We start from the raw sequence: 108,810 nt of genomic DNA on the forward strand, positions 1-108,810 counted from the left end.
CGACGCCATCGAGTTCGCGGATGGTGGTGGTCATGGCTTGCCGGCTCCGGTGAGGGCGACGAGGTAGCGCGCGGCCTTGGCGCCCGGGTTGTGGAAGGTGATGGGCGCGTCCAGCCGCACGGCCAGGCAGTCGCCGGAGGCGAGTTGCCAGCGGTCGCTGCCGTGGCCGATCTCCATCGCGCCGTCGATCATCCAGATGAGCTGGTGGATGTCCGCGTCGCGCGCCGAGGTCTCGAACGACACGCGCTGGCCGGCGGGGAAGACGACGTCCACCAGCTGCAGCGGCGACACGCCCGGCGGCGACACGTTGCGACGCACATAGCCCGAGGCGGGGTCGCTCCAGACGGGCTGATCGGCAACGCGGGCCAGCGGCGACGGCGCGACCGGCACCTCGGCAGCCTCGAACATCGACGCAACGCTGACGCCCAGCGCCGACGACAGCTTGTCCAGCACGACGGCCGTGGGGCTGCTCTGGCCGCGCTCGATCAGCGAAATGTTGGAACGGCTGACGCCGCTCTTGTGCGCCAGCGCGTCCAGCGACAGGCCCGAAGCCGCACGCAGCTCGCGCAGCCGGCGCCCGATCAGTTCCGTGATGCCTTCGTTCATTCCTCCAGCATACTGGAAATTTCATTCCATCAAAATGGAATGGCGCGTTCGACGGCGCGACGCCAGGCGGGGTCGGGCCAGCGCCGGCCCAGCCGCCAGGCGGCATGCGTGAGCTTGATGACATGGGCGTCGTCCTGCTCGCAGGCGGCGGCGATCAGCGCGGGCCAGGGGCGGCCGGGCGGGCGATCCAGCGCGAGGGCCGGCGTGGCGCCGCTGGCGAGCAGGCCGGCCGCCGCGGCGATGCTGAAGCCGCGCGGCAGCTCCGGCGAGGGCCACCACGGTTCCAGCACGCTCAGCGCGTGGCTGGCCGTCAGCAGATGCAGCACGGTGAAGTTGCCGGTGGCGGCGTAGGTGCGGGCGGCGAGCAGGGCCAGCTCACGCAGCGTGTCGGGGCCGTGCTGCAGCCGGCCGGCGACGACGGCGAACCCGGGCGTCGCGCCCCAGGCCCGCATGCGGTCGGTGATGAGGCTGCCGGCAGGGTAGACAGGACGCGGCAGCGGCTTCAGCGCCTGCAACCAGTCGGCCAGCGCCAGCGGCGGGCCGTCGTCGGCGGTCGGCAGCGGCATGAACTGCGACGCCCAGTGCGCCAGCCCCGCGGCCAGCTCGCCGTCGTGGCCGGCCAGCACCGCGTGGCCCGTGCGGATGAGGCCGTGGAAGGCGATCGCGCCGGCGCCCGGCAGCAGCAGCGCCACCGCATCGCGCAGCGCGGCGGACGAGCCCACATCGACGATGCGGGCGGCGAAGTGCGCACGCCAGGCGGCGTCGCTGTCGGGCCGGCCCAGGTCACGCTCGACAGCGATGCGCGCCGGCCGCGCGCAGCTGCGGGGCTCCAGCGTGGCCTCCTCGGCCTCGGCGAAGGCCTGCAGCCGCTCGGCCGATGCGCCCAGCTCCAGCAGCGCCTGCTGGGCCATGGGCAGGTGGTTGCTCAACTGGCCGCGGTAGGTGGCGGACAGCGCCTGGCCGGCATCGAGCAGGTGGTGCAGCTGGGCCAGCGTGGCGGGCGTTTCACGCGTGGACGGCACGGTCTTCATCAGCATGGGCAACTCCGTTCGTGGGAACATGGCCGCCATGCTCGAAGTTGAAGCGAACTTGAAGTCAAGCCCCGCCGCGCCGAAAACCGCTGCGGCACCGCTGACCATCGGCCAACTGGCCCGGCGCGCGGGCGTCGCGACGAGTGCCTTGCGTTTTTACGAAGCCGAGGGGCTGCTGGCAGGCAGCCGCAGCGCGGGCGGCCACCGGCAGTACCCGCGCCACACGCTGAGGCGCGTCGCCTTCATCCGCGCGGCGCAGACGGTGGGGCTGAGCTTGCCGCAGATCAAGGCGGCGCTGGCCACGCTGCCCGACAGTCGAACCCCGACCAAGGCCGACTGGGCCAAGCTCTCCGCCGGATGGGCGCCGCTGCTGGACGCCCGCATCGCGGCCTTGCAGGAGCTGCGCAGGAAGCTGACCGGCTGCATCGGCTGCGGCTGCCTGTCGCTGAAGGCCTGTTCGCTCTACAACCCGGCGGACAAGGTCAGCGACGAGGGTGCGGGGGCCAGGCTTCTGCGCATCGAAACCGAACGTTGACCCTTAGGCGACGACCGAATATCACTTCCCGGCGAAAATGCCGGGTTAACCCGCCACCTTGAACGCCCATGAGTGCCTTCCACGAAGAGACCGTCCTGACCGTCCACCACTGGACCGACCGCCTGTTCAGCTTCACGACCACGCGTGACCAGGCCCTGCGCTTCTCCAACGGTCATTTCACGATGATCGGCCTCAAGGGCGACAACGGCAAACCGCTGCTGCGCGCGTACTCCATCGTCAGCGCCAACTACGAAGAGAACCTCGAGTTCCTCAGCATCAAGGTGCCGGACGGCCCGCTGACGTCCAAGCTGCAGCACATCAAGCCGGGCGACAAGATCATCGTCGGCCGCAAGCCCACGGGCACGCTGTTGATCGACTACCTGCTGCCGGGCAAGAACCTCTACCTGCTGGGCAGCGGCACGGGCTTGGCGCCGTTCATCAGCATCGTGCGCGACCCCGAGACTTACGAGCGCTTCGAGAAGGTCATCATCGTGCACGGCGTGCGCGAGGTGGCCGAGCTGGCCTATCACGACCACCTCACGGTGGACCTGCCCAAGCACGAGTTCCTGGGCGAGTTCGCCAGCGAGCAGCTGCTGTACTACCCGACCGTCACCCGCGAGTCGTACAAGAACATGGGGCGCATCACCGACCTGATCCAGACCGGCAAGCTGCAGGCCGACCTGGGTCTGCCGGCGCTGGACCCCGAGAACGACCGCATCATGCTGTGCGGCAGCCCCGCGCTGCTGAAGGACATGCAGGAGATGCTGGAGCTGCGCAACTTCAAGGAAGGCAGCACGACGACGCCGGGCGACTACGTCATCGAGCGCGCGTTCGTCGAGAAATAAGCCCTTCGCACGGGGGGCGCCAGACGGTCTCCCGGCTCAGGCCTTGAGCCGGCGGCGCGCCACGAGCGAGACGACGCCCAGCCCACTCAGCAGCAAGGCCATGCTGGCCGGCTCGGGAACGGGCGTCGCCGTGAAGTTGGCGTTGTTGGGCGCGAAGTCGGAGATGGCGGCGATGCCTGCGACGGAGGTGTCGCGCGGCCACAGGTTGAAGGTGTAGTCCAGCTTGTTCGTGAAGCCGGTGCTGGGCAGCAGGCTGCCGCTGACGGTCGCCGTGATGGTGTGCCCGCTGACGACAACCGAGCCCGTCGGCAACGCCCCGGCCCCGGCCACCGTGCCCGTGCCGTTGGGGTTCAGCAGGATGACGCGGTCGAAGCGCACGCCGGTCAGGCCCAGGTTGTTGGCGAAACCGGCCATGCCGGCGCCGCGGTTCACGCCCCAGACGTAGAGGCCCGTGGCCGTGCTGCCGACGTTGCCATCCAGCGTCGCCTTCAGCGTGAAGGTGTCGGTGCCGGCGTTGTAGAGCACGGTGGCGGCCAGCACGTCGAGGTCGGTGCTGGCGTGGCTGCCGCCGAAGGTGGCGAGGAAATCGCCCTGCGGGTCGGTGATGCCGTCCAGCGCGTGGCTGGCCAGCGGCAGGCCCAGCAGGGCGAGGGCGGCGGTGGAAGCGAGAAGACGCATGCGGAACTCCTGGGTTGGATGACGTGGCATGGCCGGCGAGCCGCGGACTGCGGCACCGGCCATGGGCCGTGCATCCCCCCGGGCGCCGCGCGGGTTCAAGCGCCGGCGCCCCTCCCCCTAGACTGGAACCGCGGTCGTGTTCTTCAGCCGCTCCAGCACGAAGCTGGTCTTGCAGTCCTGCACGCTGGGGTGCATCAGCAGCGTGTCGCTGATGAAGCGGGCGTAGTGCTGCATGTCCTGCACCAGCACGCGCAGCAGGTAGTCCATCTCGCCGGTCAGCGCCGCGCATTCGACGACCTCGGGCCAGGTCTGCACGGCGGCGCGGAACAGGTCGCGCGGGTTGCGCAGCGGGCTCTCGGTCTGCTTTTCCAGCCGCACGTTGAGGTAGGCCGTCAGGCCCAGGCCGATGCGCTCGGGCGGCACGAGGGCCACATAGCTGCCGATGACGCCGGCCTCCTCCAGCCGGCGCACGCGGCGCAGCACGGCCGACGACGACAGCCCGGCCTCGGCGGCCAGCGCGTCGTAGGTCAGGCGGCCGTCAAGCTGCAGCGCGCGCAGGATGCGGCGGTCGATGGCGTCTAGCTCGATGGGGGCGTCCATGTGGGAAATTGTGCAACCTTCCTGCGGCGCGGCCGGCCTACAGTCCCGGAACTCGTGAAAGCCCTCATCGCCTGGATCGCTTCGTTGGCCCCCCTGCTGCTCGCCGCCCCGGCCCGGGCGGACGAGATCGTGCTCGCGTCGCCGGCCTACTGGTGCCCGTTCAGCTGCCAGGCCGGGTCGGCACGCGAGGGTTTCACGGTGGACATCGCGCGCGAGATCTTCACCGCCGCCGGTCACAAGGTGCGCCTCGTCAACGAGAACTACAGCCGTGCCCTCATCGACGTGCGCGCCGGCGCCTTCACCGCCACCGCATCGACCTTCCGCGAAGAGGCGCCGGACTTCGTCTTCCCCGTGCAGCCGGTCTCGCGCAACCGCTTCTGCGTCTACGTCGCGGCCGACAGCCGCTGGACCTACCGCGGCGCGGCCAGCCTCTCCGAGCTGCAGCGGGTGGGCATCATCCGCGACTACTCCTACGGTGTGGCACTGGACGTCATCATCCGGACGTCACCCCAGCGCTTCGAGGTGAACACCGGCGACAGCCTGACCGAGCGCATGCTGCGCCGGCTGCAGATGGGGCGGCTGGACGCCTTCATCGAGGAGGAAAACGTCGTCGCCTACACACGCCAGCAGCACCCCGAGCTGGCGCCGCGCAACGCCGGCTGCGAGCCGCCGAGCTATGCCTACCTGGCAATCTCGCCCCGGCACCCCAAGGCGCAGGAGTACGCGCGGATTTTCAGCGACGGCATGGTCAGGCTGCGCCGCAGCGGACGCCTGAAAGCCATCCTGGCCACCTATGGCCTGCTCGAATGGCCGGCGTGGCAACCCTGAACAGCGCATGATTCTTGCGCCAGGTCAAAACACGGCGCCACGTTTTGCATGAATTCTGCGAGCTGCACGCCGCAGAATTTTCAGCTTCAACAGCACAGCTCACGAGGCGAGGCATGGCCAAGTTCACTCCCTGGGACAACCCCATGGGCACCGACGGTTTCGAGTTCATCGAGTTCGCCGCGCCCGACCCGGCCGCGCTGGGCGAGCTGTTCCGGACCATGGGCTTCAGCGCCGTCGCCCGCCACCGCCACAAGAACGTGACGCTCTACCGCCAGGGCGGCGTCAACTTCATCATCAACGCCGAGACCGACTCGTTCGCGCAGCGCTTCGCGCGGCTGCACGGCCCGTCGATCTGCGCCATCGCCTTCCGCGTGCAGGATGCGGCGCAGGCCTACCAGCGCGCGCTGGAGCTGGGCGCCTGGGGCTTCGACAACAAGGCCGGCCCGATGGAGCTGAACATCCCGGCCATCAAGGGCATCGGCGATAGCCTCATCTACTTCGTCGACCGCTGGCAGGGCAAGGGCGGCGCCAAGGCCGGCGCCATCGGCAACATCAGCATCTACGACGTGGACTTCGTGCCGCTGCTGGACGCCGCCGGCCAGCCCGTCGATCCCAACCCGGTGGGCCACGGCCTGACCGAGATCGACCACCTGACGCACAACGTCTTCCGCGGCCGCATGAAGGAGTGGTCGGAGTTCTACGAGCGCTTCTTCAACTTCCGCGAGGTGCGCTACTTCGACATCGAGGGCAAGCTCACCGGCCTCAAGTCCAAGGCCATGACCAGCCCCTGCGGCAAGATCCGCATCCCGATCAACGAGAGCTCCGACGACAAGAGCCAGATCGCCGAGTACCTGGACCTGTACCACGGCGAGGGCATCCAGCACGTGGCGCTGGGCACGACGGACATCTACAAATCCGTCGAAGGCATGAAGGGCACGGGCGTCGCGTTCCAGGACACGATCGACACCTACTTCGACCTCGTCGACAAACGCCTGCCGGGGCATGGCGAGAACGTCGCCGAGCTGCGCCGCCTGCGCATCCTCATCGACGGCGCGACGCACCTGGGCGTCGACAACGAGCTGCTGCTGCAGATCTTCACGAAGGAAGTGATCGGCCCGATCTTCTTCGAGCTGATCCAGCGCAAGGGCAACGAGGGCTTCGGCGAGGGCAACTTCAAGGCCCTGTTCGAGAGCATCGAGCTGGATCAGATCCGCCGCGGTGTCCTCAAGGACGAACCGGCCAAGGCGGTCTGAAGGCACTGCCACGCCGCGTCCGAATGCACGAGGCCCATGTGGCCCACGCCGTCCACGCGGTGCGCACGAGAACCGGCGAGGATGGCCGTCTCGGCCGGGTTGACGACCTGGTCACAAGGTGTCCAGAAGGCGTCCACGTCCGGCAGCCCGGGCAGTGACGCCAGCCAGGTGCTGCCACGGCGCATCTGCGCGGCGTTGGTGCCCAGCCCCAGCGCCGCCATGCGCGTGCCCTGGTGAGGCGAGCCCAGCGTGATGGCGTGCGGCGCCTCATGCTCCGCGCCGTACCGTCGCCACCAGGCGCGCAGCGCCAGGCCGCCCATGCTGTGGGCGCACAGGACGGGCATGCGGCCCGTCAGCGCCTTCAGCTTCTGCACACCCGCCTCGATCTCGTCGGCATAGGCATCGATGCTGCCGAAAGCCGGCTCCAGCGACGGCGCGACGAAGGCGACGCGCTGCGCCCGCAAGCGCTTCATCCAGCCGTTCCAGCGCCCGCGGTTGCAGGCAAAGCCGTGCACCAGCAGCACGCCGGCCTCGGCACCGGCCGGCAGGTGATCGGCCTGCGCCCACTCCCGCCACGGCTGCCGCCACGAGAAGGCCAGCTCGCTGGCGACGACCTCGCCCACCCAGGCACGCAAGAGCTGACCCCATCCGGGGGCCGGCACGTTGACCCAGCGCAGCTGCACGAAGCCCAGCACCAGCACGGCCGCGTGCAGCGCCAGCGTCAGCAGCCCCCAGCCCCAGCCGAACTTCCAGCCCACCAGCAGTGCGACCGCCAGCCGCAGCAACGTCCAGATCCTTTGCGTTCGCGCATTCATCGCCCGAGTGTAGAAAGGCAGAATCGGCCGGACCGATGGACTCCCTCAGCGCTGAATCCCTGCTGGCCGAGCTGCGCACCGTGGACGCCGAGCGCGCCCGCCGTGCCGCTGATCCCGAGCTCGACGCGCGCGTCCAGTCGCTCAAAACCTACCAGCAGCGCCGCTTCGCGCACACCTACGCCGACCTGCTCGCCAACCCGCGCTACGAGGCCGCCACGCGCTTCTTCCTGCACGAGCTCTACGGGCCCGGCGACTACCGCCAGCGCGACGCGCAGTTCGCCCGCGTGATCCCGACGCTGACCCGCCTCTTCCCCGAGGAGGTCATCGACACCGTGGCCCGGCTGGCGCGGCTGCACGCGCTGTCCGAGCGGCTGGACACGCGCATGGCCGAGCACCTGATGTCCCCCGAACTCTCGGCGCACGAGTACGCCATCGCCTGGCGCGCCTGCGGCGAGCCGGACGCGCGCCGCCTGCAGATCGAGCTGACGATGGCCGTCGGCGAATCGCTCGACCGGCTCACGCGCAAGCCGCTGCTGCGGCAGTCGCTGAAGCTGATGCGCGGCCCGGCGCAGCTGGCCGGCCTGGGCGCGCTGCAGGGCTTTCTCGAAAGCGGCTTCGACACCTTCAAGGCCATGCGCGGCGCGGGCGAGTTCCTGTCCACTGTGCGACAGCGCGAGGACACATTGGCACGCGGTCTTTTCCAAAGCGATACGTCGGTCCTAGGGCAACTCCCCTAGCTTGATGTAACCGCCAGTCTCACCATCATCGGCTTCACGCAAAGCTCGCGAAGAGGCCTCTCGATGACCGCCGTCCTTGCCGAAGTCCCCGAAGTGACATCCCGCGCCAAACCCTGGCTCGCGAGCTATCCGGCCGGCGTGCCAGCCCAGATCGACACCGGCGTCTACCGCTCGCTCGTCGACCTGCTGACCGAGGCCTTCCGCACGCACGCCCGTCGCGACGCCGCCATCTGCATGGGCCAGCGCATGCGCTTCGACGAGATGGACCAGTTGTCGGTGCAGCTCGGCGCGTGGCTGCAGGCGCAGGGGCTGAAGCAGGGCGACCGCGTCGCCATCATGATGCCCAACCTGCTGCAGTACGGCGTGGCCATCGCGGCCATCCTGCGGGCAGGCTTCGTCGTCGTGAACGTGAACCCGCTGTACACGCCGCGCGAGCTGGAACACCAGCTCAAGGACTCGGGCGCGCGCGCCATCATCGTGCTGGAGAACTTCGCCCACACGCTGGCCGAGGTCATCGACGCGACCGACGTGCACCACGTCGTGCTCGCCTCCATGGGCGACCTGCTGAACTGGTGGAAGGGTCCGCTGATCAACTTCGCCGTGCGCCACCTGAAGAAGATGGTGCCGGAGTTCCGCCTCGCCGTCGGCGACGGCCGCACCGTCGTGCGCTTCAACGAGGCGCTCAGCCACGGCGAACGCCTGCACCTGAAGAAGCCCGAGATCGGCCCCGACGACGTCGCCTTCCTGCAATACACCGGCGGCACGACCGGCCTGTCCAAGGGCGCGACGCTGCTGCACCGGAACATCGTCGCCAACATCCTGCAGGTCGAGGCCTGGTTCCAGCCCATGCTGGCCAAGCTGCCCGACCAGAACATGCAGTTCACCAACGTCTGCGCGCTGCCGCTGTATCACATCTTCGCGCTGACGGCCTGCTTCATGCTCGGCGCGCGCATGGGCCACCTCAACATCCTGGTGCCCAACCCGCGCGACATCCCCGGCTTCATCGAGACGCTGCGCGGCCACAAGATCCACATCTTCCCGGCCGTCAACACGCTGTTCAACGCGCTGGCCAACGAGCCCGGCTTCTCCCGGCTGGACTTCTCCGAGCTGGTCATCTCCAACGGCGGCGGCATGGCCGTGCAGCAGGCCACGGCCGAAAAGTGGCTCAAGGTCACCGGCTGCCCGGTCGTGGAGGGTTACGGCCTGTCCGAGACGGCGCCGGCCGCGACGATCAACCCGCTGGACCTGCGCGTCTTCAACGGCAGCATCGGCCTGCCCATCCCGGGCACCGAGATCGCCATCCGCGACGACGCCGGCATCGACGTGCCCCTCGGCGAGCGCGGCGAGATCTGCATCCGTGGCCCGCAGGTCATGGCCGGCTACTGGAAGCGCCCCGAGGAGACGGCCAACGTCATGTGCGCCGACGGTTTCTTCAAGAGCGGCGACATCGGCATCATGGACGAGCGCGGCTACGTGCGCATCGTCGACCGCAAGAAGGACATGATCCTCGTCAGCGGCTTCAACGTGTACCCGACCGAGATCGAGCAGGTCGTCAACCTGCACCCCGGCGTGCTGGAGTGCGCCGCCGTCGGTGTGCCGGATGCCAAGTCCGGCGAGGCCGTCAAGCTCTTCGTCGTCAAGAGCGACCCGGCGCTGGCCGAGGAAGACCTGAGCAGCTACTGCGCCCAGCAGATGACGGCCTACAAGCGCCCCAGGTTCATCGAGTTCCGCGACGAGCTGCCCAAGAGCAACGTCGGCAAGATCCTGCGCCGCGAGCTGCGCTCAAACACCGCCTGACACGAAAAAAAACGAGGCGCCTGAGCGCCTCGCTGTTCGTTGGAGTGCAGCGGGCTCAGAACGGGTTGTTCTTGGCGCGCGACAGCGCCATCGAGCCGATGCGCTGCTGCGCGGTCGGGCTCAGCGTCGTGTCGCTGGCCCACAGCCAGGTCGACGTGGCCTCGGCCTTCAGCGAGTCGGTCGTGCAGTCCTGCGGCGCGATGTCGGACCTGCAGGCAGTGTCCGTCACGTTGGTGAACGAGTAGAGGGACGGGTACTTGGCGATCAGCTCGATCGTCTCGTCGGTCAGCACCAAGCCGATCAGGCGACCGTCGTTCAGCAAGGCCAGCCGCATCGCCGTGTTGAAGGCGGTCGTGAGGTCCTTCATCAGCACCGAACGGTCGATGTCGGTCTGCTGCAGTTTCTCGTTCTGGCCGTAAGGCGTCAGGCCCACGTCGAAGATGGTGGAGATGACGACGCGGCCGTTCGCATTCGCAATGCGGTTGGCCTGCTGGGCCAGCAGCGTGCCGCGCGCCTTGGCCTCGGCCAGCAGCGAATCTCGGCCCACCGCCGGGTACTGCTTGTACAGCTCCAGGATGTCGTTCACGCCGACCATGATGGCCACCAGGTCCTTGGGGCCAAAGCGGTCGTTGGACAGGTGGTAGTCGATCTTGTCGCGCACGTCCGCCACCTTGGCGCCGGGCGTCGCGTACATGATGCCCTGCGGCAGCGCCACGTAGGAGGTGTTGCACTCCGGGAAGACGAAGCCGAACCCGCTGGCCAGCGACTGCGTCCACACCGGGTTGGACGCACAGTCGATCTGCTGGGTGCTGGCGTCCAGTGCGTTGATCGTGTACTTCTTGCCGCTTTGCAGGATGGCGCCGGTCTCGTCACCGAAGGCAATGATGCGGTTCGGTGCGAAGGCCTCGATCTGCGAGGTGCCCCCGCCGCCGCAACCGGCGATCAGCGCCGCAGCCGCCACCGCAGCCAGGGCCAGGCCACGCTTGATTTTCTGGGAGACAACTCGGTGCATGACGATCAACTCAGGGACAAAACTCAATCGGTGAAGGCGGCGGCGGCCCGGCTGAGCCGGTCACGCACACCATCCCAGGCCGGGTCGCGGGGGGGCGCCTCGACCCAGATTTCCCGGGCGCCGGCCGCGTCCAGGTCCCGCAGCACCGCGAACAACTCGTGGGCCGCCGCCGCCGGGTCGGCAGGCAGGGATTGCCAGCGCCAGGCCGGCAGCCGGGCGCGTGAATATACCGCCACCCCTTCGAGGGCCCCGCTGGCGCTCGCTGTCGCGAAAAGTAAAGCCAGCCGGTCGGCCTCCAGCAGGCGCACGCGGGCCGTCGGCGCGTAGTGCGCGGCCAGCGTGCCGGAAGCCTTGGGGGCAGCGGCATCGGGCTCGGCGAGCGACTCGCCCAGCGCCGCCTCGATGCGCGCTCGGCTGATGAGGCCCGGCCGCAGCAAGGCCGGCCGCGCACGGCTGCAGTCGACGATGCTGGACTCGATGCCCACCTCGCAGGCGCCGCCGTCCAGCACCATCAGGCCGGGGCCGAATTCCTCGACGACATGACGGGCCAGCGTCGGGCTGACGCGGCCGAAACGGTTGGCGCTGGGCGCGGCCACGCCGTCGACGCCCAGCTCGCGCGCCGCCGCCAGCACGGCGCGGGCGACCGGATGGGCCGGCGCACGCACGGCGATGGTCGATTGGCCGCCAGCAGCACCGCCGGCCACGCCGGGGCGGCGCGGCACGATGACGGTCAGCGGGCCGGGCCAGAAGGCTTCCATCAGCCGGCGCGCGGTGGCGGGCAGGTGGTCGGCGAACGGCTCGGCGCCGGCGGCGTCCAGCACGTGGACGATGAGCGGGTGGTCACTGGGCCGGCCCTTGGCGGCGAAGATCTTCGCGACGGCGTCGTCCTGGTCCGCGCGCGCCGCCAGGCCGTAGACCGTCTCGGTCGGCAGGCCCAGCAGCTCGCCGTCCGCCAGGCGCCTGGCGGCGGCCTGGATGGCGTCAGCGTCGTTACCGGGCAGCAGCATCAAAAATCGGTCGGCAGGCCCAGCAGGGCCGCGGCCTGAACGGCGACCGCATGCGCCGCGTCGGGCGTGTCGGCCGTGATGTTCAGGTGGCCCATCTTGCGGCCGTGGCGCGCCTCGGCCTTGCCGTACAGGTGCAGGTGCGTGCCCGGCAGCGCCAGCACGCGGTCCCAGGCCGGCGGCGTGGGACCACCATCGGCGGTGAACCACAGGTCGCCCAGCAGGTTCAGCATGAGGGACGCCGAATGCTGGCGTGGCTCGGGCAGCGGCAGGCCGGCCAGCGCCCTCACCTGCAGCTCGAACTGCGATGCGCTGGCGCCGTTCATCGTCCAATGGCCGGAGTTGTGCGGGCGCGGCGCCATCTCGTTGACGACCAGCCGGCCGTCATCCAGCCAGAAAAACTCGATGCACAGCACGCCGACGTAGTCCAGCGCCGCGGCGACCTGGCGTGCCGCCGCGACGGCGCGCGCCTGCACTTCGGCCGGCACGTCCGGCGCGGGCACCTCGGTGACGGCCAGGATGCCGCCGCGGTGCAGGTTCTGCTGCACCGGGTAGTTGACGATCTGGCCGTCCGCGCCGCGCGCGACCAACACGCTCAGCTCGGCCTTCAGGGGAAGCAGTTGCTCCAGCACGCAGGGCACGCGCTGCAGGCCGCGCCAGGCGATGTCCAGCTCGGCCGCGGTGCTGACGCGCACCTGGCCCTTGCCGTCGTAGCCCATGCGCGACGTCTTCAGGATGCCGGGCAGCAGCGCCGGGTCGACGGCGGCCAGCTCGATGTCGTTGGTGATGACGGCATGCGGCGCACAGGGCACGCCGGCGGCCTCGAAATGCGCCTTCTCGACGGCCCGGTCCTGGCAGACGGCCACGGCCGCCGCGGCGGGCGCCACGACGCGCATGCCAGCCAGCGTCTCCAGCGCCACGGCCGGCACGTTCTCGAACTCGGTCGTGATCGCGTCGCAGTCGCGCGCCAGCTGGGCCAGGCCGAAGGAGTCGAGGTAGTCGGTCTTGATGTGCTGCTCGGCCACCGCACCGGCGGGGCTGATCGCGTCCGGGTCCAGCACGATGCAGCGGTAGCCCAGCGCCTGGGCGGCGTGGACGAACATGCGGCCCAGCTGGCCACCGCCGAGAACGCCCAGCGTCGCAGCGCCCGGAAGCAGCGCCGCCATCAGCGAAGTTCCTCGGTCATCGCCTGCGCCACGGCCGTCTGGCGGGCGCGGAAGGCGTCCAGCTTCGCCAGCAGGCCGGCGTCGCCGGTCGCCAGCATCGCCACGGCAAACAGCGCCGCGTTGGCTGCGCCGGCATTGCCGATGGCAAACGTCGCGACGGGGATGCCCTTGGGCATCTGCACGATGGAGTGCAGCGAGTCGACCCCCTGCAGATGGCGGCTGGCCACCGGCACGCCCAGCACGGGCACCGTCGTCTTGGCGGCCAGCATGCCCGGCAGGTGGGCCGCGCCGCCGGCGCCGGCGATGATGGCCTTCAGGCCGCGGGCCGATGCCGCCTCGGCGTAGGCGAACATCTCGTCGGGCATGCGGTGGGCCGACACGACCCGTGCCTCGAAGGCGACACCGAACTCGGTCAGAATCTCGGCCGCCTGCTTCATCGTCTCCCAGTCACTGCTGGAGCCCATCACGACGCCGATCTGCGGCGAGGGGTTCGTAGGGGCTGGGGTCTGCAAGGTGCGCTCCGGGGCTCAAAAGAGCCTTGAATTGTAGGTGGCGCGCCTTCAACTGCCTCTCGCCATGATCGACATCACCCTCCAGAACTTCGAAGCCGAACTCATCGTCGCGTCCCAGAGCCGGCCCGTGCTGCTGGACATCTGGGCGCCGTGGTGCGGCCCCTGCCGCACGCTGGGCCCCATCCTGGAGAAGCTGGAGACGGCCTACGCCGGCCGCTTCACGCTGGCCAAGCTGAACAGCGACGAGGTGCCCGAGATCGCCGGCCAGCTCAGCCAGATGTTCGGCGTGCGCAGCATTCCGTTCTGCGTGATGTTCGCCGGCGGTCAGCCGGTGGACGGCTTCGTCGGCGCCATCCCCGAGGCGCAGATCCGCGAGTTCCTGGACAAGCATGTGCCGGCAGGCGAGGAGCTGGAGGCCGAGGCCGACCTGGCGGAAGCCGAGGATTTGATGGCCGATGGCGATCTCGAAGCCGCGCTCGGCAAGCTCGCCCACGCGGTGCAGACCGACCCGGCCAACGACACTGCCCGCTTCGACTACGTGAAGGCGCTGCTGGAGCTGGGCCTGGTGGCCGAGGCCCGCGAGGCCTTCGCGCCGGTGGCCGCCAAGGCCGCCGACACGCTGGTGCCCTCGCCTCGCCTGGCCGCGCTGGCCACGTGGTTGAGCGCCTTCGAGGCGACGGCCGGGGCCGACCCGGCGGCGCTGCAGGGCGCAATAACCGCCAACAAGCGCGACTTCGACGCCCGCTTCACGCTGGCCCAGCTGCACCTCGCCAGCCAGCGCTTTACCGAGGCAATGGACGAGTTGCTGGAAATCATCATGCGCGACAAGGCCTGGAACGGCGAGGTCGCGCGCAAGACCTACGTGGCCATCCTGGAACTGCTGACCAAGCCGGCACCGAAGCCGGCGGCTGAGGCCAAGGGCGGCACGCTGGAGATCGCCGGCAAGGCGGCCGTCGTGCAGAGCGACCCGCTGATCGATCAGTACCGCCGCAAGCTGTCGATGGCGTTGTTCTGAGCGGCGCGGGCGGTGCCGCTCACCTCAATGCAGGTTGTTGCGCTGCTCGCGGATCTCCCGCAGCTTCACGCATTCCGGATCGTTGCGGAACTGCGGCTTCTCGCACTGCCGGTCGATGCACCAGGCGCGCGCCAGCAGCACGCGCCGGCCACAGGCCTCGGCCGCCGTGCGCGGCTCCTGGGTCGACGCGGCTGACGCAGCGGCGACCGGCACCGCCGACGCCACCGGCTCCGGCGCGGCGAACACCGGGCTGCGCGGCATGGGCCGCACTTCCGCAGGCTTGTCCTCAGGCGGGGGCTTGAGCGCACCGCCCTCGCGGCGCGGCGGCGTCGACGCGGTGGGGCGCGGCGCCGGGGTAGAAGCCGGTGCGGCCCTGGGCGGCATGGCGGCGCCGACGACGACCGGGGTCACGGCCGTCTCGGCCACGGCCGGCGGGGTGGAAGCCGGGGCTGGCACGGCGGACGCCGGCTCGGCCAGCACCAGCGGTGCTGATGCGGCCGAGGCTGCGGCATCGACGGCCGGTGGCGTGTTCTTGGCGACGTTGTCGCGCAGCTGGACGACGAACAGGCCCAGCAGCACGACGGCCAGCACGCCCGCGCCGGCGAACAGCAGCGGCTTGGCGCCGCGCTTGGGTGCGGCCGCCCGAACGACGGCGGGAGCGGCGGCAGGAGCCGGCGACGGGGCGGCCAGCGGCGCCACGATGTTGGTGCGCAGCAGGTCCTCGGGCAGCGCCTGCACGGTGTCGGCGAACTCGATGTCCAGCGGGCCGGCCGGTGCCGGCTCAGCCACCGGAGCCGGCGGCGCCGGGCGCGGCGCGGCGGCCTGCGGCGCGGGCACCGGCGCGCGGCCTTCAATGACGTCGCGCCACGCGGCTGCGTTGGGAGGGCGCTGGTGCGGCGGCACGCGCAACGCCCAGTCGATCGCCGCGAGGAAGCTGGGCGAATAGCCGTGGACGGACAGCGGCGCCAGCTCGTCGCCCATCGCGCGGGCCGTGCAGGGCGGCGGCGGGCGGCCGGTCAGCAGGTCGTGCATGACGGCGGCCAACGCGTAGAAATCGGTCCACGGGCCCTGCTTCAGCGTGGTGGCCTCGGCGTACTGCTCGATGGGCGCGAAGCTGGGCTTGAGGATGGCGGTGAAGATCTGCGTGCGGTCACCGATGGCCTGGCGGGCGGCGCCGAAGTCCAGCAGGATGGGCGGCCCGCCGTCGGCCGGCATGAAGATGTTGTCGGGCGCGACATCGCGGTGCCAGACATGCTGTGCGTGCAGCGCCTCCAGGCCGCCCAGCACGGCGTCGAAGACGCGCCGCACCCAGGCCTCGGGCGGCGGCGTGGCCTGCGCGCGGCGGGCCTCGCGCAGGTTCTGGCCCACGAGGCGCGGCATGGCCATGTAGGCGGTGCCATTGGCCTCCCAGAAGCGGTAGACCTTGAGCAGCGAGGGATGGTCGAAGCGCGCCAGCAGCCGCGCCTCGTTGACGAAGCTGCGCCGGCCCACCTCGAAGGTCTCGCGCATGGACATGGACCGCACCGACACCTGGGACTGCCCGTCGCGCTGCGCGAACTGGCTGGGCATGTACTCCTTGATCGCGACCTCGCGTTCCAGCGAGTGGTCGCGGGCCAGGTAGACGATGCCGAAGCCGCCCACGCCCAGGGTGCCCAGGATCTCCAGCTCGCCGAAGCGGGTGCCGGGCGGCAGGGCGTTGATGGAGTCGTCGGCGGGAGCGGCGGTCATGGCGGCCGAGGGTAACGCACCGCCGCCGGCTCACCCAGCCCGAAAACCCCGGCTTTTGGGGACGCCGCCCGGGCAGCAGGTCCGCAAAACGCCCCGGCTCAGCGCGGCGGGTGCCCCAGATTGGCGGCCCCCAGGCGCTCGGCCCAGCCCCGGCGCTGCGCAGCGTCCTGAGCCCAGGCGGCGGTGGCCGCGTCGGCCTCGCGGGCGGCCAGCGCGGCGTCGCCCAGCCGGGCGTAGACCTGGGCCAGGCGGGCATGCAGCGCGGCGCGCTCGTCGATGTCGCAGCCAGGCTGGTCCTCGGCCTGCACCTCCAGCGCCGCCTGGTCGGCCAGCGCGCGGGCCCGCAGGGTCTCGCCGGTGTTGGCCCAGCACCAGGCCAGGTCGGCCAGCAGGCTGCTGCCCAGCCGCGCCAGGCCCGCGGCCATGGCGGCCGGGAGCTGGGCCTCCAGCAGCGTCGCAGCCTCGGCGAAATCGCCCTGCACGGTGAGCAGCTGGGCGCGCAGCAGGGGCGTGAGGTCGGCGCGGGCCGAGCCGCCGACGGCGTCGTCGAAGCGGCCGATGGACTCGATGCCCAGCAGCGCGGCCGGCGCCTCGCCGGGCTCGCCGGCCAGCGCGGCGTGGCGGATGCGCAGCGCGCGCATCAGCGTCTGGTTGTAGTGCAGCGCCGCGAGGCCGGCGTCATCGCCCTCAGCGATGGCGTGCTGGCGGGCCCAGGCGTACCAGGGTGTTGCAGCGGCCTCGCCGGCGGCCAGGCTCCAGGCCGAGGCCAGCGCGGTGGCGACGCGGTAGCCGGCGGCGTGGTCGTCCGGCTGCAGCACGGCGAGCGCAGCCTGGGCGTGGGCGACGAGGCCGTCGATGTCACGGCCGACGAAGTCCATCTGCGCCAGCCAGGCGTCGGCCAGCGCCTGCAGCGACATCAACCTGGCCGCCGCCGCCATCACGCGGGCCCGCCGCACGCGGTCACGCGCATCGCCGCCAAAGGCGCCGAAATAGGCCATCAAGCCCTCGGCCAGATGCAGCCAGGCGGCCAGTTCGGCACGTGGATGCACCAGCGCGCGGGCATGCAACCGGGCCAGTTCCTCGCGGGCCTCGGCCTCGCGGCCGTGCCGCAGCCACAGGACGGCACGCTGGACCTGCAGCACGGCGGCGCGCGCCGGCATCGCGGCGACGGCGGCGATCTCGCCGTCCAGCCGCTGGGCCAGCCGGCTTCTCAGCTTGACCGGCCCCGATGTGCTCATGCCGTCAGGCGCTGCAAGGCTTCTTCGTACTTCTGCACGGTCTTGGCGATGACCTCGGCTGGCAGCGCTGGCGCGGGGGCGGTCTTGCCCCAGGGCTTGCCGTTGACGGTGGCCTGCTCCAGCCAGTCGCGCACGAACTGCTTGTCGTAGCTGGGCGGGTTGCTGCCCGGCGCGTAACTCTCGACGGGCCAGTAGCGCGAGGAGTCGGGCGTCAGCACCTCGTCCATCAGCGTCAGCGTGCCATCGGCGTCCAGGCCGAACTCGAACTTGGTGTCGGCAATGATGATGCCCTTGGTCAGCGCGAAATCGGCGGCGCGCTGGTAGAGCTGGATGGAGATGTCGCGCACGCGGGCGGCGAGGTCGGTGCCGATGATGGCGGCGGCCTGCTCGAACGAGATGTTCTCGTCGTGGTCGCCCATCTCGGCCTTGGTGGCCGGCGTGAAGATGGGTTCGGGCAGCTTGTCGGCGTTGCGCAGGCCAGCGGGCAGCTGGACGCCGCAGACGCTCTGGGTCTTCTGGTACTCGGCCCAGCCGCTGCCGGCCAGGTAGCCGCGCACGACGGCCTCGATGGGCAGCGGCTTCAGGCGCTTGACCAGCATCGTGCGGTCCTTCAGCGGCGCGGCCTCTTCAGGCGTGACGACCGACAACGGGTCCTCGCCGGTCAGGTGGTTGGGGACGATGCCGTCGAGCTTGTCGAACCAGAACAGCGCCATCTTCGTCAGCAGCGCGCCCTTGCCGGGGATGGGCTCGCCCATGATGACGTCGAAGGCCGACAGGCGGTCGCTGGCGACCATCAGGATGCGGTCATCGCCGACGGCGTAGTTCTCGCGCACCTTGCCGCGGCCAAGCAGCGGGAGGGAGGTCAGGCTGGATTCGTAGAGGGCTTGAGGCATGGCGGCGATTTTAGATGGCGGGCCGGGCGCCGGGCCGCCCCAAGCCGGCCCGCGTCCAGCGCGACGGGACTGGGCGAGTGGCTCACAAGTACCTGCGCACGCTGGCGGCGAAGGTGCGCACGTCGATGGGCTTGGCGAGGTAGCCGTCGCAGCCGGCGGCCAGGAAGCGCTGGTCGTCGCCGGCCATCGCGTAGGCCGTGAAGGCGATGACGGGGATGTCGTCCAGCCCCGGCGTGACCTTGATGGCGCGCACCAGCGTCAGGCCGTCGGTGCCGGGCAGCTGGATGTCGACGAGGATGACGTCGGGCCGCACGGCGCGCAGCCGCGCCCAGGCCCGGTCGACGTCGAGCGCCTCCTCGACGTCAAAGCCGGCGGCCTCGAGCACGTAACGGGCGAGGTCCAGGTTGGCCTGGGCGTCGTCGACGACAAGGACACGGGGGCGGGCCACGTCAGCCTCCCCGGCGCCGGCCGCGGCGGTCGAGCCGGGCAGCACGCAGCATCGCGTCGCGCACTTCCGCCAGCGGCTGCGCCACATGGGCGGTGGCGATGGACGTCGCCGAGCGGGATAGCGCCCCGATGTCCTCCGCGCTCAGCGACAGCGCCGTCCAGACGATGACGGGCGTGTCGGCCCAGCGCGGGTCGCTGCGCAGCTCGTGCAGCACCTGGAAGCCGTCGACGCCGGGCATCATCAGGTCGAGCACCACGGCGGCGGGCTGCAGCCGCGGCAAGGCCTGCAGGGCCTCCGCGCCACCCGGGAGCGAGACGGCCTCGATGCCGTTGGACGCGAGCGCCGCGCACATCAGCTCCCGCGACGCAGGCTCATCGTCCACCACCAGCACTGGCCGCCCCGGCCCGAAGCGCGCGCGCAGCGGCACCAGCGCTCGGGCCAGCGCGGCGCGGCGCAGCGGCTTGGCCAGGATGTCAGCCACCGGAAAAGCGACACCCGCACCCGACGCCGGCGTCAGCGCCAGCGCCTTCACGGCCGCGTGCATGGACGGCCCGCCGTTGCGCAACTGGGCCAGCATGGCGAGGCCCGGTGCGTCGGGCAGACCCAGATCGATGGCCAGCTCGGTGTAGCGGCGCACGCGTGCCAGGCGCAGCACCTCGGCGGCGGTGGCCGCGGCATCGGCCGCCACGCCGGCCTGCGACAGCTCACGGGCCACGCCGTCGCGCAGCGGGTGGTCGCGCAGCGCGACGAGCTGCTGGTGGGCCGGCCGCGGCGCGTCAGCCTCGGTGGCCTGCGGCTGACGCGGCAGCACGGCGTAGAAGCGGCTGCCCTGGCCGGGCTCGCTGTAGACGCCGACCCGGCCGCCCTGAGCCTCGACGAGCCGGCGCGTCAGCGCCAGGCCCAGGCCGGTGCCCTGATGGTGCTTGGTGAGGCCGTCATCCAGTTGCTGGAACTCGACGAACAACTGGCCCAGGCGGTCGGCCGGGATGCCGATGCCCGAGTCCTCCACCTCCAGCCGCCACAGCCGCGGGCCTTCGCCCAGCATGCGCAGCTCGACGCGACCGCCGACGGGCGTGAACTTGATGGCGTTGGACAGGTAATTCAGCAACACCTGCTTGAGCCGCGCCGGGTCCAGCACGAGGCCGTGCAGCTCGGGCGCGATGGACGAGCTGAGCTGCTGGCCACGCTGCCCGGCCAGCACGGTGACGGTGGCCATCACGTCGTCGACGACCTGGGCCAGGTCGACGGGCTCCGGGTGGAAGTCCATCTTGCCGGCCTCGATCTTGGAGAGGTCCAGCACGTCGTTGATCATGTTCAACAGATGCCGCCCGCTGCTGGCAATGTGCTTGAGCCACTCGCGCTGGCGCGCGGCGTCGACCGGCGGGTCGGCCATCGTCAGCAGGTCGGAGAAGCCGATGACGGCGTTCAGCGGCGTGCGCAGCTCGTGCGACATGTTGGCGAGGAACAGGCTCTTGAGCCGGCTGCTCTCCTGCACGCGGCGGTTCTCGGCGGCCAGCCAGACGGACTGCTGGCGCGCCTGTTCGGCGGTGCGCATGGCCGTCACGTCGGCCACGATGCCGACGAGGCGCGCCGCGCCGGCGTCGTCGCGCGTGACGCGGGCGTCCAGCCGCAGCCAGTGCACGCTGGCGTCGGGCCAGGTGACGCGGAACTCGGCATGCCAGGGCTGCTGGCCCTCGGGCAGTGTGTCGAGGCCGGCCTGCACCATCGCGCGGTCGTCGATGTGCACGGTGGCCAGCAGCCGCTCGCGGTCCCACGGCGTGCCGGGGTCGGCCAGGCCGAAGCATTGGTCGTAGCGGCGCGAGCGGTGGATGAGACCGGTCTCGACTTCCATCTCCCAGTCGCCGATGGCGGCCGACTCCAGCGCGAAACGCAGCCGTGCCTCGCTGTGGCGCAGCGCGGCCTCGATCTGGCGCTGGTGGGTCAGGTCGCGGGCCGACTTGATGCCGCCGATGATGCGGCCCGCCGCGTCGCGCAGCGGCGAGACCTGGGCTGAGACCTCCACGCGCCGCCCGTCCTTGGCGATGCGCACGGTGCGGAACGGCGGCACCGGCTGGCCCAGGGCGATGTTGGCCAGGATGCGCATCTCCTCGGCCTCGCGCTCGGGCGGGATCAGCATCTGCACCGGCTGGCCGACGGCCTCGTCGGCGGTGTAGCCGAACATCTGCTCGGCGGCGGCGTTCCAGTTCGTGATGCGGCCGTCCAGCGTCTTCACGACGATGGCATCGGCCGACGACTCGACAACGGCCGCCAGCCGCCGCACCTCCGCCTCGGCCTCGGTCAGCCGGCCCACGTCGCGGAAGACCAGCGCGATGCCGCGCGTGCGGCCGTCGGCATGGTGGGTCGGCTCGACGTGGAGCTCGACCGGGTGCTGGTCGCCATCGCGTGAGACGCAGACGGCGTGGCGTGGGAAGGCGGCGTCGGCCTGGCCGTCGCGCACGAGGTCGACGGGGTTGAGCTGCAGCAACGCGGCCGGCGCGTCCGCGCGCACAAAGACCTCCCGCAGCGGGCGGCCCACGGCTTGCGCGGCCGGCCAGCCCGTGATTCGCTCGGCAACGGCGTTGATGCGCTTCACGCGGCCCTCGCTGTCGGTCGTCAGGTAGCCGGCGTCGATGGCCGACAGCGTGGCGGCCAGGCCCTGCTCGGTCTCCAACAGGTGGTCCTCGGCGCTGTGGCGGCGGTCCATCTCGCGGCGCAGCGCCTCGTTGGCCGCCTGCATCTCGCCCACGGAGGGCACGGCCAGCAGCTGCGGCATCAGCCGCCAGGCGACGATGGCCGTCAGCACCGAGGCGCAGGCGGTGAACAGCTTGCCGGCGGTCTGCACCGCATAGTCGGGGCGCCAGATCGTCCAGACATCCAGCACATGCGTCACGCCGCAGGCGAAGATGAAGATGGCGAACAGCGTCGCGAGGCTGCCGAGGTTGACCTGCGGGCGCTGACGCGCGTAGCTGGCGATGACCAGCGGCAGCGAGAAATAGGCCACTGCCGTGGCGAGGTCGGAGCCCACCATCGTCCACAGCAGGCCTGGCGACCATTGGAAGCAGTAGCCGTGCGGCAGGAAGCCTGCGCGCGCGACGATTCCGGTCAGCTCGTCCATTAGCTCTCCCTGCCCCCACTACAGGCGGGGTCATGAGCGGCCATTCTGATCCGGCCCACAGGCCATGACCCGCAGGCGAACGTGGTTTATTGCCGGGAGTTCAGCGTGGCGCGACGAGCTCGAAACCGGCGTATCGAGCGATGAAGCGCGCCCGGCCTTCACGCTCGAAGGCCGGCACATCCCAGTCGCCCGGCTCCAGCCGGTCGAGGAACTCGTCGCGGAAACGGTAGACCTGGGCCGGCAGCGTGCGGCCGTCAGCCAGCGAGACGACCACGCCGACACGCTCGTACTGCGTGCCCTCGAACAGGTCCAGCCGCGCCCAGGCGTCCGCGCTCACGTCACGGTAGAGCTTGCCCGGCACGCTGCCCGCGGCGTCGACGCGCAGGCCGGGGTAGTCCTGCCCGCGCACCGGATGGCGGTGGTGGCCGGCGAGCAGGGCGGGCTCGCCGGTGAACTCATGCCCGCAGACGCGGGCCATGATGTCGGCCCACATCAGCGAGCCGTAGGTGAAGGCGTGGGCCGTCACCGCCTTGTCATTGCACCTTCTGCGCCAGCTCGCCGCGCGCGTAGGCGCCGGCGATGTCGGCCAGCGTGCGGGCCTTGATCTTGCCGCCCTGGCCTTCGCAGCCGAACTCCATGTAACGCTGCTTGGCAACGAGCTTGGCCGCCTCGCGAGCGGGCTTGAGCCACTCGCGGGCGTCGAACTTGTCGGGGTTCTCGGCCAGGAACTTGCGTACGGCGCCGGTCATCGCGAGGCGGATGTCGGTGTCGATGTTGATCTTGCGCACGCCGTGCTTGATGGCTTCCTGGATCTCCTCGACGGGCACGCCGAAGGTCTCCTTCATCTTGCCACCGTACTGGTTGATGATGGCCAGCAGCTCCTGCGGCACCGACGACGAGCCGTGCATGACGAGGTGGGTGTTGGGAATGCGCGCGTGGATCTCCTTCACGCGGCTGATGGCCAGGATGTCGCCCGTGGGCTTGCGGCTGAACTTGTAGGCACCGTGGCTGGTGCCGATGGCGATGGCCAGCGCGTCGAGCTGCGTGGCCTTGACGAAGGTGGCGGCCTCCTCGGGGTCGGTCAGCATCTGGCTATGGTCCAGCTTGCCTTCGGCACCGATGCCGTCTTCCTCGCCGGCATCGCCGGTTTCCAGGTTGCCCAGGCAGCCCAGTTCGCCCTCGACGGTGACGCCGACCTTGTGCGCCATCTCGACGACGGTGCGGGTCACGTCGACGTTGTACTCGAAGGAGGCCGGCGTCTTGCCGTCGACCTTCAGCGAGCCGTCCATCATCACGGAGCCGAAGCCCAGGTCGATGGCGCCGGCGCAGACCTTGGGGCTGGTGCCGTGGTCCTGATGCATGACCAGCGGGATGTGCGGGTAGGCCTCGGTGGCGGCCAGGATGAGGTGCTTGATGAAGGGCTCGCCAGCATATTTGCGGGCGCCGGCGGAGGCTTGCAGGATGACCGGCGCGCCGACTTCGTCGGCCGCGGCCATGATGGCCTGCACCTGCTCCAGGTTGTTGACGTTGAAGGCTGGGATGCCGTAACCGTTTTCGGCGGCGTGGTCCAGCAACTGACGCATGGAGACGAGAGGCATGGGAATTCCCCGGTGAAGTTGAGAAATCTGGGCCGACTGCGGCTCCCAACGTAGTTGGTAACCGCGCCGTAACTAGTAGGGGATTCTATGGAGTCGCGGGCATGCCCCACCCCCGCATCCGAGAGTAGTCAGCACAATGCGCGGTCATGACATTGACCTCTGAAGCGGGGACACGGCGCCAATGACCAGGCTGGTGTTCGACCACTTGACCCTGTGGATCACCGCCGCCGCCAGCGAACATTCGCTGGACCTGGCCGCCCACATCGAGGAGAAGACCGGCGCCAGCCATCGCGCCGCGCTGGCCGCCATCAAGCGGCTCGTCGACGCCGGCTGGCTGACCCGTTCCGGCACCAGTCGCCGCCCGCAGTTCTCGCCAGGCAGCCTGCGCCAGGTGGCGCGCAGCTACACGCTCTACGGCCTGCAGGAAGACCTGCCCTGGCAGCGCGACTTCGCGCCGCACTTCGCGCTGCCCAGGCACGTCGAGCGCATGGTGCAGCACGGCTTCACCGAGCTCGTCAACAACGCGGCCGACCACTCCGGCGGCAGCAGCGTCACCGTGTCGCTGCGCCAGACGCCGTCGCACGTGCAGCTGCTGGTCAGCGACGACGGCATCGGCGTGTTCGACAAGATCTGCACCGCCTTCCAGCTGGAGGACACGCAGCACGCGATGCTGGAGCTGAGCAAGGGGCGCCTCACCAGCGCGCCGGACGCGCACACGGGCCGCGGCCTGTTCTTCAGCAGCCAGCTGGCCGACGTGTTCGACATCCACGCCAACAACACCGCCTACCAGCGCCGCGCCTGGGAAAGCGCGGGCTGGAAGAAGGGCAAGGCCCTGCCCCGCCAGGGCAGCAGCATCTACATGGCCATCGCGCTGAACACCACGCGCACGCTGGACAGCATCATGGAGAGCTGGAGCCTGCAGGGCGATGGCATCGAGTTCGACCGCACACGCGTGCAGCTGCGCCTGCTGACGACCGAGGGCCAGGCGCTGGACTCACGCGCAGCCGCCCGCCGCGTCGGCTCGCGGCTGACGACGTTCAAGCGCGCCGAGATCGACTTCGACGGCGTGACCGATGTGGGCCACGGCTTCACGGACGAGCTGTTCCGCGTGTTCGCCAAGGCCAACCCGCAGATCGAGTTGGTGGCCGTGAACACGACGCCCCGGATCGAGGCGCTCGTGAAGAGCGCCCGCGCCTAGGGCTTGCGCAGCGCGGGCACCGGCGGCACCGGGATGCGCGGGCCGACGTAGCCCGCCACCTTGCCGAAGCGCCCGCCGTCCTCGCGTGCCCAGTCGGCCGCCCAGACCTGCATCTCCGCCGGCTCGCGGCCGACGAAGTTCCACCACAGCAGCGGCGGCTGGGCCCAGGGTTCGCCGCCCAGCAGCAGCAGGCGCGTGGCAGACGTGCAGCGCAGCTCGACAGACTCGCAGCCCGGAGCGATGTAGAGCAGCGTACCCGGCGTGACGGTCTCGACGGCGTCGTGGCCGGCCGGCGCCACCTCGACCTCGCCCTCCAGCAGCATCAGCCCGTGCTCGAAGCCGGGTTGCAGCGTCAGCGTCGCGTCGGCCGGGCCGTCGGCCGCCAGGTCCACACCCAGCAGCGGCGTGAAGCTGGGCACCGGCGAGCGCTGGCCGTCCAGTTCGCCCACCAGCAGCGTGCCGTCGAAGCCGCCCACCGCGCAGCGCGGCAGGTCAGGAAAATGTTGGAAGCTGGGCGCACGCTCGCGCTCGGCGTCGGGCAGCGCGATCCACAGCTGTGCAAGATGGATGCGGTCGGACAGCGATTCCTCGCTGTGCGAGATGCCGTGGCCAGCCGTCATCAGGTTGACCTGACCGGCGCGCAGCACCTGCTCGGAGCCCAGGCTGTCGCGGTGCAGGATCTCGCCCTCGATCATCCAGCTGAAGGTCGATAGCCCCGTGTGCGGGTGCGGGCCGACGTTCATGCGCTGTTCGGGCGGCAAGGTGGCCGGACCGGCGTGGTCGGCAAAGCACCAGGCGCCAATGACGCGCCGGCCCTTGCTGGGCAGCGCGCGCTGGATCGGGATGCCGCCGACATCGCCGACGTGGCTGGTGATGCGCTCGACGTGCACGCTCATGCCGCCCTCGCCTTCACGAACTCGACGAAGCCGGCGATGAACTGCTGCAGCTGCGCGCGCACCTTGTCGTCGACCAGCTTGCCGTCGGCGTCGAACACCGTGCCGGCCCTGGAGACCATCAGCCGGCCGGCCATCCAGAAGTCGTTGCCGAAGCTGCGCAGCACGGACAGCAGCGCATCCTGCGACTGCACGGTGCCGAAGCCGCCGGGCGTCGCGCCGATGAGGCCGGTGGGCTTGCCACCGAACAGCTTCGTGCCCTCGCCGCTCGGGCGGGATAGCCAGTCCAGGCCGTTCTTCAGCACGCCGGGGATGGCATTGTTGTACTCGGGCGTGCTGATGAGCAGCGCGTCGGCGGCGCGGATGGCCTCGCGCAGCGTCGTGACGGCCTCGGGGATGCCCTCGGCCTCCAGGTCGCCGTCGTACAGCGGAATGCCGTGCAGCGTGCGCAGCTCCAGCGTCACGCCGGCTGGCGCCAGCTCGATCGCGGCGCGCAACAGGGCCGTGTTGTACGAGGCGCGGCGCAGCGCGCCGCTGAGGGCGATGATCTTCATGGCGAGGGCTTCCGGGGGGGGGATGCGCCATGATGCCAGCGCGTCAGCAACAAGGCATTGCTGACCACCGAAACGCTGGACAAGGCCATTGCCGCGCCGGCGAACACCGGGCTCAGCAGGCCGAAGGCCGCGAGCGGGATGCCGACGACGTTGTAGGCCATGGCCCAGAACAGGTTCTGGCGGATCTTGGCGACGGTGCGGCGCGACACCTCGACTGCCGCCGCCACCAGCCGCGGATCGCCGCGCATCAGCGTGATGCCGGCCGCGGCCATCGCGACCTCGGTACCGGTGGACATCGCGAGACCCACGTCGGCCGCGGCCAGCGCGGGCGCGTCGTTGAGGCCGTCGCCGACCATGCCGATGCGCCCCTGGCCGCGCAGTTGCGCAACGAGGTGCGCTTTCTCCTCCGGCAGCACCTCGGCGTGGACCTCGTCGATACCGAGCCGACGTGCGACGGTCTCGGCGGCCGCGCGATGGTCGCCGCTGATGAGCACGGTGCGCAGGCCCATCGCGTGCAGCGCCGCGATGGCCTCCACCGCCGCCGGCTTGATCTCGTCACCGAAGGCCAGCCAGCCCAGCACCTCGGGCCGATCGCCCAAGCGCGCCAGCCACGACAGGCTGTGGCCTTGCGCGCGCTGCGCGTCGGCACCGGCGTCGTCGGGCAGGTTCAGGCCCAGACTCGCGATCCAGCCGCCGCTGCCCAACGCAAGCGGCTGGCCGTCCACCTCGCCGCGCACGCCGCGGCCCGGCACGGCTTGCAGCCCCTGAGCCGCCGCCACGCCCGGCATCGCGTCGCACACGGCGCGGGCCAGCGGGTGTTCGCTGCCGGCCTGCAGCGCGGCGGCCAGTGCCAACGGCGCGCTGTGGGCGACGAGTTTCGGCCGACCCTCGGTCAGCGTGCCAGTCTTGTCGAAGGCGATGACGTCCAGATGGCGCGCCAGCTCCAGCGCTTCGGCATCCTTGATCAGGATGCCCTGCCGCGCCGCCGCGCCCATGCCGGCCATCAGCGCCGCGGGCGTCGCCAGGCCCAGCGCGCAGGGGCAGGCGATGACGAGCACGGCCACCGCGTGCAGCAGCGCCGCGCCCCAGTCGCCCCGCGCGAGGCCCCAGCCCAGCAACGTGACGAACGCGAGGCCCACGACGACCGGCACGAACACGGCCGACACGCGGTCCACCAGTTTCTGGATGGGCGGCTTGGCGCCCTGCGCGTCCTCGACGAAACGGGCAATGCGCGCCAGCCGCGACTCGGCGCCCAGCGCCGTGCAGCGCACCGTCAGCAGCCCCTCGCCATTGACAGCACCGCCGGTCACCGCGTCGCCCTCAGCCTTGGGCACCGGCAGGCTCTCGCCGGTGATGAGCGCCTCGTCAACGGCGCTGTGCCCCTCGACGACGACGCCGTCCACCGGCAGCCGCTCACCCGGCCGCACGCGCACGCGGTCGCCCACGCGCAGCGCGGCGATGGGCAGCTCCTGCTCGGTACCGTCACGCAGCACGCGGGCGGTTTCCGGCTGCAGTGCCGCCAGCGCCCGGATGGCCGCGCCGGTGCCGCGCTTGGCGCGCGCCTCCAGCCACTTGCCCAGCAGCACCAGCGTGATGACGACGGCGGCGGATTCGAAATACAGCGCGTGCTCGCGGCCCTGCAGCAGCTCGAACACCGACAGCCCGAAGGCCGCGCTGGTGCCCAGCGCGACGAGCAGGTCCATGTTGCCACTGCGATCGCGCAGCGCGCGCCAGCCACCGGCGTAGAAGCGCGCGCCGAGCCCGACCTGCACCGGCGTGGCCAACGCCAGCTGCCACCACCCTGGCAGCATGGCCGCGTGGCCCAGCAGCATGGGCGCCACCAGCGGCAGGCTCAGCAGCACACCGATCAGCACCGGCCAGCCGGTCTGCAGCCAGGGTGTGCGCAGCGGCTGGTCCAGCGTGGCCGGGTAGCCCGCCTTGGCCAGCGCGGCCAGCAGCGGCGCGGTGGAAGCGCCGTCCTGCAAGGCGACGCTGGCGATCTCGGTGGCGAGATTGACCTCGGCCGACAGCACGCCGGGCTGCTTCTTCAGCGTCTTCTCGACACGGCCCACGCAACTCGCGCAGCTCATGCCGGAAATCTTCAACCTCAGGGAGCTCATGGGCAGGATTGTCGGGACTAGGATGCCGGCCTGCCTTGCGCTATCTCAGGAGCCCCCACGATGTACCGGTTCAACCTGCCCGACATGAGCTGCGGCCACTGCGTCGCCGCCATCACCGAGGCGCTGAAGGAGGCCGACGCACTGGCCGGCGTGCAGATCGACCTCGCCACGAAAACAGCCCAGGTCGACAGCACCCTGCCGCGCGACCGGCTGGCCGCCGCGCTGGCTGAGGCCGGCTACCCGCCCGCGCCGGACGCAGGCGCCGCCTGAGCAGTTTTTCGTTTCTTCGCCGAGGGGGCGCCTGACAATCAGCCTCTGTTCAGTGCCCGATGGTCATGTCCGCCGCTCCCGAAGTCCAAGCCAACCCGCATTACCTCGACCATCTCGCCGCTGCGTCGCAGACCCACGACGTCGAAGCCCTCGAAGACATCGTCACGCCGAGCGGCATCAAGCTGCTGGCACGGGGCGCGCGCATCGACGCGTCGATGCGCGAGCGGCTGTTGGCGCACAAACTGTCGCGGCCGCTGGAGCAGTGCATCGGCATCACCGCCGGTGTCTCGCCGGAGCAGATCGGCGAGGCGGCGCAGCGCTGGCTGGACGAGCAGCCGCTGTTGCGCGCACTGTGTGCCGACGACCCCGGCCTGCCGGTCACGCAGTCCCTGCCGCGGCTGCGGCTGACGCCGGCGCTGAACTCGCTGCTGCGCCTGTACGTTCAGCAGCAGCCGGACCGGCTGCGCCACGCGGTCGGCGTCGCCCTGGTGGCCAAGTCGCTGGCGCGCCGGCTGCTGCCGGGTGACGTGGACCTGCACCGCCGTGTCGGCCTGGCCGGCCTGCTGCACGACGTCGGCGAGCTCTACCTGGACCCGGCCTGCCTGCAGCGTGGCAAGCCACTGCAGGCCGAGCAATGGCGGCAGATCGTCAGCCACCCGGTCATCGGCCACCGCGTGCTGCGCGACCTCGACGGCGGCGGCGCCGAGCTGGCCGAACTGGTGTTGTCGCATCACGAGCGTCTGGGCGGCTTCGGCTACCCGCGCGGTCTGCAGGGCGAGCAGTTCACGGCGGCCATGCAGGCCCTGGCCGTCGCCGAATGGCTGATCGGCCTGATGGAGCAGAGCCCCAGCGCCGGCATCCACGCCAGCATCGCCACCAAGCTCATTCCCGGCGAGTTCGGCGAGCCTGTGCTGGAGCTGCTGCGCGCGGCGGCCCGCACCAGTGGTGTGCCGGCACGGCTGACCGGGGAGGCCGGCTCGCTGGTCGACGTCCTGCCCCAGGTCGTCTACGTGATGGACGTGCTGGCGCGCTGGCGCGCCGTGCGCGGCAGCTTCGACGAACGCCTGGCGCTCGCCAGCCCCGAGTTGCGCTCCCTCGTGGCGCTGTGCCGCCACCGGCTGCTGCAGCTGCAGGCCTCGTTCACGAGCGCCGGCCTGGATGCCGACCATCCCGAGAAGCTGGTGCGCGAACTGGCCGAAGAGGAGGACACCGTCCGGCAGGAGCTGCTGTCGCTGATGCGCGAGTTCCACTGGCGCATCGGCGAGATGGAGCGCGAGGTGCTGCTGCGCGCCCACCAGATGAGCCCGGACGACCAGGCCCTCGTCCACGCGATGCTCGCTGCGCTCAAGGGGACCGTGCCGACGGGGATTTGAAGCCCCTCGCCCAGGCGCACCACGCTGAACGCGGGCGCGCCCGGTCGGTCTTGCAGACCGCGCAGCCGACAGAGCGGCTGCTCTTCGGCAGGCAATACCACCTCAGGCGAACTTGAACGGCAGCTCGCGCTGGCGCTGGCCGGTCAGCCGCGCCACCGCGTTGGCCAGCGCCGGTGCCAGCGCCGGCAGGCCGGGCTCGCCCATGCCCTTGGGCGGGTCCAGGCTGGGCACGATGCTGACGGTCATCACCTTGGGCGCGTCGGGCATGCGCGGCATGGCCATGTCGTAGAAGTTGTTCTGCTCCACGGCGCCGTCCTTGAACGTGACCCGGTGCGTCGGCATCGTCGTGCCCAGCGCCATGATGGCGGCGCCCTGCACCTGCGTCTCGACGGCCTTGGGGTTCACGCAGAGGTTGCAGTGCACGCCGGCGTGGACTTCGTCCAGCGCGGCCTGGCGGTCCTTGCCCTTGCCCTTCAGGTGCGCGACGACGACGTAGGCAACGACCGACTCGAAGCTCTCGTGCACCGCCACGCCCCAGGCCTGGCCGGCCTTGAGCTTGCGCTTGCCGTAGCCGCTCTTGTCGACCGCGGCCTGCAGCGCGAGGCGATGACGCTCAGCCTTGGCGTTGCCTTCCATCAGCTTCATGCGGTAGGCCACCGGGTCCTGCTTGGTCGCGAACGCGATCTCGTCGACCAGCGTCTCCATCACGTAGGCCGTGTGCGTGGAGCCCACCGAGCGCCACCACAGCACCGGCACGTTGACGTCGGGGTGGTGCACGCTGAGGTTCATCGGAATCTCGTAGGGCTCGCGCATGCCCTCGGTCGTCGTGCCGTCCACGCCCTTCTGGTAGCCGAAGCCTTCCAGCGGCGAGCCCTTCAGGATGCTCTGGCTGACGATGCGATGCTGCCAGCCGAGCACCTTGCCGCTGGCGTCGAAGCCGATCTCGGCGCGGTGCACGGTCATGGGCCGGTAGTAGCCGGCCTTCACGTCGTCCTCGCGGCTCCAGATCACCTTCACCGGCATGGGCGTGCCGGCCTGCCGCAGGGCCACCGCGACAGCCGCGGCCTCGCGCGGCCATTCGGTCGCCGGCGTGGCGCGGCGGCCGAAGCCGCCGCCGGCCATCTGCACGTTGATCTGCACCTGCTCGGGTGCCAGGCCCACCGTCTTGGCGAGGTTCATCGCATCGATGCCGGGCATCTGCGCCGCGTAGTAGAAGTCGCAGCGGTCGGCCTTCAGATCCACCGTGCAGGCCAGCGGCTCCATCTGCGCGTGGTTCAGGTAGGGGAAGACGAAGTCCGCCGTGATCTTCTTCGGCGCCTTGGCCCAGCCGCTGGCATCGGCCTGGAACTCGGGCTTGGGCGCCGGCGTGCCGGGCGTCTTGGCCAGCGCCAGGTACTGCTGCGTCAGCGCCGCGGTGTCGGGCTTGGGCGTGCCGCCGAGGTCCCAATCGACCTTCAGCGCGTCGCGGCCCTTCTTGGCGGCCCAGTAGCCGCTGGCGACGACGGCCACGCCCTGGCCGCCGCGGTCCAGCGTGACCGGCAGCACGGCCTTCACGCCCTTGACCTTCAGCGCCTCGGCTGAATCGAGCTTGGCGATCTTGCCGTTGAAGACCGGTGGGCGCTGGATGACGGCCACCGCCATGCCGGGCAGCTGCACGTCCATGCCGTAGGCCTGGGTGCCGGTGCTCTTGGCCTTGGAGACGACGAGGCCGGTGGGCTGGCCGATGCGCTTGAAGGTCTTCGGGTCCTTCAGCGTGACGGCCTCGGGCACGGCCAGCTTCATCGCGGCGTCGAAGAACTCGCCGTAGCCGGCGCTCTTGCCGCCGCCGGAGATGACGCCGTTCTCGGCCTTCAGCGATGCTGCCGGCACGCCCCAGCTCTCGCCGGCCGCGGCCAGCAGCATGGCCTTGGTGCGGGCACCCAGCTCGCGGTACTGCTGGAAGCTGTTCTTCACCGAGTTGGAGCCGCCGGTCAGGTGGATGCCGAACATCGGGTCGACATAGGCACCCTTCTGGTCGCCGAAGCCGGTGCGGACCTTGGACCAGTCGGCCTCCAGCTCCTCGGCGCAGATCATGGCCAGGCCGGTCTCGATGCCCTGGCCCATGTCCATGCGGTTGCACAGGATGGTGGTCGTGCCATCCCTGGCGATGCTGACGAAGGCCAGCGGCTGCTCGGTCGGCTTGGAGCCGGGCTTGGCCTTGCCGTCCTGGGCCAGCGACACGCCCGGCAGTAAGGCCAGGCCGACGGCGCCGCCGACGGTGGTGGTGACGAAGCTGCGGCGGGAGAGGCCGCCGGTCATGACTTGATCGATGCGACGTGGATTCAGCATGCCGTTCTCCTCAGGCCAGCTTGGCCGCGGCCGCGTGGATGGCGGCGCGGATGCGGGTGTAGGTGCCGCAGCGGCAGATGTTGCCGGCCATGGCTTCGTCGATCTGGGCGTTGCTGGGCTTCTTGTTGCTCTTGAGCAGGGCCGTGGCGCTCATGACCTGGCCGCTCTGACAGTAGCCGCACTGCGCCACGTCGTGCTCGACCCAGGCGGCCTGCACGGCCTGGCCGACCTTGTCGGTGGCAAGGCCTTCGATGGTGGTCACGGGGCCTTGCACCGACGACAGCGGCGTCATGCAGGCGCGAACCGGCGAACCGGCCACGTGCATGGTGCAGGCGCCGCACTGGGCCGCGCCGCAGCCGAATTTGCTGCCGGTGAGCTGCAGCTCCTCTCGAACCGCCCAAAGCAGCGGCATGTCGGGGTCGGCGTCAAGCGAGACGGCGCGACCGTTCACGTTCAGGTTGATCATGGGGAGCCTTTCGGGTGGGGGGCGGCGGCGACTCTAGCCAGAAGCAACGTCCCAGTACATCACTAGGGCTTTGCGTACTTGGCCAGCGCCTGCAACAGCGCGGCGAGGCTGAGCGGCTTGGTCAGGTGGGCGTCGCAGCCCGCGGCGAGGGACTGCTGCACGTCGGTGTCGAAGGCATTGGCCGTCAGCGCGACGATGGGCAGGCGCGGCCGGCCCTCGGCCACCTCGATGGCCCGCCACTGCCGCGTGGCCGAGAGGCCGTCGACCACGGGCATCAGCATGTCCATCAGCACGAGGTCGAAGCTGCCGTCGCGCAGCGCGGCCAGCGCCTGGGCGCCGTCGCGCACGCGGGTGACGTGATGGCCCAGCGGCGCCAGCATGCCCTCGATGACCAGCACGTTGACATCGTTGTCCTCGGCCAGCAGCAGACGCAGCGAGCGGCTGGGCGCGGCGCGATCACCGCGCGGCTCACCAGGGTCCGCGTGAGGCGGCTCGCAGTCGGGCAGGTCCAGCGTGACCTCGAAGTGGCTGCCTTCGCCGGGCCGGCTCTGCACGGACACGTCGCCGCCCATCAGCCGCGCGAGGCTGCGCGTGATGGACAGGCCCAGCCCGGTGCCGCCGAACTCGCGCGCGATGCTGGCATCGGCCTGCGCGAAGGGCTGGAAGATGCGCTCCAGGCGCTCCGGCGCAATGCCGATGCCGGTGTCCTGCACGCTGAGCCTGATGAGCCTGTCCGCGCCGCGCGCCAGCTCCACCGTCACGCCGCCCGTCCTCGTGAACTTGATCGCGTTGCCGACAAGGTTGGTGACGATCTGCGCGACGCGCTGCTGGTCGCCCCGCACCCAGCCGGTGGCCTCGGTGCGCGCGAACACGCGCAGCCACAGGCCCTGGCCCTGCGCGCGCTCGCGCAGCAGCTCCAGCTGCAGGTCGACAAGATCGACGAGGTTGAACGGGTGCGAGGCCAGCTCGAGCTTGCCGCTCTCGATGCGGGCGTTGTCCAGCAGGTCGTTGATGAGGGCGAAGACCTGGCGGCCGGCGTGGCCCAGCACCTCGACGTAGTGCGCCTGCTCGGGCCTCAGCGGCGAGCGGGCCAGGATGTCGGAGAAGCCCAGCACCGCGTTCATCGGCGTGCGCATCTCGTGGCTGACCTGGGCCAGCAGCTCGGTCTTGGCGCGACTGCGCGCGTCGGCCAGCTCGCGCTCGCGGGTCAGCTCGCGTTCACGCCGTCGCGCGGCGCGCTCGCGCTCGACGGCCGTGAACAGCAGCGCCAGGCCCAGCAGCAGCAGGCCCGCGCCCGGCGCTCCCAGCAGCCCGACGCGCGCGCCGCCCCAGGCCGCCGCGCACAGGCCAGCCACCGACAGCCCGGCCGCCAACGCCTGGTGGCGCAGCAGCAGCGGCAGCGCCCCCAGCGCGAACAGCAGCAGGTCCAGGCCCCACACGGGCCAGCCGCTGTCGCGCAGAACAGATGCGGGGTCGCTGCCCAGCGCCTCGAAGACGGCGGCGTTCAGCGCCGTGCCGGTGAGCCGCCCCTGCGGCGTCATGACCTCGTCGGCGAAGAAGGCGCTGCTGCCGACGAACACGCTGCGGCCGGCCAGCTCGCGCGCCAACCCGGGGTCGTCGGCCTCGCCAAGCGCAGCGTGCATCAGCCGCTGCCAGCTCACGCGCGGCAGGTCGCCACCTTCCAGCGGCAGGCGCAGCCGCAGGCGGCCCTGCGGGTCCACCGGCCAGCGGCGCGGGCCGGCGATCAGCTCGCCGCCCTCCAGCCGCCAGCCCGGCGCGCCGTCGGCCCGCAGCCGTGCGGCCAGCGCGAGGCTGGGCAGCGCGCGGCCCTGCACCTGGTGCAGCAGCGGCAACGCGCGCAGCACGCCGTCGTCGTCCAGCCCGACCGAGATGACCCCCAGGCTGCCGCGCTGGGTCAGCGCGTCCAGCAAGGTGTCGGGCGGCGCCGTGAGTCCGGCCCAGGGAATGCCGGCCGGCGGGGCGCCCACGCGCTGCAGCGCGGCCTCCTCGGCGGGCGTGGTCGGCGCCAGCTCGACGGCGGCACGCTGCCCCGGCACCAGGCCCGCCGCGGCCAGCACCGTCGACGGCGCAGCGGACAAGGCCTTGGCCAGCCGCTCGTCGCCGTCGCGCGGGCCGGCGAAGACGATGTCGATGACCACCAGCCTGGCGCCGGCCTGGCGCAGGTAGTCCAGCATCAGCGCGTAAACCTCGCGCGAGTAGGGCCAGTCGCCCAGCGGCTCGCGCAGCGCGCGCAGCGAGGCGTCGTCGATGTCGACGATGACGCTGCCGCCCGGCTGCGGCAGTGGCGCGGCGGCACGCACGAGCTGGTCGGCCAGCACGCGGTCCAGCCGCGGCTGCACGCCCAGCACGTTCAGCAGCGCCCACAGCGCCGCAGCAACGGGCAGGGCGAGCCAGCGACCGCGCATCAGAACAGCGGGATCAGCGCCAGCGGCAACAGCCAGAGCCAGCGCGGATAGGGCACCTCGATCATCTGCGTCTGGCCCCAGGGGCTGGCGGCACCGGCGGCGTTGAAGGCGCGGGCGCGCAGGAAGTACTTGCCGGCCGACGGCTTGGGCAGCGCGACCTCGGGCTTTTCGGTGGCGAAGCGCTGCACATCGGCGCCGTCGAAGGTCTCGGCCTTGGCCCACTCCAGCTCGTAACGGGCCACGCCCTTGTCGGCGCGCCAGCGCAGCCGGATCTGGTCGCCGCTGAGGTCGGGCTCGGCCGGCGGCGGCGCAGGCGGCGGGGGCTGGATCTCGAAGCTCTGCGGGTCGCCAAATGGCCCGGCATGGCCGTTGGCCTCGACGGCCGCGATGCGCCAGTGGTAGACGCCATCGGGCAGCCTGGCCTCGTAGCTGGCGGCGGCGATGGGCGGCGGCTGCAGCACGATGTCGGTGAACTTGTCGTCACGCGCGACCTGCAGGCGCACGTCGGGCGCGGCGGTGTTGCGCGTCCAGGCCAGTGCCATCGCGCCGTTGTAGCTGATGGCGCCCGGCGCCGGCGCCTGGATGAACGGCGGCTCGGGGCGGGCCTGCAGGTGGACGGTGGCGTCGGCCGCCGCGCCCTCCTGGCCGCGCGCGTCGATGCCGCGCACGCGCAGCGTGTAGTCGCCGTCGGGCAGCTCGCGGGCCTCGGCCCAGGCGGCGGCGGGCTCGGCGACACGGGCGTCCAGCATCAGCCGGTCGAAGTCGTCCTTCGGGAAGAGCTGGGCCCGCCACGCCACGGCACCGGCCGGCGACGCGGCCCAGCCGAGCCGCAGCGGCAGGCGTTCGGCCGTGGGCGGCAGCGTGCTCAGGTCCGGCGCTGGCAGCAGCGGCGCGACGCTGCGCGCGCTGCCCTCGGCCAGCAGGCCCTGGTTCTTGGCGACGTCAGGGCCCAGGCCGTCGGCGTGGACGATGCCCGACAGCACCTGCATGCGGCTTTGCGCGCCGGCCGTCTGCACGCGGAACTCGGTGCCGCGCACGCCCAGGTTGACGTGCGGCGTGCGCACCTCGTACAGCGGCACGCGCTGCGCGTTGGGCACGACGCGGCTGTCCGCGCCGCCCTTCGTCAGCCCCAGGCGCACGGCGGGGATGGCGCCACGGCCCAGCACCAGCAATTGCTCCAACGCGACCTCGCTCTCGGGCGGAATCAGCAGCCGCGAGCCGTCGGCGAAGCGCAGCGACGCGCTGGCCTGCGCGCCGGTGCGGATGCGGTCCCCGGTCTGCAGCGTGGCGCCGCCGGCGAGGGGTTCGCTGGCCGCGCCGCGCTGGCGCTGCACGTCGCCCTTCACGAACACCGCCTCGGCCACACCGGCCTCGCGCCGCAGCCAGGCCACCGGCATGCGCAGCGTGGAACCAGGCCGCAGCCGCAACGGGTCGGGCACGCGGTTGAGCTTCTGCAGGTCACGCCAGGTCTTGGGCGCGCCGAGCCAGGCGTCGGTCAGCGTGATCAGCGTGTCACCGGGCTGGATGACGTAGCGCCAGTCGGCGTCGGCGGCCTGTGGTTGCGCTGCGGCCCAGCTGCCCGCCATCAGCAGGCCGGCAGCCAGCCAAGTCTTGAAACCGTGCATGTTTGTCTCCCACTCCCCTGCAGGAAGGCGGATGGTAGCCATGCCCGAGAATGCCGCGAGCTTTTTGAGGAGGGGGCCGATGGCTGCATTCCCGGACTTCGTCGCCTGGCTGCGCCGGCACCGCTGGGCCTGCTTCGCGTTGATGACGCTGGGCTTCATGGCCTTCGGCCTGCTGACGCTGGACCTGGTGCGGCTGCTGACCGCGAACGCGGCCTTCCTCTTCGACAATGGCTGGCAAGGCCTGCTGGACGGCGGGCTGCGTCAGCTGCTGGAACTGCTGGCCTCCTGCATCGGTGCGATGGTGGCCTGGCTGCTGTTCAAGCTCTGCGAGACCTTGCTGATCCAATCGTTCACGAACAAGTGAGGCCAGGCGCCACAAGCGCTGCGGCTGCACGACCACAAAGACCCGAGGAGACCCCATGCCGGTTCTGACCACCCAGCTCAACCCACGCTCGGCCGACTTCAAGGCCAACGCCGACGCGATGCGCGGCCTGATCGACGACCTCAACGCCAAGCTCGCGCAGATCGCCCAGGGTGGCGGCGAGGCGGCCCGCGCCAAGCACACGGCACGCGGCAAGCTGCTGCCGCGCGACCGCGTCGAGATGCTGCTGGACCCCGGCACGCCCTTCCTGGAGCTGGCCCCGCTGGCCGGCCTGAACCTGTACGACAACGCCGCGCCTGGCGGCGGCGTGGTGGCCGGCATCGGCCGCGTGTCGGGCGTGGAGTGCGTCATCGTCTGCAACGACGCGACCGTGAAGGGCGGCACCTACTACCCCATCACCGTCAAGAAGCACCTGCGCGCGCAGGAGATCGCGGCACAGAACCGCCTGCCCTGCATCTATCTCGTCGACAGCGGCGGCGCCAACCTGCCCAACCAGGATGAAGTCTTCCCCGACCGCGACCACTTCGGCCGCATCTTCTTCAACCAGGCCAACCTGTCGGCACAGGGCATCCCGCAGATCGCGGTCGTCATGGGCTCGTGCACGGCCGGCGGCGCCTACGTGCCGGCGATGAGCGACGAGACCATCATCGTGAAGAACCAGGGCACCATCTTCCTGGGCGGCCCGCCGCTGGTGAAGGCCGCGACTGGCGAGGTTGTGAGCGCCGAGGACCTCGGCGGCGGCGACGTGCACACGCGCCTGTCCGGCGTGGCCGACCACCTGGCCAACAACGACACCCACGCGCTGGCGATCGCGCGGCAATCGGTGGCGCGGCTGAACTGGACCAAGGCCAACCCGCTGGCCGTACAGGCCCCGAAGGCGCCGGCCTTCGACCCGGCCGAACTGCACGGCGTGATCCCCACCGACACGCGCAAGCCCTTCGACGTGCGCGAGGTCATCGCCCGCATCGTCGACGGCTCGGAGTTCGACGAGTTCAAGGCCCGCTATGGGCAAACGCTGGTCTGCGGCTTCGCGCACATCGAGGGCATGCCCGTGGGCATCGTCGCCAACAACGGCATCCTGTTCGCCGAGAGCGCCAACAAGGGCGCGCACTTCATCGAGCTGTGCTGCCAGCGCAAGCTCCCGCTGGTGTTCCTGCAGAACATCACCGGCTTCATGGTCGGCCGCAAGTACGAGAACGAAGGCATCGCCCGCGCCGGCGCCAAGATGGTGACGGCCGTGGCCTGCGCCCAGGTGCCCAAGTTCACCGTCATCATCGGCGGCTCGTTCGGCGCCGGGAACTACGGCATGTGCGGCCGAGCCTACTCGCCGCGCTTCCTGTGGATGTGGCCCAACGCGCGCATCTCGGTGATGGGCGGCGAACAGGCGGCCAGCGTGCTGAGCACGATCCGCCGCGATGCCATCGAGGCCAAGGGCGGTAGCTGGTCCGCCGACGAGGAAGAAGCCTTCAAGGCGCCGCTGCGCCAGCAGTACGAGGACCAGGGCCACCCGTACTACGCGTCCGCCCGGCTGTGGGACGACGGCGTCATCGACCCCGCCGACACGCGCCGCGTGCTGGCGCTGGGCCTGAGCGCGTCGCTGAACGCGCCCATCCCGGAGACGAAGTTCGGCGTGTTCCGGATGTGATGCCCTTGAATCTCCGCCTCGCGGCCCCGCTGCTTGCGGCCGCCCTGTCCGCCACCGCCCACGCCAAGCTCGTCGAACAGCAGTTCGACCTGCCCGTACAGGTCACCAACCCCTGGGGCAAGGCAGTGGCCCAGCCCATCCGTGTGACGGTGTTCTTCAACGACGAGACGTCGGGACCGCGCCCCATCGTCCTGCTCAACCACGGCCGCGCCGTGGACGCCGAGGGCCGGGCCGCGCTCGGCCGCGCGCGCTTCACCGAGGCGTCGCGCTGGTTCGCCGAGCGGGGCTTCCTGGTCGCGGTGCCCACGCGCGTCGGCTACGGCGTCAGCGGCGGCGAGGACGTGGAGGACGCCGGCAGCTGCAACAACCGCCTCTACCCGCCCGCCTACCGCGCTGCGGCCGACCAGAGCGTGCAGTTGCTGCAGGAGCTTCTCAAGCGCGACGACGCGTTGAAGGACCGCACGGTGCTGCTGGGCCAGTCCTTCGGCGGCGCCACCACCGTCACGCTGGCGGCCATGAACCAGCCCGGCGTCGTCGCTGCCATCAACTTCGCAGGCGGCGGCGGTGGCGACCCCAAGGCCCACCCGGAGCAACCTTGCTCGCCGGCCCAGCTCAAGCGCATGTTTGCCAGCTACGGGCAGACAGCGCACGTGCCCATGCTGTGGGCCTACACCGAGAACGACCGCTTCTTCGGCGCCAAGCTGCCGCGCGAATGGTTCCAGGCCTTCCGCGAGGCCGGCGGCAACGCCGAGTTCAGGCAGTTCCCACCGCACGGCGAGGACGGCCACCTGCTGTTCACCAAGTTCCCGCAGGTCTGGCAGCCGGTCGTCGCCGACTTCCTGCGCCGCCAGGGTTTCGACATCAAGGACTGACGTGCTCACCATCCGCCCACTGGCCACCAGCGACTGCCTGAACGAACTGACGGCGCTGCTGCACACGTCCTACGCGTCGCTGGCCGCGCAGGGCTGGAACTTCACTGCCGTCGACCAGCCCGTGCACGTCACGCGCGAGCGCCTGGCCGGCGCGCAGGGCTTCGTCGCCGAGCTGGGCGGCCGCCTTGTCGGCACCGTCGCCGTGCGCGGCCCCAAGCCGGCGGGTGAGGCCTACATCGGCGATCCGTCACCGCCGCTGTACACAACGCCCGGCACGGCCATCCTGTCGCAGCTGGCCGTGCACCCCGACTGCCGCGGGCAGGGCGTGGGCGAGCGCCTGATCGACGCAGCCGAGGCCTGGGCGCGCGCGCAAGGCTTTGCGCAGATCGCGCTGGACACCGCCGAGCCCGCCGCCGCGCTGCGCCGCCGCTACGAGCGGCGCGGCTACATCACCGTGGGCGGCGTGCAGTGGCAGGGCAAGACCTACGCGTCCGTGCTGATGACCAAGGCGCTGTCGGCATGCTGAAGCGCCGTGCCGCCTGGCTGCTGGCCGGCGCGCTGGCGTTGAGCCACGCCACCGCGGCGACGCTGGACACCGTCACGCTGCCGGCCACGACACGCCGCCCGGCGCTGACGCTGCACTGGGCGCCATTGGACGCGCAGCGCCACCCCGTCGTCGTCGCGCTGCACGGCTGCGGCGGCCTCTACAAGCGCGACGGCAGGACGCTGGAAGCGCGCTACCCGAGCTATGTCGAACACCTGCACGCACTGGGCTTTCACGTGCTGCTGCCCGACAGCTTCAGCTCGCGCGGGCTGACCTCGGTCTGCAGCCAACGCTACGGCACACGCAACGTGAGCATCGCCGACCGGCGCGCCGACGTGCTGGACGCCCTCGCCTGGCTGCGCGCCCGGCCCGATGTCGACGCCGATCGCATCGCGCTGCTGGGCTGGAGCAACGGCGCCACCACCGCGCTCAGCACGATGGACACGCGCCAGACGCCGCCCGTGCCACCGCTGGCGGCCGTCGTGCTCTTCTACCCCGGCTGCGGCCGGCAGCAGGCCGCCGAACCCGCGGCGCGCGCGGTGCTGGTGCAGCTGGGCGCCAGCGACGACTGGACGGCGCCCGAACCCTGCGCACGGCTCGCTCGACGCTGGCAGGCCGAGGGCCGCGACGTCACGCTCGACGTCTACGCCGGCGCGTATCACGGCTTCGACACCGACGCGCCCGTGCGCTTTCGCGCCGACGTGCCCAACGGCCGCAACGCCGCAGGCGTCCACCTCGGCGGCAACCCCGAGGCCTACCGCGCCTCGCAGGCCCGCCTGGCCGAGTTCCTGACCCGTCAACTCGACCCGGACGGACAATCCCGACCCTGACCCGCCGTACCGAAGATGAGCACCTGCCTGACCGTCACGACCCGGGGCCACGTCGCCCGCGTCACGCTGAACCGCCCCGACGTTCGCAACGCCTTCAACGAGGTGCTGATCGCCGAGCTGACCGCCGCCTTCACCGAGCTGGGCCAGCGCGCCGACCTGCGCGCCATCGTGCTCGCTGCCGAGGGCAAGGCCTTCTGCGCCGGGGCGGACCTCAACTGGATGAAGGCCATGGCCGGCTACAGCTGGCAAGAGAACCACGCCGACGCGACGCGGCTGGCCGACATGCTGTGGGCGATCTACAGCTGCCCGGTGCCGGTCGTCGCGCGCGTGCAGGGCGACGTCTATGCCGGCGGCGTGGGCCTGGTGGCCTGTGCCGACATCGTCGTGGCCGTGGACGCCACTGGCTTCTGCCTCAGCGAGGCCAAGCTCGGCCTGCTGCCCGCCACCATCGGGCCTTACGTCGTGAAGGCGCTGGGTGAACAGGCGTCGCGGCGCTACTTCATCACGGCCGAGCGGTTCAGCGCCGATGAAGCCAGGCGCCTAGGGCTCGTGCACGAGGTCGTCGCCGCCGACTCGCTGGACGCCAAGGTCGACGAGCTGCTGGCGGCGCTCACCGCCAACGGCCCCGCCGCCGTGCGCGCCTGCAAGCAGCTCGTCAAGGACGTGGCCGGCCGGCCCGTCACGCCGGAGCTGCGCGACGACACGGCGCGCCGCATCGCCGACATCCGCGCCAGCGCCGAAGGCCGCGAGGGCGTGCAGAGCTTCCTCGGCAAGACCCAGCCTTCATGGCGGGCGGACTGAGCATGGCCCTCTTCAGCTACACCTTCCCGCTGACATCACCGCCGGCGCCGGGGCGGCACGGGTACGACGCCGCGGAGTTCCAGCTCGACCTGTCCCCGGCCTGGCGGCAGGTGCTGGTCGACGAGGGGAATGCGCTGCACTTCGAGTCCCTCGACGACGGCGCCGCCCTCATCGTTTCCGTGGACCTCGTCGGGACACCTGTCGACGAGGCCCAGTCCGTCGCCGAGCACTGCGTTGCGAAGCGAATCGATGCGCACCGCCTGGCGAGCGCAACGCCGCTGGAAGTGATCCAGCAACGCATCCAGCCGCACGCGTCGGGCGCCGCGCTGGAGATGTCTTACGCAGCGGCCACCGGCGAGCACATCCACCTCTACCTCGGCTACGTGACGCGGCGCAAGGTGCTGAGCTTCTCGATGGCCTGCCCGCCGGACCGGCGCGCGGCGATGACGCTGTTCAACGCGACGGTGCCGCACTTCAAGCCGCGCCTGCCCTGATCGCCCATGCCCCAGCTCGACGCCGTCCACCTGCTCGCCCTGGCCGCCGCGCTCGGCTGGGCCAGCGGGCTGCGCCTGTACCTGACGGTGCTGCTGGTCGGCATCGCCGGGCACTGGGGCTGGATCGCGCTGCCGCCGGGGCTGCAGGTGCTGGCGTCGCCGCTGGTCATGGCCTGCGCCGCCGTGCTCGCGTTCGTCGAGTTCCTGGCGGACAAGATCCCGCTCGTCGACAGCGCCTGGGATGCGCTGCACACGCTGATCCGCATCCCCGCTGGCGCGGCCCTCGTGGCCGGGCTCGTCAGCGGCTGGGCGGGCGATGGCGGCCAGGCCTGGGGTGTGGTCGCGGCGCTGATCGGTGGCGGCCTCGCGGCCACGGCGCATGCGGCCAAGGCCAGCACGCGCGCGGCGGCCAACACGTCGCCCGAGCCGTTCTCCAACATCGGCCTGTCGCTGGCCGGCGACGTGGCGGTGCCGACGATGCTGTGGCTGGCCTGGGCGCACCCCTTCGTCTTCTTCCCGCTGCTGGCTCTGGCGCTCGCTGTCATGGCCGCGCTGATCATCTTCTGCTTCAAATTCCTGCGCGCGCTTGTCCGCCGCGTGCGCCGCACCGCTCCCGCATGACTCTTTCTCTCCAAGACCGCAGCCGCGCGGCCGTCTGGCACCCCTGCACGCAGATGGCCCGTCTCGTCGACGTGCCGCCGCTGCCCATCGCCCGTGGCGACGGCCCCTGGCTCATCGACACCGACGGCCGCCGCTACTTCGACGCCAACTCCTCGTGGTGGGTCAACCTGTTCGGCCACAGCGACAAGGCCTTGCACGACGCCATCAAGCATCAGCTCGACACGCTGCCCCACGTGATGCTGGCCGGCTGCACGCACGAGCCCGCCGTGCGGCTGGCCGAGCGGCTGTCCGCCCGCACCGGCGGCGCGCTGGGCCACACCTTCTTCGGCAGCGACGGCGCCAGCGCGGTCGAGATCGCGCTGAAGCAGAGCTTCCACTCGTGGAAGAACCGCGGCCAGGCCGGCAAGCGCGAATTCGTCTGCCTGAAGAACAGTTATCACGGCGAAACGCTCGGGGCCCTCAGCGTGACCGACGTGCAGGTCTTCCGCGACGCCTACGACCCGCTGCTGATGCGCGCCCACATCGTCCAATCGCCCGACGCGCGGCTGGGCAACGAGGCCGAGGCGCTGGCCGCGATGCGCACGCTGCTGGCCGAGCGGCATGACCAGATCGCCTGCGTCATCGTCGAGCCGCTGATCCAGGGCGCGGCCGGCATGGTGATGTACTCGCCCAGCTACCTGAAGGGCCTGCGCGAACTGACGCGCGAATTCGGCGTGCACCTCATCGCCGACGAGATCGCGGTCGGTTGCGGGCGCACGGGCACCTTCTTCGCGTGGGAGCAATCGGGCGCCGAGTGGCCGGACTTCATCCTGCTGTCCAAGGGCATCACCGGTGGCACGATGCCGCTGTCGCTGGTGCTGACCACGGACGATGTGTTCGCCGCCTTCTGGAGCGTGGACGTCACGCGCGGCTTCCTGCATTCGCACTCCTACACCGGCAACCCGCTGGCCTGCGCGGCGGCCAACGCGGTGCTGGACCGCTTCGATGCCGGCCAACTCGACGACAACCGCGCGCAGGCCGACCGGTTGACCCGCGCCTTCGCGCCTTTGGCCCCGCGCGTCAGCCACCTTCGACAACGCGGCATGATCCTGGCCTTCGACGTGCCGAACGCGCCGCCGCGGTTTTCTGAAGCCTTCCACCTGGCAGCGCGCGCACACGAACTGCTGATCCGACCGATCGGCGCGACCGTCTACCTGATGCCTCCCTACCTGATCGACGACGCGACCGCGGCCTTCCTGGCCGATGCCGTAACGAAGACGCTGAACGATGTCCTTGCTTGATCACCTGAGCGCCAAGCTCGCCGCCATCTCGGCGCAGAGCCTGACGCGCAAACTGCGCACCGCCGACGACGGCACCGCGCCGCGCCAGACCATCAACGGCCGCGAGCTGCTGATGTTCTGCTCCAACGACTACCTGGGCCTGGCAGCCGAGCCCGCAATTGCCGAGGCGCTGGCCGAGGGCGCCCGCCTGTGGGGCGGCGGCTCGGGCGCGTCGCCCCTCGTCAGCGGCCACAGCGCCGCGCACGAGGCCGTGGCCGACACGCTCGCGCGCTGGTATGCGCCGCACATCCCGCAGGCCCGCGCCATCGGCTTCTGCACCGGTTACATGGCCAACCTGGCCGTCGTCACGGCGCTAGGCGACGAGCACACCGAGATCTTCTCGGAGCAGCTCAACCACGCGTCGCTGATCGACGCCGCGCGCCTGGCCAAGGCCACCGTCACGCGCTTCCCGCATGCCGACCTCGGGACGCTGCGCACTGCCCTCGCGGCAAGCACCGCCAAGGTCAGGCTCATCGTCACCGACGCCGTCTTCAGCATGGACGGCGACCTCGCGCCGCTGCCCGGCCTGCTGGCGCTGGCGAACGAGTTCGACGCCTGGCTCGTCGTCGACGACGCGCACGGCTTCGGCGTGCTCGGCGCCAACGGCCGCGGCTCGCTGGAACACTTCGGCCTGAACAGCGAACGGCTGATCCTCGTCGGCACGCTGGGCAAGGCCGCCGGCCTCGCGGGCGCCTTCGTCGCCGCGCACTCGACCATCGTCGAGTACCTGCTGCAGGCCGCGCGCAACTTCATCTTCTCGACCGCTTCGCCGCCGGCCATCGAACACGCGCTGCTGACCAGCTTCGCGCTCATCGACGGCCCCGTCGGCGCCCAGCGCCGCGCGAATCTGGTCGCGCTGCAGGCCCGGCTGCGCGACGGCCTGATGGCGCTGATCGACCGCCACCCGCGCCTGGGCTGGTCGCTGACGGATTCGTCCACACCCATCCAGCCGCTCATCGTCGGCGGCAACGCCGAGGTCATGGCCCTGGCCGCCGCGCTGGAAGCCGCCGGCCTGCGCGTGCCCGGCATCCGCCCGCCCACCGTCGCCGCCGGCACCGCGCGGCTGCGCATCACGCTGTGCGGCACGCACACCGCCGCCGACGTCGATGCGCTGCTGACTGCACTGGACCGCGCCGCCGCGGCGCAGGAGCAGGCCGCGTGATGAAGGGCTTCTTCATTACCGGTACCGACACCGAGATCGGCAAGACCTTCGTCACGGCCGCGCTGACCCGCGCCCTCTCGGCGACCGGCCGGCGCGTCGCGCCGATCAAGTCGCTGGCCGCGGGCCAGGAGTTCGTCGACGGCCGCTGGGTCAACGAAGACGTGGCCACGCTGCTCGCCGCCCAGAACCTGGGCCTGAGCGACACGGACGTCGGCCCGCTGCAGTTCCGCGAGCCGTGCGCGCCGCACATCGCCGCCAAGCTCGAAGGCGGCACGATCGACCGCGACGCCCTGCTCGCCGCCATCCGCGCCACGGCGGCCAAGGCCGACATTGCCTTGGTGGAAGGCGTCGGCGGCTTCCGCGTGCCGCTCACCGACCGTTGGGACACCGCCGACCTCGCCGTCGACCTGGGCCTGCCGGTCATCCTTGTCGTCGGCATGCGCCTGGGCTGCATCAACCACGCGCTGCTGACGGCCGAGGGCATCCGCGCCCGCGGGTTGAAGCTCGCCGCGTGGGTCGCGAACACCGCAGATCCACACCAACCGCATGTCGCCGACAATCTGGCTTCTTTGCAGACCGGCCTCCGGGCCCCTTGCCTGGGCCACATTCCCCGACTGACCGACCCGCTGGCCGCGCCAGCCTGTCTAGACATCTCAGCCCTGCTGACCGAAGACGCATGAACCAGATCCAGACCCTCACCCCCACGACCGATGCCGAACGCCGCCAGGCCACGCCCTGGACGGTCAAGGATGTCGTGGCCCTGTTCGACCTGCCCTTCAACGACCTGCTGTTCCGCGCCCAGCAGGTGCACCGCGAAAACTTCGACGCCAACGCCGTGCAGCTGTCCACGCTGCTGTCCATCAAGACCGGCGGCTGTGAAGAGGACTGCGCCTACTGCCCGCAGTCGGCCCACTTCGACACCGGCCTGAAGGCCGAGAAGCTGATCCCGCTGGAAGAAGTGATGGAAGCCGCCCGCGCCGCCAAGCAGAACGGCGCGACGCGCTTCTGCATGGGCGCCGCCTGGCGCACGCCAAAGCCGCGCCACCTGGAAGCCATCGGCGAGATGATTTCCGAGGTCAAGGCGCTGGGGCTGGAAACCTGCCTGACGGCCGGCATGCTGGAAGACGGGCAGGCCGAGCAGCTCAAGGAAGCCGGGCTGGACTACTACAACCACAACCTCGACACGGCGCCCGAGTTCTACGGCCAGATCATCACGACGCGCACCTACCAGGACCGCCTCGACACGCTGGACCGCGTGCGCGCTCAAGGGTTGAAGGTCTGCTCCGGCGGCATCGTCGGCATGGGCGAGACGCGCCGCCAGCGCGCCGGCCTCATCGTGCAGCTGGCCAACCTCGACCCGTACCCGGAGAGCGTGCCCATCAACAACCTCGTGCAGGTCGAAGGCACGCCGCTGGCCGGCACCGCACCGCTGGACCCGCTGGAGTTCATCCGCACGATTGCGGTGGCCCGCATCACGATGCCGCGCGCCATGGTGCGCCTGTCCGCCGGCCGCGAGGAGATGCCCGAGACCATGCAGGCGCTGTGCTTCCTGGCCGGTGCCAACTCCATGTTCTATGGCGACAAGCTGCTGACGACCAGCAACCCGCAGGCCGAGAAGGACCGCGCGCTGCTGGAGCGGCTGGGCATGCGCTGCTCGACGGAATCGGGCCTCGCGAGCGACGCTGCGGCCAAAGTCGAACTCTGCCGCCACTGAAGTGCGCGCCTTTTTGCTGCCCCTGATCGCCGCAGCCGGACTGTCCGGCTGCAGCCTGCTCTACGACATCGGCCAGGAGCGCGCGCTGGATCAGTGCGACCGCGCCACCAGCCCGCAGGACCGCACGGCCTGCCGCAAGGCCAACAGCGAGAGCTACGAAGACTACGAAAAACGCCGCCAGGCAGCCAAGGAGGGCAGAGCCCCCTGACGCCGAGCGCCTCCGCTTGCACCCCGATGCCGGCCCTGAGCAGACCACGCCATGCCGCCATCCGCCCAGTTCACAAGACTTGGAGACAAGAGAGATGTTCAAGAAGATCCTGATCGCCAACCGGGGAGAGATCGCCTGCCGGGTTGCCGCGACCGCAAGCCGCCTCGGAATCCAGACGGTCGCCGTCTATTCCGAGGCCGACGCCAACGCTCAGCACGTCAAGGCCTGTGACGAGGCCGTGCTGATCGGCGGCCCGGCACCGCGCGACTCCTACCTGCAGTGGGAGCGCATCCTGGCCGCCGCCAAGGCGACCGGCGCGGAAGCCGTCCACCCCGGCTACGGCTTCCTCAGCGAGAACGAGGCCTTTGCGCAGGCCTGCGCCGATGCCGGCGTCGTCTTCATCGGCCCGCCGCCCGCCGCCATCCAGGCCATGGGGCTGAAGGCCGAATCCAAGCGGCTGATGGAAGCGGCGAAGGTGCCGCTGGTGCCGGGCTATCACGGCGCCGACCAGGACCCCGCGCTGCTGAAGCGCGAGGCTGGGCGCATCGGCTACCCCGTGCTCATCAAGGCCAGCGCCGGCGGCGGCGGCAAGGGCATGCGGGCGGTCTACAGCGACGACGAGTTCGACGCCGCGCTGGCCTCGTGCAAGCGCGAGGCCATCAACAGCTTCGGCGACGACGCGGTGCTCATCGAGCGCTACGTCCAGCGCCCGCGCCACATCGAGATCCAGGTCTTCGGCGACTCGCAGGGCGACTGCGTCTACCTGTTCGAGCGCGACTGCTCCGTGCAGCGCCGTCACCAGAAGGTGCTGGAAGAGGCGCCGGCCCCCGGCATGACACCGGAGCGACGCGCCCAGATGGGCGAGGCTGCCGTGGCGGCTGCGAAGGCGGTCGGCTACGTGGGCGCCGGCACTGTCGAGTTCATCGCCGAGCAGGACGGCCGCTTCTACTTCATGGAGATGAACACGCGGCTGCAGGTGGAGCATCCGGTGACGGAAGCGATCACCGGCCAGGACCTCGTCGAGTGGCAACTGCGCGTGGCCTCGGGCGAGCCGCTGCCGTTGAAACAGCACGAGCTGCGCATGCACGGCCACGCCATCGAGGCCCGCATCTGCGCCGAGAACCCCGACGGCGGCTTCCTGCCCGCCACCGGCACGCTGGACGTGGCGCGCTGGCCGGCTCACGTCGCGTTCCAGCGCGGCACCACGCGCATCGACGCCGGCGTGCGCGAGGGCGATGCGATCAGCCCGTTCTACGACTCGATGATCGCCAAGCTCATCGTCTGGGGCGAGGACCGCGCGCAGGCGCTGGCGCGGCTGGACGCCGCGCTGCGCGACACGCACATCGTCGGCCTGCACACCAACGTCGCCTTCCTGCGCCGCTGCGCGGCCACGGCATCGTTCTCGGGCGCCGATCTCGACACCGGCCTCATCGAGCGCGAAAAGGCCCAGCTGTTCGACCAGCCCGGCCTGCCGCTGCGCGTGTCGGCCGCCGCCGTCGTCGCCCACACGCTGGCCGTCGAGTCCGCCACGCAGGGCAGCGACCCGTGGAGCGCCCGCGACGGCTTTCGCCTGTTCGGCGCGGCCTCGCGGCGCTTCGACCTCGAAGCCGGCGGCACGCACCACGAGGTGCGGCTGTCCCACCACCACCGTGGCGGCATGACGCTGACCGTCGAGGGCGAAAGCATCGACTTCGCCGTGCAGTCCGCCGACGCCGAGACGCACGAGCTTTTCATCGGCGCCGAGCGCATCGGAGTAAAGACTTATGCCCAGGGCGAGCGCGTCGCCGTCTTCGCGCCGACCGGCTCCGCCGTGCTGACCGAGGTGGACCTCATCGCCCACGCCGGCGACGGCCCGGCCGAGGGCGGCCGGTTGACCGCGCCCATGCCCGGCAAGCTGATCGCCTTCCTCGCCCAGGCCGGCGACAGCGTCACCAAGGGGCAGCCACTGGCCGTCATGGAGGCGATGAAGATGGAGCACACCATCTCCTCGCCGCGCGACGGCAAAGTGGCGGAGCTGCTGTTCGCCATCGGCGACCAGGTGACAGACGGTGCCGAACTCCTCAAGCTGGAAACTTAACGGGCGGACAACATGCTGGACCTGCAAAGCGAGCGATGGGCAGAGTTGCAGCACGCGTATGGCGATGCGAGCAACATACCTGCGCTGCTGGCGGCCTTGCGAGAGTGGCCAGCATCGGACTGCAACAGCGAGACCTGGTTCACCCTGTGGAGTTCGCTGGCGCACCAGGGTGACGTCTACGACGCGTCAATCGCCGCAGTACCTCACGTCGTGGCAGCCCTTGAAGCCAATCCGGCAAAGGCAGGCGCAGACTTCTTCCACTTCCCGGCTTGGGTCGAAATCTGTCGGTTCAGGCAAGACGCAAAAGTTCCTGAGGACTTGGAGGCCGCGTACCGTGCAGCCTTGGTGCGGCTGCCTGTGCTCGTCGGCATCGTGTCCCAGCGCGAGTGGGACCCCGCTTTTACCGCTTGCGTACTAGCGGCCGTCGCCGCGGCCAAGGGCCAACACAATCTCGCGGAAGCCACTCTGGAGATGGAAAGTGCGGCACTTGCAGCTGACGTGCTTGATTGGCTCGCCAACCGCTGAAACCTAAAGGCAATGAAGGCCATGCTCCCATCCCACATCAAGATCCTCGACGTCGGCCCCCGCGACGGACTGCAGAACGAGAAGGAGAACGTCTCCACCGCGCACAAGGCGCAGCTGGTCGCGATGCTGCAGGACGCCGGCCTGAAGGAGATCGAGGTCACCAGCTTCGTCAGCCCGAAGTGGGTGCCGCAGATGGGCGACAACACGGCCGTCATGGCCGCCATCGCGCGCAAACCGGGCGTGCGCTACTCGGTGCTGGTGCCCAACCTGAAAGGGCTGGAGCCGGCGCTGGCGAGCAAGCCCGACGAGATCCTCGTCTTCACCGCGGCCAGCGAGTCCTTCACGCAGAAGAACATCAACTGCTCCATCGCCGAGAGCCTGGAGCGCTTCGCGCCCGTCATCGAGGGCGCCCACGCGGCCGGCGTGAAGGTGCGCGCGGCGCTGTCGTGCGCGCTGGGCTGCCCTTACGAGGGCGACATCACGGCGGATCAGGTCGAGGCCGTCGTGAAGCCGCTGCGCGCGCTGGGCGTGGATGCCATCGACATCGCCGACACCATCGGGGTCGGCACGCCACGCAAGGTGCAGGCGGCGATGGAACGGGCACTGAAGCACTTCCCGACGGCCGAGGTGTCAGGCCACTTCCACGACACCTACGGCCAGGCACTGACGAACATTTACGCCAGCATGGAGCTGGGCGTGCACAGCTTCCACGCCAGCGTGGCCGGCCTGGGCGGCTGCCCCTACGCCAAGGGCGCGACGGGCAATGTCGCGACCGAGGACGTCGTCTTCATGCTCAACGGCCTCGGCATCGAGACCGGCATAGCCCTCGACAAGCTGGTGGACGCTGGCGCCTTCATCTCCAACGTGCTGGGCCGCCCGCCGGTGTCGCGCGTGGCGCGGGCGGTGCTGGCCAAGCGCGCCGGCTGATTCAGCCCAGGCTGTCCAGCGCCCGCTCGATCTGCCCGCGCTCGAAGTCGCCGAGGCTGCGGCCGGCGCGGCGCACGTGGTCGACGAGCGCCGCGTCCACCGGCCGCAGCTCGCCCAGCCGCTCGGCCACGCGCAGCAGCACCTGCAGGCGCTCGAAGCCGCCGCCCATGTTCTCGGCGCTGTTCAGCACGCGCTCCAGGCCCGCCGCCCCCAGCTTGGGCCGGTCCAGCAGTTGCGCCAGCGCCTCGCGCCGCTCGAAGTCGCCGGAGATGCCGGCCGTCGCCCGCGCGTAGGCGGCCACCAGCTCGGTCTCGTCGCCCTGCAGCCGTTTGGCGACGGCGCTCAAGGCCTCGCGCTTCTCGAAATCGCCCTGGATGCGGTCGGCCGCCTGCAGCGCCGCGGCCAGCGCGGCGGGGTGCGACGTGGCGTCCACCTGCGCGGCGATGGCCGTGCGCCGCTCGAAGTCACTGCCCATGCGGCCCAGCACGTCGGTCCAGGCGGCCAGCACGGCGGGGCTGTCCAGCAACTTCGGCGCGAGTGCGCCCAGGGCCTCGCGGCGCTCGAAGTCGCTGTCGATGCCGGCGGCAGCCTTCAGCCATGCGAGCTGCTGCGGCTCGGCCAGCGTCAGCTCGGCCAGGGCCTGCAGCGCCTGGCGCCGCTCGAAGCCGCCACCGATGCCGGCGGCCACGGCGATGGCGCGGTCCTGTGCCGCAGGAGGCAGCGGCTGGCCCAGGCGCACGAGGGCTTCGATGCGCTGGCGGCGCGGGAAGTCGTCGCGCGCACGCTCCAGGTCGGCCAGCACGGCGTCCAGCCCGCCGCGCCCGAACAGCCGCTTCGCACGCACCAGCGGGTCGGTCAGCTGTTCGGCCAGGCGCGCGGCGGTCTTGGTCCACCACTGGCGGCCGGCATCGTCCAGCGGCTGCGGCTGCTTGCCGACGCGGTAGTCGCGCTGGATGCGGCCGTCACCGCTCGACGTGAGCGTCATCTCGCGCGTCACGTCGCTTTCGCGCTCGCGCACGGTGAGCGTGCCCGCCAGCGTCTGCACGTCGTCCTCGGCGTCGTTGAACGTGACCTGGCCGTCCAGGTGCACGGTAAAGCTGCCGCCAGGATAGCGGCTGACGATGTGCGAACCGCCACCGGTGGAGATGGACAGGTCGCCCACGCCGAGGCGCTCCAGCAGCGCGCCGGCGTCGGTGTGGCTGATGACGACGGCAGGCATCGCCGCCATGGCCACGAGGATGACGGCCACCAGTCCCCAGCGGACGCCACGGCGCTCGCGCGGCGCGTTCTCGTCGCCCTTCAGCAAGCGCCGCACGCGGGTGGACAACGGCGAGCCCTCGCTGGCCGCCCCGCAGGCCAGCGCAGGGCCGTGGCCCATGCCGCCGGCCTTCAGCGCCTCGGCGCAGCGCAGCAGGCTTTGCGCGAGGGCCAGGCGCTGGCCCGACGGCGCGGCGGCCGCGGCGTCGCAGGCCAGCTCGGCCAGCAGGTCCAGCCGCCGCAGCGCGACACGGTTCAGCAGTTGCGGCCACAGCAGCGCGTTCATGACGGCGGCCAGCAGCCGCCAGGCCGGGTCGCGCCGGCGCAGGTGGGCCAGCTCGTGGCCCAACACGGCGCGGGCCTCGTCGTCGGGCAGGTCCAGGCACCAGGCCGGCAGGCACAGCACGCGTCCCGGTGCCAGCAGCGGGCTCGCCCAGCCCGGGCGGGCGCTGCGCAGCTCGGGCAGCGGCAGGCCTTGTGCGGCCGCCAGCTGCACGGCGAAAGACCGCCAGCGCGGGTCCGACAACACGGGCAGCCGGCGCACGGCGCGGCGCAGCCCCGCCCACTGCCGGGCCAGGCCGGCCAGCATCAGCAACGCGCCCAGCAGCCAGACGGCGGCGGAGCCGACGGCGAGGTCGTGCGCCCTGGGCGCGAGGGGCGCCATCAGCGGCAGCGCGCCGAGCTGGGCGCTGGGCGGCGCAGTCGCGGGCGTCTCGACGATGGCGGGCGCGACGTCCTTCGGCGCTGGTGGCGCCGCGCGCAGAACGGCCGCGGGCCGCGCCACGTCGGCAGGGGTGGCTGCCGGTGCAGGCAGCAACGACAGCGTCGCGCTGACGAGGCCGCCCAGCAGGGCCAGGCGCCACAGCATCTCCTGCGTGCCGGTCGCCAGCCGCGCCAGCCAGCCGGCGCGCTCGGCCGCCCACAGGCCGGCGATCAACAGGCTGCTGTGCAGCAGGTAGCTGCATCCCCAGGTCAACAGCAGATCGGTCATTTCGCATCTCCCTTGCGTTGCTTCAGCAGCGCCTGCAGCGCGGCCAGTTCCTGGGCGTCGACGCCGCGGGCATCCAGCAGATGGCTGACCAGGGCGCTGGCGCGGCCGGCGAACAGGCTGTCGACGAGGCTGCCCACCATGGAACGCTGCACCTGCGCCTCGCTGACGCGCGCGGCGTAGACCAGCGCGCGGCCTTCGCGGCGGCTGCTCAACAGGCCGCGCTTCTCCAGCCGCGTGAGCAGCGTCGCCACGGTCGTGTGGGCCAGGTCGCGCTCGCCGCGCAGCGCCTCGGCCACGTCGGCCGTGCTGGCCTCGCCGCGCGCCCACAGCACACGCATCAGGCTGAGCTGCAGCTCGCTCAGCGACACGTCGCCGCTGCCGGTGTCTTCGTCCATGGCCAGTCTTCTACAGTTGTCGTACTACAAATGTAGAAGAGACACACCGGCATCGCAAGTGGCTTTCGGCAGGGGGTCAGGCAACGGCAGCGGCGGCCACGCGTTCGCGGAACATCCGGGCGCGCTCGGCATCGGAGGCCGCCTCGATGCGCGCCGACGCGTCGGCCAGCCAGTCGAGAAAGCGCGCCTCGCTGTCTACCGCGCGGGCGCTGGCGCGCAGTTCGGCGTCGCGGCCGGCCAGCATGCGGCCGGCCAGGTCCAGCGCGAACATCTTGGCCTTCATCAGCCGGCGCAGGTCATCGGCCGAAGCGCTGGCCGGCGCGGCCATCGGCGCGGCCACAACCGTGGGCGCTGGCAACGCCGCGCCGGTGATGAGCCCGTCCTGCCTCAGCGTCCGCAGCGCGTCCGCGCCCAACCCCAGGGCGCGCGCAATGTCCAGCAGCTCGGCCTCGCTGCGCCGGCCATCCACGTTGATCAACAGCATGCGCAGCGGCGCGGGCAGGCTGCCACGGGGGCCGGCCAGCAACTGGCGGGCGGCATCGGTCTTGGCGGGTGCGACGGCGGCGGGGGACATGACGGCTCCTCTCGGGAGCGCGCATCTTGTCCAGCCCATTTGCAGGCGCCGTGACAGCGCGGTGACGCCCCCGCCCGGCGTGAAATCCGTCTCAGCCCGGCGGGTTGCGAAGCCGCTGGCTGAACCACCAGAGATGGCCGTCCGGGTCCAGGCAGGCGTAGGTGCGGTCGCACCAGTGCTCGGCGCCGTAGTCGTTCTCCGTCATCTCGTAGACGATGCGCGCGCCGGCCGCCTGCGCCTGGGCGCAGTGGGCCTCGACGTCGTCGACATAGAGGAACAGGCTCTGCGTGTTGGCGCCCTCCAGCACCTTGGGGGCCCGCCCGGCGATGCCGAAGCGCACACCGCGCGTGGCGCTGCCCTCGGCCACCATGACGATGGCCTCGCCGTAGCGCAGCTCGCTGTGCATGACGCTGCCGTCCGGCGCGTCGACGAGGATCTGGGTCGTGAACCCGAACGCACGCTGGTACCACGCGATGGCCTCGCGCGCGTTCTCGCAGTAGATTGCCGGCGACAGGCGCGGCCAGCCGGGTGGGGTGGGTTTCATCGCGGTCTCCGGGGAGCGGGGGTGCGGTTCAATCGTCGCATCGCGACCCCACACGCCACCACCCCATGAAGCCGACCGCCAGCCTGCTCACCCTGCTCTGTGCCGCCCTGCCCGCCCTCGCGCAGCAAGCGCCGACCACCGCCACACCCGCCGCCCCCGCCTCCGCGCCCGCCGCCCTCTACGACGCCGCCAAGGCCCAGGCCTGGGGTGCCAACGACCTGGGCCTGCGCGCCTACACGCTGGTGCTGCTGAAGACCGGCCCCAAGCGCATGCCCGACGGCCCCGAGCGCGACGCGATGTTCAAGGGCCACTTCGCCAACATGCAGCGCCTGGCTCGCGAAGGCCTGCTCGTCTACGCGGGCCCGCTGGATGGCCAGCAGGACCTGCGCGGCCTGTTCATCTTCGCGACGACTGACCTGGAGGCGGCGCGCAAGGCCATCGACACCGACCCCGTCGTCATCAACGGCGAGATGGTGGCCGAGCTGCACAAGCACCTGGGGTCGGCGGCGCTGATGGGCGTCAACGAGCAGCACGTCAGGCTGATCAGGCCCAAGCCCTGACGCTGGCGCCCAGGCTGGTCACGCGCGCCGCCACGCGGCTCGGGTACGCTCGCCGCCCCTGGGAGGAACAACAAGATGATGCGGCGATGGGTCGCGGCACTGTGCTGCGCAACTGCTTTGGGCCTGAGTGGCTGCGGCGGCGGTAACGGTGCCAGCGCTGGCAGTGCTGGAAGTGCTGGCAGCGACGGCACGGGGCTGGACGAGGCGTCCAGCTTTTTCATGACCGACCTGGAAGGGCGGCAGTACCGCGTGAGCTACGGCTTGAGCGGCCCGCTGCGAGCCACTGCCACGGGTGTGGACTACCGCGCCGACTTCACGGTCGACGTGACGGGGCAGGGCTACCTGGGCGCCAGCAGCAGCGTCGATCCGCCGTGGGGCCGCGGCCTCGTGAGCGTCAACGGGCCGATCCTGGTTTGGGGGCTGGACATCGGCGGCGTCCGCAAGCCCTACGTGGTGGCAAGCAATCTGGTCACGCAGCTGAGCGAACTGGAAGGCACCAGCTTTTCCGTGCTGGGTTCGCGTGCGGATGCCAGCGGCAAAGCGCTGGACGCTTACACCGGCTCGGCGCGCTTCAAGGGCGGCGTGCTGCAGCTCTGCCTACCCGACACGCCCACACCCTTCGATCAATGCCCTGCCGCGCGGTTGACATCCTTCGACGCCACGATGACCGGCACGGAAATCCAGTTGGTGTCGCCGGGCAAAACGCTGCGGCTCAGGGCAGCACGCAGCGGCGATGGCCCCCTCTTGATCTCCTCGTCGCGCGATGCCTTAACGGGCACCAGCGAGTTCTGGATCGGCCTGCCCAATGCCGCCCAATACAGCTTCGGCGAGGCCCTGCTGACCGAGACCGCGCTGGGGGACGTCAACGGTCACTCCACCGCCGTGCTGGCCGGCATCGACCATGACACCACCGGCAACCCGCGCATCACGCCCTCCAAGGCCGCGATTCCCCAAGCAGCGCTCCTGCGGTTGTCGGCTACGGGCAACCTGGGCGTCTGCGGTGTGACAGCGACGCTGACGCCCAGCGCCCAACCCGGCCTGTTCCAGGGCACGCTGAACGGCGACTGGCTGCCAGGCGCGTATGCCGATGGTGATTGGGTGAAAGCGCAGTCCTGCTTCGCCGGCCCGGTCTACCACGCGCAGACCTCCAACGTCGCCGTGTCGCTGGGCGCCCGCGGCGGCGCCCTGATGGGCCGGTGGATGATCATCACGAGGTAAGAGCGGCTACGCTCGCGCCTCTTTTCCGAGGGAGCGAATCCACATGATCCTGGGCATCGACCTGGGCACCACGCACAGCGCGGCGGCCGTGTTTCGTGACGGCGCGCCCGTCCTCATCCCCAACGCCCACGGGGATTACCTGACCCCCTCGGCCGTCAGCCTGGACGAGCAGGGCCACACACTCGTCGGCCTGGCCGCGCGTGAGCGCGCCGGCCTGGGAGCGCAGTCCACCGCGCTGGCCTTCAAGCGCTGGATGGGCAGCGACAGGAAGATCATCCTGCGCACCGGCCCGCACGTGAAGGAGCTGCGCGCCGAGGAACTGTCGGCGCTGGTGCTGCAGGCGCTTAAAAGTGATGCCGAGGCTTTCCTCGGCGAGAACATCACCGAGGCCGTCATCACGGTGCCGGCCTATTTCAACGAGGCCCAGCGCCGCGCCACGCGCACCGCGGGCGAGATCGCCGGGCTCAAGGTCGAGCGCCTGCTCAACGAGCCCACCGCCGCGGGCCTGGCCTACGGCCTGCAGCAGCGGCCCGAGCACAGCAGCTTCCTCGTCTTCGACCTCGGCGGCGGCACCTTCGACGTGTCGGTGCTGGAGTACTTCGAGGGCGTCGTCGAGGTGCGCGCCAGCGCCGGCGACACCCGCCTGGGTGGTGAAGACTTCAGCCGCGCCATCGCGCAGCTGTTCGCCAAACAGGCCGAGGGCCTGAGCACCGACGAGCGCCAGGCCTGGCTGGAGAGCGAGACCTGGTGGCGGCTGGCCGAGCAGGCCAAGCGCGATCTCGGCGAGCGCGACAGCGCCGAGCTGCGCACCGTCTGGCGCGATCGCGAGCTGAGCGCCACGCTGAGTCGCGCCGACTTCGAGTCCGGCTCGCAGGAACTGCTGCAGCGCCTGCGCCGACCCATCGAGCGTGCGCTGGCCGACGCGCAGCTGGACCCGGCCGGCCTCGCCGAGGTCGTGCTCGTCGGCGGCGCCACGCGCATGCCGATGGTGCGGCAGCTCGTCACACGCCTATTCCAGCGCCTGCCGCTGCGCAACCTCGACCCCGACCTTGCCATCGCGATGGGTGCCGCCGTGCAGGCCGGCCTGAAGGCGCGCGACGCCGCGCTGGACGATGTCGTGCTGACCGACGTGATGCCCTATTCGCTGGGCATCGTCGCGGCCAGCACCATCAACGGCCATTTCATCAACGACCGCTTCTCGCCCATCATCGAGCGCAACACGCCGGTGCCGGTGTCGCGCGTGGAGAGCTATCACACGGTGGCCGACCAGCAGCGCGTCATCCTCGTGGACGTGCGCCAGGGCGAGTCTCCCGTGGGCTCCGAGAACCTGGGCCTGGGCAAGCTGGAGATCCCGGTCACGCCCGCGCCGGCCGGCCAGGCCGGCGTGGAGGTGCGCTTCACCTACGACGCCAACGGCCTGCTCGAGGTCGAGGCCCGCGAGCTGCCCGGCGGCCAGCGCCACGAGCTCATCATTGAGAGCCAGGGCGCACGGCTGAGCGCCGCCGAGATCGCCGCGACGCGCGAGCGGCTGCAGGCGCTCAAGCGCCACCCACGCGACGAGCAGGACAACCGCTACCTGATCGAACGCGCCAAGCGCCTGTTCGAGGACCGCCTGGGCAACGACCGCGTGATGCTGCAGGACTGGCTCGCGCAGTTCGAGGCCGCACTGCAGACGCAGGACGCCCGCGCCATCCGCTCGGCCCGCCAGCAGTTCAAGGATGCGCTGGACAGCATCGACAACACGTTCAGGTTCTGAGGCGCGGCATGTGGGATGAGGACTGGGCCCTTCTGGGAATCGAGCCGACCACCGAGCTGGGCGCGATCAAGAAGGCCTACGCGCTGAAGCTGAAGACGACGCGACCGGACGACGATGCCCAGGCCTACCAGGCGCTGCGCGGGGCGTACGAGCGGGCGCAGGCGTGGGTGAAATGGCGGGTGCAGGAATTGATGGAACCCGCCCCGAACGAACCCGCCGCCCAGGCGACGCCCGAGCCCCTGCCACCCGCCGCTGCGCCGCCGCCACCGGCGCAGGCCCTCACGCCGTCTATCGACGTGTTGCAGGAGCTGCCCCGTGCGCCCACGCCGCAGGAGCTGGTGGCCGACGTCGAGCAGCAGCGCCTTCGGTGCGGCGCGATGGCGCTGGCCCAGCACCTGCCGGCCCTGCTGCAGGCATTGAACGAAGTGCCGGTCGGGCAGGCGGAAGCGACGTCGCGGGCTTTTGCCCAGTGGGTGCTGCGGCACGACGACGTGCCCCTGGACGTGCTCGCCGCGCTGGCCGCGCAGTTCGGCTGGAGGGGCGACTACCGCGCTGAGCGCGCGCTGGGGGCGGACCTGTCTGCGGCGCTGCAGACCGAACTCGATCTGCGCATGCCGGTGCCGATCACCGACCCCGAGCTGATCGAGCAGGCGGCCCCCCTGCTCGGGCTGGAACAGCTGCGGCGACGCCGCCTGGGCGGCAGGCTGGCGCTGCTGCTGGGCGCGTTCTGCGTGCATTCGCTGCAACGGCTGCGTGCCGCGTTCGGCGATCGGCTGCTGCGCGGCCTGGGCCTGTCACCGGGCCAGCAGACGTGGCTGGACAACGCGCTGATGCTATCGGCGGTGATTCGCGGGCTGCTGCCCGCCGCGCTGTTCGCCTGGGCCAGCTACGCCTTGCTGGAGGACTGGGAAAAGACGGCTCGCTTCGTGGGCCTGTCGTTCGCGGCGATCTTGGGGTTGCGCCTGCTGATGAAGGGCGCCGGGCTGGCGCTCTGGTGGGACGCCCGCCAGCCCGGCGGCGCCTACTTCGCCGGCCTCGTCGCGTGGCGGTCGCGGCAGTCATCCGAATGGCCGGGCCTGGCGCTGGTCGTCACGGGTGCCGCGGTGGCGGAACTCGTCATGGCGTTCTGGCCGGCCCCCTGGCTGTCGAACACGCTGGGACTGCTGCTCGTCACGGCGGGGATGCTCACCCTGCGGTGGGGAAATTCGCTGGCGTACAGCCGTGCGCTGGCGGGCTGCCTCGTCGCGGCGGCGCTTGCCATGTGGAGCGCGCTGGGTGCACATGTCCAGATCAGCACGGCCGCAGCGCTGGGCACGCTGTGGACCTTCCTCGGCTGGCTGGTCTTCGAGGGCCGCCATCCGCAGTTGACCGGCTCGCCGCTGGCCTGGTTGGTTCGCCCGGTGAGCAACACGCTGGCGCTGTGCACCCGCTGGGGCTGGGGCTTCGCGTCCTGGCCGCTGCTGGCGGTCAGCGCCATGGCCTTGGACGCCGGGCTCTCCGGCAGCCTGGTGTTCGAGTGGGGCGCCTGGAACATCGTGGCGTTCCTGCTGTTCATCAGCCAGAACACCGTGGACGGCGCCTGCCATCGCTGGCTGGCCCGCCAGGTCAGCCGCGCTTGAGCACCTTCTCCACCGGATTCGGCCGCAGCCGGAACGCATCCGGCATGCCCGACCCCAGCAGCGGCCGCAGGTAGAGGCGGAAGGCGTCGGTCACATCCGTGCCGGCCTCGTTGATGAACACGTCTTCCATCGTGCGCGTCTTGCCCGCCACGGCGGCCAGCGGCAGCAGCTCGTAGTCCACCGAGTAATAGCCGACGCGCTTGATGGCGACCGAGCCGTCACGGTCGCCGTGGAAGGCGTATTGCACGGCCTTCTCGCCGACCTCTCTAGCCTCGCGCTGGTCCACGTCACTCACGCAGCCGAGGAAGCTGCGCTGCAGGTAGCCGAAGGTGTCGCCGCGCACGCGCTTGATGCCGAGCTTGGCCTTGATCTCCTCGCACAGCAGGTCGGCCAGCGCACCGGTGCCGCTGAGTTGCACGTTGCCGTGCGCGTCGCGCTCCAGATCGCCCGCGAGCTTGGACAAGATGGGCGTGCCGGCCACGTCGTGGATGCCCTCGCTGACGGCAATGACGCAGCGGCCATAGCGCGTGTGCGCGGCCTTCACGTCGCGCAGGAACTGCTCGGTGTCGAAGGCGCGCTCGGGCAGGTAGATGAGGTGCGGGCCGTCGTCGTCGAACTTCTTGCCGAGCGCCGCAGCGGCGGTCAGGAAGCCGGCATGGCGGCCCATGACGACGCCGACGTAGACGCCAGGCAGCGAGGCGTTGTCGAGGTTGGCCCCGGCAAAGGCCTGGGCGACGAAGCGCGCCGCGGACGCGAAGCCGGGCGTGTGGTCGTTGCCGACGAGGTCGTTGTCGATGGTCTTGGGGATGTGGATGCAGCGCAGCGGGTAGCCGGCGGCCTGCGCTTCCTCCGACACGATGCGCACGGTGTCGGACGAGTCGTTGCCGCCGATGTAGAAGAAGTGCGTGATGCCATGAGCCCGCAGCACGGTGAAGATCTCGTGGCAGTAGGCCGCGTCGGGCTTGTCGCGCGTGGAGCCCAGCGCGGAGGACGGCGTGTTGGCCACCAGCTCCAGGTTGTGGCTGGTCTCCTGCGTGAGGTCGACGAAGTCCTCGTTGACGATGCCGCGCACGCCGTGGCGCGCGCCGTAGACCTTGCCCACGCCGGCCTGCCGTCGCGCTTCCAGCACGACGCCGACAAGGCTCTGGTTGATGACGGCGGTGGGACCGCCGCCCTGGGCGACGAGGATCTTCGCGAGACTCATGAACGCTCCTGGTGTCGTCAACGGACGGCGGAGTTTAGGAGCCGCAAGCCGCAACGCAATCAGGAGTTCATGGGGCCTTCTCGGGCCGAGCGCCGGGACGCTCCCAAGCCCGCCCGTCTGGTGATGTTGACCGGGCTTGCCTCGTTCAACAGGCAAGACCGGGCGAGGGGCTCACTTGCTCATCCAAGTCTCAAGCTGATCCGCCGGCATCGGCTTGGCGAACAGCCAGCCCTGGCCTTCGTGGCAGCCCAGGCCGATCAGGTACTGGCGCTGCTCCTCGGTCTCGATGCCTTCGGCGATGACGGTCAGGCCCAGGCCGCGGCCGAGGTTGATGACCATCTGCGCGATGGTGGAGCCGGCGGTGGACGACTGCGCCTCCTGCACGAAGGCGCGGTCGATCTTGAGGCGGTCCACCTGCAGCTGACGCAGCTGGCTGAGGGAAGAGAAGCCGGTGCCGAAGTCGTCGATGGCGACGCTGAAGCCCAGGCGCTTGATGTCGGCCAGCACGCGCAGCACGAGTTCGGCATCCTCCATGGCCATGGACTCGGTGATTTCGAGCTCCATGTGCTCGCCGTCCACGCCGGCGTCAGCCAACGCCCGGGACAGCGTGTCGATGAAGCCCGGGTGGCGGAACTGCGCCATCGAGATGTTGACGGCCATGCGGAAGTCGGCGTGGCCCAGCTTGCGCAGCTTGGCGAGCTGCTGGCAGGCGGTGCGCACGACGAACTCGCCGATGGGGATGATGAGGCCGCTCTGCTCGGCCAGCGGGATGAACTGGTCAGGCGGGATGAAGCGGCCGTCCGTCGTGCGCCAGCGCAGCAGCGCCTCGGCGCCGATGACGCGACCGCTGCCAAGATCCACCTGCGGCTGGTAGACGACGAAGAGCTGGCTTTCCTCGAAGCCCGTGCGCAGGCCCTTGAGCAGCTTGAAGCGCTCGCGCGCGTCGCTGCCCATCGCGGCCGAGAAGTATTGGGATGAGCCGCGCTGCTGCTGCTTGGCGCGCTTGAGCGCGATCTGGGCGTCGAGCAGCAGCTCGGAGCCGACGGCGGTGGACTCGCCCAGCCGCACGAGGCCGGTGGTGGCCGACAGCTGCAGCCGCTCGCCCGCCACGACGAAGGGCTCGGCGAAGACGGCCTGCACGCTCTCCGGGCAGACCTTGTCGTGTTCGCCCAGCACGCCGAAGGTGTCCGCGCCAACGCGCGCCATGGCGGTGCTCAGGCCCAGTCGCTCGCTCAGGCGATGCACGACGGCCTGCAGCACCTGGTCGCCGAAGTGGTGGCCGAAGGCGTCGTTGATGTCGGCGAAGTCGTCGATGTCGATCAACGCCAGCGTGACGCCGGTCGGGTCCTTCAGGTTCTTGTCGAGCAGCTCGACGAAGCGGTTGCGGTTGGGCAGGCGCAGCAGCGGGTCGTTGTAGGCCTGGTCGAGCAGCTGGCTGTAGAGGATGACGTTCTCGAAGCCGACGGCGATGTTGGAGCAGAAGGCGCGCAGCAGCTGCTGGTCCAGCTCGTCGAGCTCGCGGCCCACGTCGACCAGCGCTGCCATCGCGCGCCCCTGGCCGAGGCCGAAGTAGAGGCAGGTGCCGTCGTCGTAGAGGTTGCGCTGCTCCTGCAGGCAGCGCTCCAGGCGCTCGCGCACGTTGGGGATCTTGATCTGGGCCAGCGGCCGGTCGATGAGGCCGCTGTACTGGCCGGCCGCGGCAACGATGCGCACCTCGTCGCCCGACTCGCCGCCCACCTGCGCGCAGACCAGGCCCTCGGGCAGGATGCCCAGCAGCGCGCACAACTGCGTGACGACGCCTTCGGCGAAGCGCGACAGGCCGCGCATACGCGACAGCGACGCGCTGCTCTCGACGATCATCTCCAGCCCGCGGCGGTTGGCCTCCAGCGCGCAGATCTGGCGGTAGGAGCGCACGGCCGCGGTCAGCACCGTGTAGAGCCGCGTGCGGGTCAGCTCGGACTTGGTCTTGTAGTCGTTGATGTCGTAGGCCTGCACCGTCTCGATCTCGGGCGCGTAGCCGGGCTGGCCGGTGCGCAGCACGATGCGCACGGCGTTCAGCCGCAGCTCCTCGCGGATGTGGCGCACGAGCTGCAGGCCGGCGTCCTCGCTCTCCATGACGACATCGAGCAGCACGACGGCGAGGTCGTCCTCGCTGGCGAGCAGCTGGCGCGCCTGGGCGGCGGACGTGGCGTGCAGGAAGACGAGAGGCTGGCCTTCGACGGTCAGGCCTTGCATTGCCAGCTCGGTGGCCTTGTGGACGTCGCCGTCGTCGTCGACGATGAGGATGCGCCAGGGGCGATCGTGCGAACGGTGATCGGCATCGGCGTGCTCAGGTTCGTCGAGCAACTCGAGCAGATCGTCGTCAACGGGCGCTGTTTCTTGCATGGGGGCGAGGACTCCGGGAACGGGTTGCCACGGCCGCGGCAGCCTCGTCGATCAGGACACGCAAGCGTAGTGCATCCGTGGGAGCGGTGCCACGAAAAGCACGGGCATTTGCCCGCCAGTACGGGTCAGCGTTTACCGGGTTTGCCCGGACGCGTACCGCCCGCACGGGCCGCCGGCTTGGCGCCCGTGACCCGCGGCGGCAGGCCGGTGTGCTGCGTCAACAGCTGCCCCTTGCGCGGCGTGACGGGTTTCATCGGCGACGAGCCCGTCGGTTTGATCGCGGGCTTGGCCGTCGTCGAGTTCTTGCGCCGCGCGCTTTCGTAGCTGCCGTCGGTGACGGGCTGATAGGTCGGGATCAGGTGGTGCTTGCCGTTGCCGATCAGGTCGGCCCGGCCCATGGCCTTCAGCGCCTCGCGCAGCAGCGGCCAGTTGTTGGCGTCGTGGTAGCGCAGGAAGGCCTTGTGCAGCCGGCGGCGACGCTCGCCGCGCACGATGTCGACCTTCTCGCCGCGGGTCTCGTCGCGGCTGATGCCCTTCAGCGGGTTGAGCCCCGAGTGGTACATCGCCGTGGCCGTGGCCATCGGGCTGGGGTAGAAGGTCTGCACCTGGTCGGCACGGAAGCCGTTGCGCTTGAGCCAGACGGCGAGGTTCATCATGTCCTCGTCGCTGGTGCCGGGGTGAGCGGCGATGAAGTACGGGATGAGGTACTGCTTCTTGCCGGCCGCGGCGCTGGCCGCCTCGAACATCTGCTTGAAGCGGTCGTAGGTGCCGATGCCCGGCTTCATCATCTTGGACAGCGGGCCGCCCTCGGTGTGCTCGGGCGCGATCTTGAGATAGCCACCGACGTGGTGCGTGACGAGCTCCTTCACGTACTCGGGCGACTGCACGGCCAGGTCGTAGCGCAGGCCCGAGCCGATGAGGATCTTCTTGACGCCCGGCAGCGCGCGCGCGCGGCGGTACATCTTGATCAGCGGATCGTGGCTGGTGTTCAGGTTCGGGCAGATGCCCGGGTAGACGCAGCTGGGCTTGCGGCAGGCGGCCTCGATCTCGGGGCTCTTGCACCCGATGCGGTACATGTTGGCCGTGGGGCCGCCCAGGTCAGACACGATGCCGGTGAAGCCCTTGACCTTGTCGCGCATCTCCTCGATCTCGCGGATGACGGAGTCTTCCGAGCGGCTCTGGATGATGCGGCCCTCGTGCTCGGTGATGGAGCAGAAGGTGCAGCCGCCGAAGCAGCCACGCATGATGTTCACGCTGAAGCGGATCATCTCCCACGCGGGGATCTTGGTCGCACCATCGTGGCTGCCGTTCTCGTCCGCGTAGCTCGGGTGCGGGCTGCGCGCATAGGGCAGGTCGAACACGTGGTCCATCTCCGGCGTCGTCAGCGGGATGGGCGGCGGGTTGATCCAGAGGTCGCGCTCGCCGTGGCGCTGCACCAGCGCGCGGGCGTTGCCGGGGTTGGTCTCCAGGTGCAGCACGCGGTTGGCGTGGGCGTAGAGCACAGGGTCGCTCTTGACCGTCTCGTAGGCCGGCAGGCGCACGACGGTGCGTTCGCGAGGCGGCAGCGCGATGCGGCCGGTCTTGTGGATCGTGATGGGCTTGGGCGCCGATGCAGCCTCAGGCTCCGCCGTCGCGCAACTCGTCTCCTGCTTGATCTCCTGGTAGGGGCTGATCAGCTCGTCGATGCGGCCGGGGCGGTCCACCTCGGTCGAGTCCAGCTCGAACCAGCCATCGGCCGTCGTGTCATCGGTGCGACGCATGAAGGCCGTGCCGCGCACGTTGGTCAGCGTCTCGATGGGCTCACGGCGCGCCAGGCGATGGGCAATCTCGATGATGGCGCGCTCGGCGTTGCCATACACGAGCAGGTCGGCCTTGCTGTCCACGAGGATGGAACGGCGGACCTTGTCCTGCCAGTAGTCGTAGTGGGCGATGCGGCGCAGAGACGCTTCGATGCCGCCGATGACGACCGGCACGTCCTTGAACGCCTCCTGGCAACGCTGGGTGTAGACCAGCGTCGCGCGGTCCGGGCGTTTGCCGCCCTCGCCGCCGGGCGTGTAGGCGTCGTCGCTGCGGATTTTCCGATCGGCCGTGTAGCGGTTGATCATCGAATCCATGTTGCCGGCCGCGACGCCGAAGAACAGGTTGGGCTTGCCCAGCGCCTTGAAGGCGTCGGCGCTGTTCCAGTCCGGCTGCGCAATGATGCCGACGCGGAAGCCCTGCGCCTCCAGCGTGCGACCGATGACGGCCATGCCGAAACTGGGGTGGTCGACGTAGGCGTCGCCCGTGACGATGATGATGTCGCACGAGTCCCAGCCGAGCTGCTCCATCTCCTGCCGGCTCATGGGCAGGAAGGGCGCGGGGCCGAACCGCTTGGCCCAGAACGGGCGGTAGGCGGTCAGGGCCTTCGGGGCGGTGACGGGTAGTGCGGACATAAGCGTCGATTGTCGGCGGCCTGGCCCAGAAAGCACAAAGCCCGCTCGAAGAGCGGGCCATGGGCACTGGGCCTGGCGTGAATTACAGCGCGCGGATGTTCGAGGCCTGCAGACCCTTGGGGCCCTGCTTCACTTCGAACTCGACCTGGGCGCCTTCGGCCAGCGTGCGGAAGCCGCCGTTGTTCTTGATCTCGCTGTGGTGGGCGAACAGATCCTTGCCGCCATCGGCGGGGGTGATGAAGCCGAAGCCCTTGCCGTCGTCAAACCACTTGACGATGCCGGTCTGCTGGGTGCTCATGAAATTTCCTTGCGGTTGTCGTGCTGTGCGGCCCAGCCTGAGAAGCTGCGCGAAACACAACGACTGCGGGGAAGGGCCAACAAAAAAATGGCGCCATTGCCTGGCGCCTGGGTAGCGATTCTAGCGGTGTGCTCAGGCCGGCATCCGCATCGGCACGGCGACTGCCGCGCCGCGTGCACGGGCGCCACCCTTGATGCGGCTTTCCTCGAACACCTCGCAGGCGCAGTCGCGGCAGGCGCCGCAGGCCGTGGCCACGCGCAGGTCGTCCTGCAGGGCCTCGAAATCCGGGCAGCCGCTGGAGGCGGCAATCGCGATGTCGCGATCGGAGACACGGTGGCAGACACAGACAATCATGGGCACGAAGTCTAATGCGAATCGGTCTCATTTGCAAAAAGAGCGGTTTTGCCGAGGGGCTTTCGCTGGGGATACTCCGGACCAATTTCACGAATCTGGAGCTGCCATGCAAGGCGACCCGCAAGTCATTGCCCACTTGAACGCCCAGCTCAAGCTGGAGCTGACTGCCATCAACCAGTACTTCCTGCACGCCCGCATGCTGAAGAACTGGGGCCTGATGAAGATGGCCAAGCACGAGTACGAAGAGTCCATCGAAGAGATGAAGCACGCCGACAAGCTCATCGAGCGCGTGCTGACGCTGGACGGCCTGCCCAACCTGCAGGACCTCGGCAAGCTCTACATCGGCGAGAACGCGGTCGAGACGATGGAGTGCGACCTGAAGATCGAGAAGACCGGCCACGCCCACCTGAAGGAGGCCGTCGCCTACTGCGAGAGCGTGCGGGACTACGTCTCCCGCGAGCTGTTCGTGCAGATCCTGGACGACACCGAGGAACACATCGACTACCTCGAGACGCAGCTCGAACTGGTCACCAAGGTCGGTGAGCAGAACTACCTGCAGTCGCAGATGGGCGAGCCCAGCTGACCCCTCGCCCGGGCCCCCGAGGGGACGGCGATGCCCGCGGCATCGAGCCGCGAGCACATCGCCAAACGGGCCGGCTTGAGAACGGCCCGACGCTCGGCCCGGAAAGCGGCGTGACCAACGACACGGCGGGTTAGTCCGGAGTAACGACACCGACCTCCCGCGCTCAATAGGGGCATGCAAGTTCTGCAGGCCCCTTTTTCATGCTGCCGCCCGTCATGAGCTGGCTGACCCGGCTCGGCTTTGTCGCACCCGTCGCGAGCGCGCAGGACGACGAGGCCGCGCTGCTGGCCCGACTGAAGTCCGGCGATGCCGACGCACTGGCGCTGCTCTACCGGCGCGAGAGCGGATCGGTCTACCGCTACGCGCTGGCACTGGCCGGTGACGAGGCCGCCGCGCTGGACGCGGTGCAGGAGGCCTTCGCCCAGTTGCTGCGAGGCCCGCAGGCCTGGCAGCCCGGGCGCGGAACGCTGGGCGCCTACCTCGCCGGCATGGCCCGCCACCAGTTGCTGAACCAGTGGCGTGACGCGCGGCGCCACGTGCCGCTGGACGACGAGGTCGATGCCGACCACCACGCCGAACCCACACCCGCCAGCGACGCCCGCTTGGCCCAGGCCCAGCGCCACGACAGCCTCTGGGCCGCCATCCGCCGCCTCAGCTGGCCGCAGCGCGAGGCCATCGCGCTGGTCGACCTGCAGGAGCGCAGCTACGACGAGGCCGCCGCCATCGCCGGCATCAGCACCGACGTGCTGCGCACCCGCCTGCACCGCGCCCGCCAGCGCCTGGCCGACCTGCTGGACGCAGGAGAACACCCATGAACGACGACGACACCCCCGACTGGCTGCGCCCCGCCCGGGCCGGGTTCGCGCGCCTGCAGCCCGACGCCGAGCAGGACGCCGCCCTGCTCGCCACGCTGACCCACCAACTGCGCACCCGACACGCCACCCGCGACGTTCGGGAACCCCGCTGGCTGCGCCGCCTGGCCTGGGGCAGCGGCGCGCTGGGCGCTGCGGCCGCGCTGCTGCTCAGCGTCGTGCTGCTGCTGGACCCGCCGGACGGCCGTGCCGCACCGTTGGCGGCAGCCGGCAGCGGCTTCATCCCGCTGGTGCCCGAGTCCGAACTGCGTGGCGCCGCCGTCTGGCTGCAGCCCGCCGAACTGCCTCGCGAGCGCCTGGCATTGCTGGGCCTGCCCTTCGATGCCGCCCGCGCCGACGAGCTCGTGCGCGCCGAACTGATGTTGAACCCGCGTGGCCAGGTGCTGGCCGTGCGCCTGCTGGACTGAACGGAGATCCTCATGAAGCAGCCCCTGACAAGCCTCACCCTGGGCGCCCTCGCCGCCTGCGCCCTTGCGCAGGGCCAGGAAGCCCCGCGCATCGACGTCGAAGGTCACGTCCAGTTGCTGGCCGCCGCGGCGCCGCAGGTCGTGGCGGACAAGGTCGTCATGCTGGCCGGCCGCGAGCTGGAGAGCGAACGCGTCGTCAAGGGTGCGCCCTACTGCGCCACGGCCGTGCACGAGAACGTGCAGACGCTGGCCGACGGCAACCGCATCGTGCGCCGCCAGCAGAGCCAGCTGTGCCGCGACGGCGAAGGGCGCACGCGCCGCGAGGTGCAGCGCGAGGGCGGGCCCAAGGTGGTCTACCTGAACGACCCGGTCGCCAGGGAGAGCTGGGTGATCTACCCCGAGCAGAAGCGCGTGCAGCGACTGCGCGGCGGCAATGTCACGCTCGATGGCGGCGACGCCGCCGCGCACGCCGCCTGGCAGGCCTCGATGCAGGACTGGGGTGAACGCATGAAGGAGCAGGCGGCGCGCTGGGCCGAATGGGGGGCCCGCGTCGCCGAGCGGGCCCGCAGCGCGGACGCCGAGCGCGTGCGCGCCCACGCGACGGCGGGCGAGCCGGGCATCGTCATCGAGCAGGAACTGGTCGTGCCGCCGGTGCCTCCCGCACCCGACGCCAGTGCCCCGGAGCGCCGCCGCGAGCTGCGCGTCATCCGCGCCAGCGAACTGCCCGCGCCGCCCGTCATGCCCGCACCGCCCGCGGCGATGGCCATTCCGGCGCCGCCGGTACCGCCGGTGCCCCCGCTGCTGCTGAACCTGCCGCTGTTGCCGCGTGAAGGCGGCACGACGACGGCGCTGGCGGCCAGGGAGGTCGACGGCCTCAAGCTCAACGGCGAACGCACGACCTGGACCATCGAGGCCGGCAAGATCGGCAACGAGAAGCCCATCGTCATCAGCCGCGAGGTCTGGCGCAGCCCGGAACTGATGCTGACCGTCTCCAGCCGCGACGCCGACCCGCGCCAGGGCGAACAGAACTACCGGCTGGAGAAGATCCGGCGCGGCGAGCCCGACCCGGCGCTGATGAAGCCGCCCGCCGACTTCAGCGAAGGCCCCAGGCGCAACGGCGCAAGGCCGGCGGCGAGCGCACCGGCCGGCGGCGAGCGCACCGGCCGGCAAGGCCTAGCTAGACAGGCCCCAGCACGCGCATCGAGTAGTCGGTCGCCCTGACGTCCTTCGTCAGCCGGCCGATGGAGATGCGATCCACGCCGGTGGCGGCGATCCAGCGCAGCTGGTCCAGCGCGACACCGCCCGACACCTCCAGCAGCGCCCGGCCCGCGTTGACCGCCACGGCTTCGCGCATCATGGCCTCGCTGAAGTTGTCCAGCAGCACGCTGACGGCGCCGGCATCCAGCGCCTCACGCAACTGCGCGATGGTCTCGACCTCGATCTGGATGTCCACGCCCGCGTTCAGCGCCTGCGCCGCCCGCAGCGCCTGAGCGGTGCCGCCAGCCGCGGCGATGTGGTTCTCCTTGATGAGGATGCCGGCGTACAGCGCCAGCCGCTGGTTCTGGCCGCCGCCCACGCGCACGGCGTACTTCTGCGCCAGGCGCAGGCCGGGCAAGGTCTTGCGCGTGTCGAGGATGGCGCAGCCCGATGCGTTGGGGCTGGCACCGGCCACCGCATCCACATGGGCGCGCGTGGTCGTCGCCGTGCCTGACAGCAGCTGCAGGAAGTTCAGCGCCGGCCGCTCGGCCGACAGCAGATGGCGGCCATCGGCCTCGATGCGGCAGACGATGCTGTCCGCCGTCATCGCCGCACCTTCGTCGTAGAGCCACTCGATGCGGCTCGTCGCATCCAGCGCCGCGAACACGCCGTCGAACCAGTCGCGGCCGCACAGCACGGCGGCTTCGCGCACCCGCACCTGCGCCGCCACGCGCCGGCCCGCGGGCACCAGCTGGGCCGTCCAGTCGCAGCGGCCGATGTCCTCGGCCAGCGCGTCGCGGATGTTGCGCGCGCGCGCCTGTTCCAGGGTCTCTTCGATGAACATCACTCGGCCGGTCCGATCGTCAGGGAAATCTCGCCCAGGCCCTCGATGCGGCCCGTGATGACGTCGCCCGTCACGACCGCGCCCACGCCGGCCGGCGTGCCGGTGTAGATCAGGTCGCCGGGGTGGAGGTGAAACAGGTGCGACAGGTTGGACACGATCTCGGCCTGGCTCCAGATCATGTCCGCCAGATCGCCACGCTGCTTCTCGACGCCGTTCACGGCCAGCGTGATGGCGCCCTTCTCCAGCAGGCCGGTCTCGGACACGCGGGCGATGTCGGTCAGGATGGCCGACTGGTCGAATCCTTTGGCCGTGTCCCAGGGCTTGCCGCCGGCCTTGGCCATGGCCTGCAGGTCGCGGCGCGTCATGTCCAGGCCCGCGGCATAGCCCCAGATGGCGGCCTTGGCGGCCTGCGGCGTCACGCGGAACACCGGCGCACCGATGGCGATGACCAGCTCCATCTCGTAGTGGTAGTTCTTGGTCTCGGTCGGGTAAGGCACCGTCGAGCCCGAGGGCGTCAGCGCGCTTGCAGGCTTGGTGAAATAGAACGGCGGCTCGCGCGTCGGGTCGCTGCCCATCTCGCGGGCATGATCGGCATAGTTGCGGCCGACGCAGAAGATGCGGCTGACCGCGTAACGGGCGTCCGTGCCACGCACGCCGGCGCTGGGAATCTCGGCTGGAGGAAAGACGAAGTTGCTCATGTCATGGCATCGCCGATGGAAACAGGGGGCAAAGCATACTGGGCTGGCCCTGATGCTGCTGGTATTGACGCTGATGACGGGCTGCGCGACCCGGCCCGTCAGCGCCGACCGCGACGGCCCCCTGCCCAACCCGCCGGCCGAGCTGGCCAAGGTGCCCGACGCGGTGCCACGCCTGGAGCCCATCCGCGTCGGCGGCCCCAACAAGCCCTACGAGGTGCTGGGCGAACGCTACCTGCCCCTCACCGGTGACGATCCCTACGTGGACCGCGGCCTTGCGTCCTGGTACGGCCGCAAGTTCCACGGCCGGCCCACGGCCAGCGGTGAGGTCTACAACATGTACGCCATGACAGCCGCCCACGCGACGCTGCCCATTCCCAGCTACGCCCGCGTGCGCAACCCCGCCAACGGCAAGGAGGTGATCGTCCGCATCAACGACCGTGGCCCCTTCCACAAGGGCCGCATCATCGACCTCAGCTACACCGCCGCGCTGAAGCTGGACCTGCTGCGCGGCGTCGCGCCAGTGGAGGTGCGGCGCATCACCTACGCCGAGATCCGCGCCGGCAACTGGCAGAAGCCCGCCGACCCGCCGCCGGTGTTCACGCCGGATGCCGCCCCCGGCGCGCCGCAACGCGAGACGACCGCCACCGTGGCGGGCGTGGCCACGCCGGGCACCGGCATCTGGCTGCAGTTCGGCGCCTTCGCCAGGCTCGACAGTGCAGAGGCGCTGCGCCAGCGCGTCGCCGAGGCCGACCTCAGCCTGCTGCCGCTGCTGACCATCGTCCGCGAGGCCGGCCTGCACCGGCTGCGCGCCGGCCCCTTCCCCGATGCCGACGAGGCGCGCGCCACGGCCGCCCGGCTGCGCAGCGAGAGCGGGCTGGAGTCGACGCTGGTCGAGAAGCGCTAGCCGGCTAGCGCCCGCCCGCCACGTCCAGCAGCGCGCCCACCGTGTAGCTGGCCGCATCGCTGAGAAGCCAGGCGATGGCTTCGGCCACCTCGTCGGCGCGGCCCAGGCGCTGGATGGGGATGGTGGCCGCGGCGGCGGCCGCGTCCATGCCGCTGGCCGCGTGGATGTCGGTCTCGATGATGCCGGGCCGCACGCCGTTGACGCGGATGCCCTCGCCGATCAGCTCACGCGCCAGGCCCTTGGTCAGCGTATCGACGGCACCCTTGGTGGCCGCGTAGTCCACATAGATGCCCGCCGAGCCGAACTCGGCCGCCCGCGAGCTGAGGTTGACGATGGCCCCGCCCGCGCCGCCACGCGCGGTGCTCATGCGCCGCGCGGCCTGCTGGCAGCACAGCAGCGTGCCGATCACGTTGACATCGAACAGCCGCCGCCAGCGGGCGGGCGCCATGGATTCCAGCCGCGCGGCCGGCGCCACGATGCCAGCGTTGTTGACCAGGCCCGCCAGCCGCCCGCCCTCGGCGTCCAGCCGCTCGAACATCGCGGCCACCTGCGCTTCGTCTGCCACGTCGGCCTGCAGCGCCAGCGCACGCCGGCCGAGTCCCTGCAATCGAGCCGCGAGCGCCTGGGCGGCGGCGCTATCCTGCGCGTAGTTAATGGCCACGTCCCAGCCGGCTGCAGCGCAGCGCAGCGCGGTGGCGGCGCCAATGCCACGCGAACCTCCGGTGATCAAGACCCAGGCCGACATGGGCGGCATTGTGGCCTTGCCGGCGATGATGCGGCCTCCTCTCGAAGCTGCATGGAATTCCTCGACGTCCCGACGATCCTGAAGGTCAGCGCCGCCTTCAACCTGATGGCTGCGCTGGCATGGCTGACGCTGGCCCAGGCCTTCCGCATCGCGCCGCGCGCGGGCCGGCTGATGGCGGCCGGCCATGTGCTGCGCTTCGCGACACAGGACTGGGGCGGCGGCCTGGCCGGCTGGCCCCCGCTGCTGCAACAGGCCATCCCCGAGTTCGGCCTGCTGGGCTGCATCGTGCTGCTGCTGCTGGCCCTGCGCCGCATGCTGCGCAGCCGCCGGCCGCCGAGCGACATCGCGTGGGTCGGCGGCCTGGGCGCCTTCGGCATCGCGGTGGGTCTGGCCATCGGCTCGGCACCGGCCACCGAGCTTGCGAGCGCGGCGGCGGTGACGACGCTGGCGCTGCTGGCCGTGCGCGAGGTGGTGCGCGGCGTGGGCAGCCAGCTCTCCCGCATTGCCACGGGCGTCACGACGCTGCCGTTCGCGCTGCTGGCCGGCATGAGCCTCGCCCACGGTGCGGAGCTGCTGCTGGAACCGAGCTGGAGCGGCCACCTGCTGCGCGGCGAGCTGCCCACGCCGGAGCGCGCCGTGCTCTGGTACGTCGTCACGGCCAGCATCACGCTGAGCCTCATCGCGCTGATGGTCTGGCGCGTCGTCACGCGCATCCAGCACCTCACGTATCGCGACCCGCTGACCGGCTCACTGAACCGCCGCGCCTTCGAGCAGGCCCTGACCGAGGCCCAGGCCCAGCTTCAACGCGGCCACGGCTTTGCGCTGGCGATGATCGACATCGACCACTTCAAGCGGGTCAACGACCTGCACGGCCACCCGGCCGGTGACGCGGCGCTGCAGCACTGTGTGCGCATCTGGCAGGCCGGGCTGCGCAAGGTGGACCGCCTGGGCCGCCTCGGCGGCGAGGAGTTCTGCGCGCTGCTGCCGCTGGCATCGCCCGGCGACCTGGCGACGGCCGCCGCCGTCACCGAGCGGCTGCGCGCCGCGCTGGCAGCCGAGCCGCTGGCGTGGGAGGGCCTGCTGCTGCCGCTGTCCGCCAGCTTCGGCGTGGCGCTGCCGGTGGCGGGCGATGCAGCCGGCGAGATCGGGCTGGCGCGGGCCGATGCCGAGCTCTACCGCGCCAAGGCCGAGGGCCGCAACCGCGTCTGCGTCGCGACGCACCTGCTGGGGGCCACGGCATGAGCACCGCCCGGCCGCCCGCAGGTGCTCGCTCCCGTTTGGCGAACGACCGGCCGATCCGTCGGCCGGGCAGGCACGCAGCGCGGAGGGCGCCATGATCACGCCCGCCCAGACGCTGACGATGGCGGCCGCCATCATCATGTCCGCCGCCACGGCGACGCTGGTGTGGCTGTCGCTGGCGCTGCTGGCGCGCATCGCGCCGCGGGCGTCGCTGACGATGGCCGGCGCCAATGCCTGTGCGGCGCTGTCGCTGACGCTGAACGCGACGCGTGGTGTGCTGCCCGACGCGCTGACCTGCTGGCCTGCGGACGTGCTGGCCGTCGCCTCCTTCGCGCTGCTCGGCGCGGCGGTGCCGGCCATCCTGACGCGACACCTGCCCTGGAAGCCCGCGGCCATCGCCGTCGCCATGTCGGGCCTGGCGATGTTGGCCCTGCCCTACGGCGGCGACATGCGCTGGCAGACCCGCATCGTCAGCGGCATGGCCGCGGTGCTGGTGTTCGTGGCCGGCATGGCCGCGTGGCGCCACCTGAGTGCGACCGCCGGGCGGCGCACGCCGGCCTCGCTGGCGCTGCCGCTGTTCCTGATCTCGCTGCTGATGGCGCTGCGCGGCGTGGACAGCTTCATCCACCCCGGTACCGCGCCGGACGTGCGCGCGCCCACCGCGCTCAACCTCGGCCTGCTGTGGCTGGCGCTGGTCATGACGCTGCTGCTGAACGCGACGCTGGCCTTCCTCGTGCTGATGCGGCTGATCCACCGCATCGAGCGCCTGCTGGAGCGCGACCCGCTGACCGACACGCTGAACCGCCGTGCGTTCGACCAGGCGCTGGAGCAGGCGCACGCGTGGTTCCGGCGTGGCCGCGCCTACGCGGTGGTGATGATCGACATGGACCGCTTCAAGCAGCTCAACGACACCCTGGGCCACGCCGCCGGCGACGCCGCGCTGCACCAGATGGTGCGCGAGCTGCAGCCCTGCGTGCGCGAGGTGGACCGCTTCGGCCGGCTGGGCGGCGAGGAGTTCTGCGTGCTGCTGCCCGACACCGGCATCGCCGGCGCCGCGCTGGTGGCCGAACGCATGCGCGCCCTCGTGCACGCAACGCCGCTGCGCTGGCTGGAGCAGGACTGGCCGCTGAGCGCGAGCTTCGGGATCGCCGAGGCCGAGCGCGGCGACGCCAGCGCCAACGCCGTGCTGGCCCGCGCCGACGCCGCGCTCTACCGCGCCAAGGCCCAGGGCCGCAACGTCGTACAGGCCTGAGGCCGCCGGGCGCCGGCAGGCATGGGTTGACGACCTTCTAACAGGCAGCGCCGCCGCACTGAGTTAGGCTGGCGGCATCCGTCCTTGAAAGGGTGTCCCCATGAAGATCCAGACCGCCGCCGCAGCCCTCGCCATCGCCCTGACCGCCGCCTTCGCCGCCCCGGCCGCCGAAGCCCGCGTCCAGCACCACAAGACCAGCCACGCCAGCACCGCCAAGATGGTCAAGACCGGCGCCAAGAAGGCCGGCAAGGCCAAGCACAAGAAGCACGGCAAGAAGAAGGCTGGCAAGAACGCCTGACCCCGGAGAGGGTCTGCAACACCCCTAGGCCCGCAGCGGCAGCCGCAGCACCACCAGGGTGCCGCGGCCGGGCGTCGTGTCGATGCGCAGCGTGGCGCCCAGCACCTGGGCGCGCTGGCGCATGCTGGCCAGCCCGTGGCCCGAGCCGGGCAGCGTGGCATCGAAGCCGCAGCCGTCGTCTTCGATGCGCACCTCCAGCGCGCTGCCCTCCTGGCGCGCCGACAGGCTCAGCGTGCGCGCCCGCGCATGCTTGATGACGTTGGTCATCGCCTCCTGGATCAACCTCAGCACCTGCAGCGCCTGCGCCGGCTCCAGCCAGGGCAGCGGCGGCATGTCGGCCATGGCCCATTCCAGGTTGAGGCCGGCGCTGTGCAGCCGGTGGCCCACGCGGGTGCGCAACGTGGCCAGCAGCGTCGCGAGGTCATGCTCCAGCGGCTCCAGGGAGTCGATGGTCAGCCGCAGGTCCTCGATGGCGCTGCGCAGCAGCTCGGCCATCGCCGGCGCGCTGGCCGTGCCGCTTTCGGCCAGCCGCAGCATCGCGATCAGCGTCGAGCCGACACCGTCGTGCATGTCGCGCATCAGGCGCTGCCGCTCCAGCAGCAGCGCCTGCTCGCGCTCGACGGTGCGCAGCTGCTCGTGCCGCGCGGCCAGCTCGGCCTCGCGCTCGGCCAGGCGCGCCGACAGCAGCGCGCTGGCCGACTCGGCCTGCTCGATGGCGCCGGTGAAGCGGCGTAGCGCGGCGTACAGGAAGCTGCCGATCATCAGCAGCGCCCCGTAGGGCAGCAGGTAGATGGACTCGGGGCTGATGCGCACGCCCACCAGCAGCCAGTCGTGCACGGCCAGGCCCAGGCCGATCCACAGCGCCACGACGATGACGCGCAGCTCGCGGCGGCCGCCGCGCACGGCCAGCGCCGTCAGCACGCCGGTCACTGTCAGCGCGGCGACGAGGGTCACGGCATGCTGCACCAGCAGCGACACCGGCAGCCCGGGCACGGTCAGCAGCGAGCCCGCCAGCACGAACAGCGCCAGGCCGCGCTCCACCCGCGGCAGCCGGCGCGCGTCGAAGCGGAAGGCGAAGAGGTAGGTCGCCAGCATCAGCCAGGCGACCGACGCCGAGGTCATCCACCAGAACCAGGCGTAGGCGAGGTCGCCAGACGGCAGGATGACGAAGAAGTGCAGGTTGCGCAGCGTCCAGCCGGCCGCGGCACAGGCGAAGTAGAGGTAGGCACGCTCGGCCCGCCGCCCCAGCCAGACGACGAAGGACAGCAGCCCCATCGCCAGCATGGCCAGGCTGACGGCGGCGGGCACCGTCTGCTGCAGCGCGCTGCGCAGGCCGTGCCGGTCGCGCAGTTCCTCCTCGGGGCCGGCCCACACGGTCGACAGCGCGTAGAAGCCGCCATAGCGGCTGGGCAGGCCCAGCGCGAGCGTCAGCACCTCGCCCGACGCGCGGCGCTGCGGCGGCAGGGTCATAAGCAGGGGCCGGTTCCACTGCTCGGCGATGCCGGCCTGGTTGTCGAAGACCTGCCGCCAGCCCTGCGGCTCCCGCAGCCACAAGGTCACGGCCTCGCCGGTGACGCGGGGCACGTACACCGCCAGCGGCGCGTCGGCCGCCAGCCCGGCCGGCATCGTCCAGCGCAGGCGGTACCAGTGCATGGCGCGCTGCTGGTCCATCTCGGCAGACTCGCCCAGGGGACGCTGGCGCCGGTCGGGCAACGCCACCGGCTGCCAGGGGGCGTCCTGCGGCGCCTGGAGGGGCTGTGCCTCCTCGACGATGGCGGCCGTCTGGTGGTCGGCCTGCTCGTAACGCTGTGAGAAGACCTCGCCGGCCTGCGCCGCGGGGCTGACCAGCAGCCACGCCAGCAGCAGAAGCCGCCCTGTTCTAGTCACGCAGCAAACCCATGCGCCGCGCCTCGTAGACCGCCTCCGTGCGCGAGTGCACCTGCAGCTTGCGGTAGATGCGCTTGACGAAGGTGGTGACCGTGTGGCGCGACACCGCCAGCATCGGCGCGATCTCCTCGTAGCTGTAGCCCTTGGCGCAGAGCTGCAGCACCTCGCACTCCCGCGGCGACAGGTTGGCGTCGCCATCCACCGCCGGCTCACTGGCGCTGCGCTGGGCCTGCGCCCAGGCGGCCGAGCGGCGCAGCATCTGGCGCGCGATGACCGCGCTGATCGGGCTGCCGCCGGCCTTCAACACGCGCAGCTGCTCGACGATCTCGGTGGGCGAGGCGTCCTTCAGCAGATAGCCCGTCGCGCCGGCCTCGATGGCGGCCAGCACATGGGACTCGTCGCCGAACACGGTGACCACCATCGCCTCGCAGTCGGGCAGCGAGCGCGCCGCCTCGGCGATCAGCACGGTGCCGTCGCCATCGGGCAGGCCCAGGTCCACCAGCAGCACGTCGGGCCGGGTGTTGCGCAGCAGGTGCAGGCCCGCCGCCAGCGTGGCCGCCTGGCCCACGACCTGCATGTCCTCCGCCGCCTCCACGGCCGCCGCGAAGGGCTGCAGCACGGAGGGGTCGTCATCGACGATCAGCACGCGCAGCTTCATGCGCCGGGAGTGTAGGGAGCGGCCATCCTGCGGCGTGAGGACCTGTGCCGTGATTGCGGTACGCCCCATCACGCAGACGCCGACGGTCGCAACGGCAGCCGCAGGCTCACCCGCGTGCCCTGCCCCGGCTCGCCGTGCCAGCACAGCGCCGCGCCCAATGCCTGCGCGCGCTGGCGCATGCTGGCCAGGCCGCGGCCGGCGGTGGCGGCGCCGGGGTCGAAGCCACAGCCATCGTCGGCGATGCAGACCTCCAGCGCATCGCCGTCGGGCCTTGCGGACACGCTCAACGTCTGCGCCCGCGCATGCTTGATGACGTTGGTCACCGCCTCCTGCACGAGGCGCAGCACCTGCAGCGCCTGCGTAGGCTCCAGCCACGGCAGCGGCGGCATGTCGGCAACCGCCCACTCCAGCGTCAGGCCGGCCGCCTCCAGCCGGCGGCCCACACGCGTGCGCAACGTGGCCAGCAGCGTCGCGAGGTCGTGCTCCATCGGCTCCAGCGAGTCGATGGTCAGCCGCAGGTCTTCGATGGCGCTGCGCAGCAGCTCCGCCATCGCCGGCGCGCTGGCTCCGCCGCTCTCGGACAGCCGCAGCATCGCGATCAGCGTGGAGCCGACGCCGTCATGCATGTCTCGCATCAGCCGCTGGCGCTCCAGCAGCAACGCCCGCTCGCGCTCTGCCTCGTGCACCAGCTGCTGCTGGGCGCGCAAGGCCTCGCCCAGCGCCTCGGCCGAGCGGCGCGCGACGAGGGTGTTGCGGATGGCCACCTGCATGCGCCAGCCGTACAGGCTCACCAGCCCGAACAGCAGCCCGCAGGCCAGCGCATGCAGCACGTGGCCGGAGCGGCTGGCGACGGTGAGCGTGCCCAGCACCGAGGCCGGCAGCGACAGCGACAGCACCAGCCCCGGCATGCCCGGCGCGTGGGCACCGGCGAAGACGATGGTCACGTTGAAGGCGCAGGCCAGCAGCAGCGGCAGCTCTGCCGCCTCGCCCTGCGACACCATCCACGGCACCAGGCCCCAGACGACGCTGCTCATCAACACGCTGGCGTGCAGCCACGGCAGCCAGCGCCGCATCGCGGCGGCGAAGTCCGTCGCGCGCTCCAGCCGCCAGCCCACCCAGCCCTGGGCCAGGCAGGCCCCCATGGCGCCTGCCGCCCAGGCCAGCCGCCAGCGCAGCGGTGCGTAGTCCTGCCACGCCAGCACCATGCCGGCGATCAGCACGGCCAGCGCGACGATCGTGCCGCGCAGGTGGGCAAGGAACAGCCGCAACGAGTCCTGCTCGACACGCTCGCGCAGCGCCGCCTCGTCGAGCACCAGCTCAGCCATGCCGCCCGCCCACCGGGGCATCCGGGCGCCCGGCGCAGGTCGTGATCTCACACAGCTTCATGGCCGAAGTCTAGGAAGGCGTGCACCCACCTCTTCTCCACAGCCTGTAGGAGACGTGCCGCGTTCGCGGGACAGCCCGCCCACACAGGGCCGGGAACGGCTTTCCATACTCGTTTGGCGCTCTTCCACGCGGCACATCTCCCACGACCCGCATCCGGAAGGGCCTGGCCGGCACGGCCGGCATGACCCTGGTTCGAACACTCGCTGAGGAGCCGCCCGATGCCCCGATTCCGTCAATGCCTGCAGGGTCTGGCCCTGCTGTTCGCCGCGTACGCCGGGGCTGCCACCGCCGCCGGCCGCGAGGCGGCCGACCTGGAGGCGCTGCAGGCCGACTCCGCCATCCCGATGCGGGCCGAGCCGGGCGTGGTCGTCAGCCCGCGCGGCCTGGCCTATGCCTACGCGCGCCGCGACACGCTCACGTCCGCCGCGGCCGGCGACAGCCGTCTCGTGTTCGTCGCCCAGCCGCTGACCGCCTCGGTCGCCGTGCTGGACCGCTTCACCGGCCAGCAGCTGGGGCAGCTGCCGGCGCCGCCCGGCGGCTGGCTGCTGCCGTTCTCGCTGCGCGTGCCGCGCGAGGGCCATGTCGTCGTGCTGGACTCCGGCGGCTTCCCCAGCCCCACGGCGCCGTCCGTGCCGCGCGTCTACGACTACAACGTCTTCTACAACCCGCACACGCTGCAGCTGCGCGCCACGCTGGAGCGCGTCGTGCGCTTCGACGGCCTGCCCGTCGTCTTCGCCGAGGACGTGGAGGTGACCTCCAGCGGGAACTACGTCGTGTCGGAATCCATCGTCGGCGCGCTGTGGGTCATCAAGCCCGACGGCAGCATCGCGCCGGGCCTGTTCCCGTCGGACGGCCAGCCCATCGCCACGCTGGCGCCCTGCGCGTTCACGCCGACGACGGTGGGCGGCCTGCCGTTCACGACGGCCGGCAACTTCGCGCCCGGCGTCGTGGGCCTGGCCGAGCGCCGCGGCCAGCTGTACTTCTCGACGACCTGCCACGGCGGCGTCTACCGCGTGCCGATGGCCTCGCTGCTGGACGCCACGCGCAGCCCGGCCGCGCGCGCGGCGGACATCCAACCCGTGTCGCCGCGCGCGGCCGGCACGGCATCCGAGACGCTGCACGGCCTCGCCTTCGACCGCGCCCGACCGGGCGACGACGCGCTCTACGCGGCCGACTCGCTGCAGCTGCGCATCGTGCGCATCGACACGCGCGACGGCTCGCGCCGGGTCGTCGCGAGCGACGCAACGCTGTTCAACTTCCCGTCCAAGCTGCAGTTCCTGCCGCCGGTGAACGGGCTGGCGCCGCTGCTCGTCGCGTCGGACCAGGAGCATCGGCTCAAGCTCATCAACGCCGCGCTGCAGGACGACCAGCTGCAGCCGCCGTGGTTGATCACCAAGGTGTTCGTCGGGGCGCCGTTCGGGTTCCATCACGCACCGGACCGGCGGTGACGCACCATGAAGCGCGATCTACCCGACACCGAGCTGGCCGCGGCCCGCCAGGTGGCCGTGTTCGGCTACTTCTGGGAGATGGTCCACCGTCGCAGCGGGGCCGTCGTCGGCGAGGGCTTCTGCCGCCAGCTGCCGGCGCTGCGCCGGCAGCACGGGTACGACTACCGGCTGACCCGCGTCGCCGAGATCGATCGGAGCGCCCCATGGGCACCGCACCGCTGACGATGCAGGACGAGATCGCCTGGCTGGGCCAGCTGCTGCTGGGCCGCGACGCCTGCGCGCTGTTCGGCAACGGCCCGTTGGGCCCGATGCTCACCGGCCTGTGCACGCTGCTGACGCCCAGGCTGAGCGGCCCCGGCGACGTGGCGGACGTGGACCTGGCCGAGCTGGATGCGGCCAGCCTGGACAACCCGCTGGGCCTGCAGCTGCTGCTGTCGCTGCTGCCCGAAGGCCTGGCGCAACCGGCGGCGCGCGACGCGCAAGGCCGCTGCCACGTGGGCGACGACGCCCTCGACCGCCTGGCCGGCCACGGTGAAGGGCTGTGCCCCTGCTACCGCTTCGACCTCGCCGGCATGCGGGCGCTGCCCTTCAACAACGGCGCGGAGGCCCGTCGCTGAAGCGCGGGCCGAGCGAGGGGCTCACATCACTCGCGTTCGAACTTGAACACCGCCACGCTGGCCATCACGTTGGGCAGCGTGCGCACCACCTCGCCGTTCTGCAGACCGAAGCTGTCCAGGATCTTGAGGCGATTCTTGCGCGCCAGCACGCCGAAGTCGGCGAAGGTGCCGACGCGGATGTTGGGCGTGTCGTACCACTCGTAGGGCAATGCGCGCGTGACCGGCATGCGGCCGAACAGCACCTGCAGCCGGTTGGGCCAGTGGGCGAAGTTGGGGAAGCTGACGATGCCCATCTTGCCGACGCGGGCCGTTTCCTTGAGCATGGCTTCGGCATTGCGCAGGTGCTGCAGCGTCTCCAGCTGCAGCACGACGTCGAAGCTCTGGTCCTCGAAGATGGACAGGCCTTCCTCCAGGTTGCGCTGGATGACGTTGACGCCGCGCTTCACGCAGGCCAGCAGGTTGACGTCGTCCAGCTCCACACCGTAGCCGCTGCAGCCCTTGTGCTTGATGAGGTGCTCCAGCAGCTCGCCGGTGCCACAGCCCAGGTCCAGCACACGCGAGCCGGGCGGCACGAGGGCCGCGATGACGGGATCGAAGCTCATACGGCCACCCCCTTGATCTGCAGGGCGGGCCGGGCCGCGGGGCACAGGTTGCCGGCGACGCGCTCGAAGTAGGCCCGCAGCACGCCGTGGTAGCGCGGATCGTCGAGCAGGAAGGCGTCGTGGCCATGCGGCGCGTCGATCTCCGCATAGGACACGTCCAGCCGGTTGTCGAGCAGCGCCTTGACGATCTCGCGCGAGCGCGCCGGCGAGAAGCGCCAGTCGGTCGTGAAGCTGGCGACGAGGAACTTGGCCTTGGCGGAAGCGAACGCACGCGTCAGGTCGCCGCCGTGCTCGGAGGCCGGGTCGAAGTAGTCCAGCGCCCGCGTGATGAGCAGATAGGTGTTGGCGTCGAAGTAGTCGCTGAACTTGTCGCCCTGGTAGCGCAGATAGCTCTCGATCTGGAACTCGATGTCCTGCGTCGAGTAGCCCAGAGCGCCGGTCTTGAGCTCGCGGCCGAACTTCTCGGCCATGACGTCGTCGGACAGGTAGGTGATGTGGCCGATCATGCGCGCCACGCGCAGGCCGCGCTTGGGCACCACGCCATGTTCGTAGAAGTGGCCGCCGTGGAAGTCCGGGTCGGTCACGATGGCGCGGCGCGCCACCTCGTTGAAGGCGATGTTCTGCGCCGACAAATTGGGCGCCGTCGCGATGGCGATGCAGTGCGCCAGCCGGTCCGGGTAGCGCAGCGCCCAGTCCAGCGCCTGCATGCCGCCCAGCGAGCCGCCCAGCACGGCCGCCAGCTTCAGGATGCCGAAGCGCTCGACGACGCGGGCCTGGGCGTCCACCCAGTCCTGCACCGTCACGACGGGGAAGTCCGCGCCCCAGGCCCTGCCGGTCGCAGGATTCACGTGCATGGGCCCGGTCGAACCGAAGCAGGAGCCGAGGTTGTTGATGCCGATGACGAAGAACTTGTCGGTGTCCAGCGCCTTGCCCGGGCCAATGAGGTTGTCCCACCAGCCCTCGCTCTTCGCCTGGCCCGCGTAGGTGCCGGCCACGTGGTGGCTGGCATTCAGCGCGTGGCACACCAGCACCGCGTTGCTGCGCTCGGCGTTGAGCTGGCCGTAGGTCTCGACCATCAGGTCGTAGGCCGGCAGGCTGGCGCCGCTGCGCAGCTTCAGCGGCTCGTCGAAATGAAAACTCTGCGGCGACACGTCGCCGACGCTTCGGCCCGTCATGGCCCACTCCAAAAACGAAAAAACCGCGCCACTGTTGCGGGACGCCGGTTGACCGGAGCGTCCTGTTTAGCGGCATTTATTGAGCGCCCGCAATCCGGAACAAATCGGCGCTTGATGTCGCGCAGTTTAGCGGACCGGCGGCTGAACGATGATGCCGAGCTCCAGGAGGCTGCCGATGAGAGTTGCGCTGTTGCTGATCCCTGCGCTGCTGGCCGGCTGCGGCGACAAGGCGCCCGACGGCTGGACCGGCTACGCCGAGGCCGAGCTGGTCTACATCGCGCCGCCGGTGGCCGGCCGGCTCGACACGCTGGCCGTGCGCTCGGGCGAGGCCGTGGCCGCCGGCCAGACGCTGTTCGCACTGGACGCGACACCTGACATCGCGGCCGACGCCGAGGCCCGCGCCCGTGCGCAGAGCGCCCAGGCCCAGGCGCTGGATGCCGACAAGGGCCGCCGTGCGCCCGAGCTGACCGTCTCCCGCGCGCAGCTGGACCAGGCCCGCGCGGCCGAACGCCTGGCCGGCATCGACCTGACGCGCCAGCAGGAGCTGCTGGCCAAGGGCTTCGTCGCCCAGGCCCGCGTGGACGACGCGGCGACGACGCTGGCCCAGGCGCGTGCCCGCGTCGCGGAGCTGGACGCCGCCGTGCAGGTGGCGCGGCTGCCGGCCCGCGACGATGCGCGCACCGCCGCCCGCGCGCTGGCCCAGGCCGCCGAGAGCGGCCGCGCGCAGACCGCCTGGCGCGTGGAGCAGACGCAGCAGCGCGCGCCGATGCCGGCCCGCGTGCAGGACGTGTTCCTGCGCCCCGGCGAGTGGGTCGCGGCCGGCCAGCCGGTGCTGGCGCTGCTGCCGCCGGCCAACCGCAAGGCGCGCTTCTACGTGCCGCAGTCGGTGGTGGGCGGGCTGAAGCTGGACGCACCTGTCAACCTGCATTGCGACGGATGCGGCGCGGCGATTCCCGCGCGCATCAGCTTCATCGCCGCCGGGCCGGAGTACACGCCGCCGGTCATCTACTCCAACCAGCAGCGCGACAAGCTGGTCTTTCTCGTCGAGGCGCGGCCGGTGAAGGCCGAGGACGCGGAGCGCCTGCACCCAGGCCAACCGCTGGACGTCAGCCAATGACCGACCTCGCCATCGACGTGAAGGGCCTGAGCAAGTCCTACGGTGGCCGCAAGGTCGTCGACAGCGTGGACATGCAGGTCGCCACCGGTCGCATCGTCGGCTTCCTGGGCCCCAACGGCAGCGGCAAGACGACGTCGCTGCGCATGCTGTGCGGCCTGCTGACGCCCGAGGCCGGCGAGGGCCATGTGCTGGGGCTGGACTTCCGCCGCCAGGCCGCCGAGGTGAAGCGCCAGGTGGGCTACATGACGCAGAAGTTCGGCCTCTACGACGACCTCTCCATCCGCGAGAACCTGGACTTCATCGCGCGGCTGTTCTCGATGCCGGACCGCAGGGCTGCCGTCGACGGCGCGCTGCAGCGGCTGGGCCTGGCGACCCGGCAGACGCAGCTGGCCGGCTCGTTGTCCGGCGGCTGGAAGCAGCGCCTGGCGCTGGCCGCCTGCCTGCTCCATCGCCCCCGGCTGCTGCTGCTGGACGAACCCACGGCCGGCGTCGACCCCAAGGCGCGCCGCGAGTTCTGGGACCAGATCCACCAGCTGGCGCAGGAGGGCATCACGGTGCTGGCGTCCACGCACTACATGGACGAGGCCGAGCGCTGCGACGAACTGGTCTACATCGCCTACGGCCGCGTGCTGGCACGCGGCACGGCGGCAGCCATCGCGCAGGACGCCGGCGCCCGCGACCTGGAGGACGCCTTCGTCAAGCTGGTCGGCCAGGCCACCGACAACTTCGCCGGGGCCGGTGCGTGATGCAGTCGCTGGCCCGCACGTTCGCCGTCGCCTTGAAGGAAGTGCAGCAGATGCTGCGCGACCGCCTCACGTTCGCGATGGCGGCAGGCGTGCCCGTCATGCAGCTCATCCTGTTCGGCTACGCGATCAACACCGACCCCAAGGGCCTGCCCACGGCCGTCGTGTCGCAGGACGCGAGCCCGATGGCGCGCAGCCTCGTCGCGGCGCTGCAGACCAGCGGCTACTTCCGCATCGTCGAGACCGGCATCGGTGAAGCCCGCGGCGACGAGTTGATGCAGCGCGGCGACATCCAGTTCCTCGTCGTCGTGCCGGCCGACTTCGGCGCCCGCATCGTGCGCGGCGAGACGCCGGCCGTGCTGATCGCCGCGGATGCCACCGACCCCTCCGCCGGCAGCAACGCGATGGCCGCCCTGAGCCAGCTGGCCCAGACCGCGCTGAACCGCGACCTGCGCGGCGCGCTGGCCCCGCGTGCACCGCAGGCCGCGCCGTTCGAGGTGCGCATCCAGCGCCGCTACAACCCCGAGGGGCTGTCCCGCTACAACATCGTCCCCGGCCTGGTGGGCACCATCCTGACGATGACGATGGTGATGCTGACCTCGCTCGCCATGACGCGCGAACGCGAGCGCGGCACGATGGAGAACCTGCTCGCCACGCCGGTGCGGCCCATCGAGGTCATGGTCGGCAAGATCCTGCCCTACATCGTGCTGGGCTACGTGCAGCTGGGCGTCATCCTCGGCGCGGCGTTCGTGCTGTTCAACGTGCCGATGGTGGGCAGCCTGCCGCTGCTGCTGGCGATGATCGGCGTGTTCATGCTGGCCAACCTGGGCGTGGGCTTCACGTTCTCGACGCTGGCGCGCAACCAGCTGCAGGCGCTGCAGCTGACGTTCTTTTTCTTCCTGCCGTCGATGCTGCTGTCGGGCTTCATGTTCCCGTTCCGCGGCATGCCAGGCTGGGCCCAGCACCTCGGCGAGACGCTGCCGCTGACGCACTTCCTGCGCATCGTGCGCGGCGTCATGCTCAAGGGCTCGGGCGCGGCCGACCTGCTGCCCGAGCTGTGGCCCATGCTGGCCTTCCTGCTCGTAGCCGGCAGCGTGGCGCTGCTGCGCTACAAGCAAACGGTTGATTGATTCGGCGCGCCCGGCGGACGGGCGCTGACCGGCCACCAGAATGCTGCGTCCCGCTCCCGCCGCGCAGCGCCATGCCCCAGACATCGCCGGATGACAGCCCGCCGCAGCGGCGCGAATTCAACGCCTACGCACTGGCCGCCGTGCTGCTGCTGCACGTCGCGTTGCTGATCGCCGTGCTGTGGTGGCGCGCGCAGCCGATGGACGTGCCGCCGTCGCAACACCGCACCGAGATCACGCTGTTGCTGCCCAAGCCGCCGATGCCGCCGAAGCCCGATGACGCTGGCGCCAAGCCGGCGACGCGCCCCAGCCTGGCCCTGCCGGCCGCGAAGTCGCCCGAACTGCAGCTGACACTGCCGCCGCGCGAACAGCTCGTGCGGGAAGCCATCGTGCCCGTCGTCAGCAACCCGGACTCGGCGCTTGTGCTGGCCGGCGGCCTGCCGGGCGCCGTCAGCACCGGGAGCGGGGGCGGCGGCGGCGCGGGCGGCGCAGGCGCCAGGACCCAGGGGGCTGGCCGCGGTGGCGGTGGAGGGGGCAGCGGCCTGCTGTTCGCCGACTGCGCCGACACACCGGATCGGCCAATGGTCGCCCAGCTCTACCGCCTGAGCTCCAGCGCCACGTCGGTGGCCGACATGGCGCGGCGCAAGCCGGTCAAGACGGTGTGCCTCGCCCAGCTGGACATCACGCCGCGCTCCTTCCGCCAGGGCTTTCCCGGCGTGGACGACCTCATCGAATGGTTCGGGCTCGACATCCGCTTCACCGTCAACGTGCCCGGCGACGGCACGTGGGACATGACGCTGCTGTCCGACGATGGCGCCGTGCTGAGCATCGACGGCGTGGAAGTCATCAACAACGACGGCCTGCACTCGGCCCGCTCGCAGCGCGCGACGGTGACGCTGGCCCAGGGCCCGCGCCAGTTCCGCGTGCGCTACTTCCAGGGACCACGCGACAGCATCGCGCTGGTGCTCGCCTTGAAGCGGCCGGAGGCCACCGAATGGCGCTATCTGCCGGCCAACGTGCTCGCGCGCCCGCAGGCCGTCTCGCCGGCCCGGCATTGATGCCCTGCATCAATGCGCCACGGCCAGCCGCCGGCCGAGGTAGGGCAGCGCGAACAGGTAGAGGCCGGAGAACAGCTGCAGGAACAGCGGCGGCAGCGGCGCGTAGGTGATCCACGCGGGCGGCTCGCCGGGCGACAGCGCGCGGGCGACGAAGTTGGCCAGCACGGCCAGCGTGAAGACGATGGACAACCAGCGGTGGCTCTGGCGGGTCCAGTGTTCGAGGGTGCGGGTCATCGGGTGCTCTTTCGTCGAGTGAGCACCCAGTGTTGCCGCCGCGCCCTTGCGGCGCTTCTCCAAAACTGCGGTCTTACTGCTGCTGTCGCTGCTGCATCTGCGCCAGCAGCTCGCCCATCTTCTGGTGCACCGCCTGGATGGCCTTCAACGGCCGGATCATGACCTTGAAGTCGGTAATCTGGCCGGCATCGTTCCAGCGGATCAGGTCGACCCCGTTGACCTGCACGCCCGACAGCTCCAGCTCGAACTCCAGCAGCGCGTCGCGCTCGCCGCGGATCTCGCGCACGTAACGGAAGGTCTCGTTGCCCAGGATCATCAGCGCCGCGCCGAGGTACTGCGCCGCCAGCGTGCGGCCGCGCTGTGGCGTGTGCACGACGGGCGAGTGGAAGACGACGTCGTCGGCCAGCAAGCCGCCGAGCGCGCGCGGGTCGCGGGCCTTGGCGATCGAATGCCAGGCGTCGATGGGGTGGGTCATGTGGGGCTCCAGTGATGTCGAAAGACGGCCGCGACGTCGGGATGTTGCTCCACGCGCAGCAGCTGCGCATGGAAGGCGGGCCGCTCGGCTTGCAGGTGCGCCCGCGCGCCGGCCCACTTGGACACGACGGTGGCCAGCAGCTCCAGCGCGCCGGGCGAGCCGGCGTCGAAGCCGACGGCGAACTCGTCGGCGAACACCGACCAGTGGTGGTGCAGCTGCGCACGCGAGCCGGTGCGGATGCGTTCCTTCATCGCGTCGTCGCAGGGCTCGCACCAGCGCTCGGGGTAGTCGATCACGCTGACGGCCGCGTAGCAGTTGGCCGGGATGTAGACCAGGCCGCGCAAAGCCCGCGCGCGTTCGCTCGCACCGGCCGGCAGCAGCAGGCCCGGTTGGCAGCTCAGGCCCAGGTGGATGAGGATGGCCGCGCTCTCCGTCAGCACCGTGCCGTCGGCCAGCACCAGCGTCGGGATCTGGCCCAGCGGGTTCACGCGCAGCAGCTCGTCGCGGCCCGGCCCCGGCGTCCAGGAGGACGCGTCGACCGGCGTGAAGGCAAGGCCGGCGCGCACCAGCGCGGCCTCGATGGCGGCGGAGCCCGAGCCCCGCGTCCCGTAAAGCGTCAACATGTCCTGACCCCTTCGTCGAGCGTGCAAAATCGTCGCACATCATGAGCACGTCACCCGCCCTGCCTCCCTCCCGCCGACGTGCGCCGACGACGAGCTTCGGCCGCGTCAGCGTCGGTGTGCAGGGCCGCGTGATGATGTCCATCGCCGAGGGGCCGTTCGATGCCGAGCTGATGGCCGCAACCAAGCGTGCCATCGCGCTGGCCGGCAAGCGGCTGCCGGCCGACCGGCGCTTTGGCGACCTGCTGGAGATCCGCGGCAGCCTGCGCATGGACGCCGACGCGCTGGCCCAGCTGCGCGCCAGCATCGAGAGCTTCTCGAAGCGCGGCCTCGTCGCCATCTCCACGGTCTTCCTCGTGCAGCCCGGCATCCCCGGCATCGAGCGGCTGCCGGCGCTGATGGACATCTGGCGCGCCAGCCGCCCGGTGCGCCGGGCCGACAACTTCGAGGCCGCCTGGGCGCTCGTCAACGCCGACCTGAAGGCCGCCGGCCTGCCGCCACAGGAGCCGCCGCCACGGGGCTGACGCGCGTCAACCCACGCTGCCGGGTTGCGGTTCGGCCGCGTAGATCTCGGGCCCTTGGATGTCAGTCGCCATGGCCGCCAGCGCCTTTCCGAACTCGCGCGAGCCAGGCACCCGGAAATGCGACTGCAGCGCCGCCTTGTCGACCCACTTTTCTACAAAGACCAGGCGCAGCGGGTGCTCGGCATCACGGTGGACCGCATGTGCGAGGCAACCCGGCTCGGCGCGGGAGCGCTCGACGTGCTGACGGCTCATCCGCAGCGCCTCGTCGAACTGCTCGGCGCGAACCGTGACATGGGCCAGGACGATGATCATTTGCAAGCTCCCGTGAACGGCCAGGCGCGCTGCGCCGGCCGCAACTGCTCCCATGCCGCCCCCAGCGCCAGCACGCCGGCATCGTCGAAGCGGCGGCCGATGATCTGCAGGCCGATGGGCAAGCCCGCCGACGTGTAGCCCGCATTGATGGCAAGCGCCGGCTGCTCGCTCATGTTGAATGGCAGCGTGAAGGCGATGTGCTCGAACGGCCGCGCCGGGTCGTGCAGCGGGCTGGCCTGGTGGGCCGGGTACGCCGGCATGGGCGAGACCGGGGACAGCACGAAGTCGAAGGGCTCGCAGGCCGCGTTGGCCGCCTCGCGCAGCGCCTGCATCTGGCTGTAGCCGTGGAAGACCGTGGCGCCGTCATAGCCCGCGGCCGGCGCGACCCAGTCGAGGATGTAGGGCAGCACCTTGGCGCGCCGCTCGGCCGGCAGCGCCGAGATGTCCAGCCACGAGCGCATGCGCCAGAAGCGGTCCATGCCGTCGGCCATCTCGCGCGTCGTGAAGCCGGCAACCGGCTCGACGATGGCGCCGGCCTGCTCGAAGGCGCGCGCGGCGGCGGTGATGGCCGCCGCGACTTCGGGCTGGACGAACTCGCCCCAGCCGGCGTCCAGCATCAGGCCGATGCGGAGCCCGCGCGGCTCGACGGCGCGAAGCGCGAACTCGCCGGGCGGCAGCTGCGTCGGGTCGCGCGCGTCGGGCCGGGCCAGCGCCGCCAGCATGAGCGCAGCGTCTTCCACCGTGCGGGTCAGCGGCCCGGCGACGCGGCCGGCATAGCCGGGCTTGATCGGCACGCGGCCGTGGCTGGGCTTGAGCCCGACGAGGCCGCACCAGCCAGCCGGCAAACGGATGGAGCCGCCGATGTCGGTGCCCAGGTGCAGCGGGCCGTAGCCAGCGGCCGCCGCGGCGGCGGCACCGGCGCTGGAGCCGCCCGGTGTCAGCGCCGTGTCCCACGGGTTGCGCGCGGGCTCGGCGTAGAGGCTGGACAGGCCGGAGCTCAGCATGCCGTAGTCGGGCATGGTGGTGCGGGCCCAGGCGACGGCGCCGGCCTCGCGCAGCCGCGCGGCGGGTGGCGCCTCGAAGTCGGCCACCGCGCCGTCCGGCGTCGCGGCCGTGCCGAGGCGGTAGGCCGCGCCGGGCACGGCGATGTTCTCCTTCAGCGTGACGGGCACGCCGTCCAGCGGCAGCGCGGTGCCGGCGCGCCAGCGCACCTCGCTGGCACGGGCCGCGGCGAGTGCGCCTTCCGCATCCACAGCGCACAGCGCATGCAGCTGGCCCTCGCGGGCCGCGGCATGCGCGAGCACGGCCTGCACGACGTCCACCGGCGACAGCTCGCGCCGGGCATAGGCCGCCAGCAGGTCGGCCGCGCCGAGGTGGATCACTTCTTCAGCTTCTCGGCGGCCTTCAGCATCGCGTCGATGTGACCGTCGGGGTCCATCGCCGCGTGCACCGCGGCGACCTTGCCATCCGTGCCGATCAGGAAGGACACGCGGTCGGCCATCGTGCCGGGCACCATCTTCAGGAACACGTCGTACTCCTTGATGACCTTGCCGGCCGCGTCCGCGCCGACGGCGAACTTGTTGCGGCAGGCCTCGACGCTGAACTTCTTCAGCGTGTCGATGTTGTCGTTGGACATGCCGATGACGGTCGTGCCCAGCGCCTTGAACTTGTCGGTCGCCTCGGCGAACTGGTGGGCCTCGACCGTGCAACCGCTGGTGAAGGCCTTGGGATAGAAGTACAGCACCACCGGGCCCTTCTTCAGCGCCTCGGCGAGGTTGAACTTGAAGGCCTGGCCGCCGACCGCGGCCTCGGTCGTGAAGTCGGGAGCGGCCGCGCCGACGGCGAGGGCGGCGTGGGCGGTGGGGATCAGCAGGGCCGCGAGCAGGGCCGTCAGGAGTCGGGACATGGGGAACCTCGTTGGTCGGGTGGGCGCAGGATAGCCAAGCCAGCAATCCCCGTCGTCGGCCTCGGTCAAGTTCGCCCAACCGACCGACTGCCGGCCTGCGCGCCGCGACGCGGTAAGGTCGAGGCGGCCCTCACTGAACCCACCCATGACCGCAACGCTGAAATCACTGATCCTTCGAGCCCGCGCCGAGCACGACTGCAGCCCGGGGGCCAGCCCCGACGAGATCGCCAGCGCGGAGAGCCGGCTCGGCCACCACTTCCCGGAAGAGCTTCGCGAACTGCTGAGCGAGTGCAACGGCATCCGGTTCTGGACAACGGGCAACTTCCCATGCCGGCTGCTCCCTGTCGGCGAGATCAGACCGGTGCACCTACTTCTCGAGACTGAAGAAGGGCCGCCGGGCACGGTCGCACTCGTCGAATCACAAGGCGACTTCGTCGCGATGGGTCTGGACCGGGAAGGTCCCGGCTATGCGCAGCTCATCGACTGTTCGCACGAGACCTTTCCGCATGAACTGCTCAGGGTCTGTGGCTCGATACCGGACTTCTTGGCGCTGGTTCTCGACAGCCAGGACGACGAATGGATCTGGCCCGCGGCGCGGGTTTCCGGAGTCGACTTCGCCGAGTGAGCGCCCCGCTCTCGCCGCGGGCGCCCCCTTCAACGCTGAAGCAGCCCGTCAGCCAGCCAGCGCTGCAGCGCACCGATGACGGCGGGCGCGGCGGCTTCGGGGTCGCCCAGTTCGGCGGCGGCGCGCTCGCACAGCAGCGCGAACGGCGCCTCGTCGGCGACTGCATCCAGCAGCGCCGCCTCCAGCGGTTCCAGCGAACGCCAGCGTGTTTCACCGGCCTGGCGCCAGGCCAGCAGCACGTGGTCGTGCGGCTCGGGCTCGGGCAGGTCGGGTTGGTCGGCACCTAACTCGGGCTCCCACTCGCGCAGCAGGCGCCAGGCGGGCTCGATGGCGTGGCCCAGCCGCACGCGCCGGGCGCTGGGGTGCAGGTGCAGCACCAGGCCGGCCCAGTCGTCGGGGCCCAGCGCGGCCAGCGTGGCGGGGGCCAGCAGCGGCGCGTCGGCCGCGTCGAAGGCGCCACGCAGCGCCCAGTCCATCGCGGCGAAGTCGACGAGGCTGGCGTGGGGCACGAGGTCGTCCGCGGCCGCCGCCATGAAGCCGGCCAGCTCGTGGCCGAACCAGCGGATGGACGGGTGGCGGCTGGGATGCGCGGCGATGTAGGCCTGGGCCAGCGCGTCGAAGCCGTCATCGCCCAGCGCGCGGGCCAGCACGGTGTAGTTGTCGGCCAGCGCCTCGGCCAGCCGCGCACGGTAGGCGTGGCGATACACGGCCAGGCCCGTCGCGAAGTCGCCGGCCAGCAGGCCGGCGGCGTCGCCGTCGTCGCCGTCGTCGCGGATGGCGGCGGCGAGCCGGCGCTGTTGTTCGACAACGCTCATGCACTCGCCTCCCGGGCCAGCCGGCGCGCCACGGCCAGCTCGGCCAGCAAGCTGTCCAGCGGCGGGATGTGGTCGTCGCGCTCGATCATCGTGGGCACGGCGCCGAAGCGGCGCACGGCATGCTGGTAGAGCTGCCAGACCTCGTCGCGCACCGGGTGGTCGTGCGTGTCGATGACGATGTCGCCGCGGTCCTCGTGGCCGGCGAGGTGGATCTGCGTGACGGGCTCTGTCGGGATGCCGTCGAGGTAGGCGACCGGGTCGAAACCATGGTTGCGGCCCGAGACGTAGACGTTGTTGACGTCCAGCAGCAGCCGCGCACCGGTGGCCCGCAGCAGCTCGGCGATGAAGTCCCACTCGGTCATCTCGTCGGCCGCGAAGCGCACGTAGCTGGACACGTTCTCCAGCACCAGCGGCCGGCCGAGCGCGTCCTGCACCTGGGCGATGCGGGCGCCGACATGGTCCAGCGCAGCACGCGTCAGCGGCACGGGCAGCAGGTCGTGCAGCTGGCTGTGCGCGTCGGCGCTCCAGCACAGGTGGTCAGACACCCAGCCAGGTTCGATCCGGTCGGCCAGGCCTTTCAGGTCGCGCAGATAGCCGAGGTCCAGCGGCTCAGGGCCGGCGACGGACAGGGATACGCCGTGCATGACCAGCGGGTAGTCGGCACGGATGCGCTCCAGGTGCGCCAGCGGCGGGCCGCCGGGCACGAGGTAGTTCTCGGAAATGATCTCCAGCCAGTCGGGCCTCACGTCGGCATCCACACCCGCCTCGAAGGCGGCGTAATGCTCGACACGCAGGCCGAGGCCGAAGCCTTGGATTTTGGTCATATCGAGTAGGAATTTGACGCGGGGCCGAAGGCTCCCGCGCCATCCTGCAGCAGCCGTGGAACTGGCTTTGCCAGGCCACTGGCTGCGCCCCCTTGAGGGGGAGGCGCGTCAAGCGCCTCGGGGGTGGGTCACTTCTCCACCTTGCCACCGGCCTTGGTGCACTCGTCGGCCGACTTCTTGCTGACCCAGCCCTGGCCCTTGCAGCCGTTCTGGCCCTTGCAGCCGTTGTTGGCGGTCTTGCACTCGGAGGTGCCCTTGCAGCTGTTTACGCCGGAGCACTTGACCATGCCGTCGGCGGCCATGGCGGTGGTGGGCACGGCGGTGGCGAACAGGGCGGCGGCGGCAGCGGCAATGCCCAGGCCGGTCTTGAGGGATGCGTTCATGAGAGGTCTCCAGAAAAGAGAAGTGGTTGAGATCGGGTCACCACAGGTCGAGGCCGGAAGAGGCCTGGCATCGACTTGCCAGCGTCCGTCGGGGGCCCTGCCCTACTCCTTACAGCCGACGCGCAGATTCTGATTACCCGCCGTTATGACCGCAACGGCGCGTGGCATTCGTCATGGCCCGGGGCCACCCGCTAGAGTCCTGCGGCTTGCGAGCCTCATTTCCCATGCTGAACACCGAAACCCCCAGCACACGCCACCCCGACCTGGACACCTACGCCACGCCGGCGCTGCTGGATGCCTTCATCGACGACCAGACCGCCGCCGTCGCCGCGGTGAAGGCCGCCGCCCCGCAACTCGCCGCCGCGGTGGACGCCGCGCTGCCGCGCATCCGCGCCGGCGGCCGGCTGCTGTACGCCGGCGCCGGCACGTCGGGGCGCCTGGGCGTGCTGGACAGCGTGGAGCTGTACCCGACGTTCTCATGGCCGCGCGAGCGGGCCGTCGCCGTCATCGCCGGCGGCCCCGGCGCGATGTTCGTCGCCGTCGAAGGCGCCGAGGACGACCGCGCCCGGGGCGCCGCCGACCTCGCCGCGCTGAACCCCGGCCCCAACGACGTGGCCCTGCTGCTGGCCGCCTCGGGCGGCACGCCCTACGTGCTGGGTGCCATCGAGGCGGCCAGGGCGGCCGGCACGCTGGCCATCGGCATCGCCAACAACCCCGGCGCGCCGGTGGCGCAGCAGGCCGACATCGGCGTCATTCTGGACACCGGCCCCGAGGTCATCTCCGGCAGCACGCGGCTGAAGGCCGGCACGGCGCAGAAGATCGCGCTGAACACCTTCTCGTCGGCGCTGATGGTGAAGCTGCACAAGGTCTACGGCAACCTGATGGTGGACCTGAAGGCGACCAACGCCAAGCTCGTCAAGCGGGCGGTGGCGCTGACGGTGCGCGCCTCGGGCGCGAGCGAGGCACAGGCCGAAGCGGCGCTCGCGCAATGCGACCACCACGTGAAGACGGCGCTGGTCATGCTCAAGCGCGGCGTGACGGTCGGCGAGGCTCGGGCGCTGCTGGACGCCACCGAGGGCAGCGTGAGCCGCGCGTTGAACAAATGACGAGCGAAGTGGCAGGGCCCGCAGCGCCGGGCCGCCCCAAGCAAGGGCCCATCCCCTCGGGGGATCGACCGCCGTACCCGGCGGGCGAGAGGCGGTCATCCCCCTGGGCCTGGGTGCCCAGCCTGTACTTCGCGCAGGGGCTGCCCTACGTGGCCGTCATGTCGCTGTCGGTGCTGCTCTACAAGAACCTGGGCATCTCCAACACCGACATCGCGCTCTACACGAGCTGGCTCTACCTGCCCTGGGTGCTGAAGCCACTGTGGTCACCGCTGGCCGAGCTGTTCGGCACCAAACGCGCGTGGATCGCGGTGCTGCAGTTCTTCATCGGCGCGGCGCTGGCGGGTGTCGCCCTGACCATCCCGACCGACCACGCCTTCCAGCTCTCGCTGGCCGTGCTGTGGCTGATGGCCTTCGCCTCGGCCTCGCACGACATCGCGGCCGACGGCTTCTACATGCTGGCCCTGCCGCAGCACAGCCAGGCGGCGTTCGTCGGCGTGCGCTCCACGTTCTACCGGCTGGCCAACATCGCGGGCCAGGGCGCCCTCGTCTACCTGGCCGGCGAGCTGACCGAACGCAGCGGCTCGGTGGTCACCGCGTGGAGCGACGTGTTCTGGGCGCTGGCTGCGTTGTTCGTCATGCTGGCAGCCTGGCACGCGCTGGTGCTGCCGCGGCCGGCGTCGGACGTGCCCGGAGCCGGCTTCGCCGCCGCGCGCAGCCTCGTGGCCGAGTTCTTCGCCGTGTTCGCAAGTTTTTTCAAGAAGCCCGGCATCGCCGTCATCCTCGGCTTCCTGCTGCTGTACCGCTTCCCCGAAGCGCAGCTGCTCAAGCTGGCGTCGCCCTTTCTGCTGGACAGCGCCGACAAGGGCGGGCTGGGCCTGTCGACCAAGGCGGTCGGCATCGCCTACGGCACGGTGGGCCTGGTCGCGCTGACGCTGGGGGGGCTGGCGGGCGGCTGGATCGTCTCCCGCATCGGCCTGAAGCGGGCGCTGTGGCCGCTGGTGGCTGCCATGCACGTGCCCAACGTGGCCTTCCTCGTGCTGGCGCTGACGCACCCAACGGACCTCGCCGTCATCAGCGCCGCACTGGCCGTCGAGCAGTTCGGCTACGGCCTCGGGTTCACTGCCTACCTGATGTACATGATCCTCGTCGCCGAAGGTGAGAAGAAGACCGCCCACTACGCGATCTGCACCGGCTTCATGGCACTCGGGATGATGATCCCGGGCATGTGGAGCGGCTGGCTGCAGGACCACATCGGCTACGTGCCCTTCTTCGGCTGGGTGCTGGTGGCCACGCTGCCCAGCCTCGTGATGGCGGCACTCATCAAGATCCCCGACGGCTTCGGCAGGAAGGACGACGACGCGTGAAGCAGCGCCTTCTCAGCCTCGACGCCTTCCGCGGCTTCGCCATCGGCGCGATGCTGCTCGTCAACAACCCGGGCGACTGGGGCCATGTCTACGCGCCGCTGCTGCACGCGCACTGGAATGGCTGGACCTTCACGGACTGGGTGTTCCCGTTCTTCGTGTTCATCGCCGGCATGTCGATGACGATCAGCCTCGCACGCCGCGCCCAGGCCGGTGCGGACAAGGCCGCGCTGTTGCGGACCACCGCGCGCCGAGGCCTCACGATCATCGCCATCGGCCTGCTGCTCAACCTCATCCCCAGCTTCGACTTCGCGACGCTGCGCGTCCCCGGCGTGCTGCAGCGCCTGGGCCTGTGCACGCTGCTCGCCGCGCCCATCGTGCTGTGGTGCAAGCCGCGGGGTGTCGCACTGTGGGCCGTGGCGCTGATGGCCGTCTATGCCGCGGTGCAGCTGGGCGTGCCGGTGCCCGACGCGACGGGCGCCGTCCACACCGGCGCGCTGGAGCCGGGCCAGGACGTGGGCGCCTGGCTGGACCGCGCGCTGCTGGACGGCCACCTGTGGAAGGTCTCCCGCACCTGGGACCCCGAAGGCCTGCTCAGCACGCTGCCCGCCGTGGCGACGCAGCTGCTGGGCGTGCTGGCCGGCTACGTGCTTGCCTCCAACCGGCAACCCGCCGAGAAGGCCATGACCTGGGTCGTCTTCGGCCTGGCCAGCCTGTGGCTCGGCCAGGTGCTGGACGCGACGCTGATGCCCATCAACAAGTCGCTGTGGACGCCAGCCTACGTTTTCGCGATGGCCGGCTGGGCGCTGCTCGTGTTCGCCAGCTTCTACTGGCTGCTGGACGCCAGCCCGCAGCCGCTGGCCCGCGGGCGCTGGGCGCGGCTGGCGCACCCGCTCGTGGTGCTGGGCATGAACGCAATCTTCCTGTTCGTGCTGTCGGGGCTGATGGCCAAGGCGCTGGGCCTCATCCATCTCGCCGATGGCCGCAGCCTCGGCGCGGCGCTGTACCAGCCCATCCTCGACCTGGGCCTGCCGCCCAAAGGCGCGTCGCTGCTGCGCGCCGTGCTGTTCGTACTCTCGATGTACGCCGTCGCCTGGGCGCTGTACCGCAGGCGCTGGTTCATCAAGGTCTGAAGTCATCATGAAACGTCGCGATCTGCTGAGCCTCACGGCCGCACCGCTGCTCGCCGCCTGTGCGACGCCACCCACGCCGCCGGCATCGCCCGCCGGCCCGCCCGAGGGCGCCGCCACGCCGCCGACCGAGACCGCCTCGGCACCCACCACCACGCCGCACGCGGCCCCCACGCCACCGCCGCGCGAATGGCGCGCCGCCTGGGTCGCCACCGTCGCCAACATCGACTGGCCGAGCAAGAAGGGGCTGAGCGCCGACGCCCAGCAGGCCGAGATCCGCCAGCTCTGCGAGGTAGCCCGGCGCACGGGCCTCAACGCGCTGATCCTGCAGGTGCGCCCTGCCGCAGACGCCATCTACGAGTCCGCGCTGGAGCCGTGGAGCGAGGTCCTCACCGGCACGCAGGGCCAACACCCCGGCTACGACCCGCTGGCCGTCTGGCTGGCCGAAGCGAAGCTGCGCGGGTTGGAGCTGCACGCCTGGATCAACCCCTACCGCGCGCGACACAGCACGGCCAAGTCCGCGCCGGCCGCCGTGCACGTCAGCCGCACGCATGCCGACTGGGTGCGCCGCTATGGCGACCAGCTGTGGATGGACCCCGGCGAGCCCGCCGCCGCGGAGCACACGCTGGCCGTCGTGCGCGACCTGCTGACGCGCTACGCCGTCGACGGCATCCACATCGACGACTACTTCTACCCGTACCCGGTGCAGGACGCTGCCAAGAACGACGTCGACTTCCCCGACGAGCCGAGCTGGCAGAAATACGCCGCCGGCGGCGGCAGCCTCGCGCGGGCCGACTGGCGCCGCTACAACGTCAACGGGCTCGTGCAGCGGCTGTACGCGGTGGCGCACGAGACCCGCCCCGGCACGCGCGTCGGCATCAGCCCCTTCGGCCTGCCGCGGCCCGACCTGCGCCCGGCCGGCATCACCGGCTTCAGCCAGTACGACAAGCTCTACGCCGACGTCGAGCTGTGGCTGCGCGAGGGCTGGCTGGACTACCTCGCCCCGCAGCTCTACTGGCCGCGCGCTCAAGTTCCGCAGGCCTTCGACGTGCTGCTGCAGGCCTGGGCAGCGCTGAACCCGCTGGACCGCCCCATCCACCCGGGGCTGTTCACGAGCCGCATCGACGCGACGCCGCAGAGCTGGCTGCCCGACGAGATCCTCGGCCAGATCGACAGCATCCGGCGCCTCGCCCCCGGCAGCGGCCACATCCATTTCAGCCTCGTGGCGCTGGCGCAGAACCGCAAGGGCATCGCCGACGCGCTGCGCACCGGCCCGTACGCGCCCTGACGCCTGCGCCGCACCGAGGCTCAGGTCGGTCGCACCCGCACGCCCAGGCGCTGGCGCAGGTCGTCCAGCAGCGTGCGGGCGGGTAGCGACAGCGCCCGGTCCTGCCGCCACACCAGCACCCATTGCCGCCGCAGCGGGAAGCCCGCCACCGGCAGCACCACCAGGCCTTCGCTGGCCGGGTCGGCGGCCAGCGTGTGGCGGGACAGCAGCGCCAGCCCCAGGCCGGCGCGCACCGCGTGCTTGACGGCCTCGTTGCTGCCCAGCGCCATGCGCGGCGGCCATGCGATGCCACGTTCGGCCAGCGCCTCCTCCAGCACGGCACGCGTGCCGGAGCCGGTCTCGCGCGCGAGCAGCGGCTCGCCCACCAGATCCTGCAGCCGCAGGCGGCGGCGCGCGGCCAGCGGGTGTCCCAGCGGCGCGATCAGCACCAGCGGGTTCTCCAGGAAGGGCCAGCGTGCCAGCGGCAGGTGGGTGGGGGGCCGCATCATGGCGGCCAGTTCGTCGTCGCCCCGCTGCAAACGGGCGACGACGGCGTCGCGGTTCTCCACCGCCAGTTCGATGCGGATGCCCGGGTAGGCCCGCGCGAAGGGCCCGAGCAGGTCGGGCAGGAAGTACTCGGTCGTCGTCACCGCCGCGATGCGCAGCCGCCCCTGACGCAGTCCCTGCAACGCCGCCGCCTCCTCCTCGAACTGCTGCCAGCGCGCGGCCATGTCACGCACGGCCTGGGCCAGTTGCTCAGCCACGGCCGTGGGCGCCAGGCCCCGGCCGTGCGGCTCGAACAGCACGAGCCCGAGGCTGGACGCCAGTTCCTTCAACTGCGTCGAGACGGTCGGCTGGGCCAGGTGCAGCGCGCGCGCGGCGCGGCCCACGCCACCCAGACGGACGGTGGCCTCCAGGCTGCGCAGCTGCGGCCAGTTGGCCCGCCAGGGTTTCTCCAGTCCGGGGGGCGGCACATCATGCATTGGTTGATCCGATGAATGGCATCGACATAAATCAATTGTGCATATCTATGTCCGTGCGCACCATCGCGTCCCGCCATGCAAAACTTCCTCGACCCCGCCATCCTCTTCTTCGTCTTCGGCCTGCTGGCCGGAGCCATCAAATCCAACCTGGAGATCCCACAACCCATCGCGCGCTTCCTGTCGCTGTACCTGCTGATGGCGCTGGGGCTCAAGGGCGGCTTCGCACTGGCCAGGTCGGGCCTGACCGCCGAAGTCGCCATCAGCCTGGGCTGCGCGCTGCTGCTTGCCGTGGCGATACCGACGCTCGGCTACCTGCTGCTCACGCGCCTCGTGTCGCGCTTCGACGCGGCCGCCATCGCCGCCACCTACGGCTCGGTCAGCGCCGTGACCTTCATCACCGCCACGCAATACCTCGACGGCCACGGCCTGGCCTTCGGCGGCCACATGGCGGCGGCCATGGCGCTGATGGAGTCGCCCGCCATCGTCATGGCCGTCGTGCTGGCCAACATCGCCCGCCGGCGCGAGGGCAGCACGGCGCATTCGCACAGCCTGAAATCGGTGCTGCACGAGTCGCTGACCGATGGTGCCCAGCTGCTGCTGATCGGCGCGATGGCGGTGGGTCTGATCACCGGCCCGGCGGGGGAGGCCGGGTTGAAGCCCTTCGCCGGCGACCTGTTCAAGGGCATGCTCGCCCTCTTCCTGCTCGACATGGGCCTGCTCGCGGCGCGCAACCTGGGCTCGCTGCGCGGCGAGTCGCCGAAGCTGCTGGCCTATGCGCTGCTCGCGCCGCCGGTACACGCCTCGCTGGCCCTGGGGCTGGCCTGGTCCTGCGGCCTATCGGCCGGCAACGGCGCGCTGCTGATGGTGCTGGCCGCCAGCGCCTCCTACATCGCCGTGCCGGCCGTGGTGCGCATCGCCATCCCCGAGGCGCGGCCGGCGCTGTACTTCGGCATGTCGCTGGGGCTGACCTTCCCGCTGAACATCCTGGCGGGCATCCCGGTCTACGTGGGGCTGGCGCAGCGGGTGCTGTGAGGCGCGGCGGACTCGCGGTTCGAGCGGCAGCGTCTCGCAAGCCCAGCCTCCGCCACGTCGGTCCCGACATCCCGCTCACCCTCCCCGCGTAAGCCTGGATGAGCATCAGGCGGTTACGCCCCTAGCATGTGCGCTGCTCGCCGCGATCGCCCCCGTGCCACGCGGCGAGGTGATTCCCCGGGGCATTGGACCGACGCCGGATGACAACGTTGTCCAATTCGCTGCGACCCTGACACAGCGACAGCCCGACGGCAGCGCAATATTTCATAGAGTTTCACCGCCATGAGCACGAGTTCAACCCGCATCCGCAACCCCTGGGCCTGGGTGACGACGTCCTACCTGTCCGAGGGCATCCCGTTCGCGCTGGTCATCTGGGTCGCCGGCACGATGCTGAAGGACCTGGGCCACTCCGACGGCGAGATCACGCTGGCCACGGCCAGCATCGGCATCGCCTGGTCGCTCAAGCCGCTGTGGGCCGCCTTCCTGGACATGTTCAAGACGAAGAAGTTCTTCGTGCTGTGGATGGAAGTCATCATGGCCGCGCTGCTGTGCGCCATCGCCGTCGCGCTGCCGCTGCCCAACTACTTCCAGATCACCATCGCCGTGCTGTGGGTGATGGCCTTCTGCTCGGCCACGCAGGACATCTGCGTCGACGGCATCTACATCACCTCGCTCGACGAGAAGGGGCAGGCCCGCTACATCGGCGTGCAGGGCGTGTTCTGGAGCGTCGGCCGGCTGTTCGGCACGGCCCTCATCGTCTGGATCGCCGGCTCGCTGAAGGAGGACCACCACCTCAGCAGCACGACGGCCTGGAGTTGGGCGCTGGCGGCGTCGGCCGCGACACTGGTGCTGCTGGCCGTCTACCACTGGTTCGTGCTGCCCACCGGCAGCATCGGCGACCGACCAGAGAGCATCAAGGCCGCGTTCCGCACCTTCGGCGACGCCATCGTCGACTTCTTCAAGAAGGACAGCATCTGGGGGATGCTGCTGTTCGTCCTTCTGTACCGCAGCTCTGAGGGCCTGCTGCTCGTCGAAGGGCCGCTGTTCCTGCAGGCCGCGCCGGACCTGGGCGGCGTGGGCCTGTCGCTGAAGGACAAGGGTCTCATCGACGGCACCATCGCCACGGCCGTCAGCCTCGCGGCCGGCCTGCTGGGCGGCGCCTTCATGGCCCGCTTCGGCCTGAACCGCCGCACGCTCATCATCATGGCGCTGTGCCTGAACATCCCGCACGTCTGCTTCGTCGTGCTGTCTCAGATGGCGGGCTCGGGGCACGCGCTGTCGTTCTGGACCGTGGCGAGCCTCGTGACGCTGGAGAAGTTCGGCTACAGCTTCGGCTTCGTCGCCAACATGCTCTACATGATGCAGCAGATCTCGCCGGGGCGTTATCACATGACGCACTACGCGTTCGCGAACTCGATCATGAACCTGACGCTGGTGCCGACGCAGATGATCTCCGGCCCGCTGGCCGACCACTTCGGCTACCAGACCTACTTCCTCGTCGTCATGGTCGCGGCCATCCCGTCGGTGGTCGGCGCCATGATCGCGCCCTTCCCGCGCAAGCCGGGCGAGGCCCAGGCAGTCGGCGGCCGGCCGCACTGAGTCGGCCGGCACGCCGGCACAGGGCGCCCCACCGAAGCGCCCGCACAAGAACATCAACAGGGAGACAGACATGGTGCAGCGAGGCCTGTGGGCACGGTTCTGCGTTGTGCTCGGCATTGTGGCGATGTGCTGCGTCGGCACACCCGCCGGCGCGGCGGACAAGCCGCTGCTGCCGGCGGAGACCTTCTTCCGGCACCCCGCCATGCTGGACGTCAAGCTGTCGCCCAGCGGCCGCTACGTGGGCCTCACGTCGGTCCGCGACAACCGCGTGGGCCTGCTGGTGGCGGACCTGCAGACGAACGAGCCGGCCAAGGTCGTCGCCTTCTTCGCCAAGCAGGACGTCGTCGAGTTCCACTGGGTGAACGACGAGCGCATGCTCTTCAAGCTGGGCCGCATCGAGCCGGCCGCGGCCACCACCCACCTGCCGGGGTTGTTCTCGGTGGACGTCGCCACCGGCAAGTACAACGAGCTGATCTGCAGCGAGATCAAGTCCTGCTTCCAGCAGACCGGCGCACTGAAGTTCGACCACGGCCTGATGTGGGTGCCACGGCCACAACCCGGCGTGCGGCCCGACGAAGTCATCATCGGCCAGTACGACCCGCGGATGCGCCACATCGAACCCAAGTGGCTGGACGTGACCGCCACGCTGACGCGCCGCATGGACATGCCCAAGCCACCAGAGCGCGCGATGCGCTGGTGGTTCGACAGCCAGGGCCGGCCGCGCCTGGTCCTGAGCGTCTACGACGAAGACGGCCGCGGCGAGTACCACTGGCTGGCGCCGGGTGCCGACCACTGGCGGCAGCTGGCCAGCTTCAAGCTGCTGGAGCCGCCCTTCGAGCCGGTGGACGTCGCCGACGACGGCACGCTGTACGTCAGCGAGTCGCGCGGCGCCGCACGCGAGGCCGTGCTCACCACCTTCGACTTCGACACCGGCAAGCCCTCGCCCCGGGTCGTCGTCCAGGCTCCCGGCTTCGACTTCCGCGGCTCGCTGCTGCACGGCGACCCCGGCCAGGGCGTGCTGGGCGTGAGGCTGGAGACCGACTCCCAGGTCACGGTCTGGACCGACCCGGCGATGAAGAAGTTCCAGGAAGAGGTCGACCGCCGCCTGCCCGGCCGCGTCAACAGCGTCGTCTGCCGCCGCTGCGGCGCACCGGACATGCTGGCCCTGGTGCACTCCTTCTCTGACCGCGACCCCGGCCGCTACCTGCTCTACCGCGCGCAGACCCAGCGCTGGGAGTCCGTCTCCATCGTCATGCCCGGCGTGAAGGCCGCCCAGATGTCGAGCGTGGACTTCCAGCGCATCAAGGCCCGCGACGGCCGGGACCTGCCGGTGTGGCTGACGCTGCCGCAGGGCGTGGAGCCCGGCAAGCCCGCACCGGCCGTCGTGCTGGCCCATGGCGGCCCCTGGGTGCGCAACGGCTACTGGCGCTGGGAACCGATGGCGCAGTTCCTGGCGTCGCGCGGCTACCTCGTCATCGAGCCCGAGTTCCGCGGCAGCACGGGCTACGGCGATGCGCACTACAAGGCCGGCTTCAAGCAATGGGGCCTGGCCATGCAGGACGACCTGGCCGACGCGCTGCTGTGGGCACGCCAGGCGGGCCTCGCGACGGACCGGGCCTGCGTGATGGGCGCCAGCTACGGCGGCTATGCCACCTACATGGGCCTGATCCGCAACCCCGAGCTGTTCCGCTGCGGCGTGGCCTGGGTGGGCGTGGCCGACCTGCCATTGCACGTGGCGGGGTCCTTCTGGGTGTCCGACGACATCAGTGCCGCCGCCCGCCAGTACGGCTACACCGAACTCATCGGCGACCCCAAGACCGAGATGGCCCGGCTCGTCGACGTCTCGCCCGTGGCCCAGGCGGCACGCATCAAGGCGCCGCTGCTGATGGCCTACGGTGCCGAAGACCAGCGCGTGCCCAAGGAGCATGGCCGCCGCCTGCGCGACGCGATGACCAAGGCCGGCAATCCGCCCGAGTACGTCGAGTACGACCACGAAGGCCACGGCTGGCAGTTGATGAGCACGCGGCTGGACTTCGCCAACCGCGTCGAAACCTTCCTCGCGCGGTACCTGCAAGCCTCGCCCTGAAACCGCGGCGCCGCACGCCGCGCCACGAAATCAAAGTCGGCTTCGGCGCGCCCCTGATTGCCAGCGCCGGCCGCCCCACCTAGTCTCGCGCGCCACACGGGCGGCACAGCCCGAGCGGAGACAAAACTTGGCGACCTCGTCCACGCCCGCCGGCGCCGACATGTCCGACGGGCCGGACGCCACCCGCCTGGCCGCGTTGCGCCGCCGGCCGCCGCTGCCCGTGGCCGACTGGCTGGGCCTGCCGCCCGCCCTGAGCCTGCGCGACGGCGAGCTGCAGCTGTTCGACGGCCACAACCGCTGGCCCGACGCCCACGTGCCGCCGCTGCTGGACCACCTGCTGCTCGTCGTGCTGGCCGCCGCCGGCTCCGCTTGCAGCTGGCTGCCCGGCGAGCCGCCGCAGGCCCGCCCGCTGCCACCCGGCCTCGTGCTGCTGCTGCCCGCGGGCGAGGCCGCGTACCTGCGGCTGCCGGCCGAGCACCACCTGCTGCTGCTCAGCCTGCGCCCGCGCCTGCTGTACGCCGCCGGGCGCACGCCGTTCCGCCTGCGCGCCTGCGCCGGCCGGGCGGATGCCGTCATCGAAGGCATCGCCCGCACGCTGTGGGCCGCGGTTCCACACGGCACGACGGGGCAGGACCTGGGCCTGCACCTGGGCCGTGCGCTGGCCACGCATCTGCGCGCCCACCACGCGCAGGCCGCCGTGCCCGAGCGCGCCGGCCTGAGCGAGCTGCGCCTGCGCCGCGTGCTGGACCACCTGCACGCCCGGCTGGACCAGCCCATGGACCTGACCGAAGCCGCCGACGTGGCCGGCTGCAGCGTGTCCCACTTCGCCCACCTGTTCAAGGCGGCCATGGGCGTCTCGCCGATGCGCTACCTGCGCGAGCAACGCATGCTGCACGCCCGCGAGCTCGTCGAGACCACCCGGCTGAGCATGTGCGAGATCGGCCTGCGCGTGGGCATCCCGGAGCCGGCGCAGTTCTCGCAGGCCTTCCGCGCCCATTGGCGCACGCCGCCGTCACAGCTGCGGCGACAGGGTTGATTTCGTTTCAAAACATACAACCGATATAAACGAACCGCCGTTTCATTATTGATTTCCCTTGGTTTCAGCAAGCTGGCGAAACCGGGAGCAGAAATCCCCAAGCCCCCGCCCGACGCCGTCGTTAGATTGCGCCGCGGCCGCTTCCCGGCGGCCTCACGAGGGGGCTGACACGCCTCGACTCCCTCGAGCCTGCACTCCGCGCCATGGCCCGACGCCTGGCGTGCGCGGTGCCCCAACCACCGGCCACGCCCCGTGCCGGCCACCGCGCTCCAGGCGCAGCAGTCTCTCTCGACGGAACCCACAATGACCCGCATCTCCCCCCTCCACGGCCTGGGCGCGCTCGCGCTGGCCACCCTCTCCTCCGCCGCGCTGGCCGGCCCCGTCGGCTACGGCGCCGGCACCACCGGCGGCGGTAGCAAGACCGCCGTCAACGTCGCCACGCTGGCCGCCGCGCAGGCCGCCATCGACGCCTACAGCGGCAGCGGCGGCCTGGTGCTGAACTACACCGGCAAGTTCGACTACTCGACCATCACCGACGTCTGCGCACAGTGGAAGAAGGCCGCCCAGACGCTGCAGATCAAGGACAAGGGCGACATCACCATCAAGGGCGCCAACGGCTCGTCGGCCAACTTCGGCATCCACATCGTCAGCGCCGCCAAGAACGTCATCGTGCAGAACATGACCATCGGTCTGCTGCAGGGGGGCGACGCGGCCGACGCCATCTCCATCGAAGGCGACAGCAGCGGCACACCCAACAGCATCTGGATCGATCACAACACCATCTTCAGCAGCCTCACCCACTGCTCCGGCGCGGGCGACGCGTCGTGGGACGGCGCCATGGACACCAAGAAGGGCGCCTACAACATCACCTACTCCTACAACTACATCCACGACCACCAGAAGGTCGCGCTCAACGGCTACAGCGACAAGGACACCGCCAACGACGCGATGCGGGCCACCTACCACCACAACCGCTTCGAGAACGTGCAGTCCCGCCTGCCGCTGCAGCGCCGCGGCAAGACCCACGTCTACAACAACTACTTCAACAACGTCATCACGTCCGGCATCAACGTGCGCATGGGCGGCGTGTCGCTGATCGAGTCCAACTACTTCGAGAACACCAAGAACCCCGTCACCTCGCGCGACAGCTCGGCCATCGGCTACTGGGACCTGCGCAACAACTACGTCGGCAGCGGCATCACCTGGGACGACCCCGGCAGCCCCGGCGCCAACGCCACCACCTGGACCACCACGCAGGCCTACGGCGCCACCGGCTACAGCTACACGGTGACGCCGGCCGCCAGCGTCAAGGCCAAGGTCATCGCCACGGCCGGCGCGGGCACCAACCTGGCCGAGTAACGAAGCCACGGCGGGCCGCACGCCGGCCCGCCTCGCTCTCGCCCCCGACCTGCCCCCGATGCGCTCCCTGCTGGCCTGGACCGCCGTGCTGCTGTGCGGCGGCCTGACCCTGCACCTGGCCTGGCCCGGCGCCGCCGAAGAGCCCGCCGCGGCCCCGCCCACCCGCGTGCCCGGCCCGGCACTGATGCGGCTGGGCCAGGCCCGGCCGGGCGAGCCGCCGGCCCCCGGCGTGCAGGCCACCGCCATGCACGCCGCCGCCAGCACGCGCAGGCCCACCGTCGTCGACCTCTGCGGCCTGGGCCGCATGCCGGTTGGCGACACCGATCCCGTCACGCCGCCGGACGACACCGACGCCCCCGAGGCCACCGCCGGCCTGCAGGCCCTGCCCGCACCGGTCGGCGAACAGCCACTGGCCCAGGCCCGCGCCCGCATGCTGGCCACGCTGCGCCAGGGCGACGCCCGCGCCCGCGTGGCCGCGCTGCTGCTGGACCGCCCCGCCGCAGACGACCCCGCCGCGCAGCAGGCCTGGGCCGGCGCCGTGCTGAGCCAGGCCCTTGGCAGCGGCGACCCCGCCGCCCTCGCCTGGGCCACCGAAGCCTGCGGCCCGCAGCCCGACCCCGCCGCCTGCCGGATCAACCTCATCCGCGAACGCCTGCGCGCCGAGCCCGACAACGGTTACCACTGGGCCGCCCTGGCAGACGAAGACCCCGCTGCCGGCGACGCCGCCTGGCGCGGCCTGCTCCAGGCCCGCCGCTGGCTGGAGCGCCCGCAGGCGCTGGTGCTCGCCAGCCAGGCCGCGCTGCCGGCCGACCTGCCCGGCTACCTGCGCCTGGCCCTGGGCGCCGACGTGCGCGCCCGCAGCGCCAGCCTGCCGTCGCCCGGCGAGGGCTTCGTGCTCGAACGCTGCCAGCAAGCCCAGCCCGGCCGCCGTGAGCAATGCGACGCGCTGGCCGCGCTGATGCAGCGCAGCGATGCGCTGCAGACCCTCACCGAAGCCGCCTCCGTGGCCCAGGCTGCCGGCTGGCCGGCCGAGCGCCTGCAGCAGCTGCGCCACGAGTTCCAGGACCTCGTCCACGCCCCGCCCGCCTGGCAGGCCGACGCCGACCAGCCGCTCGCCTGCGCCAGCGTCGACGCCTGGCAGCACCACCTCACCCAGCTGGCCCAGGTCGGCGAGCTGGCCACCCTGCGCGCCGCCGCGCGCGCCCACCCCGCCACCCACCCACTGCCATGAATACCCGCCTCATTGCCCTCTCCGCTGCCCTCGCCAGCGCTTTTGCCGCCGCCCCCGCATTCGCGCAGGTCACCGGCTGCGGCACCGAGACCAGCAACCTCAGCGCCTCCAAGGTCTACTACGTGACGCCCACCGCCAGCGCCAGCGGCGCCGGCACCAGCTTCTCCGCGCCGATGAGCCTGACGGCGGCGCTCGCCAAGGTCTCGGCCGGGCAGATGGTGCTGCTGCAGCCCGGCACCTACGCCGTCGCCTACACCGCCGGCGCCAAGAACACGATCACGCTCGCCAAGTCCGGCAGCGCCAGCGCGCGCCTCTACCTCGTCGCCGCCAACTGCGGCCGCGCCGTCATCGACTTCAGCTTCCCCGCCAAGACCTGGGTGCAGGACTCCTTCGGCCTCTACGTCACCGGCAGCTACTGGTACTTCAAGGGCATCGCCGTCACCCGCGCGGGCTACCAGGGCGCCTACGTCACCGGCAACGGCAACACCTTCGAGAACGCCGCCTTCTACGACAACCGCAACTCTGGCCTGGAGATCAACAAGGGCGGCTCCAACACCCTCGTGCTGAACACCGACTCCTACCGCAACTACGACCCCAAGAAGAACGGCAGCATGGCCGACGGCTTCGCGT

At 71.0% G+C, this 108,810-nt stretch carries 108 protein-coding genes, 1 pseudogene and 1 riboswitch (2 of these 110 cut by a window edge); of the genes and pseudogenes, 58 read left to right on the forward strand and 51 right to left on the reverse strand.

Annotated elements, in window-relative coordinates; all coding sequences use genetic code 11:
* The 3 genes in view from ACG04R_RS07185 to ACG04R_RS07195 are tightly spaced (at most 29 nt apart) and all read right to left on the reverse strand, a layout consistent with a single transcriptional unit that may run on beyond the window.
* A protein-coding gene (locus tag ACG04R_RS07185) for a GNAT family N-acetyltransferase (RefSeq protein WP_394407523.1) crosses the window boundary here: on the reverse strand, nucleotides 1–34 show its 5' end (the start). It extends 488 nt beyond the left edge of the window; the window shows 34 of its 522 coding nt (coding positions 1–34); the start codon lies at nucleotides 32–34; the stop codon falls past the left edge of the window.
* Entirely contained in the window at nucleotides 31–606 is a 576-nt protein-coding gene (locus ACG04R_RS07190; RefSeq protein WP_394407525.1) for a helix-turn-helix domain-containing protein, read from the reverse strand. The genes ACG04R_RS07185 and ACG04R_RS07190 overlap by 4 nt, the downstream gene beginning before the upstream one ends.
* A 29-nt stretch (nucleotides 607–635) precedes the next feature.
* Entirely contained in the window at nucleotides 636–1,643 is a 1,008-nt protein-coding gene (locus ACG04R_RS07195; RefSeq protein WP_394407527.1) for a questin oxidase family protein, read from the reverse strand.
* A gap of 22 nt (nucleotides 1,644–1,665) precedes the next feature.
* On the opposite strand from ACG04R_RS07195, the gene soxR reads away from it, so the two are divergent.
* Complete coding sequence (gene soxR, locus ACG04R_RS07200; protein WP_394407529.1) at nucleotides 1,666–2,172, forward strand: redox-sensitive transcriptional activator SoxR; 507 nt, start codon at nucleotides 1,666–1,668, stop codon at nucleotides 2,170–2,172.
* Nucleotides 2,173–2,240: 68 nt separating this feature from the next.
* Complete coding sequence (locus tag ACG04R_RS07205) at nucleotides 2,241–3,017, forward strand: ferredoxin--NADP reductase (protein ID WP_394407531.1); 777 nt, start codon at nucleotides 2,241–2,243, stop codon at nucleotides 3,015–3,017.
* 36 nt (nucleotides 3,018–3,053) lie between these two features.
* On the opposite strand, the gene ACG04R_RS07210 is transcribed toward ACG04R_RS07205, so the two are convergent.
* Nucleotides 3,054–3,695, reverse strand: coding sequence for a PEP-CTERM sorting domain-containing protein (locus ACG04R_RS07210; protein WP_394407533.1), 642 nt, complete (start codon nucleotides 3,693–3,695; stop codon nucleotides 3,054–3,056).
* A 117-nt stretch (nucleotides 3,696–3,812) separates the two neighbouring features.
* The gene (locus tag ACG04R_RS07215) at nucleotides 3,813–4,295 is read right to left on the reverse strand and encodes an Lrp/AsnC family transcriptional regulator (protein ID WP_394407535.1); all 483 of its coding nucleotides are present in this window, start codon (nucleotides 4,293–4,295) and stop codon (nucleotides 3,813–3,815) included.
* Between the two features lie 54 nt (nucleotides 4,296–4,349).
* Here ACG04R_RS07215 and ACG04R_RS07220 point away from each other — a divergent pair, with 54 nt between their 5' ends.
* Both ACG04R_RS07220 and hppD read left to right on the forward strand, forming a co-directional pair.
* On the forward strand, nucleotides 4,350–5,123 hold the full coding sequence (locus ACG04R_RS07220; RefSeq protein ID WP_394407537.1) for a substrate-binding periplasmic protein: 774 nt from the start codon (nucleotides 4,350–4,352) through the stop codon (nucleotides 5,121–5,123).
* 113 nt (nucleotides 5,124–5,236) lie between these two features.
* Nucleotides 5,237–6,376 carry a 4-hydroxyphenylpyruvate dioxygenase gene (hppD, locus tag ACG04R_RS07225; RefSeq protein WP_394407539.1) on the forward strand — a complete coding sequence of 380 codons (1,140 nt, stop codon included), beginning with the start codon at nucleotides 5,237–5,239 and terminating at the stop codon, nucleotides 6,374–6,376.
* Here hppD and ACG04R_RS07230 read toward each other — a convergent pair.
* Complete coding sequence (locus tag ACG04R_RS07230; RefSeq protein WP_394407541.1) at nucleotides 6,328–7,191, reverse strand: esterase/lipase family protein; 864 nt, start codon at nucleotides 7,189–7,191, stop codon at nucleotides 6,328–6,330. The two genes, hppD and ACG04R_RS07230, sit on opposite strands and share 49 nt — an antisense overlap.
* Before the next feature lie 35 nt (nucleotides 7,192–7,226).
* Here ACG04R_RS07230 and ACG04R_RS07235 point away from each other — a divergent pair, with 35 nt between their 5' ends.
* The gene (locus tag ACG04R_RS07235; RefSeq protein WP_394407543.1) at nucleotides 7,227–7,928 is read left to right on the forward strand and encodes a DUF8198 family protein; all 702 of its coding nucleotides are present in this window, start codon (nucleotides 7,227–7,229) and stop codon (nucleotides 7,926–7,928) included.
* A gap of 63 nt (nucleotides 7,929–7,991) precedes the next feature.
* Nucleotides 7,992–9,725: a long-chain-fatty-acid--CoA ligase gene (locus ACG04R_RS07240; protein WP_394407545.1), complete on the forward strand. Its 1,734-nt coding sequence runs from the start codon at nucleotides 7,992–7,994 to the stop codon at nucleotides 9,723–9,725.
* Nucleotides 9,726–9,780: 55 nt separating this feature from the next.
* Here ACG04R_RS07240 and ACG04R_RS07245 read toward each other — a convergent pair whose 3' ends face one another.
* From ACG04R_RS07245 to purE, 4 genes are read right to left on the reverse strand one after another with little or no spacing between them, the layout of a single operon-like run.
* Entirely contained in the window at nucleotides 9,781–10,737 is a 957-nt protein-coding gene (locus tag ACG04R_RS07245; protein ID WP_394407547.1) for an SGNH/GDSL hydrolase family protein, read from the reverse strand.
* Nucleotides 10,738–10,760: 23 nt separating this feature from the next.
* Entirely contained in the window at nucleotides 10,761–11,744 is a 984-nt protein-coding gene (locus ACG04R_RS07250; RefSeq protein ID WP_394407549.1) for an L-threonylcarbamoyladenylate synthase, read from the reverse strand.
* Nucleotides 11,744–12,907, reverse strand: coding sequence for a 5-(carboxyamino)imidazole ribonucleotide synthase (locus ACG04R_RS07255; RefSeq protein ID WP_394407550.1), 1,164 nt, complete (start codon nucleotides 12,905–12,907; stop codon nucleotides 11,744–11,746). Before ACG04R_RS07255 ends, ACG04R_RS07250 begins: the two co-directional genes overlap by 1 nt.
* The gene (gene purE, locus ACG04R_RS07260) at nucleotides 12,907–13,419 is read right to left on the reverse strand and encodes a 5-(carboxyamino)imidazole ribonucleotide mutase (RefSeq protein WP_394407552.1); all 513 of its coding nucleotides are present in this window, start codon (nucleotides 13,417–13,419) and stop codon (nucleotides 12,907–12,909) included. Before purE ends, ACG04R_RS07255 begins: the two co-directional genes overlap by 1 nt.
* A 64-nt stretch (nucleotides 13,420–13,483) precedes the next feature.
* Here purE and ACG04R_RS07265 point away from each other — a divergent pair, with 64 nt between their 5' ends.
* The gene (locus ACG04R_RS07265; RefSeq protein WP_394407554.1) at nucleotides 13,484–14,434 is read left to right on the forward strand and encodes a tetratricopeptide repeat protein; all 951 of its coding nucleotides are present in this window, start codon (nucleotides 13,484–13,486) and stop codon (nucleotides 14,432–14,434) included.
* A gap of 24 nt (nucleotides 14,435–14,458) precedes the next feature.
* Here ACG04R_RS07265 and ACG04R_RS07270 read toward each other — a convergent pair whose 3' ends face one another.
* From ACG04R_RS07270 to fba, 7 genes are all read right to left on the reverse strand, one after another.
* The gene (locus tag ACG04R_RS07270) at nucleotides 14,459–16,162 is read right to left on the reverse strand and encodes a serine/threonine protein kinase (protein WP_394407556.1); all 1,704 of its coding nucleotides are present in this window, start codon (nucleotides 16,160–16,162) and stop codon (nucleotides 14,459–14,461) included.
* Nucleotides 16,163–16,260: 98 nt separating this feature from the next.
* A complete protein-coding gene (locus ACG04R_RS07275; protein WP_394407558.1) occupies nucleotides 16,261–17,400 on the reverse strand; it encodes a hypothetical protein in 1,140 nt (379 codons plus the stop codon).
* A complete protein-coding gene (locus ACG04R_RS07280; RefSeq protein WP_394407560.1) occupies nucleotides 17,397–18,293 on the reverse strand; it encodes a phosphoribosylaminoimidazolesuccinocarboxamide synthase in 897 nt (298 codons plus the stop codon). The genes ACG04R_RS07275 and ACG04R_RS07280 overlap by 4 nt, the downstream gene beginning before the upstream one ends.
* An 82-nt stretch (nucleotides 18,294–18,375) precedes the next feature.
* Nucleotides 18,376–18,741 carry a response regulator gene (locus ACG04R_RS07285; protein WP_394407562.1) on the reverse strand — a complete coding sequence of 122 codons (366 nt, stop codon included), beginning with the start codon at nucleotides 18,739–18,741 and terminating at the stop codon, nucleotides 18,376–18,378.
* Between the two features lies 1 nt (nucleotide 18,742).
* Complete coding sequence (locus ACG04R_RS07290) at nucleotides 18,743–21,856, reverse strand: PAS domain S-box protein (protein WP_394407564.1); 3,114 nt, start codon at nucleotides 21,854–21,856, stop codon at nucleotides 18,743–18,745.
* 100 nt (nucleotides 21,857–21,956) lie between these two features.
* Complete coding sequence (locus tag ACG04R_RS07295) at nucleotides 21,957–22,382, reverse strand: gamma-glutamylcyclotransferase family protein (protein WP_394407566.1); 426 nt, start codon at nucleotides 22,380–22,382, stop codon at nucleotides 21,957–21,959.
* A gap of 7 nt (nucleotides 22,383–22,389) precedes the next feature.
* On the reverse strand, nucleotides 22,390–23,454 hold the full coding sequence (gene fba, locus ACG04R_RS07300) for a class II fructose-bisphosphate aldolase (protein ID WP_394407568.1): 1,065 nt from the start codon (nucleotides 23,452–23,454) through the stop codon (nucleotides 22,390–22,392).
* A gap of 181 nt (nucleotides 23,455–23,635) precedes the next feature.
* Between fba and ACG04R_RS07305 the strand changes: the two genes are divergently transcribed.
* Entirely contained in the window at nucleotides 23,636–24,652 is a 1,017-nt protein-coding gene (locus ACG04R_RS07305; protein WP_394407570.1) for an STAS-like domain-containing protein, read from the forward strand.
* Here ACG04R_RS07305 and ACG04R_RS07310 read toward each other — a convergent pair.
* The 3 genes from ACG04R_RS07310 to ACG04R_RS07320 are packed head-to-tail and all read right to left on the reverse strand — an operon-like array spanning nucleotide 24,649 to nucleotide 28,219.
* Nucleotides 24,649–25,548, reverse strand: coding sequence for a pirin family protein (locus ACG04R_RS07310; protein WP_394407572.1), 900 nt, complete (start codon nucleotides 25,546–25,548; stop codon nucleotides 24,649–24,651). The two genes, ACG04R_RS07305 and ACG04R_RS07310, sit on opposite strands and share 4 nt — an antisense overlap.
* Complete coding sequence (locus ACG04R_RS07315; protein ID WP_394407574.1) at nucleotides 25,545–26,099, reverse strand: NADPH-dependent FMN reductase; 555 nt, start codon at nucleotides 26,097–26,099, stop codon at nucleotides 25,545–25,547. Before ACG04R_RS07315 ends, ACG04R_RS07310 begins: the two co-directional genes overlap by 4 nt.
* Nucleotides 26,096–28,219 carry a heavy metal translocating P-type ATPase gene (locus tag ACG04R_RS07320; protein ID WP_394407576.1) on the reverse strand — a complete coding sequence of 708 codons (2,124 nt, stop codon included), beginning with the start codon at nucleotides 28,217–28,219 and terminating at the stop codon, nucleotides 26,096–26,098. Before ACG04R_RS07320 ends, ACG04R_RS07315 begins: the two co-directional genes overlap by 4 nt.
* A gap of 60 nt (nucleotides 28,220–28,279) precedes the next feature.
* Between ACG04R_RS07320 and ACG04R_RS07325 the strand changes: the two genes are divergently transcribed.
* The gene (locus tag ACG04R_RS07325) at nucleotides 28,280–28,489 is read left to right on the forward strand and encodes a heavy-metal-associated domain-containing protein (protein ID WP_394407578.1); all 210 of its coding nucleotides are present in this window, start codon (nucleotides 28,280–28,282) and stop codon (nucleotides 28,487–28,489) included.
* A 65-nt stretch (nucleotides 28,490–28,554) separates the two neighbouring features.
* On the forward strand, nucleotides 28,555–29,862 hold the full coding sequence (locus ACG04R_RS07330; RefSeq protein WP_394407579.1) for an HD-GYP domain-containing protein: 1,308 nt from the start codon (nucleotides 28,555–28,557) through the stop codon (nucleotides 29,860–29,862).
* Nucleotides 29,863–29,964: 102 nt separating this feature from the next.
* On the opposite strand, the gene ACG04R_RS07335 is transcribed toward ACG04R_RS07330, so the two are convergent.
* The 4 genes from ACG04R_RS07335 to ACG04R_RS07350 form a co-directional block, all read right to left on the reverse strand.
* Nucleotides 29,965–32,190, reverse strand: a complete 2,226-nt coding sequence (locus ACG04R_RS07335) for a xanthine dehydrogenase family protein molybdopterin-binding subunit (protein ID WP_394407581.1) — start codon at nucleotides 32,188–32,190, stop codon at nucleotides 29,965–29,967.
* A 10-nt stretch (nucleotides 32,191–32,200) separates the two neighbouring features.
* Nucleotides 32,201–32,656 (reverse strand): (2Fe-2S)-binding protein, encoded by a 456-nt coding sequence (locus ACG04R_RS07340; RefSeq protein WP_394407583.1) that lies wholly within the window; start codon nucleotides 32,654–32,656, stop codon nucleotides 32,201–32,203.
* Between the two features lie 62 nt (nucleotides 32,657–32,718).
* The gene (locus ACG04R_RS07345; protein ID WP_394407585.1) at nucleotides 32,719–35,082 is read right to left on the reverse strand and encodes a CHASE2 domain-containing protein; all 2,364 of its coding nucleotides are present in this window, start codon (nucleotides 35,080–35,082) and stop codon (nucleotides 32,719–32,721) included.
* On the reverse strand, nucleotides 35,082–36,707 hold the full coding sequence (locus ACG04R_RS07350; protein WP_394407587.1) for a FecR domain-containing protein: 1,626 nt from the start codon (nucleotides 36,705–36,707) through the stop codon (nucleotides 35,082–35,084). The genes ACG04R_RS07345 and ACG04R_RS07350 overlap by 1 nt, the downstream gene beginning before the upstream one ends.
* Before the next feature lie 79 nt (nucleotides 36,708–36,786).
* On the opposite strand from ACG04R_RS07350, the gene ACG04R_RS07355 reads away from it, so the two are divergent.
* The 16 genes from ACG04R_RS07355 (at nucleotide 36,787) to ACG04R_RS07430 (ending at nucleotide 50,828) form a co-directional block, all read left to right on the forward strand.
* Complete coding sequence (locus ACG04R_RS07355) at nucleotides 36,787–37,071, forward strand: hypothetical protein (RefSeq protein ID WP_394407589.1); 285 nt, start codon at nucleotides 36,787–36,789, stop codon at nucleotides 37,069–37,071.
* A gap of 55 nt (nucleotides 37,072–37,126) precedes the next feature.
* A complete protein-coding gene (locus tag ACG04R_RS07360; protein WP_394407591.1) occupies nucleotides 37,127–38,734 on the forward strand; it encodes a carboxyl transferase domain-containing protein in 1,608 nt (535 codons plus the stop codon).
* A complete protein-coding gene (locus tag ACG04R_RS07365) occupies nucleotides 38,734–39,606 on the forward strand; it encodes a dienelactone hydrolase family protein (RefSeq protein WP_394407593.1) in 873 nt (290 codons plus the stop codon). Before ACG04R_RS07360 ends, ACG04R_RS07365 begins: the two co-directional genes overlap by 1 nt.
* Before the next feature lies 1 nt (nucleotide 39,607).
* Nucleotides 39,608–40,132 (forward strand): GNAT family N-acetyltransferase, encoded by a 525-nt coding sequence (locus ACG04R_RS07370; protein ID WP_394407595.1) that lies wholly within the window; start codon nucleotides 39,608–39,610, stop codon nucleotides 40,130–40,132.
* The gene (locus tag ACG04R_RS07375; protein ID WP_394407597.1) at nucleotides 40,126–40,980 is read left to right on the forward strand and encodes a dienelactone hydrolase family protein; all 855 of its coding nucleotides are present in this window, start codon (nucleotides 40,126–40,128) and stop codon (nucleotides 40,978–40,980) included. Before ACG04R_RS07370 ends, ACG04R_RS07375 begins: the two co-directional genes overlap by 7 nt.
* Before the next feature lie 15 nt (nucleotides 40,981–40,995).
* Nucleotides 40,996–41,781 (forward strand): enoyl-CoA hydratase/isomerase family protein, encoded by a 786-nt coding sequence (locus tag ACG04R_RS07380; protein WP_394407599.1) that lies wholly within the window; start codon nucleotides 40,996–40,998, stop codon nucleotides 41,779–41,781.
* Nucleotides 41,782–41,783: 2 nt separating this feature from the next.
* Nucleotides 41,784–42,275, forward strand: coding sequence for a hypothetical protein (locus ACG04R_RS07385; RefSeq protein ID WP_394407601.1), 492 nt, complete (start codon nucleotides 41,784–41,786; stop codon nucleotides 42,273–42,275).
* A 6-nt stretch (nucleotides 42,276–42,281) separates the two neighbouring features.
* Nucleotides 42,282–42,896, forward strand: coding sequence for a DUF4126 domain-containing protein (locus ACG04R_RS07390; protein WP_394407603.1), 615 nt, complete (start codon nucleotides 42,282–42,284; stop codon nucleotides 42,894–42,896).
* Nucleotides 42,893–44,176 (forward strand): adenosylmethionine--8-amino-7-oxononanoate transaminase, encoded by a 1,284-nt coding sequence (bioA, locus tag ACG04R_RS07395; RefSeq protein ID WP_394407604.1) that lies wholly within the window; start codon nucleotides 42,893–42,895, stop codon nucleotides 44,174–44,176. Before ACG04R_RS07390 ends, bioA begins: the two co-directional genes overlap by 4 nt.
* On the forward strand, nucleotides 44,163–45,377 hold the full coding sequence (locus tag ACG04R_RS07400; protein WP_394407606.1) for an 8-amino-7-oxononanoate synthase: 1,215 nt from the start codon (nucleotides 44,163–44,165) through the stop codon (nucleotides 45,375–45,377). Before bioA ends, ACG04R_RS07400 begins: the two co-directional genes overlap by 14 nt.
* Nucleotides 45,377–46,057 (forward strand): dethiobiotin synthase, encoded by a 681-nt coding sequence (bioD, locus tag ACG04R_RS07405; protein ID WP_394407608.1) that lies wholly within the window; start codon nucleotides 45,377–45,379, stop codon nucleotides 46,055–46,057. Before ACG04R_RS07400 ends, bioD begins: the two co-directional genes overlap by 1 nt.
* Entirely contained in the window at nucleotides 46,054–47,091 is a 1,038-nt protein-coding gene (gene bioB / locus ACG04R_RS07410; RefSeq protein ID WP_394407610.1) for a biotin synthase BioB, read from the forward strand. Before bioD ends, bioB begins: the two co-directional genes overlap by 4 nt.
* Nucleotide 47,092: 1 nt before the next feature.
* Nucleotides 47,093–47,299: a hypothetical protein gene (locus tag ACG04R_RS07415; protein WP_394407612.1), complete on the forward strand. Its 207-nt coding sequence runs from the start codon at nucleotides 47,093–47,095 to the stop codon at nucleotides 47,297–47,299.
* Nucleotides 47,300–47,393: 94 nt separating this feature from the next.
* Nucleotides 47,394–49,376 carry an ATP-binding protein gene (locus tag ACG04R_RS07420; RefSeq protein ID WP_394407614.1) on the forward strand — a complete coding sequence of 661 codons (1,983 nt, stop codon included), beginning with the start codon at nucleotides 47,394–47,396 and terminating at the stop codon, nucleotides 49,374–49,376.
* 12 nt (nucleotides 49,377–49,388) lie between these two features.
* On the forward strand, nucleotides 49,389–49,901 hold the full coding sequence (locus tag ACG04R_RS07425) for a hypothetical protein (RefSeq protein ID WP_394407616.1): 513 nt from the start codon (nucleotides 49,389–49,391) through the stop codon (nucleotides 49,899–49,901).
* A gap of 12 nt (nucleotides 49,902–49,913) precedes the next feature.
* Nucleotides 49,914–50,828 (forward strand): hydroxymethylglutaryl-CoA lyase, encoded by a 915-nt coding sequence (locus ACG04R_RS07430; protein ID WP_394407618.1) that lies wholly within the window; start codon nucleotides 49,914–49,916, stop codon nucleotides 50,826–50,828.
* Nucleotide 50,829: 1 nt separating this feature from the next.
* On the opposite strand, the gene ACG04R_RS07435 is transcribed toward ACG04R_RS07430, so the two are convergent.
* The 4 genes from ACG04R_RS07435 to ACG04R_RS07450 all read right to left on the reverse strand — a co-directional run bounded on the left by ACG04R_RS07435 (nucleotide 50,830) and on the right by ACG04R_RS07450 (nucleotide 54,589).
* Complete coding sequence (locus ACG04R_RS07435; RefSeq protein ID WP_394407620.1) at nucleotides 50,830–53,076, reverse strand: M56 family metallopeptidase; 2,247 nt, start codon at nucleotides 53,074–53,076, stop codon at nucleotides 50,830–50,832.
* Nucleotides 53,073–53,471 (reverse strand): BlaI/MecI/CopY family transcriptional regulator, encoded by a 399-nt coding sequence (locus ACG04R_RS07440; protein WP_394407622.1) that lies wholly within the window; start codon nucleotides 53,469–53,471, stop codon nucleotides 53,073–53,075. The genes ACG04R_RS07435 and ACG04R_RS07440 overlap by 4 nt, the downstream gene beginning before the upstream one ends.
* A 76-nt stretch (nucleotides 53,472–53,547) precedes the next feature.
* Nucleotides 53,548–54,045, reverse strand: a complete 498-nt coding sequence (locus ACG04R_RS07445; RefSeq protein ID WP_394407624.1) for a hypothetical protein — start codon at nucleotides 54,043–54,045, stop codon at nucleotides 53,548–53,550.
* A gap of 91 nt (nucleotides 54,046–54,136) precedes the next feature.
* Nucleotides 54,137–54,589 carry a VOC family protein gene (locus ACG04R_RS07450; RefSeq protein WP_394407626.1) on the reverse strand — a complete coding sequence of 151 codons (453 nt, stop codon included), beginning with the start codon at nucleotides 54,587–54,589 and terminating at the stop codon, nucleotides 54,137–54,139.
* 65 nt (nucleotides 54,590–54,654) lie between these two features.
* Between ACG04R_RS07450 and ACG04R_RS07455 the strand changes: the two genes are divergently transcribed.
* The 4 genes from ACG04R_RS07455 (at nucleotide 54,655) to ACG04R_RS07470 (ending at nucleotide 59,742) form a co-directional block, all read left to right on the forward strand.
* On the forward strand, nucleotides 54,655–55,149 hold the full coding sequence (locus ACG04R_RS07455; RefSeq protein WP_394407628.1) for a YciI family protein: 495 nt from the start codon (nucleotides 54,655–54,657) through the stop codon (nucleotides 55,147–55,149).
* A gap of 219 nt (nucleotides 55,150–55,368) precedes the next feature.
* Nucleotides 55,369–56,367 carry a hypothetical protein gene (locus tag ACG04R_RS07460; protein WP_394407629.1) on the forward strand — a complete coding sequence of 333 codons (999 nt, stop codon included), beginning with the start codon at nucleotides 55,369–55,371 and terminating at the stop codon, nucleotides 56,365–56,367.
* Nucleotides 56,368–56,410: 43 nt separating this feature from the next.
* Nucleotides 56,411–58,123: an Hsp70 family protein gene (locus tag ACG04R_RS07465; protein ID WP_394407631.1), complete on the forward strand. Its 1,713-nt coding sequence runs from the start codon at nucleotides 56,411–56,413 to the stop codon at nucleotides 58,121–58,123.
* An 8-nt stretch (nucleotides 58,124–58,131) separates the two neighbouring features.
* A complete protein-coding gene (locus tag ACG04R_RS07470) occupies nucleotides 58,132–59,742 on the forward strand; it encodes a hypothetical protein (protein ID WP_394407633.1) in 1,611 nt (536 codons plus the stop codon).
* Here ACG04R_RS07470 and ACG04R_RS07475 read toward each other — a convergent pair.
* The 5 genes from ACG04R_RS07475 to ACG04R_RS07495 form a co-directional block, all read right to left on the reverse strand.
* The gene (locus tag ACG04R_RS07475; RefSeq protein WP_394407635.1) at nucleotides 59,729–60,946 is read right to left on the reverse strand and encodes a 6-phosphofructokinase; all 1,218 of its coding nucleotides are present in this window, start codon (nucleotides 60,944–60,946) and stop codon (nucleotides 59,729–59,731) included. The genes ACG04R_RS07470 and ACG04R_RS07475 overlap by 14 nt on opposite strands.
* A 171-nt stretch (nucleotides 60,947–61,117) precedes the next feature.
* Nucleotides 61,118–63,331 carry a putative bifunctional diguanylate cyclase/phosphodiesterase gene (locus tag ACG04R_RS07480; protein ID WP_394407637.1) on the reverse strand — a complete coding sequence of 738 codons (2,214 nt, stop codon included), beginning with the start codon at nucleotides 63,329–63,331 and terminating at the stop codon, nucleotides 61,118–61,120.
* A gap of 125 nt (nucleotides 63,332–63,456) precedes the next feature.
* Nucleotides 63,457–65,763, reverse strand: a complete 2,307-nt coding sequence (locus tag ACG04R_RS07485; RefSeq protein WP_394407639.1) for a YgiQ family radical SAM protein — start codon at nucleotides 65,761–65,763, stop codon at nucleotides 63,457–63,459.
* Between the two features lie 82 nt (nucleotides 65,764–65,845).
* Nucleotides 65,846–66,061, reverse strand: a complete 216-nt coding sequence (locus ACG04R_RS07490) for a cold-shock protein (RefSeq protein WP_394407641.1) — start codon at nucleotides 66,059–66,061, stop codon at nucleotides 65,846–65,848.
* A 132-nt stretch (nucleotides 66,062–66,193) separates the two neighbouring features.
* Entirely contained in the window at nucleotides 66,194–66,415 is a 222-nt protein-coding gene (locus ACG04R_RS07495) for a (2Fe-2S)-binding protein (RefSeq protein ID WP_394407643.1), read from the reverse strand.
* A gap of 106 nt (nucleotides 66,416–66,521) precedes the next feature.
* Here ACG04R_RS07495 and bfr point away from each other — a divergent pair, with 106 nt between their 5' ends.
* The 4 genes from bfr (at nucleotide 66,522) to ACG04R_RS07515 (ending at nucleotide 69,498) form a co-directional block, all read left to right on the forward strand.
* Nucleotides 66,522–66,998 carry a bacterioferritin gene (gene bfr, locus ACG04R_RS07500; protein WP_394407645.1) on the forward strand — a complete coding sequence of 159 codons (477 nt, stop codon included), beginning with the start codon at nucleotides 66,522–66,524 and terminating at the stop codon, nucleotides 66,996–66,998.
* A gap of 200 nt (nucleotides 66,999–67,198) precedes the next feature.
* Nucleotides 67,199–67,813 (forward strand): RNA polymerase sigma factor, encoded by a 615-nt coding sequence (locus ACG04R_RS07505; protein ID WP_394407647.1) that lies wholly within the window; start codon nucleotides 67,199–67,201, stop codon nucleotides 67,811–67,813.
* Nucleotides 67,810–68,277 carry a hypothetical protein gene (locus ACG04R_RS07510; RefSeq protein ID WP_394407649.1) on the forward strand — a complete coding sequence of 156 codons (468 nt, stop codon included), beginning with the start codon at nucleotides 67,810–67,812 and terminating at the stop codon, nucleotides 68,275–68,277. The genes ACG04R_RS07505 and ACG04R_RS07510 overlap by 4 nt, the downstream gene beginning before the upstream one ends.
* A 12-nt stretch (nucleotides 68,278–68,289) precedes the next feature.
* Nucleotides 68,290–69,498: a hypothetical protein gene (locus ACG04R_RS07515; RefSeq protein ID WP_394407651.1), complete on the forward strand. Its 1,209-nt coding sequence runs from the start codon at nucleotides 68,290–68,292 to the stop codon at nucleotides 69,496–69,498.
* Here the strand turns inward: ACG04R_RS07515 and nadC are convergent.
* Nucleotides 69,455–70,318 carry a carboxylating nicotinate-nucleotide diphosphorylase gene (gene nadC / locus ACG04R_RS07520; RefSeq protein WP_394407653.1) on the reverse strand — a complete coding sequence of 288 codons (864 nt, stop codon included), beginning with the start codon at nucleotides 70,316–70,318 and terminating at the stop codon, nucleotides 69,455–69,457. The two genes, ACG04R_RS07515 and nadC, sit on opposite strands and share 44 nt — an antisense overlap.
* Nucleotides 70,318–71,016 (reverse strand): fumarylacetoacetate hydrolase family protein, encoded by a 699-nt coding sequence (locus tag ACG04R_RS07525; RefSeq protein WP_394407655.1) that lies wholly within the window; start codon nucleotides 71,014–71,016, stop codon nucleotides 70,318–70,320. Before ACG04R_RS07525 ends, nadC begins: the two co-directional genes overlap by 1 nt.
* 52 nt (nucleotides 71,017–71,068) lie before the next feature.
* On the opposite strand from ACG04R_RS07525, the gene ACG04R_RS07530 reads away from it, so the two are divergent.
* Complete coding sequence (locus ACG04R_RS07530) at nucleotides 71,069–71,920, forward strand: septal ring lytic transglycosylase RlpA family protein (protein WP_394407657.1); 852 nt, start codon at nucleotides 71,069–71,071, stop codon at nucleotides 71,918–71,920.
* A gap of 4 nt (nucleotides 71,921–71,924) precedes the next feature.
* On the opposite strand, the gene ACG04R_RS07535 is transcribed toward ACG04R_RS07530, so the two are convergent.
* Nucleotides 71,925–72,665 (reverse strand): SDR family oxidoreductase, encoded by a 741-nt coding sequence (locus ACG04R_RS07535; RefSeq protein WP_394407659.1) that lies wholly within the window; start codon nucleotides 72,663–72,665, stop codon nucleotides 71,925–71,927.
* A gap of 51 nt (nucleotides 72,666–72,716) precedes the next feature.
* Here ACG04R_RS07535 and ACG04R_RS07540 point away from each other — a divergent pair, with 51 nt between their 5' ends.
* From ACG04R_RS07540 to ACG04R_RS07550, 3 genes are all read left to right on the forward strand, one after another.
* A complete protein-coding gene (locus tag ACG04R_RS07540) occupies nucleotides 72,717–73,907 on the forward strand; it encodes a GGDEF domain-containing protein (RefSeq protein WP_394407661.1) in 1,191 nt (396 codons plus the stop codon).
* Between the two features lie 91 nt (nucleotides 73,908–73,998).
* Nucleotides 73,999–75,156, forward strand: a complete 1,158-nt coding sequence (locus ACG04R_RS07545) for a GGDEF domain-containing protein (RefSeq protein WP_394407663.1) — start codon at nucleotides 73,999–74,001, stop codon at nucleotides 75,154–75,156.
* Between the two features lie 100 nt (nucleotides 75,157–75,256).
* The gene (locus tag ACG04R_RS07550) at nucleotides 75,257–75,454 is read left to right on the forward strand and encodes a hypothetical protein (protein ID WP_394407665.1); all 198 of its coding nucleotides are present in this window, start codon (nucleotides 75,257–75,259) and stop codon (nucleotides 75,452–75,454) included.
* 24 nt (nucleotides 75,455–75,478) lie between these two features.
* On the opposite strand, the gene ACG04R_RS07555 is transcribed toward ACG04R_RS07550, so the two are convergent.
* The 3 genes from ACG04R_RS07555 to ACG04R_RS07565 all read right to left on the reverse strand — a co-directional run bounded on the left by ACG04R_RS07555 (nucleotide 75,479) and on the right by ACG04R_RS07565 (nucleotide 79,324).
* Nucleotides 75,479–77,341 carry a sensor histidine kinase gene (locus ACG04R_RS07555; RefSeq protein WP_394407667.1) on the reverse strand — a complete coding sequence of 621 codons (1,863 nt, stop codon included), beginning with the start codon at nucleotides 77,339–77,341 and terminating at the stop codon, nucleotides 75,479–75,481.
* Nucleotides 77,334–77,999 carry a response regulator gene (locus ACG04R_RS07560; RefSeq protein ID WP_394407669.1) on the reverse strand — a complete coding sequence of 222 codons (666 nt, stop codon included), beginning with the start codon at nucleotides 77,997–77,999 and terminating at the stop codon, nucleotides 77,334–77,336. Before ACG04R_RS07560 ends, ACG04R_RS07555 begins: the two co-directional genes overlap by 8 nt.
* 68 nt (nucleotides 78,000–78,067) lie before the next feature.
* On the reverse strand, nucleotides 78,068–79,324 hold the full coding sequence (locus tag ACG04R_RS07565; RefSeq protein ID WP_394407671.1) for a sensor histidine kinase: 1,257 nt from the start codon (nucleotides 79,322–79,324) through the stop codon (nucleotides 78,068–78,070).
* 279 nt (nucleotides 79,325–79,603) lie between these two features.
* Here ACG04R_RS07565 and ACG04R_RS07570 point away from each other — a divergent pair, with 279 nt between their 5' ends.
* The 3 genes from ACG04R_RS07570 to ACG04R_RS07580 are packed head-to-tail and all read left to right on the forward strand — an operon-like array spanning nucleotide 79,604 to nucleotide 81,450.
* Complete coding sequence (locus tag ACG04R_RS07570; RefSeq protein ID WP_394407673.1) at nucleotides 79,604–80,833, forward strand: hypothetical protein; 1,230 nt, start codon at nucleotides 79,604–79,606, stop codon at nucleotides 80,831–80,833.
* A gap of 6 nt (nucleotides 80,834–80,839) precedes the next feature.
* Entirely contained in the window at nucleotides 80,840–81,055 is a 216-nt protein-coding gene (locus ACG04R_RS07575) for a hypothetical protein (protein WP_394407675.1), read from the forward strand.
* Nucleotides 81,037–81,450, forward strand: a complete 414-nt coding sequence (locus tag ACG04R_RS07580; RefSeq protein WP_394407677.1) for a hypothetical protein — start codon at nucleotides 81,037–81,039, stop codon at nucleotides 81,448–81,450. The genes ACG04R_RS07575 and ACG04R_RS07580 overlap by 19 nt, the downstream gene beginning before the upstream one ends.
* Before the next feature lie 26 nt (nucleotides 81,451–81,476).
* Here ACG04R_RS07580 and metW read toward each other — a convergent pair whose 3' ends face one another.
* Nucleotides 81,477–82,052: a methionine biosynthesis protein MetW gene (gene metW, locus ACG04R_RS07585; RefSeq protein ID WP_394407679.1), complete on the reverse strand. Its 576-nt coding sequence runs from the start codon at nucleotides 82,050–82,052 to the stop codon at nucleotides 81,477–81,479.
* Nucleotides 82,049–83,227: a homoserine O-succinyltransferase MetX gene (gene metX / locus ACG04R_RS07590; RefSeq protein WP_394407681.1), complete on the reverse strand. Its 1,179-nt coding sequence runs from the start codon at nucleotides 83,225–83,227 to the stop codon at nucleotides 82,049–82,051. Before metX ends, metW begins: the two co-directional genes overlap by 4 nt.
* A gap of 45 nt (nucleotides 83,228–83,272) precedes the next feature.
* Nucleotides 83,273–83,348: riboswitch (SAM riboswitch) on the reverse strand.
* Nucleotides 83,349–83,402: 54 nt separating this feature from the next.
* On the opposite strand from metX, the gene ACG04R_RS07595 reads away from it, so the two are divergent.
* The 4 genes and pseudogenes from ACG04R_RS07595 (at nucleotide 83,403) to ACG04R_RS07610 (ending at nucleotide 87,272) form a co-directional block, all read left to right on the forward strand.
* Entirely contained in the window at nucleotides 83,403–84,344 is a 942-nt protein-coding gene (locus tag ACG04R_RS07595; RefSeq protein ID WP_394407683.1) for an HlyD family secretion protein, read from the forward strand.
* Nucleotides 84,341–85,000: pseudogene (ccmA, locus tag ACG04R_RS07600) on the forward strand (heme ABC exporter ATP-binding protein CcmA); the annotation flags it as partial. The gene ACG04R_RS07595 and the pseudogene ccmA, both read left to right, overlap by 4 nt.
* Before the next feature lie 89 nt (nucleotides 85,001–85,089).
* Entirely contained in the window at nucleotides 85,090–86,217 is a 1,128-nt protein-coding gene (locus ACG04R_RS07605) for an ABC transporter permease (RefSeq protein WP_394407685.1), read from the forward strand.
* Between the two features lie 71 nt (nucleotides 86,218–86,288).
* The gene (locus ACG04R_RS07610) at nucleotides 86,289–87,272 is read left to right on the forward strand and encodes a PA14 domain-containing protein (RefSeq protein WP_394407687.1); all 984 of its coding nucleotides are present in this window, start codon (nucleotides 86,289–86,291) and stop codon (nucleotides 87,270–87,272) included.
* Between the two features lie 9 nt (nucleotides 87,273–87,281).
* On the opposite strand, the gene ACG04R_RS07615 is transcribed toward ACG04R_RS07610, so the two are convergent.
* The 3 genes from ACG04R_RS07615 to ACG04R_RS07625 form a co-directional block, all read right to left on the reverse strand.
* Entirely contained in the window at nucleotides 87,282–87,506 is a 225-nt protein-coding gene (locus ACG04R_RS07615) for a hypothetical protein (RefSeq protein ID WP_394407689.1), read from the reverse strand.
* Between the two features lie 73 nt (nucleotides 87,507–87,579).
* The gene (locus ACG04R_RS07620) at nucleotides 87,580–87,981 is read right to left on the reverse strand and encodes a nuclear transport factor 2 family protein (protein WP_394407691.1); all 402 of its coding nucleotides are present in this window, start codon (nucleotides 87,979–87,981) and stop codon (nucleotides 87,580–87,582) included.
* Nucleotides 87,978–88,604 carry a glutathione S-transferase N-terminal domain-containing protein gene (locus tag ACG04R_RS07625; protein WP_394407693.1) on the reverse strand — a complete coding sequence of 209 codons (627 nt, stop codon included), beginning with the start codon at nucleotides 88,602–88,604 and terminating at the stop codon, nucleotides 87,978–87,980. The genes ACG04R_RS07620 and ACG04R_RS07625 overlap by 4 nt, the downstream gene beginning before the upstream one ends.
* Nucleotides 88,605–88,645: 41 nt before the next feature.
* Between ACG04R_RS07625 and ACG04R_RS07630 the strand changes: the two genes are divergently transcribed.
* A complete protein-coding gene (locus tag ACG04R_RS07630) occupies nucleotides 88,646–89,125 on the forward strand; it encodes a hypothetical protein (RefSeq protein WP_394407695.1) in 480 nt (159 codons plus the stop codon).
* Between the two features lie 6 nt (nucleotides 89,126–89,131).
* Here the strand turns inward: ACG04R_RS07630 and ACG04R_RS07635 are convergent, their stop codons facing one another.
* Genes ACG04R_RS07635 through ACG04R_RS07645 form a run of 3 tightly spaced genes read right to left on the reverse strand, consistent with a single transcriptional unit; the run spans nucleotide 89,132 to nucleotide 91,343 of the window.
* The gene (locus ACG04R_RS07635; RefSeq protein ID WP_394407697.1) at nucleotides 89,132–89,437 is read right to left on the reverse strand and encodes a putative quinol monooxygenase; all 306 of its coding nucleotides are present in this window, start codon (nucleotides 89,435–89,437) and stop codon (nucleotides 89,132–89,134) included.
* Nucleotides 89,434–90,816, reverse strand: coding sequence for an amidase (locus ACG04R_RS07640; protein ID WP_394408291.1), 1,383 nt, complete (start codon nucleotides 90,814–90,816; stop codon nucleotides 89,434–89,436). Before ACG04R_RS07640 ends, ACG04R_RS07635 begins: the two co-directional genes overlap by 4 nt.
* A complete protein-coding gene (locus ACG04R_RS07645; RefSeq protein WP_394407699.1) occupies nucleotides 90,816–91,343 on the reverse strand; it encodes a peroxiredoxin in 528 nt (175 codons plus the stop codon). The genes ACG04R_RS07640 and ACG04R_RS07645 overlap by 1 nt, the downstream gene beginning before the upstream one ends.
* Nucleotides 91,344–91,488: 145 nt before the next feature.
* On the opposite strand from ACG04R_RS07645, the gene ACG04R_RS07650 reads away from it, so the two are divergent.
* Nucleotides 91,489–91,968, forward strand: a complete 480-nt coding sequence (locus ACG04R_RS07650) for an SMI1/KNR4 family protein (protein WP_394407701.1) — start codon at nucleotides 91,489–91,491, stop codon at nucleotides 91,966–91,968.
* A 29-nt stretch (nucleotides 91,969–91,997) separates the two neighbouring features.
* Here ACG04R_RS07650 and ACG04R_RS07655 read toward each other — a convergent pair whose 3' ends face one another.
* From ACG04R_RS07655 to bufA2, 3 genes are all read right to left on the reverse strand, one after another.
* Nucleotides 91,998–92,783, reverse strand: coding sequence for an HvfC/BufC family peptide modification chaperone (locus ACG04R_RS07655; protein WP_394407703.1), 786 nt, complete (start codon nucleotides 92,781–92,783; stop codon nucleotides 91,998–92,000).
* Complete coding sequence (gene bufB / locus ACG04R_RS07660) at nucleotides 92,780–93,607, reverse strand: MNIO family bufferin maturase (protein WP_394407705.1); 828 nt, start codon at nucleotides 93,605–93,607, stop codon at nucleotides 92,780–92,782. The genes ACG04R_RS07655 and bufB overlap by 4 nt, the downstream gene beginning before the upstream one ends.
* A gap of 128 nt (nucleotides 93,608–93,735) precedes the next feature.
* Nucleotides 93,736–93,990 (reverse strand): BufA2 family periplasmic bufferin-type metallophore, encoded by a 255-nt coding sequence (gene bufA2, locus ACG04R_RS07665; protein WP_394407707.1) that lies wholly within the window; start codon nucleotides 93,988–93,990, stop codon nucleotides 93,736–93,738.
* Nucleotides 93,991–94,163: 173 nt separating this feature from the next.
* Here bufA2 and ACG04R_RS07670 point away from each other — a divergent pair, with 173 nt between their 5' ends.
* The 4 genes from ACG04R_RS07670 to ACG04R_RS07685 all read left to right on the forward strand — a co-directional run bounded on the left by ACG04R_RS07670 (nucleotide 94,164) and on the right by ACG04R_RS07685 (nucleotide 98,875).
* Nucleotides 94,164–95,096: an N-acetylmuramic acid 6-phosphate etherase gene (locus ACG04R_RS07670; RefSeq protein ID WP_394407709.1), complete on the forward strand. Its 933-nt coding sequence runs from the start codon at nucleotides 94,164–94,166 to the stop codon at nucleotides 95,094–95,096.
* Between the two features lie 113 nt (nucleotides 95,097–95,209).
* Nucleotides 95,210–96,460, forward strand: a complete 1,251-nt coding sequence (locus ACG04R_RS07675; RefSeq protein WP_394407711.1) for an MFS transporter — start codon at nucleotides 95,210–95,212, stop codon at nucleotides 96,458–96,460.
* Entirely contained in the window at nucleotides 96,457–97,590 is a 1,134-nt protein-coding gene (locus tag ACG04R_RS07680; protein ID WP_394407713.1) for an acyltransferase family protein, read from the forward strand. The genes ACG04R_RS07675 and ACG04R_RS07680 overlap by 4 nt, the downstream gene beginning before the upstream one ends.
* 7 nt (nucleotides 97,591–97,597) lie before the next feature.
* Nucleotides 97,598–98,875: a glycoside hydrolase family 10-like protein gene (locus tag ACG04R_RS07685; protein ID WP_394407715.1), complete on the forward strand. Its 1,278-nt coding sequence runs from the start codon at nucleotides 97,598–97,600 to the stop codon at nucleotides 98,873–98,875.
* Nucleotides 98,876–98,895: 20 nt separating this feature from the next.
* Here ACG04R_RS07685 and ACG04R_RS07690 read toward each other — a convergent pair whose 3' ends face one another.
* The gene (locus tag ACG04R_RS07690) at nucleotides 98,896–99,837 is read right to left on the reverse strand and encodes a LysR family transcriptional regulator (protein WP_394407717.1); all 942 of its coding nucleotides are present in this window, start codon (nucleotides 99,835–99,837) and stop codon (nucleotides 98,896–98,898) included.
* 75 nt (nucleotides 99,838–99,912) lie between these two features.
* On the opposite strand from ACG04R_RS07690, the gene ACG04R_RS07695 reads away from it, so the two are divergent.
* From ACG04R_RS07695 to ACG04R_RS07725, 7 genes are all read left to right on the forward strand, one after another.
* On the forward strand, nucleotides 99,913–100,869 hold the full coding sequence (locus ACG04R_RS07695) for a sodium-dependent bicarbonate transport family permease (protein WP_394407719.1): 957 nt from the start codon (nucleotides 99,913–99,915) through the stop codon (nucleotides 100,867–100,869).
* Between the two features lie 282 nt (nucleotides 100,870–101,151).
* Nucleotides 101,152–102,468, forward strand: coding sequence for an MFS transporter (locus tag ACG04R_RS07700; protein ID WP_394407721.1), 1,317 nt, complete (start codon nucleotides 101,152–101,154; stop codon nucleotides 102,466–102,468).
* A 70-nt stretch (nucleotides 102,469–102,538) separates the two neighbouring features.
* The gene (locus tag ACG04R_RS07705; RefSeq protein ID WP_394407723.1) at nucleotides 102,539–104,554 is read left to right on the forward strand and encodes an alpha/beta hydrolase family protein; all 2,016 of its coding nucleotides are present in this window, start codon (nucleotides 102,539–102,541) and stop codon (nucleotides 104,552–104,554) included.
* Between the two features lie 127 nt (nucleotides 104,555–104,681).
* Nucleotides 104,682–105,590, forward strand: coding sequence for a helix-turn-helix domain-containing protein (locus ACG04R_RS07710; protein ID WP_394407725.1), 909 nt, complete (start codon nucleotides 104,682–104,684; stop codon nucleotides 105,588–105,590).
* Between the two features lie 303 nt (nucleotides 105,591–105,893).
* Nucleotides 105,894–106,949, forward strand: a complete 1,056-nt coding sequence (locus ACG04R_RS07715) for a pectate lyase family protein (RefSeq protein ID WP_394407727.1) — start codon at nucleotides 105,894–105,896, stop codon at nucleotides 106,947–106,949.
* A 58-nt stretch (nucleotides 106,950–107,007) separates the two neighbouring features.
* The gene (locus tag ACG04R_RS07720) at nucleotides 107,008–108,180 is read left to right on the forward strand and encodes a hypothetical protein (RefSeq protein ID WP_394407729.1); all 1,173 of its coding nucleotides are present in this window, start codon (nucleotides 107,008–107,010) and stop codon (nucleotides 108,178–108,180) included.
* On the forward strand, nucleotides 108,177–108,810 hold the 5' portion of the coding sequence (locus ACG04R_RS07725) for a right-handed parallel beta-helix repeat-containing protein (RefSeq protein ID WP_394407731.1). Its footprint extends 632 nt past the window's final position; only the first 634 of its 1,266 coding nucleotides appear in the window; its start codon is at nucleotides 108,177–108,179; the stop codon falls past the right edge of the window. The genes ACG04R_RS07720 and ACG04R_RS07725 overlap by 4 nt, the downstream gene beginning before the upstream one ends.

Source organism: Pelomonas candidula (genome assembly GCF_043555985.1).
Taxonomy (GTDB): domain Bacteria; phylum Pseudomonadota; class Gammaproteobacteria; order Burkholderiales; family Burkholderiaceae_C; genus Pelomonas; species Pelomonas candidula.

Bases quoted from the DNA above. Each gene is read 5' to 3' on its own strand.
- ACG04R_RS07560 (WP_394407669.1), bottom strand. From the start codon at position 77,999: ATGAAGCTGCGCGTGCTGATCGTCGATGACGACCCCTCCGTGCTGCAG.
- ACG04R_RS07235 (WP_394407543.1), top strand. From the start codon at position 7,227: ATGGACTCCCTCAGCGCTGAATCCCTGCTGGCCGAGCTGCGCACCGTG.
- ACG04R_RS07615 (WP_394407689.1), bottom strand. From the start codon at position 87,506: ATGACCCGCACCCTCGAACACTGGACCCGCCAGAGCCACCGCTGGTTG.
- ACG04R_RS07245 (WP_394407547.1), bottom strand. From the start codon at position 10,737: ATGCACCGAGTTGTCTCCCAGAAAATCAAGCGTGGCCTGGCCCTGGCT.
- ACG04R_RS07655 (WP_394407703.1), bottom strand. From the start codon at position 92,783: ATGAGCGTTGTCGAACAACAGCGCCGGCTCGCCGCCGCCATCCGCGAC.
- ACG04R_RS07510 (WP_394407649.1), top strand. From the start codon at position 67,810: ATGAACGACGACGACACCCCCGACTGGCTGCGCCCCGCCCGGGCCGGG.
- ACG04R_RS07230 (WP_394407541.1), bottom strand. From the start codon at position 7,191: ATGAATGCGCGAACGCAAAGGATCTGGACGTTGCTGCGGCTGGCGGTC.
- ACG04R_RS07430 (WP_394407618.1), top strand. From the start codon at position 49,914: ATGAAGGCCATGCTCCCATCCCACATCAAGATCCTCGACGTCGGCCCC.
- ACG04R_RS07480 (WP_394407637.1), bottom strand. From the start codon at position 63,331: ATGCAAGAAACAGCGCCCGTTGACGACGATCTGCTCGAGTTGCTCGAC.
- ACG04R_RS07700 (WP_394407721.1), top strand. From the start codon at position 101,152: ATGAGCACGAGTTCAACCCGCATCCGCAACCCCTGGGCCTGGGTGACG.
- ACG04R_RS07715 (WP_394407727.1), top strand. From the start codon at position 105,894: ATGACCCGCATCTCCCCCCTCCACGGCCTGGGCGCGCTCGCGCTGGCC.
- ACG04R_RS07425 (WP_394407616.1), top strand. From the start codon at position 49,389: ATGCTGGACCTGCAAAGCGAGCGATGGGCAGAGTTGCAGCACGCGTAT.
- bioD (WP_394407608.1), top strand. From the start codon at position 45,377: ATGAAGGGCTTCTTCATTACCGGTACCGACACCGAGATCGGCAAGACC.
- ACG04R_RS07365 (WP_394407593.1), top strand. From the start codon at position 38,734: ATGCCCTTGAATCTCCGCCTCGCGGCCCCGCTGCTTGCGGCCGCCCTG.
- ACG04R_RS07470 (WP_394407633.1), top strand. From the start codon at position 58,132: ATGTGGGATGAGGACTGGGCCCTTCTGGGAATCGAGCCGACCACCGAG.
- bufB (WP_394407705.1), bottom strand. From the start codon at position 93,607: ATGACCAAAATCCAAGGCTTCGGCCTCGGCCTGCGTGTCGAGCATTAC.
- ACG04R_RS07455 (WP_394407628.1), top strand. From the start codon at position 54,655: ATGAAGCCGACCGCCAGCCTGCTCACCCTGCTCTGTGCCGCCCTGCCC.
- ACG04R_RS07485 (WP_394407639.1), bottom strand. From the start codon at position 65,763: ATGTCCGCACTACCCGTCACCGCCCCGAAGGCCCTGACCGCCTACCGC.
- ACG04R_RS07350 (WP_394407587.1), bottom strand. From the start codon at position 36,707: ATGCACGGTTTCAAGACTTGGCTGGCTGCCGGCCTGCTGATGGCGGGC.
- ACG04R_RS07595 (WP_394407683.1), top strand. From the start codon at position 83,403: ATGAGAGTTGCGCTGTTGCTGATCCCTGCGCTGCTGGCCGGCTGCGGC.
- hppD (WP_394407539.1), top strand. From the start codon at position 5,237: ATGGCCAAGTTCACTCCCTGGGACAACCCCATGGGCACCGACGGTTTC.
- ACG04R_RS07580 (WP_394407677.1), top strand. From the start codon at position 81,037: ATGGGCACCGCACCGCTGACGATGCAGGACGAGATCGCCTGGCTGGGC.
- ACG04R_RS07490 (WP_394407641.1), bottom strand. From the start codon at position 66,061: ATGAGCACCCAGCAGACCGGCATCGTCAAGTGGTTTGACGACGGCAAG.
- ACG04R_RS07305 (WP_394407570.1), top strand. From the start codon at position 23,636: ATGACCAGGCTGGTGTTCGACCACTTGACCCTGTGGATCACCGCCGCC.
- ACG04R_RS07670 (WP_394407709.1), top strand. From the start codon at position 94,164: ATGGCCCGGGGCCACCCGCTAGAGTCCTGCGGCTTGCGAGCCTCATTT.
- ACG04R_RS07360 (WP_394407591.1), top strand. From the start codon at position 37,127: ATGCCGGTTCTGACCACCCAGCTCAACCCACGCTCGGCCGACTTCAAG.
- ACG04R_RS07545 (WP_394407663.1), top strand. From the start codon at position 73,999: ATGATCACGCCCGCCCAGACGCTGACGATGGCGGCCGCCATCATCATG.
- ACG04R_RS07650 (WP_394407701.1), top strand. From the start codon at position 91,489: ATGACCGCAACGCTGAAATCACTGATCCTTCGAGCCCGCGCCGAGCAC.
- ACG04R_RS07290 (WP_394407564.1), bottom strand. From the start codon at position 21,856: ATGGACGAGCTGACCGGAATCGTCGCGCGCGCAGGCTTCCTGCCGCAC.
- ACG04R_RS07620 (WP_394407691.1), bottom strand. From the start codon at position 87,981: ATGACCCACCCCATCGACGCCTGGCATTCGATCGCCAAGGCCCGCGAC.
- ACG04R_RS07265 (WP_394407554.1), top strand. From the start codon at position 13,484: ATGATCGACATCACCCTCCAGAACTTCGAAGCCGAACTCATCGTCGCG.
- ACG04R_RS07375 (WP_394407597.1), top strand. From the start codon at position 40,126: ATGCTGAAGCGCCGTGCCGCCTGGCTGCTGGCCGGCGCGCTGGCGTTG.
- ACG04R_RS07320 (WP_394407576.1), bottom strand. From the start codon at position 28,219: ATGAGCTCCCTGAGGTTGAAGATTTCCGGCATGAGCTGCGCGAGTTGC.
- ACG04R_RS07310 (WP_394407572.1), bottom strand. From the start codon at position 25,548: ATGAGCGTGCACGTCGAGCGCATCACCAGCCACGTCGGCGATGTCGGC.
- ACG04R_RS07705 (WP_394407723.1), top strand. From the start codon at position 102,539: ATGGTGCAGCGAGGCCTGTGGGCACGGTTCTGCGTTGTGCTCGGCATT.
- ACG04R_RS07420 (WP_394407614.1), top strand. From the start codon at position 47,394: ATGTTCAAGAAGATCCTGATCGCCAACCGGGGAGAGATCGCCTGCCGG.
- ACG04R_RS07270 (WP_394407556.1), bottom strand. From the start codon at position 16,162: ATGACCGCCGCTCCCGCCGACGACTCCATCAACGCCCTGCCGCCCGGC.
- ACG04R_RS07390 (WP_394407603.1), top strand. From the start codon at position 42,282: ATGCCCCAGCTCGACGCCGTCCACCTGCTCGCCCTGGCCGCCGCGCTC.
- ACG04R_RS07695 (WP_394407719.1), top strand. From the start codon at position 99,913: ATGCAAAACTTCCTCGACCCCGCCATCCTCTTCTTCGTCTTCGGCCTG.
- ACG04R_RS07250 (WP_394407549.1), bottom strand. From the start codon at position 11,744: ATGCTGCTGCCCGGTAACGACGCTGACGCCATCCAGGCCGCCGCCAGG.
- ACG04R_RS07460 (WP_394407629.1), top strand. From the start codon at position 55,369: ATGACCGACCTGGAAGGGCGGCAGTACCGCGTGAGCTACGGCTTGAGC.
- ACG04R_RS07255 (WP_394407550.1), bottom strand. From the start codon at position 12,907: ATGGCGGCGCTGCTTCCGGGCGCTGCGACGCTGGGCGTTCTCGGCGGT.
- ACG04R_RS07645 (WP_394407699.1), bottom strand. From the start codon at position 91,343: ATGTCCCGACTCCTGACGGCCCTGCTCGCGGCCCTGCTGATCCCCACC.
- ACG04R_RS07540 (WP_394407661.1), top strand. From the start codon at position 72,717: ATGGAATTCCTCGACGTCCCGACGATCCTGAAGGTCAGCGCCGCCTTC.
- ACG04R_RS07435 (WP_394407620.1), bottom strand. From the start codon at position 53,076: ATGACCGATCTGCTGTTGACCTGGGGATGCAGCTACCTGCTGCACAGC.
- nadC (WP_394407653.1), bottom strand. From the start codon at position 70,318: ATGTTCATCGAAGAGACCCTGGAACAGGCGCGCGCGCGCAACATCCGC.
- ACG04R_RS07610 (WP_394407687.1), top strand. From the start codon at position 86,289: ATGCCCCAGACATCGCCGGATGACAGCCCGCCGCAGCGGCGCGAATTC.
- ACG04R_RS07690 (WP_394407717.1), bottom strand. From the start codon at position 99,837: ATGCATGATGTGCCGCCCCCCGGACTGGAGAAACCCTGGCGGGCCAAC.
- ACG04R_RS07340 (WP_394407583.1), bottom strand. From the start codon at position 32,656: ATGATCAACCTGAACGTGAACGGTCGCGCCGTCTCGCTTGACGCCGAC.
- ACG04R_RS07195 (WP_394407527.1), bottom strand. From the start codon at position 1,643: ATGCTGATGAAGACCGTGCCGTCCACGCGTGAAACGCCCGCCACGCTG.
- bioA (WP_394407604.1), top strand. From the start codon at position 42,893: ATGACTCTTTCTCTCCAAGACCGCAGCCGCGCGGCCGTCTGGCACCCC.
- ACG04R_RS07400 (WP_394407606.1), top strand. From the start codon at position 44,163: ATGTCCTTGCTTGATCACCTGAGCGCCAAGCTCGCCGCCATCTCGGCG.
- ACG04R_RS07570 (WP_394407673.1), top strand. From the start codon at position 79,604: ATGCCCCGATTCCGTCAATGCCTGCAGGGTCTGGCCCTGCTGTTCGCC.
- ACG04R_RS07205 (WP_394407531.1), top strand. From the start codon at position 2,241: ATGAGTGCCTTCCACGAAGAGACCGTCCTGACCGTCCACCACTGGACC.
- ACG04R_RS07215 (WP_394407535.1), bottom strand. From the start codon at position 4,295: ATGGACGCCCCCATCGAGCTAGACGCCATCGACCGCCGCATCCTGCGC.
- ACG04R_RS07630 (WP_394407695.1), top strand. From the start codon at position 88,646: ATGAGCACGTCACCCGCCCTGCCTCCCTCCCGCCGACGTGCGCCGACG.
- bufA2 (WP_394407707.1), bottom strand. From the start codon at position 93,990: ATGAACGCATCCCTCAAGACCGGCCTGGGCATTGCCGCTGCCGCCGCC.
- ACG04R_RS07550 (WP_394407665.1), top strand. From the start codon at position 75,257: ATGAAGATCCAGACCGCCGCCGCAGCCCTCGCCATCGCCCTGACCGCC.
- ACG04R_RS07210 (WP_394407533.1), bottom strand. From the start codon at position 3,695: ATGCGTCTTCTCGCTTCCACCGCCGCCCTCGCCCTGCTGGGCCTGCCG.
- ACG04R_RS07355 (WP_394407589.1), top strand. From the start codon at position 36,787: ATGGCTGCATTCCCGGACTTCGTCGCCTGGCTGCGCCGGCACCGCTGG.
- ACG04R_RS07315 (WP_394407574.1), bottom strand. From the start codon at position 26,099: ATGAAGATCATCGCCCTCAGCGGCGCGCTGCGCCGCGCCTCGTACAAC.
- soxR (WP_394407529.1), top strand. From the start codon at position 1,666: ATGGCCGCCATGCTCGAAGTTGAAGCGAACTTGAAGTCAAGCCCCGCC.
- ACG04R_RS07240 (WP_394407545.1), top strand. From the start codon at position 7,992: ATGACCGCCGTCCTTGCCGAAGTCCCCGAAGTGACATCCCGCGCCAAA.
- ACG04R_RS07380 (WP_394407599.1), top strand. From the start codon at position 40,996: ATGAGCACCTGCCTGACCGTCACGACCCGGGGCCACGTCGCCCGCGTC.
- ACG04R_RS07325 (WP_394407578.1), top strand. From the start codon at position 28,280: ATGTACCGGTTCAACCTGCCCGACATGAGCTGCGGCCACTGCGTCGCC.
- metX (WP_394407681.1), bottom strand. From the start codon at position 83,227: ATGACGGGCCGAAGCGTCGGCGACGTGTCGCCGCAGAGTTTTCATTTC.
- ACG04R_RS07575 (WP_394407675.1), top strand. From the start codon at position 80,840: ATGAAGCGCGATCTACCCGACACCGAGCTGGCCGCGGCCCGCCAGGTG.
- ACG04R_RS07720 (WP_394407729.1), top strand. From the start codon at position 107,008: ATGCGCTCCCTGCTGGCCTGGACCGCCGTGCTGCTGTGCGGCGGCCTG.
- ACG04R_RS07190 (WP_394407525.1), bottom strand. From the start codon at position 606: ATGAACGAAGGCATCACGGAACTGATCGGGCGCCGGCTGCGCGAGCTG.
- ACG04R_RS07625 (WP_394407693.1), bottom strand. From the start codon at position 88,604: ATGTTGACGCTTTACGGGACGCGGGGCTCGGGCTCCGCCGCCATCGAG.
- ACG04R_RS07475 (WP_394407635.1), bottom strand. From the start codon at position 60,946: ATGAGTCTCGCGAAGATCCTCGTCGCCCAGGGCGGCGGTCCCACCGCC.
- ACG04R_RS07635 (WP_394407697.1), bottom strand. From the start codon at position 89,437: ATGATCATCGTCCTGGCCCATGTCACGGTTCGCGCCGAGCAGTTCGAC.
- ACG04R_RS07345 (WP_394407585.1), bottom strand. From the start codon at position 35,082: ATGCGCGGTCGCTGGCTCGCCCTGCCCGTTGCTGCGGCGCTGTGGGCG.
- bfr (WP_394407645.1), top strand. From the start codon at position 66,522: ATGCAAGGCGACCCGCAAGTCATTGCCCACTTGAACGCCCAGCTCAAG.
- ACG04R_RS07280 (WP_394407560.1), bottom strand. From the start codon at position 18,293: ATGCCTCAAGCCCTCTACGAATCCAGCCTGACCTCCCTCCCGCTGCTT.
- ACG04R_RS07335 (WP_394407581.1), bottom strand. From the start codon at position 32,190: ATGCTGAATCCACGTCGCATCGATCAAGTCATGACCGGCGGCCTCTCC.
- ACG04R_RS07565 (WP_394407671.1), bottom strand. From the start codon at position 79,324: ATGGCTGAGCTGGTGCTCGACGAGGCGGCGCTGCGCGAGCGTGTCGAG.
- ACG04R_RS07385 (WP_394407601.1), top strand. From the start codon at position 41,784: ATGGCCCTCTTCAGCTACACCTTCCCGCTGACATCACCGCCGGCGCCG.
- ACG04R_RS07685 (WP_394407715.1), top strand. From the start codon at position 97,598: ATGAAACGTCGCGATCTGCTGAGCCTCACGGCCGCACCGCTGCTCGCC.
- ACG04R_RS07445 (WP_394407624.1), bottom strand. From the start codon at position 54,045: ATGTCCCCCGCCGCCGTCGCACCCGCCAAGACCGATGCCGCCCGCCAG.
- ACG04R_RS07275 (WP_394407558.1), bottom strand. From the start codon at position 17,400: ATGAGCACATCGGGGCCGGTCAAGCTGAGAAGCCGGCTGGCCCAGCGG.
- fba (WP_394407568.1), bottom strand. From the start codon at position 23,454: ATGCCTCTCGTCTCCATGCGTCAGTTGCTGGACCACGCCGCCGAAAAC.
- ACG04R_RS07495 (WP_394407643.1), bottom strand. From the start codon at position 66,415: ATGATTGTCTGTGTCTGCCACCGTGTCTCCGATCGCGACATCGCGATT.
- ACG04R_RS07505 (WP_394407647.1), top strand. From the start codon at position 67,199: ATGCTGCCGCCCGTCATGAGCTGGCTGACCCGGCTCGGCTTTGTCGCA.
- ACG04R_RS07515 (WP_394407651.1), top strand. From the start codon at position 68,290: ATGAAGCAGCCCCTGACAAGCCTCACCCTGGGCGCCCTCGCCGCCTGC.
- metW (WP_394407679.1), bottom strand. From the start codon at position 82,052: ATGAGCTTCGATCCCGTCATCGCGGCCCTCGTGCCGCCCGGCTCGCGT.
- ACG04R_RS07530 (WP_394407657.1), top strand. From the start codon at position 71,069: ATGCTGCTGGTATTGACGCTGATGACGGGCTGCGCGACCCGGCCCGTC.
- ACG04R_RS07605 (WP_394407685.1), top strand. From the start codon at position 85,090: ATGCAGTCGCTGGCCCGCACGTTCGCCGTCGCCTTGAAGGAAGTGCAG.
- ACG04R_RS07440 (WP_394407622.1), bottom strand. From the start codon at position 53,471: ATGGACGAAGACACCGGCAGCGGCGACGTGTCGCTGAGCGAGCTGCAG.
- ACG04R_RS07525 (WP_394407655.1), bottom strand. From the start codon at position 71,016: ATGAGCAACTTCGTCTTTCCTCCAGCCGAGATTCCCAGCGCCGGCGTG.
- ACG04R_RS07465 (WP_394407631.1), top strand. From the start codon at position 56,411: ATGATCCTGGGCATCGACCTGGGCACCACGCACAGCGCGGCGGCCGTG.
- ACG04R_RS07450 (WP_394407626.1), bottom strand. From the start codon at position 54,589: ATGAAACCCACCCCACCCGGCTGGCCGCGCCTGTCGCCGGCAATCTAC.
- bioB (WP_394407610.1), top strand. From the start codon at position 46,054: ATGAACCAGATCCAGACCCTCACCCCCACGACCGATGCCGAACGCCGC.
- ACG04R_RS07330 (WP_394407579.1), top strand. From the start codon at position 28,555: ATGTCCGCCGCTCCCGAAGTCCAAGCCAACCCGCATTACCTCGACCAT.
- ACG04R_RS07535 (WP_394407659.1), bottom strand. From the start codon at position 72,665: ATGTCGGCCTGGGTCTTGATCACCGGAGGTTCGCGTGGCATTGGCGCC.